Annotated in this window: 83 protein-coding genes and 2 pseudogenes (1 of these 85 running past the window's edge); 40 read left to right on the forward strand and 45 right to left on the reverse strand. The window is 69.4% G+C overall.

The genetic code is table 11. The features are described from left to right. The 8 genes from D9T14_RS05735 to D9T14_RS05770 form a co-directional block, all read right to left on the reverse strand. A protein-coding gene (locus D9T14_RS05735) for an ABC transporter ATP-binding protein (protein ID WP_119161330.1) crosses the window boundary here: on the reverse strand, positions 1–57 show its start. 678 nt of this gene lie to the left of the window's left edge; 57 of the gene's 735 nt are visible here — the first part of the coding sequence; the start codon lies at positions 55–57; its stop codon lies off the left edge, out of view. Positions 58–358: 301 nt separating this feature from the next. Next, positions 359–631 carry an HPr family phosphocarrier protein gene (locus tag D9T14_RS05740; RefSeq protein ID WP_119161331.1) on the reverse strand — a complete coding sequence of 91 codons (273 nt, stop codon included), beginning with the start codon at positions 629–631 and terminating at the stop codon, positions 359–361. A 4-nt stretch (positions 632–635) separates the two neighbouring features. Next, positions 636–995, reverse strand: coding sequence for a PTS glucitol/sorbitol transporter subunit IIA (locus D9T14_RS05745; protein ID WP_119161332.1), 360 nt, complete (start codon positions 993–995; stop codon positions 636–638). 236 nt (positions 996–1,231) lie between these two features. Beyond that, positions 1,232–2,305 (reverse strand): PTS glucitol/sorbitol transporter subunit IIB, encoded by a 1,074-nt coding sequence (gene srlE, locus D9T14_RS05750; protein WP_119161333.1) that lies wholly within the window; start codon positions 2,303–2,305, stop codon positions 1,232–1,234. Positions 2,306–2,320: 15 nt separating this feature from the next. After that, on the reverse strand, positions 2,321–2,869 hold the full coding sequence (srlA, locus tag D9T14_RS05755) for a PTS glucitol/sorbitol transporter subunit IIC (protein WP_119161334.1): 549 nt from the start codon (positions 2,867–2,869) through the stop codon (positions 2,321–2,323). Beyond that, the gene (locus tag D9T14_RS05760) at positions 2,866–3,459 is read right to left on the reverse strand and encodes a transcriptional regulator GutM (RefSeq protein WP_119161335.1); all 594 of its coding nucleotides are present in this window, start codon (positions 3,457–3,459) and stop codon (positions 2,866–2,868) included. The genes srlA (D9T14_RS05755) and D9T14_RS05760 overlap by 4 nt, the downstream gene beginning before the upstream one ends. A 1-nt stretch (position 3,460) precedes the next feature. Continuing rightward, entirely contained in the window at positions 3,461–5,371 is a 1,911-nt protein-coding gene (locus tag D9T14_RS05765) for a BglG family transcription antiterminator (protein WP_170175768.1), read from the reverse strand. 90 nt (positions 5,372–5,461) lie between these two features. Next, entirely contained in the window at positions 5,462–6,265 is an 804-nt protein-coding gene (locus D9T14_RS05770) for a sorbitol-6-phosphate dehydrogenase subunit (RefSeq protein ID WP_119161337.1), read from the reverse strand. A 322-nt stretch (positions 6,266–6,587) separates the two neighbouring features. Here D9T14_RS05770 and D9T14_RS13615 point away from each other — a divergent pair, with 322 nt between their 5' ends. The 4 genes from D9T14_RS13615 (at position 6,588) to D9T14_RS05790 (ending at position 8,569) form a co-directional block, all read left to right on the forward strand. Next, the gene (locus D9T14_RS13615; protein WP_170175767.1) at positions 6,588–7,256 is read left to right on the forward strand and encodes a transaldolase family protein; all 669 of its coding nucleotides are present in this window, start codon (positions 6,588–6,590) and stop codon (positions 7,254–7,256) included. Positions 7,257–7,489: 233 nt separating this feature from the next. Next, complete coding sequence (locus D9T14_RS05780) at positions 7,490–7,768, forward strand: ribbon-helix-helix protein, CopG family (protein WP_119161339.1); 279 nt, start codon at positions 7,490–7,492, stop codon at positions 7,766–7,768. After that, positions 7,765–8,034, forward strand: a complete 270-nt coding sequence (locus D9T14_RS05785; protein ID WP_119161340.1) for a type II toxin-antitoxin system RelE family toxin — start codon at positions 7,765–7,767, stop codon at positions 8,032–8,034. Before D9T14_RS05780 ends, D9T14_RS05785 begins: the two co-directional genes overlap by 4 nt. A gap of 355 nt (positions 8,035–8,389) precedes the next feature. Further along, a complete protein-coding gene (locus tag D9T14_RS05790; RefSeq protein ID WP_119161341.1) occupies positions 8,390–8,569 on the forward strand; it encodes a hypothetical protein in 180 nt (59 codons plus the stop codon). Positions 8,570–8,691: 122 nt separating this feature from the next. Here D9T14_RS05790 and asnB read toward each other — a convergent pair whose 3' ends face one another. Continuing rightward, positions 8,692–10,590, reverse strand: a complete 1,899-nt coding sequence (asnB, locus tag D9T14_RS05795) for an asparagine synthase (glutamine-hydrolyzing) (RefSeq protein WP_119161409.1) — start codon at positions 10,588–10,590, stop codon at positions 8,692–8,694. A 372-nt stretch (positions 10,591–10,962) separates the two neighbouring features. Here asnB and D9T14_RS05800 point away from each other — a divergent pair, with 372 nt between their 5' ends. The 9 genes and pseudogenes from D9T14_RS05800 to hemL all read left to right on the forward strand — a co-directional run bounded on the left by D9T14_RS05800 (position 10,963) and on the right by hemL (position 21,361). Further along, the gene (locus D9T14_RS05800; protein ID WP_170175765.1) at positions 10,963–12,213 is read left to right on the forward strand and encodes a glutamyl-tRNA reductase; all 1,251 of its coding nucleotides are present in this window, start codon (positions 10,963–10,965) and stop codon (positions 12,211–12,213) included. Next, complete coding sequence (hemC, locus tag D9T14_RS05805; RefSeq protein ID WP_119161343.1) at positions 12,210–13,127, forward strand: hydroxymethylbilane synthase; 918 nt, start codon at positions 12,210–12,212, stop codon at positions 13,125–13,127. Before D9T14_RS05800 ends, hemC begins: the two co-directional genes overlap by 4 nt. After that, a pseudogene (locus tag D9T14_RS14440) lies at positions 13,124–13,858 on the forward strand (uroporphyrinogen-III synthase); the annotation flags it as partial. The gene hemC and the pseudogene D9T14_RS14440, both read left to right, overlap by 4 nt. A gap of 108 nt (positions 13,859–13,966) precedes the next feature. Continuing rightward, positions 13,967–15,034, forward strand: a complete 1,068-nt coding sequence (hemE, locus tag D9T14_RS14445; RefSeq protein ID WP_232012565.1) for a uroporphyrinogen decarboxylase — start codon at positions 13,967–13,969, stop codon at positions 15,032–15,034. A 2-nt stretch (positions 15,035–15,036) separates the two neighbouring features. Then, on the forward strand, positions 15,037–16,200 hold the full coding sequence (locus tag D9T14_RS05815; protein WP_119161411.1) for a TIGR04053 family radical SAM/SPASM domain-containing protein: 1,164 nt from the start codon (positions 15,037–15,039) through the stop codon (positions 16,198–16,200). After that, positions 16,197–17,687 (forward strand): protoporphyrinogen oxidase, encoded by a 1,491-nt coding sequence (hemG, locus tag D9T14_RS05820; protein ID WP_119161344.1) that lies wholly within the window; start codon positions 16,197–16,199, stop codon positions 17,685–17,687. The genes D9T14_RS05815 and hemG overlap by 4 nt, the downstream gene beginning before the upstream one ends. Beyond that, a complete protein-coding gene (gene hemH, locus D9T14_RS05825) occupies positions 17,684–18,718 on the forward strand; it encodes a ferrochelatase (RefSeq protein ID WP_119161345.1) in 1,035 nt (344 codons plus the stop codon). The genes hemG and hemH overlap by 4 nt, the downstream gene beginning before the upstream one ends. Beyond that, positions 18,715–19,701, forward strand: a complete 987-nt coding sequence (gene hemB, locus D9T14_RS05830; RefSeq protein WP_119161346.1) for a porphobilinogen synthase — start codon at positions 18,715–18,717, stop codon at positions 19,699–19,701. The genes hemH and hemB overlap by 4 nt, the downstream gene beginning before the upstream one ends. A gap of 352 nt (positions 19,702–20,053) precedes the next feature. Beyond that, positions 20,054–21,361 (forward strand): glutamate-1-semialdehyde 2,1-aminomutase, encoded by a 1,308-nt coding sequence (gene hemL / locus D9T14_RS05835; RefSeq protein WP_119161347.1) that lies wholly within the window; start codon positions 20,054–20,056, stop codon positions 21,359–21,361. A 604-nt stretch (positions 21,362–21,965) separates the two neighbouring features. Here the strand turns inward: hemL and D9T14_RS05840 are convergent. Genes D9T14_RS05840 through D9T14_RS05865 form a run of 6 tightly spaced genes read right to left on the reverse strand, consistent with a single transcriptional unit; the run spans position 21,966 to position 29,999 of the window. Continuing rightward, complete coding sequence (locus tag D9T14_RS05840; RefSeq protein WP_119161348.1) at positions 21,966–22,415, reverse strand: hypothetical protein; 450 nt, start codon at positions 22,413–22,415, stop codon at positions 21,966–21,968. After that, positions 22,412–23,890, reverse strand: coding sequence for an RAMP superfamily CRISPR-associated protein (locus tag D9T14_RS05845; protein WP_119161349.1), 1,479 nt, complete (start codon positions 23,888–23,890; stop codon positions 22,412–22,414). Before D9T14_RS05845 ends, D9T14_RS05840 begins: the two co-directional genes overlap by 4 nt. Beyond that, positions 23,887–25,254: a hypothetical protein gene (locus tag D9T14_RS05850; protein WP_119161350.1), complete on the reverse strand. Its 1,368-nt coding sequence runs from the start codon at positions 25,252–25,254 to the stop codon at positions 23,887–23,889. The genes D9T14_RS05845 and D9T14_RS05850 overlap by 4 nt, the downstream gene beginning before the upstream one ends. Beyond that, complete coding sequence (locus D9T14_RS05855) at positions 25,247–25,969, reverse strand: RAMP superfamily CRISPR-associated protein (protein ID WP_126464283.1); 723 nt, start codon at positions 25,967–25,969, stop codon at positions 25,247–25,249. The genes D9T14_RS05850 and D9T14_RS05855 overlap by 8 nt, the downstream gene beginning before the upstream one ends. Next, on the reverse strand, positions 25,966–27,525 hold the full coding sequence (locus D9T14_RS05860; RefSeq protein ID WP_119161352.1) for a Cas10/Cmr2 second palm domain-containing protein: 1,560 nt from the start codon (positions 27,523–27,525) through the stop codon (positions 25,966–25,968). The genes D9T14_RS05855 and D9T14_RS05860 overlap by 4 nt, the downstream gene beginning before the upstream one ends. Continuing rightward, a complete protein-coding gene (locus D9T14_RS05865) occupies positions 27,522–29,999 on the reverse strand; it encodes a TIGR03986 family type III CRISPR-associated RAMP protein (RefSeq protein ID WP_182482052.1) in 2,478 nt (825 codons plus the stop codon). The genes D9T14_RS05860 and D9T14_RS05865 overlap by 4 nt, the downstream gene beginning before the upstream one ends. A 985-nt stretch (positions 30,000–30,984) precedes the next feature. Between D9T14_RS05865 and D9T14_RS05870 the strand changes: the two genes are divergently transcribed. The 5 genes from D9T14_RS05870 (at position 30,985) to D9T14_RS05890 (ending at position 40,142) form a co-directional block, all read left to right on the forward strand. Further along, complete coding sequence (locus D9T14_RS05870) at positions 30,985–34,947, forward strand: ABC transporter ATP-binding protein (protein ID WP_232012367.1); 3,963 nt, start codon at positions 30,985–30,987, stop codon at positions 34,945–34,947. 291 nt (positions 34,948–35,238) lie between these two features. Continuing rightward, a complete protein-coding gene (locus D9T14_RS05875) occupies positions 35,239–37,758 on the forward strand; it encodes an excinuclease ABC subunit UvrA (RefSeq protein WP_119161355.1) in 2,520 nt (839 codons plus the stop codon). A gap of 446 nt (positions 37,759–38,204) precedes the next feature. Further along, complete coding sequence (locus D9T14_RS05880) at positions 38,205–39,080, forward strand: ABC transporter ATP-binding protein (protein ID WP_232012366.1); 876 nt, start codon at positions 38,205–38,207, stop codon at positions 39,078–39,080. Next, entirely contained in the window at positions 39,077–39,916 is an 840-nt protein-coding gene (locus tag D9T14_RS05885) for an ABC transporter permease (RefSeq protein WP_119161357.1), read from the forward strand. Before D9T14_RS05880 ends, D9T14_RS05885 begins: the two co-directional genes overlap by 4 nt. Position 39,917: 1 nt before the next feature. Next, a complete protein-coding gene (locus tag D9T14_RS05890) occupies positions 39,918–40,142 on the forward strand; it encodes a helix-turn-helix transcriptional regulator (protein WP_119161358.1) in 225 nt (74 codons plus the stop codon). A gap of 21 nt (positions 40,143–40,163) precedes the next feature. On the opposite strand, the gene D9T14_RS05895 is transcribed toward D9T14_RS05890, so the two are convergent. After that, entirely contained in the window at positions 40,164–40,811 is a 648-nt protein-coding gene (locus tag D9T14_RS05895) for an HAD-IA family hydrolase (protein ID WP_119161412.1), read from the reverse strand. A 45-nt stretch (positions 40,812–40,856) separates the two neighbouring features. Between D9T14_RS05895 and D9T14_RS05900 the strand changes: the two genes are divergently transcribed. Together D9T14_RS05900 and D9T14_RS05905 are read left to right on the forward strand one after the other, a co-directional pair. Further along, on the forward strand, positions 40,857–42,044 hold the full coding sequence (locus D9T14_RS05900; RefSeq protein WP_197720592.1) for an ROK family protein: 1,188 nt from the start codon (positions 40,857–40,859) through the stop codon (positions 42,042–42,044). A 53-nt stretch (positions 42,045–42,097) separates the two neighbouring features. Continuing rightward, the gene (locus D9T14_RS05905) at positions 42,098–43,453 is read left to right on the forward strand and encodes a replication-associated recombination protein A (RefSeq protein WP_119161359.1); all 1,356 of its coding nucleotides are present in this window, start codon (positions 42,098–42,100) and stop codon (positions 43,451–43,453) included. 221 nt (positions 43,454–43,674) lie between these two features. Here D9T14_RS05905 and D9T14_RS05910 read toward each other — a convergent pair whose 3' ends face one another. Then, positions 43,675–45,045 carry a hypothetical protein gene (locus D9T14_RS05910; protein WP_119161360.1) on the reverse strand — a complete coding sequence of 457 codons (1,371 nt, stop codon included), beginning with the start codon at positions 45,043–45,045 and terminating at the stop codon, positions 43,675–43,677. 73 nt (positions 45,046–45,118) lie between these two features. Beyond that, complete coding sequence (locus D9T14_RS05915) at positions 45,119–46,189, reverse strand: PEP/pyruvate-binding domain-containing protein (protein WP_170175764.1); 1,071 nt, start codon at positions 46,187–46,189, stop codon at positions 45,119–45,121. Positions 46,190–46,562: 373 nt separating this feature from the next. Between D9T14_RS05915 and D9T14_RS05920 the strand changes: the two genes are divergently transcribed. The 4 genes from D9T14_RS05920 to D9T14_RS05935 are packed head-to-tail and all read left to right on the forward strand — an operon-like array spanning position 46,563 to position 50,318. Then, positions 46,563–48,077 carry a methylmalonyl-CoA carboxytransferase subunit 5S gene (locus tag D9T14_RS05920; protein WP_119161362.1) on the forward strand — a complete coding sequence of 505 codons (1,515 nt, stop codon included), beginning with the start codon at positions 46,563–46,565 and terminating at the stop codon, positions 48,075–48,077. Between the two features lie 15 nt (positions 48,078–48,092). Beyond that, complete coding sequence (locus D9T14_RS05925) at positions 48,093–49,664, forward strand: acyl-CoA carboxylase subunit beta (RefSeq protein WP_119161363.1); 1,572 nt, start codon at positions 48,093–48,095, stop codon at positions 49,662–49,664. Between the two features lie 17 nt (positions 49,665–49,681). Further along, on the forward strand, positions 49,682–49,927 hold the full coding sequence (locus tag D9T14_RS05930; RefSeq protein ID WP_119161364.1) for a hypothetical protein: 246 nt from the start codon (positions 49,682–49,684) through the stop codon (positions 49,925–49,927). Positions 49,928–49,943: 16 nt separating this feature from the next. Then, positions 49,944–50,318, forward strand: coding sequence for a biotin/lipoyl-containing protein (locus tag D9T14_RS05935; RefSeq protein ID WP_119161365.1), 375 nt, complete (start codon positions 49,944–49,946; stop codon positions 50,316–50,318). A 226-nt stretch (positions 50,319–50,544) separates the two neighbouring features. Here the strand turns inward: D9T14_RS05935 and D9T14_RS05940 are convergent, their stop codons facing one another. After that, the gene (locus tag D9T14_RS05940; protein WP_119161414.1) at positions 50,545–51,537 is read right to left on the reverse strand and encodes an Lrp/AsnC family transcriptional regulator; all 993 of its coding nucleotides are present in this window, start codon (positions 51,535–51,537) and stop codon (positions 50,545–50,547) included. Between the two features lie 538 nt (positions 51,538–52,075). Here D9T14_RS05940 and ord point away from each other — a divergent pair. The 8 genes from ord to D9T14_RS05980 all read left to right on the forward strand — a co-directional run bounded on the left by ord (position 52,076) and on the right by D9T14_RS05980 (position 61,628). Further along, a complete protein-coding gene (gene ord / locus D9T14_RS05945; RefSeq protein ID WP_119161366.1) occupies positions 52,076–53,116 on the forward strand; it encodes a 2,4-diaminopentanoate dehydrogenase in 1,041 nt (346 codons plus the stop codon). Positions 53,117–53,145: 29 nt separating this feature from the next. Continuing rightward, positions 53,146–53,442, forward strand: coding sequence for a 2-amino-4-oxopentanoate thiolase subunit OrtA (ortA, locus tag D9T14_RS05950; RefSeq protein ID WP_119161367.1), 297 nt, complete (start codon positions 53,146–53,148; stop codon positions 53,440–53,442). Then, positions 53,439–54,875, forward strand: a complete 1,437-nt coding sequence (gene ortB, locus D9T14_RS05955) for a 2-amino-4-oxopentanoate thiolase subunit OrtB (RefSeq protein WP_259340969.1) — start codon at positions 53,439–53,441, stop codon at positions 54,873–54,875. The genes ortA and ortB overlap by 4 nt, the downstream gene beginning before the upstream one ends. A 1-nt stretch (position 54,876) precedes the next feature. After that, positions 54,877–55,260, forward strand: a complete 384-nt coding sequence (gene oraS / locus D9T14_RS05960) for a D-ornithine 4,5-aminomutase subunit OraS (RefSeq protein ID WP_119161368.1) — start codon at positions 54,877–54,879, stop codon at positions 55,258–55,260. Then, entirely contained in the window at positions 55,253–57,478 is a 2,226-nt protein-coding gene (oraE, locus tag D9T14_RS05965) for a D-ornithine 4,5-aminomutase subunit OraE (protein WP_119161369.1), read from the forward strand. Before oraS ends, oraE begins: the two co-directional genes overlap by 8 nt. Further along, entirely contained in the window at positions 57,475–58,848 is a 1,374-nt protein-coding gene (locus D9T14_RS05970; RefSeq protein ID WP_119161370.1) for a glutamate mutase L, read from the forward strand. Before oraE ends, D9T14_RS05970 begins: the two co-directional genes overlap by 4 nt. Positions 58,849–58,861: 13 nt before the next feature. Then, positions 58,862–59,944, forward strand: coding sequence for an alanine/ornithine racemase family PLP-dependent enzyme (locus D9T14_RS05975; RefSeq protein ID WP_119161371.1), 1,083 nt, complete (start codon positions 58,862–58,864; stop codon positions 59,942–59,944). Positions 59,945–60,170: 226 nt separating this feature from the next. Further along, on the forward strand, positions 60,171–61,628 hold the full coding sequence (locus tag D9T14_RS05980; protein WP_232012363.1) for an amino acid permease: 1,458 nt from the start codon (positions 60,171–60,173) through the stop codon (positions 61,626–61,628). Here the strand turns inward: D9T14_RS05980 and D9T14_RS14355 are convergent. After that, the gene (locus D9T14_RS14355; RefSeq protein ID WP_119161373.1) at positions 61,579–62,391 is read right to left on the reverse strand and encodes an alpha-amylase family glycosyl hydrolase; all 813 of its coding nucleotides are present in this window, start codon (positions 62,389–62,391) and stop codon (positions 61,579–61,581) included. The genes D9T14_RS05980 and D9T14_RS14355 overlap by 50 nt on opposite strands. Before the next feature lie 69 nt (positions 62,392–62,460). Here D9T14_RS14355 and D9T14_RS05990 point away from each other — a divergent pair, with 69 nt between their 5' ends. Then, entirely contained in the window at positions 62,461–63,072 is a 612-nt protein-coding gene (locus D9T14_RS05990) for a TetR/AcrR family transcriptional regulator (protein ID WP_119161374.1), read from the forward strand. 167 nt (positions 63,073–63,239) lie between these two features. On the opposite strand, the gene D9T14_RS05995 is transcribed toward D9T14_RS05990, so the two are convergent. Beyond that, positions 63,240–63,983 carry an SDR family NAD(P)-dependent oxidoreductase gene (locus tag D9T14_RS05995; RefSeq protein ID WP_119161375.1) on the reverse strand — a complete coding sequence of 248 codons (744 nt, stop codon included), beginning with the start codon at positions 63,981–63,983 and terminating at the stop codon, positions 63,240–63,242. A 42-nt stretch (positions 63,984–64,025) separates the two neighbouring features. Continuing rightward, positions 64,026–64,733, reverse strand: a complete 708-nt coding sequence (locus D9T14_RS06000) for a TetR/AcrR family transcriptional regulator (protein ID WP_119161376.1) — start codon at positions 64,731–64,733, stop codon at positions 64,026–64,028. Between the two features lie 140 nt (positions 64,734–64,873). Here D9T14_RS06000 and D9T14_RS06005 point away from each other — a divergent pair, with 140 nt between their 5' ends. Beyond that, a complete protein-coding gene (locus tag D9T14_RS06005) occupies positions 64,874–65,623 on the forward strand; it encodes a phosphoglyceromutase (protein WP_119161377.1) in 750 nt (249 codons plus the stop codon). 46 nt (positions 65,624–65,669) lie between these two features. Here the strand turns inward: D9T14_RS06005 and D9T14_RS06010 are convergent, their stop codons facing one another. The 11 genes from D9T14_RS06010 to D9T14_RS06060 all read right to left on the reverse strand — a co-directional run bounded on the left by D9T14_RS06010 (position 65,670) and on the right by D9T14_RS06060 (position 75,150). Then, the gene (locus D9T14_RS06010; RefSeq protein ID WP_119161378.1) at positions 65,670–66,629 is read right to left on the reverse strand and encodes a sugar-binding transcriptional regulator; all 960 of its coding nucleotides are present in this window, start codon (positions 66,627–66,629) and stop codon (positions 65,670–65,672) included. Between the two features lie 152 nt (positions 66,630–66,781). Beyond that, the gene (locus D9T14_RS06015; RefSeq protein ID WP_119161379.1) at positions 66,782–68,086 is read right to left on the reverse strand and encodes an NAD(P)H-dependent oxidoreductase; all 1,305 of its coding nucleotides are present in this window, start codon (positions 68,084–68,086) and stop codon (positions 66,782–66,784) included. Between the two features lies 1 nt (position 68,087). After that, positions 68,088–68,621: a transcriptional regulator GutM gene (locus tag D9T14_RS06020; RefSeq protein ID WP_119161380.1), complete on the reverse strand. Its 534-nt coding sequence runs from the start codon at positions 68,619–68,621 to the stop codon at positions 68,088–68,090. Between the two features lie 6 nt (positions 68,622–68,627). Then, complete coding sequence (locus tag D9T14_RS06025; RefSeq protein WP_119161381.1) at positions 68,628–68,996, reverse strand: PTS glucitol/sorbitol transporter subunit IIA; 369 nt, start codon at positions 68,994–68,996, stop codon at positions 68,628–68,630. A 66-nt stretch (positions 68,997–69,062) separates the two neighbouring features. After that, the gene (srlE, locus tag D9T14_RS06030; protein ID WP_119161382.1) at positions 69,063–70,076 is read right to left on the reverse strand and encodes a PTS glucitol/sorbitol transporter subunit IIB; all 1,014 of its coding nucleotides are present in this window, start codon (positions 70,074–70,076) and stop codon (positions 69,063–69,065) included. Beyond that, positions 70,073–70,678: a PTS glucitol/sorbitol transporter subunit IIC gene (srlA, locus tag D9T14_RS06035; protein WP_232012361.1), complete on the reverse strand. Its 606-nt coding sequence runs from the start codon at positions 70,676–70,678 to the stop codon at positions 70,073–70,075. Before srlA (D9T14_RS06035) ends, srlE (D9T14_RS06030) begins: the two co-directional genes overlap by 4 nt. Before the next feature lie 75 nt (positions 70,679–70,753). Then, positions 70,754–72,466, reverse strand: coding sequence for a phosphoenolpyruvate--protein phosphotransferase (gene ptsP, locus D9T14_RS06040; RefSeq protein WP_119161383.1), 1,713 nt, complete (start codon positions 72,464–72,466; stop codon positions 70,754–70,756). After that, positions 72,466–72,726, reverse strand: a complete 261-nt coding sequence (locus D9T14_RS06045; protein WP_119161417.1) for an HPr family phosphocarrier protein — start codon at positions 72,724–72,726, stop codon at positions 72,466–72,468. The genes ptsP and D9T14_RS06045 overlap by 1 nt, the downstream gene beginning before the upstream one ends. A gap of 245 nt (positions 72,727–72,971) precedes the next feature. After that, a complete protein-coding gene (locus D9T14_RS06050) occupies positions 72,972–73,502 on the reverse strand; it encodes a YjbQ family protein (protein WP_119161384.1) in 531 nt (176 codons plus the stop codon). A gap of 26 nt (positions 73,503–73,528) precedes the next feature. Further along, positions 73,529–74,377, reverse strand: coding sequence for a class II fructose-bisphosphate aldolase (locus D9T14_RS06055; protein ID WP_119161385.1), 849 nt, complete (start codon positions 74,375–74,377; stop codon positions 73,529–73,531). Between the two features lie 68 nt (positions 74,378–74,445). After that, a complete protein-coding gene (locus D9T14_RS06060) occupies positions 74,446–75,150 on the reverse strand; it encodes a triose-phosphate isomerase (RefSeq protein ID WP_119161386.1) in 705 nt (234 codons plus the stop codon). A 186-nt stretch (positions 75,151–75,336) separates the two neighbouring features. Here D9T14_RS06060 and D9T14_RS06065 point away from each other — a divergent pair, with 186 nt between their 5' ends. Continuing rightward, entirely contained in the window at positions 75,337–76,200 is an 864-nt protein-coding gene (locus D9T14_RS06065) for an IspD/TarI family cytidylyltransferase (RefSeq protein WP_119161387.1), read from the forward strand. 21 nt (positions 76,201–76,221) lie between these two features. Here D9T14_RS06065 and D9T14_RS06070 read toward each other — a convergent pair whose 3' ends face one another. Both D9T14_RS06070 and phoU read right to left on the reverse strand, forming a co-directional pair. Beyond that, entirely contained in the window at positions 76,222–77,940 is a 1,719-nt protein-coding gene (locus D9T14_RS06070) for an SWIM zinc finger family protein (protein ID WP_170175763.1), read from the reverse strand. Positions 77,941–78,311: 371 nt separating this feature from the next. Then, positions 78,312–78,977 carry a phosphate signaling complex protein PhoU gene (phoU, locus tag D9T14_RS06075; protein ID WP_119161389.1) on the reverse strand — a complete coding sequence of 222 codons (666 nt, stop codon included), beginning with the start codon at positions 78,975–78,977 and terminating at the stop codon, positions 78,312–78,314. Between the two features lie 151 nt (positions 78,978–79,128). Here phoU and D9T14_RS06080 point away from each other — a divergent pair, with 151 nt between their 5' ends. From D9T14_RS06080 to ispF, 4 genes are all read left to right on the forward strand, one after another. After that, a complete protein-coding gene (locus D9T14_RS06080) occupies positions 79,129–80,292 on the forward strand; it encodes a sensor histidine kinase (RefSeq protein ID WP_126464282.1) in 1,164 nt (387 codons plus the stop codon). Continuing rightward, on the forward strand, positions 80,289–80,966 hold the full coding sequence (locus D9T14_RS06085) for a response regulator transcription factor (RefSeq protein WP_119161391.1): 678 nt from the start codon (positions 80,289–80,291) through the stop codon (positions 80,964–80,966). The genes D9T14_RS06080 and D9T14_RS06085 overlap by 4 nt, the downstream gene beginning before the upstream one ends. Positions 80,967–81,090: 124 nt before the next feature. Next, entirely contained in the window at positions 81,091–81,576 is a 486-nt protein-coding gene (locus tag D9T14_RS06090; RefSeq protein WP_119161392.1) for a CarD family transcriptional regulator, read from the forward strand. Positions 81,577–81,698: 122 nt separating this feature from the next. Further along, positions 81,699–82,178 carry a 2-C-methyl-D-erythritol 2,4-cyclodiphosphate synthase gene (gene ispF / locus D9T14_RS06095; RefSeq protein ID WP_119161418.1) on the forward strand — a complete coding sequence of 160 codons (480 nt, stop codon included), beginning with the start codon at positions 81,699–81,701 and terminating at the stop codon, positions 82,176–82,178. 36 nt (positions 82,179–82,214) lie between these two features. Here ispF and D9T14_RS06100 read toward each other — a convergent pair whose 3' ends face one another. After that, entirely contained in the window at positions 82,215–83,363 is a 1,149-nt protein-coding gene (locus tag D9T14_RS06100) for a neutral zinc metallopeptidase (RefSeq protein ID WP_170175762.1), read from the reverse strand. A gap of 186 nt (positions 83,364–83,549) precedes the next feature. On the opposite strand from D9T14_RS06100, the gene D9T14_RS06105 reads away from it, so the two are divergent. Next, positions 83,550–85,319 (forward strand): DUF2207 family protein, encoded by a 1,770-nt coding sequence (locus tag D9T14_RS06105; protein ID WP_119161394.1) that lies wholly within the window; start codon positions 83,550–83,552, stop codon positions 85,317–85,319. Here D9T14_RS06105 and D9T14_RS06110 read toward each other — a convergent pair. The 9 genes and pseudogenes from D9T14_RS06110 to D9T14_RS06150 all read right to left on the reverse strand — a co-directional run bounded on the left by D9T14_RS06110 (position 85,308) and on the right by D9T14_RS06150 (position 98,413). Further along, positions 85,308–86,447: a VanZ family protein gene (locus tag D9T14_RS06110; protein WP_119161395.1), complete on the reverse strand. Its 1,140-nt coding sequence runs from the start codon at positions 86,445–86,447 to the stop codon at positions 85,308–85,310. The genes D9T14_RS06105 and D9T14_RS06110 overlap by 12 nt on opposite strands. Positions 86,448–86,607: 160 nt before the next feature. Continuing rightward, the gene (locus tag D9T14_RS06115; RefSeq protein WP_119161396.1) at positions 86,608–87,930 is read right to left on the reverse strand and encodes an anaerobic C4-dicarboxylate transporter family protein; all 1,323 of its coding nucleotides are present in this window, start codon (positions 87,928–87,930) and stop codon (positions 86,608–86,610) included. A 407-nt stretch (positions 87,931–88,337) separates the two neighbouring features. Further along, positions 88,338–89,738: pseudogene (locus tag D9T14_RS06120) on the reverse strand (glycine hydroxymethyltransferase). A gap of 130 nt (positions 89,739–89,868) precedes the next feature. Continuing rightward, positions 89,869–90,942, reverse strand: a complete 1,074-nt coding sequence (locus tag D9T14_RS06125; protein WP_119161397.1) for a hypothetical protein — start codon at positions 90,940–90,942, stop codon at positions 89,869–89,871. Then, positions 90,939–94,895, reverse strand: a complete 3,957-nt coding sequence (gene eccCa / locus D9T14_RS06130; protein WP_119161398.1) for a type VII secretion protein EccCa — start codon at positions 94,893–94,895, stop codon at positions 90,939–90,941. The genes D9T14_RS06125 and eccCa overlap by 4 nt, the downstream gene beginning before the upstream one ends. Next, the gene (locus tag D9T14_RS06135; protein WP_119161399.1) at positions 94,892–95,761 is read right to left on the reverse strand and encodes a hypothetical protein; all 870 of its coding nucleotides are present in this window, start codon (positions 95,759–95,761) and stop codon (positions 94,892–94,894) included. Before D9T14_RS06135 ends, eccCa begins: the two co-directional genes overlap by 4 nt. Next, positions 95,758–97,071 (reverse strand): type VII secretion integral membrane protein EccD, encoded by a 1,314-nt coding sequence (eccD, locus tag D9T14_RS06140; protein ID WP_119161400.1) that lies wholly within the window; start codon positions 97,069–97,071, stop codon positions 95,758–95,760. Before eccD ends, D9T14_RS06135 begins: the two co-directional genes overlap by 4 nt. Further along, on the reverse strand, positions 97,071–97,532 hold the full coding sequence (locus D9T14_RS06145) for a hypothetical protein (protein ID WP_119161401.1): 462 nt from the start codon (positions 97,530–97,532) through the stop codon (positions 97,071–97,073). Before D9T14_RS06145 ends, eccD begins: the two co-directional genes overlap by 1 nt. Further along, complete coding sequence (locus tag D9T14_RS06150) at positions 97,529–98,413, reverse strand: FHA domain-containing protein (RefSeq protein ID WP_119161402.1); 885 nt, start codon at positions 98,411–98,413, stop codon at positions 97,529–97,531. Before D9T14_RS06150 ends, D9T14_RS06145 begins: the two co-directional genes overlap by 4 nt. Positions 98,414–98,793 lie beyond the last annotated feature (380 nt).

Raw genomic sequence — 98,793 nt, forward strand, 5'->3', positions numbered from 1 at the left:
CTGCTCGACGCGGATGAAGGGTGTGGGAGAGGAGGCGGGATGGGGCGTGCCGGGCATGAAACCCTCCTTGACTCAGGGTTTTCCGAGCCTATTCCCCGAGCCCGTGTCGAGGACAGCCCCCTTGTGCGGCTTTTTCCTGCCGCTCCGGCCCCTCCCGCTCGTCGACGTCCTCCCCCTTCTGCGGACGCCGTGCCTGTCCCGGTACCGCGCGCACCGCGTGGTGCACGTAGCTGGGGCATTGGGCAGTGCAAACCTGTTCGCTCATCACCGCACGCGCGTGTGGTGCACACATCCGCGGCGTTCGAGGGGAGGGGGAGACGGCGACGAGCGGGGACAACGGGGTGAGGACGTCCCGGTCTCATTCGTCGAGGGGCCCGGTGCCGAGTGCGAGCCTGCCGGCGATGGCCTCGAGGGCCTCGGTCTCGTCGAGGCCGTCGGCGAGCACCAGCACCTCGTCGCCCCGGCGGGCGCCGAGGGCCAGGACCTTGAGCTGGCTGGTGAGCGAGGCCCGTTTACCGCGGCAGCTCAGCCACAGCGACGACTCGAACTGCTCGGCGGCGCGGGCCAGGAGGGCCGCCATCCGGGCGTGAAGGCCCAAGGGGTCGCTGATGGTGACGGTCCGGCTGATCACGGTCTCAGTTCTCGATCGAGATCGTCGAGCCGATGCTCAGCGCGGGGGACCGGCCCTGCACGTGCAGGGTGCCCTCCAGCTGGGCCTGGGCTGCGCCGTCGAAGGCGACCGTGATGTGGCCCAGACCGTCCAGGTTCTTGCGGACGAGGTTGCCGACCGCGGTGACCGGGAAGGCGACGCCGTCGATGACGAGCCGGGCGCCGGGCTTGATGTCGTCGCTCGACTGGTTCATGTCGATGGTGAAGCAGAACTCGGCGAGCGAGGCGGGGGCGCCGTCGCCGAACAGCACGTACAAGCCCTGGTCGGCGAAGGAGGCGGCCTCTGGACCGATGCCCCTGACGGTGGTTTTGTAGATCTGAGCCATGTCGGTCTCCTGATGGATGTGGTTGTGTTCGTCGTGGGGGTGCGTGAGGCGGGCGGATCGGACGAGCCGTCCCCGGTGCAGCGCAGAGGTGCCCGCACAAGGACCGGTGGTGCTGCCAGAGCGGTCGTCTTCCCGGCCGCAGGAGCGGCGCGCGGCTGCGGCGACCCCGCCCGGTTGCCGCATTCCCCGGCGCATGGGCGAGTGGCGCCGGGGAATGGCGGATGCGGCAGCGGGGATCAGGTGGTGCTGTACAGGCCGATGGATGCCAGCCAGGCCACGGCGACGCGCGGGACGCCGTTGACGAACCGGGAGTAGAGCACCGCGGGGACACCGACCTCGACCGTCTCCGCCTCGGCCTCGGCCAGACCCAGGGCGACCGGGATGAAGTCGCAGCCGTTCTGCGTGTTGATGGCGAACAGGGCCGGCAGCGCCAGGCTCGGGCTGACCGCGCCCTTGCCGATCTCGACGCCGATGAGCGTGCCGATGACCTGGCCGATGACGGCGCCGGGGCCGAGCAGCGGCGACAGGAACGGCAGCGAGCAGATGAAGCCGAGGATGAGCAGGCCGGGGCCCGAACCGACCAGCGGCGAGAGGGTCTGGGAGATCCAGTTGCCCAGGCCGGAGGCCTGGATGATGCCGATGAGCATGGCGACGAAACCCATGAACGGCAGGATCGTCGTGATCATCGTCTGGATGGCGTCACGGCCGGCCTGGTAGAAGATGGCGATGATCTTGCCCGCGCCCAGGCCGATCTTCTCCAGCAGGTTCTTGTTCTTCTTCTTGGCCAGTGTCTCGGAGACCTTCATGTCGGACGAGTAGTGCACGGTGTCGTCGGCCTCTGCCTCGGCCGCCGTGCTCTCGGCGTCCCGGGCGCCCGACTCTGCCGTACCGGCCGCGGCGGCCGCCCCTGCGGCGACACCGGCCGGCACCGCGTCCGGCTCGGCGAGACTGACCTGGTCGGGACCGACGGCCGAGACGTAGATGGCCTCGTTGATGAACTGGGCCAGCGGGCCGGCCTTGCCGGTCGGCATGACGTTGACGGTGGGGATGCCCTTCTTCGGGTAGAGGCCGCAGCGCAGCGTGCCGCCGCAGTCGATGACGGCGACCGCGATCTCCTCGTCCGGGACCGTGGTGTTGAAGCCGTTGACCGACTCCATTCCCGACAGCTCCTCCATCTTCTCGACGACCACGGGCTTGGAGCCGCCGCCGACGATGTAGACGATCTTGTTTCTCGTGCCCTCGGCCTTGATGGTGAGGGGGCCGCCGTAACCGGAGCTGCCGCGCGTGACGGTGAGTGCGTGGTACGTCATGGAAATCCTCCTCGTTCAGGCGGTCTTCAGTTCGCGGCTGAGTCGGACGCCCTGCTGCTTCTCGACCCAGCGGGTGATGAAATCGGTGCTCCAGCCGCCGACGAAGTTCATGACGAGGCCGACGAGCAGATAGCGGATGGCCAGCGGCGTGGTGGGCAGCCCCAGCTCGGTGATGCCATTGGCGATGCCGAGCCAGATGAACAGCTCACCGGGGTTGATGTGCGGGAACACGCCGTTGCTCGTGTGGCAGAACTGCATGCCGGCCGCCGCGTACGACGGCTTGTAGAACTCGGGCAGGAAACGGCCGAGCGACAGGGCCATCGGGTTGGCCAGCATGAAGGCGCCCAGGAACGGCAGGAGCATGTAGCGGCTGACGGGGTTGCCCGAGGCGTGGCGGGCCAGGGAGTTGATGCGGTCCTGGCCGATCATGCCGATGAGGGAGTTCATGAAGATGAGCAGGACGAGGACGAGGGGAACGGTCGTGCTCATCCAGCCGATGAAGGTCTCGGCGCCTTGCTGGAACAGGCCGATGAACCATTCGGCCGCCCTGACGATGATGTTCATGAAGTCACTCCTTCCAGTTGAGTGAGTCGGGTTGACCTCACGGCCGTCCTGGTGGCCGTGACGACGTGGGTTGCGGCAGGCCGTGCCGGGACGGCGGTGACCTGCTTCTTCTTCGCGGGCCCGCCGCCGGGGGCGCGCCGTGGGGCCGGGCGCGCCGTGGGGCCGGGCAGTCTGGCAAGGAGACGTCCGAGCGGGCTCAGCGGTTCGGCGGGAACGCCGCCGTTCTGGACGGTGACCCAGTTGCTCTGGGCGTTCTCGACGGCGAGTCGCAGGCCCTTCGGGCAGCGTCGCAGCGAGCCCGGGTCGAGGTCGGCGATGTGCTGCCCGGTGATCTGGGCCAGCGGCTTGAACCGGGCCAGTACGGTCAGGCCGGACATCACCCGGGCGTCGACGATGGTGCCGTCCTCGTCGAGCAGCAGCATGGCGATGGCGCCGGCGCTCAGCGCGTTCCTGCGTTTGCCGATCGCCACCTTGCCGCGCCTGCGCAGCGCGGCGTAGGACGTCGAGAAGTCCTTCATCTGCACCGTTGAGAAGTACATCTGGCCCAGGTAGGCCACGCCGAGTGCGGTGAGGAGGAACCAGAAGTTCATGTCAGCTCTCCTTGAGGTGGGCCGGGTTGTTGGTCATGTAGAAGAAGAACTGCTCGTACGAGGTGAAGCGGCCGATCCGGTCCAGGCCGGCCCGGTCGGTCGCCAGCCGGATCACCTCGTCGTAGATGTCGACGAGCAGCGTGTCGTCGTATTCGTTCTTGTCGGGCACACCGAGCAGGACGACCAGACGCAGGCCGTCCTCGCCCGTCGCGCGGGGGACGACGCCGATCGCTAGGACGATCCGGTCCGCATCGCCGGGCAGGGTCGCGTGGGGGAAGGCCACCTCGGGACTGATGAGCATGGTGGCCCGCTCCTGGCGTTCGCGGATGCGTGCGCCGAACTCGGCTGTCAGCCGGCCGGAGGCGACGAGCCGGTCGAGCATCACCTCGAGCAGTTCCTCGTAGCCCAGGGTGGGGTCGAGCACCATGAACCGCTCGCTGGTGAGCAGGCCGGCCAGCAGCGAGCGGGTGCCGGCTCCGAGCATCACCTGGACGCCCCGGTCGAAGCGCAGCCGGTTGATGTGGCGCAGCAGCTCGTCGCGGTCGAAGACCTCGGCCAGCCGGATCATCGGCGTCGAGGTGCGCAGCGGCCGGGTGGTCGTGGTGATGACGAGGTCGAAACCGTCCAGCACGTCCTCGGCCGCCTCGTCCAGGCTGAGCAGCGTGTACTGGGTGGAGCCGGCCATCACCTTCGCCAGTTCCAGCTGCACCAGCCGGGCCGAGACCCCGCCGCCGTGGGTCACCACGCCGACCCGGTAGGCCGGTGTGGTGAGGGTGCGATGCTCCTCGATGAAGACCTGGAAGTAGCCGGTGAGGAGCTGTTTCTCGTCGTCAGCGACGCGTAGGCGGAGTTCGCGGTCGATGACCTGCGCGGCGATGGTGGCCATCTGGTAGGCCACCGGGTAGGCGCTGCGCAGCTCGGTGAGCGGCCCGGAGGGAATGCGGATGCCGAAGCGCAGCCGGTTGATCATGAAACTCAGGTGGTGGGCGAAGTTCGTCAGCATCGCCGAGGCCGGGATCTCGATGCCCATCTGGGCGGCGATCTCGGACAGGATCTCCTCCAGCAGCGGACGGATCTCGGCGGAGGCGGGGAAGCGCTTCAGTCGTCGCCGGTCGTGCGGCGTGTGCATGCCGATGACGGGCAGCGTCATGAAGATGGCCTCGTTGTCGTCGACCGGCAGCTGCAGCGCCTCGCTCACCGCTGCGGCGAGCTGGGTGCCGAAGGCGTAGGCGCTGTCCTGGCGGACGGCCTCGTAGTCGTCGGGCAGGGCGCCGAGCGGGTGGCCGGTGAGCATGCGGTCGAGCATCACCGTGTACCAGCGGGTGATCTCCTGGGCGGCCAGGATCGAGACCTGGTACTCGGCGGCGATACGGTCGACGAGGTCGAGCAGGGGCTCGTCGACCGGATAGCCGGAGTACACAGCCGGGTAGTGGTGGTCGAGGATGTACAGCCGGCGGCTCAGCTCGTCGCCGTGCCATGTCAGGCCCCGGCTGGGGCGCCCGACGATGGTGATGCCGTAAGCGGCGCTGCGTTCGCGCAGGGTACCCAGGTCGTTGAGGACGGTGGAGCGGCTCACCGACATCTCGCGTGCGAGGTCGTCGACGAGGACGGGGCCGGTGGCGCGGGCGAGGCGGGCGATGATGTGGCCGCCGCGGGTGCTGGGGTCGTTGAACGAGGCGGAGTCGTCGACGAGTTCGGCGCGCAGCTGCGCATAGCGGTCATGGTCGATCACCCACAGGCGGTAGCGTCCCTGGTCGAGCCGCACCTGGGCGACCTTTCCGAGGACGGCGTTCAGCTCGTGGACGTCGTTCGTGATCGTCTTCGCGCCGACCCCGAGACGGTCCTGGAGCGCCTCGGAGTCGGCCGAGAGATGCCGTTCCAGCTGGAGGAGGATCTCTGCTCGTCTGTTCACTGTGCACCTGCCCGGTGAGGATGATGCGGCATTGCAGTGTCGGGGTCCGTGCCGGCCGGCGGTGCCCGGCACGGGCCAGTGGTTGTCCTGTCAGCCGTGCGATTTTCCGCCGGTGATGGTGACGGTCGTGCCCGTGATGTAGGAGGACCGGTCGGAAGCGAGGAAGCACACGACGTCGGCGATCTCGTCGAGCGTTCCGGGGCGGCCCAGCGGGATGGACTTGCTGTAGTCGGGCGACAGCTGGTCGACGGTCGTGTTGCGCGTGTAGGCGAGTGCCTCATTGTAGGCGGGGCTGCGCAGACCGGTCGGTTCGAGGATGCCGGGTGCAGCGCCGACGACGCGGATGCCCAGCGGGCCGAGTTCCTTGGCCCACGACAGCGTGAAACCGTTGAGGGCGCCCTTGGTCGCCGAGTACACCGACTGGCCCTTCGAGCCCTCGGACCCGGCCTCGGACGTGATGTTGATGACGATGCCCCTGCCCGCCTTGATGAGGCGGCGGGCCACGGCCTGGGTCATGAGGAACGCGCCCTTGACGTTCACGTTGACCATGAAGTCGAATGCCTTCTCGTCCAGCTCGTACTGCGGGGCCTCGCCCCTGGCGTCGACGAGCAGCCGCGGCTGGTTGACGCCGGCGTTGTTGACCAGGACGTCGATCTGGCCGAAGTGCTCCTCGACCGCGGCGACCGCGGCCTCGACCGCTGCCGCGTCGGTGACGTCGACGCTCACGTTGAACACGCCGCTGTCCTCGTCGACCCCGTCGGTGACGGTCAGGTCGAGGCAGGCGACCCGGGCGCCGGTGGCGCGCAGGCCGTCGACGATGTGCTTGCCGATGCCGGAGTTCCCTCCGGTGACGATGACGACTCGGTCATCGAGTTCCAGCCACGTGTTCGTCATGGATGGCTCCGTTCCAACTGCTGCTCGGGTGGTGACGGATTCGACGGTATGGTCTGTGTCAGGCGTTGTGAACGGCTTGTTCTGCCGTCGCTTTTCCGGTTCTCGGAAAAAGACCGGACCAATAGCCACCCCGGTGCCGGCTGGCGCATCATTTCATTGTGCAACCCCATGTCAGAGGGCTGTTGGAGACTTCATGGGGGTGGGGGATGCGCGTCGCCGGACGACACGACGGGGCCCGCGGCGGGTGATAGGACTGAATCGTTCTCGGATATTGAACCGAGCCTCACGACAGCACGTTCCCGCCGCAACGAAGGATTCCGCCATGACCACGCCTGTGCCGCTCGGGTTCTACATCGACTCCGCCGATACGGCGGTCCACGAGAAGTGGCTGCCCACCGGGGTCTTCCGCGGCGTCACGACGAACCCGACCCTGCTGAGGGACGCCGCCGTGCGCCTGGCCGACGTGCCGACGTTGTACGCCAGGTCGCGTGAGCTCGGTGCCTCCGAGTTCTTCGTCCAGACCTGGGGCGCCGGCGCCGAGGAGCTGTACGCCCACGCCCAGCGAATTCGCGCCATGGCACCCGAGGCGATCATCAAGGTGCCCACCACCGCCCCCGGCGCGCAGGCGGCGTTCCGGCTGCGGGCGGCCGGGGTCCCGGTGCTCATGACGGCGGTCTACTCGGCCGGGCAGGCGCTCGTCGCTGCCGCGCTGGGCGCCGAGTACGTCGCCCCCTACTTCAACCGGATGTTCCTGGCCGGCCGCGACGCCGCAGCCGAGATCTCCCACATGACCAGCGCCATCGCCCAGGACGGCTCGGGCCCGCTCGTCGTCGCCGCCTCCATCAAGTCGGCCCAGCACGTCGTCGCCCTCGCCGGCCTGGGGGTGCGCCGCTTCACCATCTCGCCCGAGGTCATCGCCGAGCTGTTCACCGACGAACTCGCGGCCGCCGCCGTCGAGGCCTTCGAGACCCACATGACCGACGTGCTCTGATACCGGGCTACCCGTGTGCGCGTCGGGGTGAGCATCCCAAGCAGTTCGGTGAACGTCACCCCCCGGAGGCTGCCCGTGTGCGCATCGGGGTGAGCTCAGACGGCCCCGGCGTGATTGTGACCAGGGGAGGCTGCCCGTGTGTACATCGGGGTGAGCCCGGCCGGGTCGGGAAGCGGAAGATGTCGCTCGAATTCGGCTGACGTTGTGACGTATACATCGTTTACCATGTATACATGGCTTCCGGTCTTGGGTCCCCGATCTCGGTTCGCGTGTCAGATGAGGTGAAGGAGCGCATCGCAGCGATTGCCCGTGCGACGCGCCGCAGTCAGGGTGACGTCGTGCGTGAACTGTTGGAACGCGACCTCGACGCCTTGGAATGGGAACTGCGCATCGCCGAGCGGGCTGCTGCCCATCGGTCAGGGCAGGCCGAAACGATCTCGGCTCGCAGGGTTGACGAGGAACTCGGTTTTGATGACGAGCCGGCCGCTGACGCTCTGGACTCCGTCTCGTGACGCAGTGGCAGCTCGAGTACGACCCACATGTCGTGCGCTGGTTGCGAAAGGCCGACCGGCAGACGGCTCGCCGCATTCGTGACGCTCTCACCGCCATCATCAGGACAGGCAACCCACGGATACGGGGTAAGGCGCTCACTGGGAGGCTGGCTGGTCTGTGGCGATACCGAGTGGGTGACTACCGGTTGATCTGTGACATCCGCGACACCGAACTCATCGTGCTCGTCCTCGACGTCGGCGCCCGGGACCACATTTACGACAGGTGAGTTCGGAGGGATGCGACATGGCGTTGGTGCTTCGGCCAGGTGATGCCTGCTGGGCCCGTGGCTGGGTCGTGGCCGAGGGAGGAGTGCTTCGGTTGAAGGCCTTTCCTGATGACAATCATGAGGGCATCGCTGTCATGGGGACAGGTGAGGTTGACCCCGGTGTGCGGTATGACATCAGCGGCCGGTGGACGGGGGGACGGGGTGCTCGTCGAGGAGCTTGTGCCAGCCCTGCATCAGGACCCCGACGGGATCGACGAGCGGGCCTTGGAATGGTGCCACGCGAAGGGGCCGGCCAGCCCCGTCACGGCGCGAAAGATGGAGTCGCTGGAGCGATGCCCTCGAACCATACGTCGTCATGGTGATGGGATCGGGCGGTGATCCGGTCCCGGGCGAGCCGTACGCCTGGCCCGCGGTCGAGTTCATCATCCTCACGCGGTGGGCCGAGGAGTTCCTCCCGCTCGCGCAGGAGGCGCACCCCGACGCCGTCCGGTTCGCCCTGCTCGTCAGCGCGGACCAAGACGAACTCATCGACTGAGCACCCCGAGCCCGCCCGGTCGCCGAGGCCCCGCTTCTCCGGGCAGTGGGATCGTGGATGACTCGGGGCGGGCAGGCCGGGTCCTGGCGGGCGGCTGCCGTTGGGTCGTCCGCGGTGCCGGTTTACAGCCGTACCGGGTACTCGGGGCGCGGCACCTCGGGGGTGATGGTGCCGGCGACGAAGATGTCGTACCAGAGCATGAAGCAGACGATCGTCCACACCCGGCGGGAGTGGTCGGCGACCCCGGCGCGGTGCTCGTCCAGCAGCGTCATGGCCGCCTTCGGGTCGATGAACTCGTCGGTGGGGGAGTTCGTGATGATGTCGCGCGCCCAGGCGTAGGAGTCGCCCTTGAGGTAGACGCGGGTCGGCACCGGGAAGCCGAGCTTGCGGCGGTGCAGCACGTGGGCCGGCACGATCCGCTCCAGGGCCTTGCGCATGGCGTACTTCGTGGTGTTCTCGGCCAGCTTCTCGCTCATCGGGATGTGCCGGGCCACCTCGAAGACCTCCTTGTCGAGGAACGGCACCCGCAGCTCCAGCGAGTTCGCCATCGTCATCCGGTCGGCCTTGACGAGGATGTCGCCGCGCAGCCAGCTGAACAGGTCGACGTGCTGCATGCGCTGCACCGGGTCCCATCCCTGCGAGAGCGCGTAGGCGGGGTCGGTGACGTCGTGGAAACTGATCGACGGGTCGTAGCTGCGCAGCAGGCCCGGCAGCTGGTCCTCGCGGAAGATGCGGGCGTTGCCGTAGTAGCGGTCCTCCAGCCGCAGGGCGCCGCGCCGCAGCATGTCCTTGCCGCGCATGCCGTTCGGCAGCACCCGGCTGACCGCCCCGAGGCCGCGGCGCAGGGCGCCGGGCAGCCTCTCGAACGGGGCCAGCGAGACCGGCTCGTGGTAGATCGTGTAGCCGCCGAAGAACTCGTCGGCGCCCTCGCCCGACAGCACCACCTTGACGTGCTTGCGGGCCTCGTTCGCGACGAAGTACAGCGGCACCAGGGCCGGGTCGGCGACCGGGTCGTCGAGGTACCAGATGATGAGCGGCAGGGTCTTGGTGAGTTCCTCCTCGGTGACCCAGCGGGTGACGTGCTCGACGCCGATGGCCTTCGCCGACTCGTCGGCGACGTCGTTCTCCGAGTAACCCTCGGCCTTGAACGCGGCGGTGAAGGTGAGCAGGTCGGGGTTGTAACGCTTGGCCAGGGCGGCGATCGCCGTCGAGTCGATACCGCTGGACAGGAACGAGCCGACCGTCACGTCGGCGCGCATGTGCTTGGCGACCGAGTCGTCGAGCACGGCGGCGATCCGGTCGTAGAGGTCCTCCTGGGCCTGGACGCCGACGACCGGCTTGGAGTCGAAGACGGGGTGGAAGTAGCGGGTCTGCTCGAAGCGGCCGTCCTCGATAGTGAAGGAGCAGCCGGACTCGATCTTGGTGAGCCTGGCGTCCAGGGACTCCGGCTCGGGCGCGTACTGCAGGACGAGGTAGTGCTGCAGGGCGCGGGTGTTCACCTCGGCCGTGCCGGTGAGTTCGCGCAGGCTCTTGGCCTCGGAGCTGAACGCGAAACCGTCCTCGGTGGTGGCGGTGTACAGCGGCTTGATGCCGAACCAGTCGCGGGCGCCGAAGGCCTTCTGCTCCTTGGTGTCCCAGATGACGAAGGCGAACATGCCCCGCAGCCTGGAGACCCAGGCGGCGCCGTGGTAGTGGTAGCCGGCGACGATGGCCTCGCCGTCGCCCTCGGTGCGGAAGAGGGCGCCGTCGTCGGCGGCCAGCTCGGCGCGCAGCTCCAGGTAGTTGTAGATCTCGCCGTTGAAGACCATCCAGTAGCGGTCCGGTTCCTCGGGGGTGCCCCAGCACAGCGGCTGCCCGGAGTTCTCGATGTCGATGATCGACAGCCGGTTGAAGCCCATCACGACTCGGTCGTCGTGCCAGACCTCGGTGTCATCGGGGCCGCGGTGGCGCTGCTGGACCATTCCCGCCCGCACCTGCTCGACGCGCTCGGTGCGCAGGGTGCCGGTGGAGATGAACGTCATGAAACCGCACACGAGATGACTGCCTTCCTGCCGGGTCCGCGGCATCGGGGAGGAGGCCGCTTCCCCAAGTATGGCCGATGCGGGCGGCCGCTGCGGGCCCGATGCTGCCGGGCGGCCTTCGGGGCATGGCCCTGGACCGGGCCCCTCGCGCCCCGCCGGTGCCCCGTCGGCAGTGACGACATTCAAGTGCCGTGGCATCTCGATGCCATGCCCGATAGCGCCCTCGGCGGGGGCGGGCTGTGAAGGGGGCAGATCGATGGATACAGCCGAAGGCATAATTTGGGACTATTTCTGCCCGGAAACCGGGGTGAGACGGGATGTCGCCATTTTTGGGACTCACGGTCGCATCCTGGCAGGGCCTACTATGCCATCGTGCGCATCCAAGTCATCGGGGTGGATCACCGGACCGCCCCTCTGGCGGCTCTGGCCACACTGTCCGACGGTGGCGGGGAGCTCTCCCGTGTTCTCATGTCCCGGCAGGCCGACGTCGCCGGGGCCGTCCTGCTGTCCACGTGCAACCGGTTCGAACTGATCTGCGACACGGACGACCGGCTCGACGCAGAGCGGCTGCGTGCCCAGCTCGCCGCCCTGGCCCGCGAACTCGTCCCGGACGTCGACGAGCGCGCCCTGGCGGGCCTGCGCACGACCACCGGTGAGGCCGCCGTCCAGCACGTCTTCGAGGTCGCCGCCGGCATGCGGGCCGCGGTCATCGGCGACAAACAGGTGGCCGGGCAGCTGCGCCGCGCCTACGAGCTCGCCTCCGAGCGCGGCCAGTGCACCGGCCGCCTCCACCGCCTCCTCCAGGACGCTCTCACCAGTTCGCGGGCCGTCGCCAGCCGCACCTCGCTGGGTGCCGCCGGCCGGTCCGTCGCCGGCGTCGGTCTCGACATGGCCGGCCTGCCCGGCGGCCTGCGCGGCAGGAGGGTGCTCCTCGTGGGCACCGGCGCCTTCGCCCGCGTCGTCTTCGCAGAACTCGGGACGCGCCGCTCCGGCCGGGTCTTCTGCTGGTCGGCCTCCGGCCGCGCCGAGCAGTTCGCCGCCCGCCACGACGTCGTCCCGCTGGCCGACTCGGAGTTCGCCGACGGCGTCGCGGCCGCCGACCTCATCGTCACCTGCAGCGGCACCGGCACCGAGCTGAGCGCGGAGGGCCTGCTGGCCGGCCGCCCCGAACTCGCCAGGCCCGGGTCGTTCCCCATCGTCGACCTCTCCCTCGGCGGCGACCTCGCCGAGGACGCCAAGGACCTGCCCGGCGTCCGCCTCGTCACCCTGGAGCAGGTGCGCGACCGGGCCGACGAGGCCCAGCGCGATGTCATCGACCAGGCCCAGCAGGTCGTCGACAGGGGCGTCGCCAGACACCTTGCCAAGGAACGCTCCCGCGGCGCCGATCCCGCCATCGCCGCCATGCGCTCCGAGGTGGGCGTCCTCGTCGACCGCGAGATCGCCCGGGTGCGCGCCCGCGAGTCCGAGGAGGTCTGCGAGGCCGTCGAACGCTCGCTGCGTCACCTGACCGGCGTCCTGCTCCACACCCCTTCCCTCCGCGGCAGCCGGCTCGCCGAGGAGGGGCGGGTCGACGAGTTCGTCACGGCCCTCGACGTGCTGCTGGGGATCGAGGTCGACGAATGACCTGGAAGACCTGGACAGAGCCGCTGCGCATCGGCACCCGCGGCTCCAGGCTGGCCGTCGCGCAGACCCTGACGGTCGCCGAACTCATCGAGAACGCCACCGGAGGCGTGGCCGAACTCGTCCGCGTACGCACCGAGGGCGACGACCTGTCGATCCCGCTGTCCGCCCCGCCCCGCCCGGGGGCCTTCGCCGCCCGGCTGCGCGACGTGCTGTCCGCAGGGGGCGTCGACGTCGCCGTCCACTCCTTCAAGGACCTGCCGTTCGCGCCCGAACCCGGCCTGCGGGTCGTCGCCGTGCCCCGGCGCGTCAGCGCACTGGACGCCCTCGTCAGCCGCGACCGACTGACGCTCGCCGAGCTGCCCGCCGGCGCCCGGGTCGGCACGTCGAGCCCCCGCCGCGCCGCCGCGCTGCTGCGCGCCCGCCCCGACCTCCAGATCGTCCCGATCCGCGGCAACGTCGACACCCGCGTGTGCAAGGTCCGCAGCGGCGAGGTGGACGCCGCCGTCCTGGCCGCCGCCGGCCTGCAGCGCATCGACCGCGGCGACGAGATCACCGAACCCATCGACCCCGCCGTCCTCGTCCCCGCCCCGGGCCAGGGGGCCCTGGCCGTCGAGATGCGCGCCGACCACCCGATGGCCGCCGCGGTGGGCCGCATCGACGACGCCGACACCCGCCTGCGCGTCACCGCCGAACGCCAGGTGCTCGCCGGCGTCCAGGCCACCTGCACGACCGCCGTCGGCGCCCACAGCGAACTGGACGGCCGCACCCTGCGGCTCACCGCCGAGCTGTCCGGCCACCTCGGCGTCGACTACGCACGCGTCGAGGTCAGCGCCGAACTCGGCGACGAGCCCCTCGCCGACGCCGTCGCGCTCGGCTCCCGCGCCGCCGCCGAACTGCTGGGAGGTGCCCGGTGAGCAGCCCCGACCGCAGGCCGGTCCTGCTCATCCGCCCCGACGGCAACGAGCGGGACGCCGCCGCGCTCGACGCCCACGGCATCGCCAGCAGCATCGACCCCTACCTGGTGAACCGCGCCTGCGACGACCCGATGCCGGCCCGCCGCCTGGTGGGGCTGCTGTCGGCGGCCGGCGCCCAGACTGCCCTCGTCATCACATCGCCGCGCACCTGGGGCCACCTCGAGGCGGCGGCCGGGGCAGGACCACTGGAACGCGCCGTCGCCACCGCCCTCAACCAGGGCCTGCGCGTGTTCGCCACCGGCCGCGGCACCCTCGACACCCTGCCCGAGGCCCTGGCCGACCGCGCCGAGACCGCACCCACCGCGAAGGCCCTCGTCGAACTGCTCAACGACATCGTCCTGCCGCAGATCCGCGCCCTGCCGATGCCCGTCGTCGAACCCCTGGCCATCCTGCCCGGCAGCCGGATAGCCCGCGCCGAGCTGCCCGAGGGCCTGCGCGCCGGCGGCTGGCGCGTCATGCAGCTGCCCGTCTACACCACCGACAGCAGGCCCGAGGCCCCCACCAGCGTCGGGGCGCTGGCCCGCGGCGCCTACTCGGCGGTCCTGCTGCGCTCCTCCAGCGCCGCCCGCGCCCTCGCCCGGTTCGCCGGGCCGGAGGGCATCGGCGCCGGCACCCGCGTCATCGGCGCCGGCCCGACGACCAGCGCCACCGCCCGCGAGCTGGGCCTGGACGTCATCGAGTGCACCAGCACCGCCCCCGCCGCCCTGGCCGCCGAGCTCGCCGGCATCCTCGGCGCCCCCGGCGCCGGAGCGCAGGGCGGGGGAGCGGCCGGGGACGAGCTGGGCCCCGAGCACCCGAGCCGCCGCCCCGGCGTCGCCGCCGGCCCGCTGCTGCGGGCCGCCCGGGGCGATCGCCCCGAGCGCACGCCCGTGTGGTTCATGCGCCAAGCCGGACGCTCCCTGCCCGAGTACCGGGCCGCCCGCGAGGGCACCGGGATGCTCGAGAGCTGCCTGAACCCGGCGCTGGCCGCCGAACTGACCCTGCAGCCCGTGCGCCGCTACGGAGTCGACGCCGCGATCTTCTACTCCGACATCATGGTGCCGCTGAAGCTGGCGGGCGTCGGCGTCGACATCGCCCCCGGCGTCGGGCCCGTGCTCGACCGCCCGGTGCGCACCGCGGCCGACGTCGATGCCCTGCCCGAACTCGGCGACGAGGCCCTCGAACCCATCCGCGAGGCCGTGCGCCTGGTCACCGGCGAACTCGGCGACGTCCCGCTCATCGGCTTCGCCGGCGCCCCCTACACGGTGGCGTCCTACCTCGTCGAGGGCGCCCCCTCGGCCACCCACGAGCACACCAGGGCCCTCATGCGCGCCCGGCCCGAGGTCTTCGACCGCCTGCTCGACTGGGTGGCCCGCGCCGACATCGCCTTCCTGCGCGCCCAGGTGCTCGCCGGCGCCAGCGCCATCCAGCTGTTCGACTCCTGGGCCGGCCGGCTGTCCGAGGCCGACTACCTCGTCCACGCCCAGCCCGCGTCCGGCCGGGTGCTGCGGGCGATCGGCCGGCTCGGCGTCCCGCGCATCCACTTCGGCACCGGCACCGCCGGGCTGCTGCGCGCCATGCGCGACGCCGGGGCCGACGTCATGGGCGTCGCCGCCGACCTCACACTCGCCCGGGCCAACGACCTGCTCGGCGGCGGCACCGTGCTGCAGGGCAATCTCGACCCGGCGCTGCTGTCCGGTCCGATCGAGGCCATCGACGCCGCACTGGGACGGATCCTCGCGGAGGGGCGCCGGGCCCCCGCCCACATCGTCAACCTGGCACACGGGGTCCCCAAGGACACGAACCCGCAGGTGCTCGCACACATCGTCGACGTCGTGCACGGCGCCGGCGCGGAGAAAGGAGAATGATCATGCAGCGACCAGCCGGGATCGGTTCGGTCAAACCTGTCGACTGGGCCTACGACCGCGCCCCCATGATCATCTACTGGGAACTGACCACGGCCTGCGCCCTGGCCTGCCGGCACTGCCGCGCGAGCGCCCAGCTCCAACCGCCGCCCGGCGAGCTCACTCACGACGAGGCGCTGCGCATCCTCGACCAGGTCGCCGGTTTCGGCAACCCCATGCCGCACGTCATCATGACCGGGGGCGACCCGCTGCGCCGCTTCGACCTGGACGAGCTCATCGCCGAGGCACGCAACCGCGGCATCGGCGTCTCGCTGTCCCCGGCCGTCACCCCGCTGCTCACCAAGGAGCGGATCGCCGACATGGCGGCCCTCGGCGTGCAGGCCATGTCGCTGTCCCTCGATGGCTCCACGCCCGAGCACCACGACGGCGTGCGGCAGGTGCCGGGCACCTTCGACGCCACCCTGCAGGCCCTCGCCGACGCCAACGAGGTCGGCATGCCCATGCAGATCAACACGCTCGTCACCGACACCACGGTCGCCGACCTGGAGGACATCTACGAGCTGCTCAAGGGCTACAAGCTCTTCCAGTGGAGCCTGTTCTTCCTCATCTCGGTGGGCCGCGGCGCCCAGCTGCGCGAGATGAGTCCCGGCGACGCCGAACGCACCCTCATCGAGTGGAACAAGCGTCGTCCCGACGCGCCCTTCCGCATCAAGACGACCGAGGCCATGCAGTACCGGCGCATCATCGCCCAGCGGCTGATGCAGGCCGGCCAGACCGAGGAGCAGATCATCAACTCCCCGGCCTCACGCGGCTTCGGCATCCGCGACGGCAACGGCATCATGTTCATCTCCCACCTCGGCGAGGTGATGCCCTCGGGCTTCCTGCCCACCAGTGTCGGCAATGTGCGAGAGCGCTCGATCGTCGAGCTGTACCGCGACACCGAGCTCATGCGGGCCCTGCGCCGCCCCGACGGTTTCAAGGGCGACTGCGGCATCTGCGAGTTCAACAGGTGGTGCGGCGGCTCCCGCGCCCGCGCCTACGCGTGGACCGGCGACCCCCTCGAGTCCGACCCGCTGTGCCCCTACAAGCCGGCCGCGGCCCGGGCGGGCGTCCACCCGGAGCATCCCGGGGAGCGCCAGTCGGCCGCCGTGAGCGGGGCCACGGCATGAGCCAGGGCGCGCCCGGGGGCTGCCCGGGTCCGCGCCTGGTCGTCGTCGGCGGCGGCCTCGCGGGCCTGGCCGCCGCCTGGCAGGGCGCCTGCCGGGGCGCCCATGTCACCGTGCTGGAGGCCTCCGGCCGCCTCGGCGGCAAGATCCGCACGACCCGCCGCGACGGCTTCGTCGTCGAGGCCGGCCCCGACAGCTACGTCGCCTACAAGCCGGCCCTCGCCCAGCTGCTGGACGAACTCGGCATCGCCGACGAGGTCATCGCCCCCGGCGACGCCCGCCGCGTGGCGCTGCTGTCACGCGGCGCGCTGCGGCCGATGCCCGCCGGCATGGGCATGGTGCTGCCCACCAGGCTGTGGCCGTTCGTCACCACCGGCGTGCTCAGCTGGCCCGACAAGATCCGCGCCGGACTCGACCTGCTCATGCCCCGCCGGCTCGAGGACGGCACCGACGTCTCCATCGGCGCCTTCCTGCGCGCCCGGCTGGGCGACGGCATCGTCGACCGCTACGCCGAGGTCATGGTCGGCGGCATCTACGGCGCGGCCATCGACGAGCTGAGCCTCGACGCGGTGCTCCCGTCGCTGCGGCAGAACGAGCAGGACCACCGCTCCCTCATGCTCGCCTCGCTGGCCCAGGGCCGCAGGGCGCACGCCGCGGGCGCCGCGACGCCCGGCGCCACCGGCTCCCCGTTCCGCACCCTCACCGGCGGTCTCGGCCGCGTCATCGAGGTGCTCGCCGCCCGCCTCACCGAACGGGGCGCCGAGCTGCGCACCGGCGCGACCGCGGCCCGCCTCACCGACGCGGGCGTCGAACTTGCCGACGGCGGCCTCGTGGCGGCCGACGCCGTCGTCCTTGCCGGCGGCGCAGCCTGCTCCGCGCAGCTGCTCGCCGAGCCCGCCCCGGCGGCCGCCGCCGCCCTCGACGAGATCCCGCTGGCCTCGACCACCGTCGTCTCGCTCGGCTTCCGGGCCGCCGACTTCGACCGGGTGCCCGACTCGCAGGGCTGGCTCGTGGCCGACCCGGGCCCCATCAGCGGCGTGACGACCAGCTCGGTGAAGTACGCCGGACGCGCCCCCGACGGGCAGGTGCTCGTCCGCGTCTTCGTCCCCGACAAGCGCGGCCCGCTCACCAACGCCCCCGACGAGCAGCTGCTCGCCGGCGTGCTCGGCCACGTGCGCCCGCTGCTCGGCGTGCACGGCGAACCCACCCTCACGCGCATCGACCGCTGGCACGCGGTCATGCCCAAGTACACGGTCGGCCACCTCGACCGGGCCGCTGCCGTCGACGGCGAACTCGCCCGCCGGCGCCCCACCTGGGCGGTCGCCGGTTCCGCGCTGCACGGCGTGGGGCTGCCCGAGTGCGTCGCCGACGGCCGCCGCCGCGCCGACGCCGTGCTCGACGCCGCGGCGGCCCGACGATCCTCCTGCGAGGCCCCTGCCATGGGAGACGCCCATCCACGCAACCCCGTCAACGAAGGAGTCACGAGATGAGCACCTACTACGACGCCCTGGTCGTCATGGGCTTCGGCGGTCCGACGTCGATGGACGAGGTCGAGCCCTTCCTCAAGCACATCACCGGCGGCCGTATCACCCCCGAGCGCATGGCCACGGTGCGTGAGCACTACGCCCACTTCGGCGGCGTGAGCCCGCTCAACGGCCAGAACCAGAAGCTCGCCGACGATCTGGCCACCCGCCTGCGCGCCAGGGGCCTGGACGTGCCGGTCCGCCTGACGCACGCCCACGTGGTACCGTTCCCCGAGCAGACGCTGGCGCAGCTGGCCGCCGGGGGCCACGAGCGCGTCCTCGTGCTCGTGCCGGCCGCCTACTCCTCGTACGTGGGCTGCCGCTTCTACCGTGAGGCGCTCGCCGCTGCGACACCCGTCGACGACGACGGGCGGCCGAGGCTCGAGGTCGCCAAGATCAACCCGTTCTACGACATGCCCGGCTTCGTCGACGCCCAGGTCGGCCTGCTCGAACCCGTCGTGCGCGCCCACCCGGACGCGACGCTGCTGTTCACCACCCACTCGCTGCCGACCGGGCTGTCCGAGAGCTCCGGTGTCGGCGGCGACGGCTACCTCGGGCAGCACCGCCGCGTCATCGACCGGATCCTCGCCGGTCTCGCCGGGCAGGGGCTGCGGCCCGACTGGCAGCTGTGCTACACCTCCCAGGGCGGCGCCCCCGGCGACTCCTGGCTGACGCCCGACGTCAACGACGTCATCGACGAGCTGGCCACCCAGGACGTCAAGGACGTCATCGTGGTGTCGATCGGTTTCCTGTCCGACCACATGGAGGTCATCTGGGATCTCGACAACGAGGCCGCCCAGACCGCCAGGGGTCACGGCATGGGCTTCCACCGGGTGCCGACCGTCGCCAACGAGCCGGTCTTCCTCGACGGCCTCGCCGAGCTCGTCGCCCGCGGGCTTGCCGGCGAGGACCACAGGGGGGACGATGACTGCGGCGGCGCGGACTGCTGCCCCAACCCGGGTGGCGCAGTGCCCGCCGTCAGGGGAGTCACGCCGTGAGTGAGAGCCGTTACCGCATCCTCCAGCGCCCGCGCCGCCTGCGCAGCACCCCGGCCGTCCGCGAACTGGTCGCCGAGACACGCCTGCACCCGGCCGATCTCATCGAGCCGATGTTCGTCGTCGAGGGGCTGGACGCCCCGCGAGAGATCGCCTCGATGCCCGGGGTGCGTCAGCACACGAAGGCCTCGCTGCAGCAGGCCGTGCACGAGGCGGCCGACGCCGGGGTCGGCGCGGTCATGCTGTTCGGCACCCCCGCCGTGCGCGACCCGCAGGGCTCGCAGGGCTGGAACCCCGAGGGGGTGCTCGCCAACGCGGTGCGCTGGGCCGTCGAGGCAGAGCCGGGCATGCCGGTCATCGCAGACGTCTGCCTGGACGAGTTCACCGACCACGGCCACTGCGGCGTCCTGACCCCCGACGGGCGGGTCGACAACGACGCGACGCTGCCGCTGTACGCGAGGATGTCGGTGGTGCTCGCCGACGCGGGCGCCACGATGCTCGGCCCCTCGGGCATGATGGACGGCCAGATCGGCGTGATCCGCGAGGCCCTCGACGCGGCCGGGCACACCGACACGATCCTCATGGCCTACTCGGCCAAGTACGCTTCCGGTTTCTTCGGTCCCTTCCGCGAGGCCGTCGACTCCCAGCTCACCGGCGACCGGCGCGCCTACCAGCAGGACCCGGCCAATGTCGTCGAGGGGCTGCGCGAGATCGAGCTCGACCTGGCCGAGGGCGCCGACATCGTCATGGTCAAGCCAGCGCTGCCCTATCTCGACGTGCTCAACCGGGCCACCAAGCTCTCGAATGTGCCGGTGGCGGCCTACGTGGTCTCCGGTGAGTACGCGATGATTGAGTTCGCCGCCAGGGCCGGCGCCCTCGACCGGCGGCGCTGCATCATGGAGGCCCTCACCGGTGTCAAACGCGCCGGGGCGTCGATGATCATCACCTACTGGGCCACCGAGGCGGCCCGCTGGCTGACCGGGTGAATCCGGCTGTCGGCGTTCCGGGCCGAACGGATACGGATGTCGGCCGGCCCATCGACCCGGCGATGCCCTGTGCGGTGCGGGCGCGCCTGAATCCTGGTGTCCGGGGCCGGCTGGGCCAGGCACCCGGTCATGCTCTCCGTGCGCCGGTGGCGGCATGGCGTCCGGGTAGCCGTGACGTCGGTCGGAATGGTTTCCCCGACAGCATCGTCCATGCGGCCTGGACCCGACCCAGCCGCTGAACCGCGCGTCGCCCATGAGGCCGAGACCCGGCATCCGGCATGCCCGCCGGAACGAATACACTGCCGCCGTGCGCCTGGACCGGGCGCACGGCGGTCGACCGTGAGGAGCCCCGATGACCCGCAGCGAGGAACTGTTCGCACAAGCCCGCGAGGTGATGCCCGGCGGCGTCTCGAGCCCGGTGCGGGCCTTCGGGCGGGTCGGCGGCACGCCCGTGTTCGCGGCGTCGGGGCGGGGCAGCCGGATCACCGACGTCGACGGCCGGGACTACCTCGACCTCGTCAACAGCTGGGGTCCGCTCATCGTCGGCTACTCGCACCCGGCAGTCGTCGAGGCGGTTCAGGCCGAGGTGGCCCGCGCGACGAGTTTCGGCGCCAGCAGCGAGATCGAGCTGCGCCTGGCGCAGAGAGTCGTCGAGCGGATGGCCGGGGCCGTCGAGAAGATCCGGTTCACCTGCTCGGGCACCGAGGCGGTCATGACGGCCGCCCGCATCGCCCGCGGCGCGACCGGACGGCCGCTGCTGCTCAAGTTCGTCGGCTGCTACCACGGCCACGCCGACTCCTTCCTCGTGGCCGCCGGCTCCGGCGTGGCGAGCCTGGGCCTGCCCGACTCGCCCGGCGTGCCGGCCGAGATCGCCGCCGACACGCTGACCGTGCCGTACGGGCGGCTCGACCTGGTCGAGCAGGTCTTCGCCGAGCGCGGCACCGAGATCGCCGCCGTCGTCACCGAGTCGGTGCCGGCGAACATGGGAGTCATCGTGCCGCCGGAGGGCTTCAACAAGGGGCTGTACGAGATCGCGCACCGTCACGGGGCGCTGCTGATCCAGGACGAGGTGCTGGCCGGTTTCCGGGTGAGCCCCACCGGCGGCTGGGGCCTGCAGGGCCGGCAGGAGGGCTGGGCGCCCGACCTGTTCACCTTCGGCAAGGTGATCGGCGGCGGCATGCCGCTCGCCGCGGTCACCGGGCGCGCCGAACTGATGGACCAGCTGGCGCCGGTCGGCCCGATCTACCAGGCCGGGACGCTGTCCGGCAACCCGGCGGCCTGCGCTGCCGGCCTGGCCACCCTGGAGCTCATGGACGAGGCCGCCTACCAGCGGCTCTACCGCATCGCCGACCAGGTGGCCGGCATCGTGTCGTCCGCACTCGACCGCGAGGGCGTCGCCCACCGGCTCAACAAGGTGACGAGCCTGTTCAGCTTCTTCCTCACCGACCAGCCGGTGGTCGACTTCGACTCGGCCGCCCGCCAGGACCACGAGGCGTTCGCCCGCTTCTTCCACGCCGCCCTCGACGAGGGCATCTGGCTGCCCCCGAGCGGTTTCGAGGCCTGGTTCTGCTCGACGGCGATCACCGACGACGACCTGGAGCACCTGGAGCGTGCCATGGCGGTGGCGGCCCGCGCCGCCGCCGGAGCAGACGCCGCGTAGCTGGCGCTTTGCGGGGTAGCGGGCGCCCGTCAGGTTGGCCCTGCGGCCCCGGTTGGCCCTGCGATTGTTGTGCAAAGACGCACGAAAAGCGCAGGGTGAGTGCGGAGCGCAGGGTGACGTGGAATGCAGGGTGGTTGTTTGTCTGGGGCGTCCGGCCCGCCTGGTCCTGCGGTTGAGGCTAATCCTGCGTTGGTTGTGCAAAGACGCACAAAAAGCGCAGGGTGGGTGTGGAGCGCAGGGTGGGGTGCTTGGAGAGGGAGAGGGACTGGCCCCGACCCGGCGCCCGCTGCCAGCTCATCCCACAACGAGGTGGCGATGCTGCGCGGCGAACCGACTCTCGTACGCTGAGAGACGAGCCGGACAGGCAGCGCCCTGGCAACCGCGGCTCTGAGCTGTTGTTCTGCTTCAACGGTGAACACGCGAATTTCGATGCCCGGCAGGCCGTTGCGCACCGTGATCGGCGAGACCGTGTAGGGCTTGTCGTTCGACTGGTGCTCCCATGAGGCGCCGGGCTGGTCGAACCAACCGCTGAAAGCAGCATGCAGGTGCTCCGGGCGCGCCGGGCCGTCCTGGTCCGGCAGGGGCAGGGCGAAGATCGCGGGCATCAGTGGGCCGGTTCCCTCCCCGAGACGAAGGTCGCCGAGACGGGCAGCAGGGGCTCGTACAGGGTGAACACCCCGTTCCGCACGGGCGATTCGACTCCGCGGTCGATCTGGCCGTCGTCGCCCCATGGGAGGCTGGTGCTCACCCGCACCCTGATCTTCCGCGGGGCCGGGTAGCCCGGGGGCGGCTCGTCGTCAGACAGTTCACCGACGATGCCCTCCTCGCCGTCGACGCGGACCCTCAGCAGCCTGGTCGGGTCGGTGTCCCACGCCCACAGGTGCGAGTAGGGCGGCGCCTGGTTGGGGCATGGCTCCCCGACATGGAAACCGTTGTAGTCGGCCCAGGCGCAGCGCGTGTCCGCCAGCAGCTCGACGATCTGCTTCCATGGCAGGCGGCCGTGGCCCGTCAGGTACATGTCGTGGATCTTCACGGGGCTCTCGTCGCCGCTCATGAGGCGGCCTCCTTCTCGGTGGGCGCAGGAATCGGGTCGAGGTCGCCGAGGTCGATCCGCTCGCCGCCGACCATCACGGAGTCGACTTTGGCGGTGCCGTAGCCGGCCGCCCCCTCTGGGCCGACGCCGATGAGACCGTCGTCAAGGTCGCGCAGGGAGTGCAGCAGAGCCTGGCCGACCCACTCGTCGCCGGGCGACGGGCTGAGTGCGGCGGCGAGTGGGTTGACGTCGACGACGAGGCGCAGCCGCACGTCCTGCAGGTACAGCTGCGGCCACAGCGCGCCGTCACGCACCCCGCCGGTGAAGCGGTCGATGGCGATGCGCTGGCGTGTCCGGACCTCGTGCTGGCCGCTGCCTGTGAACTCGAAGGGCGAGTCGGCGAATGCCACGACGCCGGGCCTTTCGGTCGAACCGAAGAAACGGCACACCGCGCAGTGGCCGCAACCGGTCCACTGCTCGTCGCCGGTGTCGGGGTCGCCCCCGTCGGCGCCTTGCGTGCCGACCTCGCGGTGTCTCGTATCGGTCTCGGGGCCGTCCCCGCCGGTCTCGTCCCTCCCGGCCCCGCACACCACGTGGCCGAGCGAACGTCCGATGTACTCGACGCGCGAGCGCAGCAGCCCTTTCCACGAGCTGCCGTGGATACGGTCTGCCTGGACATCGGGTACCGCCAAGAAGTCCACCGCGAGTTCCGCGGTGAGGAACGGCTGGTCGCCGTGGCCCTGGTCGCTGCGTTGGTGCAGCAGGGCCTTGATGACATGGTCCAGGTACGGGGGCATTGTCCGGTTCCCGCTCTCGATGGACACGCTCTCTGCGCCCTGCAGCAGGGCGTCGGCCCGCTTGGCGGGAGCAGGTCTCTCGTCATCCTGCCCGTCGGGTCCTCCACCCGTGGCGCTGACCAGGGCCATCAGGTCACCGGGGTCATCGAGGTCGAGGGTGCGGTGCACCAGCTCGGTGATCCTGGCCCGCCCCATACCGATCGACGCGCCGCCGCCGACCCTGGGACGCCAGGCCCTCAGCGCCTCCAGCAGCGGCTCGATGACCTGTTCACCGGGCTCGTGCTCACGGCGCAGATAGACCAGCACCTCGGTCTTCGTGTTCTCGGGCGGCACGACCTCCTCGACTCGGTACAGGGCCCGTTCGGACGCCGAACCGCGCGTCCGGTCGATGCGGTTGCGCTGCCGCTGCGTGATCTCGGCGCCGCGCACCACCGTGCCGAGCACCCACCACGGTGACGCGGACAGTTTCGTCTTGTTGTTGCCGGTGGACTCGGTGCTCAGCTCGGGGCCGAACAGCTGTTCCCGGAGCTCTTTGGCCACCGCATGGCGCAGCGAACCGGCGATGCTCGAGCCCGGCACCACCGGCGCGCCGCCCGGGGCGGTGAGGGTGCTCACCGTGTCGGCCCCCGACGAGTCCCACGCCCCGATCCGCCAGCTCGACTCCAGCTGCAACGTGACTCGCACATAGGTACGCTTCATCGCCCGGCCTCCTTCGTGATCGCGGTGGCGACCGCGTTGCGGATGCCGTTCGGGATGGTCCTCAGCAGTTCTTCGACGCCGACCAGTTCACGCCCGCCCGCGGGTTGCTGGTGCTCGCCCACGGCACTGGACTGTTTGCTGATGCCGTCCCGTTGCGCGTCGGTCAGCTGGCGTGCGATCGGCTCGCCGGTGTGCTTGTTCACGACGAGATGGATGTCCTTGTTCTGCCCGGCCCGGAAACGGCGCAGCTGGTCGGCGAACCATTTCTTCTGCGCCGGTTCGAGTTGCAGCTCTTTGATCGCGGCCAGCCATTTCTTGGCCCCGTCGTCCCTGGCTTGTTGCGGCGTGTTCAGCAATGATGATGCCGTTCGCGGTGTCTCGGTGACCGGACGCCAGGGCTGGGCCATGACCTCGACCCAGCCGTAGCCCTCGTTGCGGCGCAGCCCCAGGCCCTTGTCGAGCAGTTCGCGGAGTTTTCCGGGGTCGAAGCCGGTCAGTACGGCGACCGCGCCCGATACCAGGGCGATCTCGGCGGGTTTGGGCAGCCCGGAGGCGGCATGCCAGCCACTCGCCAGTCCGCTCTCGGCCCGGGAGGCCCACAGGCGCCCCTCGTCGGGACGAACACCGGCGACGCATTCGAGGGCGCTGGCAAGGTCGGTGGACGGGAAACCGGCGTCGTCGACGAGGATGGTCGGGCTGATGGTGCGCACGACGACCCGCCCCTGTTCGTCGCCGGTGAGCCCGGGCGGCCCATCGGGGTCGTGCCGGATGTCCACCGTGCAGCGCCCCATCACGGTGCCGCGGCCACCGAAGTAGGCGAGACGGAGCTGCTCGAGTTTTTCCGTGTCGGTGCCATCGGGCAGCACGATGTGACCGGTGAACACCGTGCCCTTCTCGATCATCTCGCGGGCGAACAGCTGACTCTCGGCCGCCGTGTTGGTCCGCGGCGCGAGCGCGGTGGTGATACGGGAGAAGATGCCGGAGTGCGTGCAGGCGCCCTTCAAATATTCTCGGCTCGCCTCACAGCGCAGCTTCGAGTCAGCTATCGAGCAGTCGGTTTTGAACGCGTGGTCGATGTACTCGGCGTGACCGCTGTCCTTCTTGTGGTATTTGCAGCGGCTCACCGACTGGCTCTGCACCTGCGCCCAGCTGGGGAAGGCCGGGCTGAAGCGCCCGCGCTCGAAGATCGCGCTGAACCCCTCGTCGATGGGTTCGCCGTTTCGCAGCCACGCTGCGGCGAGGGCGCCGCGGAGCACCGAGCCGGGCAGAAACGGGTGCGTATGGGTGAGATAGGCGCGTTCGCCTCCGGTGCCGAACGAGGTCCGCTGCTGCGAGGTGATCTTCACCGTGAACCACTCAGCCATCTGATGCCGCCTCCTTGGCGTGCTGACCGGCCATGATCTGCCGGACGATCTCAAGGTCCTCCTTGATCGGGCGCTGCGGATCGGGAAGGAATTCCACCCAACCCATGCCACGGGTCTTGCGCTGGCCCACCTTGTCGACAAGCCGTGCCGCAACGCTGATGAGCGCCAGGTGGGCTTGCCGCACCATTTCGGGGTCCTGCTGCCACGACTCGGGCAGGCCGGACGCGCAGAGCCGGTCGCGCTGGAAGAGTCGTAGCGTGGCGGTGCCGATCCAGGCCTCCTCCTTCACGAGCAGGGCCCCGTCGACGATCGAGCCGGTGTCGTCCAGCCGCAGGCTGGCTCGCGAGGTCACCTCAAGGGCATGCCGGTTCGTGTTCGGCTCAGCGGCGTTCTGCCCCTCGCCGGGGCCGGAGGGCCTGCCCGCGTCGCCCCGGCGTTCGTCGTGGATGTCGATGTCGAAGTTCCAGGGGCACTGCCTTCCGCTCGGTCCACCGAAGACGGCCGTGACGAAGGGATGATCATCCTTGGCGGAGATGTCTTCGCCCTTCTTCGTGGGAGCGAGCAGAAGGCGTGCCTCGTCGCGCAGCACGCCCTTGATGCCGCTGGCGGTGAGCGGCGCCTTGTCGTCGATCACCTCATCGAGCCCGTTTGTGGCGTACCCGGTGCCCATACGGACACTGCTCCCGAAGGCCAGCTTCATGGTCAGGTCAATCATCGCCACCACCTGCCGATCGAGATGAGGTCATTGATGAGTGTGGTCTGCTCATCGGTGATTCCCTTCGGATCTGAGACGTGGAGGAGGCGGAGAAGAGTTTTGACCTCGGGCATGCGGCAGGTCAGATGGTCCAACAGCGTGCCGCGACTGTCTCGATCGCCGGCGAGGGCACGAACCAGGGCTGTCTCGCCATGGGCGGTCATGTCGCTTCGCAGGTGGCGGAGGGCCTTCTCGCACCTGCTGAGCCGATCGAGCGTCCACGGGTCGTGGGTATTCGGGTCGAGCCCGTCGTGGGTGACGTCGAGCCACGCGAAGCTCCAGTCCTTGCCGTGCACCGCCGACTTGGCGTTCCGCATGAGCACTTCGGCCAGTTCCACTTGGTTCGCGAACGGGTACTCCGCCTTGCAGATCACCATGCCAGCCGACATGCTCAACGGCTGCCCATGCTTTTCACTCAGCTCGGTGAGGGAGCCCTTGAGTATGTCAAGGAAACTTCTGAGGAAACGCCAGGCGCGGGGTGCCGTGACGCTGACGAGCACGTCATCACCGCCGTTGATGTGAGGGACGACAGGGCAGACCTTTTCGCCGCTGGCCAAGATCTGCTTGGTGGCTTCGAGGAGGGCTTCCGAGGTGCCCTTCTTGATTGTCTTGGAAACCTCGCGGACGTCTTTCGTCGAGTCACCGTCGCCGGCATGGTCTGCGGCATTGGTGAGAAGATCATTGAAGAGAGCGCCCATACCATTGCCGTCGGCGAAGATGAGAGCGGTGTGGTTCCCCTCGTGGGTGCGACCACGCAGCTGATTGCCGCCACGCGTGTTATCGGGCTGTAGGGCACCAAGCTGCCCGAGGTCTTCGAAGTGCTCGCTGAATGTCAGTCCCTCATATTCGGGTGCGGCGCGGAGCCTGCGCAGGAGCCAGCCCTCAGTGGTGAAACGAGTTGGAATGTCCCCGGTCCGGTCATCGGCCTTGCTGTGACTGGTGAGAGTGCGCTTCCGCCATCTGTCTTCTGCGCCGTGGTGACTGCTGCAGTCATTGCACAGCCGTAATTCCTTGTCGTCGTGGTCCTTGAATATCCCGGCGGCGGGATCCAGCCGGCATTCGTCGCACAGGCGGGCCGCCGGGAACTCGGTGGCGAGCGGATACCACGTCATGCTGCTCCAGCTGTCAAGATTTCTGGAGAGCTCGGCATAGCTCTTATCGCTCTGTATGTGGCTGATCTTGATGGTGACGCCGGGAAGTCGCTCACGGATCTTTGCGGCCAGTGCAGTGGCTGCCTCAACCACCTGCTTCGCATCGGTGGCGGCGCCGGGTTTGGAGCACAGGCTCACGACCCCGTCGATGTCAAGACCTTCTGGATTGATCTCGACTCCGGGATGGCAGCCGAGAATCTTGGTGACGGTCAGTTCCGTGTCCGCCGGGCGATCTGGCGAAGACTTCTCGGGCAGGGCCGTGAGTTGCACCAACTCCTCTGAGGCCCCACGCCTGCCCCACAAGGATCGGGAGCGGGCCAGATAGGTCTGGATGCGTTGGAGGCCGACGGTGGCATAGGTGGTCATCGGCGTCTCCTTCCCTTGGTGTTGTTCTTCTTTTGATTCGAGGAATCTTTTTGTGAAGCACCTGTTGGAAGGTATTGGTTATCGTCCATGGCATCGGGTAACGGGGTGAGGCCATTGGGGGGTCGCCCGCCTGAGTTACTCGCGAACCATTGGAATGACTGATCGAATTCCTCTTTTTCTTCCCTGTTATTTCTTTTCTTGAAATTGCCGATAGGTGGATACCAGATACGATCGTCGGCGACGTATTGCGGATGTGCCATGAGAACGCGCCTGAGGTAGTTATGTACGCACTTGAGTTCATCAGGGATATGGGAACTGATTGCGCTGATCAGTTCCTCGGTTGTGGTGGGTACATCTTCGACTGTGTCATATCTGCCATGGGCGGTTTGTACATGTAAGTTGGTGATTTCAGGTTGGGCGCTGCCATAACCAAGAGGCTTACTGCGGCCAAGATGTATCCAATACTCGTTCTGCTGTTTGTCTTGGGAAGTGTTCGTGGTGTTGAAGAACGTGCCAGGATCGGCGGCCGCAAGCAGCCAACCCAGTTGTTCGCGTGTAAGATTGTCGAAGGACACCTTTGTCTCAAGCACGATTTCCCGTGCAATCTTGATGCTGCCGTCAGAGGCCTCTTTGGACCGGCTGGTTTGACGATTCGGCTCATCTCTGTCCGTCTGGCCGTGCCAGTAGTACTTGCGACCACGAATTTTCCGGGGCTTGGGTTTGTCGCTGTCAGAGCCCCAGTGGGCGTGGGGAATGTCGTTCGAAGTCTTATTTGAATCGCTGGGTCCGGGCTCGAGATAGAAACCACCAGAGCTTGGCTTGGGGGAACGGAGTGGCGGGATGTCGATTTGATCGGGTGAAATTGATCCAGCGCTGTACGCCCAGCCGACTCGCACGTGTGAGGCGTACCCAGCTTGCTCGACGGATGGCTTCTTCTTTTCCGGGGTGCGTGTGTCGACTGAGCCGAATACGGCGCAACTCGGGCACAGGGACTTGGGGTCGTGGCAGGGCTTGAAGTCCTTGTTCATTCTGTCGCCGACGGAGTACTCGCCAGGGTATCGCCATATGGTTGCCATCTTGAGTCGATCGTTCGAGTCGAGCCAGACGGTGTCTCCATTTGACAGCAAGGCATTGGCCTTATGGCGTTTACCTATGCATTCAGGTTCTTCTCCCAAGGACTTTTGAAATTTAACGCAGTCCCATTCCCCTGGTCGTGGTGAACTGGGTGAACTTTGGTTGGAGTTGTCCTCTCCGGTCATATCCTCAGAACCTGCGCACATCAGCTTGAACTGTTCCCAGTTTTCCTGGGTTATGGTGATAAGTTTTTCACCGGTGAGGCGACCCGCGGCAATGAAATAACTCCTGGTGGGATGCTTTTTGCTTGGTCTTGGTCGTGCTCCTGCTTCTGACAGGTGGAGCACCCAGTCATCTCCTGCTGAGGCCGCATCTTCGTCTGTGATTTCGTAGCGTTTGGCATGGCTGGCGTAGTTACGGGTTTTCGCATTGAGGTTTACTCGGGAACCAGAATATAGCTCATCCGCACTGATGACCTTGTGGATGACGGATGACTCGACCCAGCAGAGTTTTTCGGTTGGTTCCACCTTTGTGATGGCGCCGGTCACCGGGTTTACTTCACGTACCACGGCGAGTCGGTGCTCTTGGGCGCCCACACTCATTGGTTCGCGGTGTACTGGAAGATATTCATCATCGAGGATGCGCAGGCAGCTGCCGGTCAATGACTCATGAAGGTTTCGTAATGCGCCCCGCAGTGCTGAACCGGGGTATCGGATTGAGCCATCCTTCGTGATCGGCAGATCTTCTACTGGGTACACCAGTGGAGTCTTGAAGGTGAGCCGCCAAGTGAACCAGCCTGATACTGCATCCAGTTTGAGGGCCTCGTGCCCCTTGGGTTTGCTTCGTCTGATCTGTTCTGGAAGTGGTACGAACGTGTAGGGATTGATGAAATGATCGCCCTGGTCATGGCGGTTCTTGATTGCTTCTGCCGCGGCTCGTTCTCGTTGGGCTTGCTTGCGTTGCTCGTTTTTGATTTTCTTTTGCGCTCTGTCTTGGCGCCACTGCTCTCGACCGCCTTCGTTGATCCAGATCAAGGTTCGAGGACCGGTGGGGGTACAAGATACCACGATATTTTTATCAGTGGCTAGCGCATTTTGTTCAGACTCATCAAGGCTCGGACAATTGCACTCAAACCACTGATCTTCGATACGAATCTGAAGATGGTTGTTGTCGTAATTCCTGGCTTTCTGATGCAAGGCGGGAAGGGGGTGTATTTCCTCAAAGTTGGTGAACAGGAAATAGTTTCCCTTGTCGATCGATGCATGGGTTTCATCTGCGCACATCTCGAAATATGCAGAGGTATCTGTGTCGGATGTGAACTTGCCGCCTGCGCCATCGTTGTACGGGGCTGTCAGCCAGTTCCCGTCCTTGTTCCACATGATGAAGTCGGAATCAGACATGATTGTGCCTTTCATGGTGTGGACGGTTGTTGATCATTCGTGCCGTCTGCTCGTTGGCTGTGGCGTGCCTCTTGGCTAATGCGGCATTCATGACCAGCTGCTGGCGAGCCTGTGCCACTCCGGGACATACTCCTGTTGGGGCGCGTCGATCGTGCGGCGAATTCGGTGGTGTCGACCGGTGTGGGGTGATCGGGATGCTGGGGCTCCGTCGGCGGCATGCCGTGGGGCTGCTCCTCTGTTGGGGCAGCGGCGGGTTGGGAGCTGGTTGCTGTGGGAGTCTTGCTCGGTCGGTGACGGCCCCGAGAGATGCTGGATCGTGTGCTGGCGAGGTGGCCACTTCATCGACGGGCATGAGCGTCATCTCCGGGTACGACTGAGCCCCGGGGTAGCAACACTGCTAGTCGGGGGTGTAACGATGGACAGCAGCACTGTATCCCCTGTGGTTCCTCGGCGACAATGTCCAGAACCCAATCGGTAGTTCCGCTGGTGGGCGACCATGCGAAGCCCTGTCACGTTCGTCCTGCGGTTGTCGTGTGAAGACGCGCGAGAACAGCAGGGTGATTGTGCCGGGGCGCTGCAGGCATCTTCTCCGGGTCCTGTGGTGTGGGCTGCTGGTCGGTCGTCCTGCGCTCGTTGTGTGAAGACACACAAGAATCGCAGGGTGATTGTGCTCTAACTGGCGGGGTGCTCGGTCCGGGGTCGTTGATCTCGTCATCGTGTCGCGATCGTGATGGCGCAGAGCTCTTGGCGCGACCTGTGTTCTTAAGCTAAGCTGAACCTTAGATCTATTGATAATGATTCTCAAATGGAGAGTTGTGCCATGAGCTCGAAGGAGACATCCTCTGAGGCGAATAAATCCCCTCTGACTACGAGTGATCCTGTGGTTGAGGATGATCTTGCCCGCTCGGGTGGCCCTGATCGCGGTGAGGACGGATTCACGGGTGGGGCCGGGGAGGTCGCGACGGCCGCTCAGGTCGGAGATCGGGTGAGGGGCGGATGTTCAGGCGGGGACAGCGGCAGAGCCCCGGCTCGACCCAAGGGCCAGGGCGGAGCCGGACCCGCCGTCGACCTGGCCGACGGCGGCGTCGATCACGGTGAGGTCGCCAGCGGGGACGGGCCGGCTGCAGAGCACGGCAGTGTCACGGCCGATCAGGCCGGGGTTCGGGGCAGTGCCGAACCCGCTGGCGAAGTCAGCTGTGACGCCGCTGACCCGCCGGGGGAGGGGAACCAGGAAGGCCACGCCGATGAGGCCGGCGGCGAGGACGAGTACGACATCGCCGATGCCGCCGCCAACAAGGCTCGCGCCGCCGCGGGCGGCGCGGCGATCAAACGGCTCGGCGCCCCGGTGCGGGGACGCCTGCTGGTGGGTCAGGTACTCGTGGTGATCTCCGGCATCCTCGCCGTGGCCCCCTACATCGCTCTCGTCCGGCTCGGAGAACTGCTCCTGGCTGCCCATCGCGAGGGGCGCAGTCCCGACCCGCAGCAGGTGCGCGCGGTGGTGCTGGTGCTGGTGGCGGCCTACACGGCACGCCTGGGCCTGCACTTCGTCGCCCTCATGATCACGCATTTCGCCGACCTCGTACTGCGCGATCGGCTGCGGCGCGACATCGTCGAACGCATCGCGCGTGCGCCGCTGTCGTGGTTCACCGACTCCACCTCGGGTCAGGTGCGCAAGGCCATCCAGGACGACACGACCGCCGTCCACGTCGCCATCGCCCACGGCCCGGTCGACCGGCTCAACGCGGCCGTCTCCCCGCTGGCCCTGCTGGCCTGCGCCCTCTGGATCGACTGGCGGCTGGCCCTGCTGGCCATCGCCACCATCCCGCTCTACGCCTTCACCTACTCACTCTCCATGCGGGGCATGACGGAGAAGACCATCGAGATGGACCGCAGGCTCGCCACCGTCTCGGCCACGATGACCGAGTTCGTCGCCGGCATTTCCGTCGTCAAGGCCTTCGGGCGCGTCGGACGCGCCCACGACGCCTATCTCAAGGCCGCCGACGGCTTCTCCGGCGCATACCGATCCTGGGCCATGCCGCTCATCACCGTCAGCTGCCTCGCCAGCGCATGGGTGTCGATCCCGGTGCTGCTCCTGGTCAACCTGGGCGGCGGTGCGCTGCTGCTGCACGCCGGACTCGTCACGATGCCGCAGGTGCTCGCCTGCACCCTCATCGCCCTCGTCCTGCCCGGCACGCTCGACGCCGTCATGACCATCTCCTTCCACTACCAGCTGGCCGGGGCGGCGGCCCTGCGGCTGTGCGAGATCCTCGACACCCCCGTGCTGCCCGCCCCGGACGAGCCGCGCAGCCCCGAGGGGGCGCGCGTCGAGATCGACCACGTCACCTACTCCTACGGTGACACCCTCGCCGTCGAGGACGCGAACCTCGTCCTGGAGCCAGGCACCGTCACCGCCCTGCTCGGACCCTCCGGCTCCGGCAAGACCACGCTGGCCACCCTCATCGCCCGTTTCGCCGACCCCGACGAGGGCTCCGTGCGGATCGGCGGGGTCGACGTGCGCGCCATGGACGAGGACACCCTCTACCGGAATGTGTCCTTCGTCCTCCAGGACCCCCAGCTCCTGGCCGCCAGCATCGCCGAGAACATCGCCCTCGGTCGCCCCGACGCCACGAGGGAGCAGATCCGCGCGGCGGCCCGGGCCGCACGCATCGACGAGGAGATCATGGCGCTGCCCGACGGCTACGACACCGTCCTGGGCCGGGACACGGCCCTGTCCGGCGGGCAGGAGCAGCGCATCGCGATCGCCCGTGCCATCCTGTTGGACACCCCGGTCCTGCTGCTCGACGAGGCCACCGCCATGGTCGACCCCGAGTCCGAGAGCCAGATCCAGCAGGCGCTCAGCGAGCTCGTGCGCGACAGGACCGTCCTCGTCATCGCGCACCGGCCCGCCGCTGTTCGCGGCGCCCACCAGATCGTCGTCATGGACTACGGGCGCATCACCGCCACCGGCACTCACGACGAACTCGGCACCGACCCCCACTACCAAACCCTCCTTCGCCAATCGGGACAGACGGACGGCGCAGCCGTCGCAGCCGCGGTCGGGGAGCGATCCCCGGACGACGAGGAGACGGGTACGGCCGACGAGGAGCCCATCGCCCAGAACGCGGTGGCGGCCGGGAACGCAGACCCCGCCCGCCGCCATGGGGAACAGGACACCGGCCCGGGCCTGCTCGCGCGTTCTGCGGGGGTCTCCCTGCTGCACGGTTTCCGCCGGCTCACCAGTCCGCTCTCGTGGCGCAAGACGGTGACCGGGCTGTGGCTGGGCGTCGCCTACGGGACGTTCTGCGGGCTGGCGCTGCTCTTCCTCATGCCGGCCAGTACCGCCCTCGTCACGGGCGAAGCCCGCTGGGGCCTGTCCTTCGGCGGCTGGCTGATCGCGCTGGCCGCATGCACCCTCATGGCCGCCGTCACCGATTTCATGGGGCGCCGACTGGGCATGGTCGGGGCGCTCGGGTTCATGCACGACGTCCACCACGCCGTCGGCGACAAGATCGCGCGGCTGCCCCTGCGATGGTTCACGGCCGATACTGCCGGCGTCATGTCCCGGGCCGTCACCAAGGAGATGGTCGACCTCGCCCAGTCCGCCGCCCACTTCCTGTACGAGATCGTCGCCAAGACGGCCGGCTGCGTCGTCATCTGGCTCGGCTCGTGGCTGTGGGACTGGCGCCTCGGCGCGCTGCTCACGGCCGCCGTGCCGGTCCTCGTCGTCCTCCTGCGCGTCTCGCAACGGCTGATCGGCCGTGGCAAGGCGACATCGGAGCCCGCCGAGCGCGAGCTGGCCGTCCGGATCGTGGAGCTGACCCGCTGCCAGGGTGCGCTGCGCGCCTGCCATGCGGCGTCCGGCTACGGCCGTCTCGTCAGGGCCTTCGACGACGGCATCGTCGCCCTGCGCCGTGCCATGTGGTGGGAGGCCTCCGGCGGCCTCCTCAGCGGGGTGCTCACCCAGGTCATCGTCGTCGCCATGATCGCCCTCACCGCCTCCCTGGCGAGCTCAGGGGCCATGGCCGCCCTGCCCGCAGTGGCGACGATCGGCATGAGCCTGCGGTTCACCACCATGCTCAACGACATCGGCAGCGGCATGATCGGGGTGGAGGACCGGCGCGAACTCATGAAGCACCTCGACGCCGTCATGGACGCGCAGGTCCAGCCGGAGCCGTCGTCCGCCGCTGCGCTGCCGACCCCCGGGGAGGTCGAGTTCGATGACGTCGTGTTCGGCTACCGGCCCGGTGAGCCCGTGCTGCGCGGGATCAGCCTCGACATGCCCGCCCGGACGATGTGTGCGATCGTCGGACCCTCGGGCAGCGGCAAGACGACGATCGTCCGGCTCCTCGCCAGGTTCTGGGACGTCGACGGCGGCAGTGTGCGGGTCGGCGGCGTCGACGTGCGCGAGATGCCGACCGCCCAGCTCATGGGGCAGGTGTCCATGGTGTTCCAGGACGTCTACCTGTTCGACGACACGCTGGAGGCGAACATCCGGGTGGGGCGTTCAGGCGCGAGTGACGAGGAGGTCCGGTGGGCGGCCGAACTCGCCGGCGTCACCGAGATCACCAAGCGGCTGCCCGGCGGCTGGGAGGCCCGCGTGGGGGAGGGCGGCCGCGCTCTGTCCGGCGGGGAGCGCCAGCGGGTGTCGATCGCCCGAGCCCTGCTCAAACGCGCCCCGATCGTCCTGCTCGACGAGGCGACCAGCGCGCTGGACGCGGAGAACGAGACGAACATTGTTGCCGCCATGGAGCAGCTGCGGCGCACCTCGACGCTGGTGGTCATCGCCCACAAACTGGAGACGGTCACCGCCGCCGACCAGGTGGTCGTCCTCGGCGTCGACGGGCGCGTCGCCCAGCGGGGTCGGCACGACGAACTCGTCGACGTGCCGGGCCCCTACCAGGCGTTCTGGCGTCAGCGCACCCAAGCCGCAGGCTGGACGCTCGTCTGAGACGCTCATCCTGCGGTTCTCGTGAGATGACACACATAAACCGCAGGATGGCGTCCAAGAGATGGTTGGAGACCTCCTCCTGCGTTGCGCGGAGGGTTGATCCTATGGTGAGTTGGTCCTGCGGTTGAGACTGATCCTGCGTTGGTTGTGCACTGACGCACGAGAACCGCAGGGTGTGTGCGGAACGCAGGGTGACGACCCACGGGACGCGTCACGCCACTCAACTCACGAGACACGGCTCGCCAGGACGCGTCCTGTCATGGGTGTCGGTGGGCTGGCTAGCCTGATTCCATGCCCCTTCCCGAGGTCCCCACTGCCATCAGCGTGCGCGGCGCCCGCGTGCACAACCTCAAGAACGTCGACGTCGAGGTGCCGCTCGGGAAACTCGTGACGGTGGCCGGCGTGTCCGGTTCGGGCAAGTCGTCCCTGGCCCTCGGGGTGCTCTACGCCGAGGGCGCTCGCCGCTACCTGGAGTCGCTGTCCACCTACACGCGCCGCCGCCTCACCCAGGCGGCCCGGCCCACCGTCGACGAGGTGCTCCACGTGCCGGCCGCACTGGCCCTGCACCAGCGCCCGCCGATGCCCGGGGTGCGCTCCACCTTCGGCACCTCCACAGAGGTGCTCAACTCGCTGCGCCTGGCCTACTCCCGCCTCGGCTCGCACTGCTGCCCGAACGGTCATGCCAATGAGCCCAGTACGGACGTCGCCCTCGAGATCCCCACCTCCTGCGCCACCTGCGGCATCGAGTTCTACGGTCCGGGCGCAGAGATGATGGCCTTCAACTCCGAGGGCGCCTGCCCCCGCTGCGAGGGCACCGGCGTGGTGCGCACGGTGGACGAGTCGACCCTGGTGCCCGACGAGTCGCTGTCCATCGAGGAGGGCGCGGTCGCGCCCTGGCAGAACCTGATGTGGTCGCTCATGAAGGACATCGCCCGCGAGATGGGCGTTCGCACGGACGTGCCGTTCCGTGAGCTGACGGACCGGGAGCGGGACATCGTCTTCCACGGCCCCGCCGAGAAGAGGCACATCCTCTACGTCAACGAGAAGACCGATGTGGCCGCCGAGATGGACTTCACCTACTACAGCGCGGTGCACACCGTGGAGAATGCGCTGTCCAAGGTGAAGGACGAGCGGGGCATGAAGCGGGTGGAGAAGTTCCTCCACGAGGAGAGCTGTCCCGACTGCGGCGGCTCCCGCCTGTCGGAGCCGGCCCGCTCCACGACGGTGCGTGGCATCGGCCTGGACGAGGCATGCCGGCTCCCGCTCGGCGAGCTGGTGGAGTGGGCGGCCGGCATCCCCGGCGCCATGCCCGAGGAACTGGTGGCCATGGCCCGCCAGATCGTCGACGAGTTGACCGTCACCGCCCGTCGCCTGCTCGACCTCGGCCTGGGTTACCTGAGCCTGGACCGTGCCTCGTCCACCCTGTCCACGGGGGAGCGGCAGCGCGTCCAGCTCGCCCGGGCCGTGCGCAACCGCACCACCGGGGTGCTCTACGTGCTCGACGAGCCCAGCATCGGCCTGCACCCGGCCAACCTCACCGGCCTCACCGGTGTCGTGCGGGACCTGCTCGCAGATGGCAACTCGGTGCTCGTCGTCGACCACGACGTGGCGCTGCTGCGCGAGGCCGACTGGCTGCTCGAGATCGGACCGGGCTCGGGCCGCGAGGGCGGCGAGATCGTCGTGAACGCCCCGCTGCAGGACGCGGTGACCTCACCGTCCAGCCGCATCGCCCCCTTCATCACGGGGACCCAGGAGTCCGTCGTTCGCGAGACGGCCCCGGCCGCCGAGACCTTCGAGCACGGCACCATCCGGCTCGGGACGGCCCCGATCCACACGGTGCACGCCCTCGACGTCGCCATCCCCGAGCAGCGGCTCACCGCCGTCACCGGCGTGTCAGGCTCCGGCAAGACCACCCTGGTGCTGGAGTCCCTCGTCCCGGCGCTGCGCTCGCTCGCCGACGACACGCCCCTGCCCGCCCCGGCCACCTCGATCGAGACCGGCCGGGCGCGCCGGGTGGTCGTCGTCGACGCATCCCCGATCGGCGCCAACGTCCGTTCGACCGTCGCCACCTACTCCGGGGTCATGGACGAGCTGCGGCGCGTCTACGCCCGCATCCCGGCGGCCCACCGGATGGGCCTGAAGGCCGGGGACTTCTCGTACAACACCGGCTCGCTGCGCTGCGCCCACTGCGACGGCACCGGCCAGATCGTCCTCGACGTGCAGTTCCTGCCCGACGTCGACATCGTCTGCACCGCGTGCGGCGGCTCCCGCTACGGCGAGGCGGCCCGCACGATCCGCCGCACGCCCCGCGGCGGGACCGATGCCGACGCCCTCGCCCTGCCCGAGCTGCTCGCCCTCACGGTGGACCAGGCGGAGCAGGCCTGCGCCGACCTGCCCGCCGTCCGCAGGCGTCTGCGGCTGCTCACCGACCTGGGCCTGGGCTATCTCACCCTCGGCGAGGCCACGACGGCCCTGTCCGGCGGCGAGGCGCAACGGCTGAAGCTGTCCGCCGACCTGGGCCGCGACCAGCACGGGACGGTGTTCGTGCTCGACGAGCCGAGCATCGGCCTGCACCCGCTCGACGTGCGGGTGCTCCTCGGCGTGCTCGACCGGCTCGTCGACCAGGGGGCGAGCGTCATCGTCATCGAGCACGACCTCGACATGATCGCCAACGCCGACTGGGTCATCGACATGGGCCCGGGCGGTGGCGCCGACGGCGGCCGTGTCGTGGCGGCGGGTACGCCCGCCCAGCTCACCACCTGCTCCGAGTCCGTCACGGGCCGCTACCTGGCCGCCCACCTGGAACGCTGAGCCGGGCCGGGGACGCTCGGCCGGCTCGCGCGAGGCAGCCGGTTCCGGGCACCCCCGGCGCCCGTCCGGCTGCAGGGACGGGGCGGTGGGGCGTTGGTGTCTCGAGCCCTGGCCAAGGTGAACGTCCAACCATGGGCGCGGGGCGGCGCGTTCCGCTGTTTGCGCTCGCGTAATCCTCGGGCGTCCTGCCACAGGTGCGGGCGCGGTGGCCCCCGTCGGCCTGGGCGTCCAGTCCATGTGCCGCCGCGGTCGAGAGCGAGGGGCGGGCGCGAAGGGCGCCCATGGTGCTCAGGGCCATCGCATCGCTCCTGCCGAGGCGCCGGAGCCGACGCGAGGAGCCGTCCGGGCCACTCAGGACGAGGCATCGTCCGCGACGATTGCTCCCCACTACGAAATGTAGTATAACTACTACCAATCGAATCAGTTCCAGGACGCAAGGAGGTCTGATGGCTGCGGAACCGCCCCCCATGGCCGAGTCGCCGGTCATCCGAGCCGACGAGCTGCACCTCTCCTACGGGCAGACGCCGGTCCTGCGCGGCGTCGACATGGGCGTGCGCCGCGGTGAGATCGTCTGCCTGCTCGGACCCAACGGGGTGGGCAAGACCACCTTCGTCGAGACGCTCATCGGCTCACTGGCCCCGGGCAGCGGGCAGGTCCGCGTGTTCGGCCAGGATCCTCGCCGGGCCGACCCCAGGTTCTGGGCGCGCATCGGGCTCGTCCAGCAGAACTGGACCGACCACCCCAAGTGGCGGGTCAAGGACCAGCTGGAATGGATCCGGGCCATTCAGATGTCTGCGACGCCGGCCACCACGGTCGCCCAGGTGCTCGACGCCGTCGGTCTCGCGGGCAAGGCCGACAGCCGGCTCTCGCGGCTGTCCGGGGGGCAGCGCCGCATGGTCGACTTCGCGGCGGCCCTGCTCGGGCGCCCCGAACTGCTCATCCTCGACGAGCCGACGACCGGACTCGACCCGGTCTCCAAGGCCCGCCTGCACGACCTCATCATGGGCCGCGTCGACGAGAACGCCACCGTCCTCATGACCACCCACGACCTCGCCGAGGCCGAACGCCTCGCCTCCCGGGTGCTCATCATGAGTGGCGGCCGGATCATCGCCGACGACACGGTCACCGGGCTGCGCGAGAGGCTGAGCGTTGACGCCGAGGTCACCTGGGTCCAGGACGGTGAACGCCATGTCCACGCCACCGCCGAACCAGAACGCTTCCTCCAGCGGCTCGACCTGACGGCGATCAGCGGCCTCACCGTGACCCGCCCCACCCTGGAGGACGCCTACCTCGCCCTGGTCGAGAAGGAGCAGCAGTCATGAACCCTCGTGCCATTCCCGCCGTCCTGCGTGCCGGAGCCCGGCAGGCGGCAGGTGATCTTCGCCCCGTGCTCTTGGGAGCGGGCCTGGCCTCCCTGTTCGTCTGGGCCGTCGTCGTCATCGTCGTGGCAAGAGTCTTCGACGGGCCCGACGGTGCCGCGACGATGTTCGGCCCGATGTTCCTCGCCAGCGCTGTCGGTGCCTACGGCACCTACATCGCCATAACGATCGTCGGTGAGACGTACAATGATCGCGTCGGCGGGGCCCTGCTGCGCGTGCGGATCCTGCCGCACGGGCCCATGGTGTGGGCGATCGGCAAGACCTTCTCGGCCATCGCCCAGACGATCCTCATGCAGCTGGCCGTGCTCGCCGGGGGAACACTGTTCCTCGGCTCCTTGTCCTGGAGCGCGCCGCAGATCCTGCTGTGCCTGCCCGTCGTCCTGCTGACCGCCGTCGCCGGCGCGCCGCTGGGCTTCCTCGTCGGCAGCCTCGTCCGCGGTGTCTACAGCACCTTCCTGAGCTTTCCGCTCATGCTCGCTGTCATGGCCACAAGTGGCGTCTTCTGCCCGCTCGACGCGTTCCCCCGCTGGCTCCAGGCGATCCAACTCGTCCTGCCCACCTACTGGTCCGGCCACCTCACCCGCTGGGCGCTGGTCGGTGACCCGTCGTGGGAGTTCGGCGGTGCCTTCACCCCGGCGCTGGCGGCAGTGATCCTGGTGGCCTGGATCGTCGTCGGTTTCGCGGCCGTGCCCGCCGTGGTCCGCCGTTCCTTCCGCAAGGAGAGCATCGGTAGCCTGGCTCGCATGCAGTCCACCATCCGTTCCCAGACCGGTCTGTGAGATGGCCGAGGACGTCGTCCACAACCGGATCGCGGTGCTGCGCGCCGATCGCCGGGTGAGTCGCCGTGAGCTCGCCGAGGCGCTCGGCGTGCATTACCAGACGATCGGTTACCTGGAACGTGGCGAGTACGCGCCCTCGCTGCACCTGGCGCTGCGCATCGCCTGCTACTTCAACGTGCCCGTCGAGTCGGTGTTCTCGCTCGACGAGTTCCCGCCCCTGGGGTGAGCGGCCGGCCCGTTCCTCCCGTCAGCTCCGATCTCTCGTGGCCGCCAGGAGCCGGCGCACTTCGTGCAGATCCCGGCAGGCGATGTCGCCGTGCGGGGTCCCGCCCACCGCGACGACGACCATTCCAGCGGCCCTCGCCGCAGTCAGGCCCGGGGCGGAGTCCTCCACCGCGGCCGCCTGATGAGGCTCGGCCCCAAGGCGCCGTGCCCCCAGCAGATAGCCCTCGGGGTGAGGCTTCCCCTGCTCGACGTCATCGAAGGCGACGATGACCGGCGGTTCGATCCCGGCGGCGCCCAGCCGGGCGCGCGCGAGACGGCGGTGGGCGTTGGTGACGACCGCCCAGGGGAGGCCCTGCGCATCCATCCAGCCGACCAGGTCCAGGGCGCCGGGGGAGGGGCGCACGCCGCCGGTGTCCGCGCACTCGCGCTCCAGGTGGGCCATGACGTGCCCGGCCACCTCGGCCTCGCCGATGCCCGGCAGGAAGCGCCGCACGGTGGTGGCCGCGTCCGGGCCATGGCAGACCGCGAGAACGGCCGCTGGGTCGAGGTCGTTGTCACGTGCCCAGGCGGTCCATGCCGCCTCGACGGCGTCATGGGAGTTCACCAGGGTGCCGTCCATGTCGAGAAGGACGGCGCGGCAGTCGGCGAGGCGGTGTGGAGGGGAACCCATGCCCTTATTAAACTCGTTATACGACTAAAAAACGAGAGGGGATTCGTGGTGCAACGACACGGCGCCGCCGATCGGCTCCGCTGGGCTCTGGCGGCCGATGCCTGCGCCCTGGTGCGTTCGATGCCGGGCATCACCCGGGCGGGGCTCGCCCACGAACTGGGGATCTCCAGCGGCACGGCCGCCGATCTCGTGACGAGGATGCGTCGGGCCGCTCTCCTCGACGAGGGGGAATCGGTCGTCCACGGCCGGGGGCGCCCCACGTCGGTGCTCACCGCGCACCCCAGGGGGCCGCTCGTCGTCGCGGTCGAGATCACCACCACCGGATGGCGAGTGGCCGCCGCCGGCCTCGACGGCCGGCTGACGGTCCTCGCCGAGGCCCCGCACCGCGACCGGCGCCCCGCCGGCATGCTCGCGCCGATCCGCCGGGCCGTGGCCGCGGCGACGAGGGAGCACGCGGGAAGGGTACGGGCCGTGTCCGTCGCAGCGGCCGCCACCATCCGCGACGGGGCCATCGTCCAGTCCTCCGTCCTCGGCTGGGAACAGGTGCGTCTCACGTCCCTGGCCATGCCGGGGGCCGCGATGCTCATCACCAACGACGCCACGAGCGAGGCCCTGGCCGAGTCCCGCCGCGGCGCCTCGCGCGGGGCGCGCCATGCCCTGCACCTCACCGTGCTCACCGGAGTCGGCGGCGGCCTCGTCCTCGACGGCTCGCCCATGCTCGGGGCGACCGGCCTGGCCATGGAGATCGGGCATCTTCCCTTCGGCGACCCGGAGGCGATCTGCGACTGCGGGGCGCGTGGTTGCTGGGACACCGCCCTGGGCGCCGGGCCGCTGTCCAGGCGGCTGGGAACGGCCCCCGATTCGGTGCCGGCCATCGAGGCGGTCATCGCCCGGGGCGATCCCGCTCACGACGGCGTTCTCGAGGCGGCCGCCACGAGCCTGGGGCGGGGCCTGGCAGGGCTGGTCAACACAATGGACCCCGATGTCGTCACCCTCGGGGGCATCGGGCCGCTCCTGCGCACCAGGTCGCCCCTGGCCTTCGAGCAGGCGCTGGCAGGCGGTCTCATGCGGTGTCTGCGCGAGGCCCCGCCACGGATCCTCGCCGGGGAGCTCGGCGCCGACGCCGCGTTGATCGGTGCCGCCGAGAGCGCTCTCGACGAGGTGGCGAGTCCTGCCGGCCTCGCGGCCTGGTCCGCCCCGGACGGGGCGAACCACCGAAGAGACCCGTCCTGACCGGCGCCGTGCGCCCGGTCCATCGTGTCGGAGTCCGACCGTAGCCTGGGGTCATGAGCACCGAGGACGCTCCCGCACTTTTCGACGCCCCGGCGACCGGTGGCAGCGGCCGCGCCGGCTCGGCCCGCCCGCTGGCCGACCGGCTGCGCCCGGGCACCCTGGAGGATGTGGTCGGGCAGGACCACCTGCTCGCCCCCGACGCCCCGCTGGGGCGGATGGTGCGGGCCGGCCGCCTGTCCTCGGTCATCCTGTGGGGGCCGCCCGGCTGCGGCAAGACGACGATCGCCCGGCTGCTCGCCGCGCGTGTCGGCCTCGACGTCGAACAGGTCTCGGCGACCGCCTCCGGGGTGGCCGAGCTGCGGAAGATCTTCGCCGCCGCCGCGGCACGCCGCCGCAGCGGCCGTGGCACGCTCCTGTTCGTCGACGAGGTGCACCGCTTCAACCGGGCCCAGCAGGACTGCCTGCTGCCCTACGTCGAGGACGGCACGGTCGTCCTCGTCGGCGCGACGACCGAGAACCCCAGCTTCGAGCTCAACGGGGCGCTCCTGTCGCGCTGCCAGGTGCTCGTCCTGCACCGCCTCGACGAGTCCGCCCTGGCCGAACTCCTCGACCGTGCGCAACGGCTCACGGGCCGGTCCCTGCCCCTCACCGAGGGCGCCCGCGCCGCGCTCATCGCCATGGCCGACGGTGACGGCCGCTATCTGCTGGGCATGGCCGAGCAGGTCCTTGAGGCCGCGCCGACGGACCCGCTCGACGAGGCGGGCCTGGCCGCCGTCGTCGCCACCCGCGCCCCCGCCTACGACAAGACGGGCGAGGAGCACTACAACCTCATCTCGGCGCTCCACAAGTCGATGCGCGGCTCCGACCCGGACGCCGCCCTGTACTGGCTGGCCAGGATGCTGGCCGGCGGCGAGGATCCGCTCTACGTGGCCCGCCGTCTCGTGCGCTTCGCCAGCGAGGACGTCGGCCTCGCCGACCCCGGCGCGCTCCAGGCTGCGTTGGGGGCCTGGCAGGCATACGAGCGGCTCGGCTCACCCGAGGGCGAGCTCGCCATCGCCCAGGCCGTCGTCCACCTGGCCACCGCCCCCAAGTCGATCGGCGTCTACCGGGCTTTCACCCGGGCCCAGGCCGCCGCCCGACGGACGGGTTCCCTCCGGCCACCGGCCCACATCCTCAACGCCCCCACCCGGCTCATGAGGAACCTCGGCTACAGCGCCGGCTACCAGTACGACCCGGACACCGCCGAGGGCTTCTCCGGCGCCGACTTCATGCCCGAGGGCTACCCGCCCCCGGCTGAGCGCGAGCGCTTCTACGAACCGACCGGCCACGGCAACGAGCAGCAGATCCGCGAACGCCTGGCCCACTGGGAGCGGCTGCGCCGCCGGAAGCATGAGGGGGTGGGCGGCTGAGGCCGGGCCCCGGAGCACGGCCCCTCGTGGAGCGGCAGGGCCCGCCACGGTGAGGGGTCGCCGGTGGTCTCCCTGTCCGGGCGGGCGTCCATGTGGCGGGGCGGCGCATCGGGGCCTCGGGATGGTCCCGCCCGGGAGCGTCCCTGGCTGCGTGTCAGACGGCGGTGGCCGGCTGACGGTGAGTCCGCGGGTCGCTGAGGGTGTCGCCCGGGGCATGGGCCTCAGTGCTGCCAGCCCTCGCCCTCCAGTTTGGTCTTGATGGCCGCGATGATGTTCTCGGCCGCGTGCCCGTCGCCGCGCAGCAGCTGGGCGGTCCGCCGCCGCTCGGCCTGCCGGGGATCGGCCTCGCCGGCGGCCAGGGCCTCGACGAGCCTGAACGCCTCGGCCACGTTCGGCACCCGGTTCACCCCGGCGATGATGCGTTCGCCCAGCGGGCTGAAGGGCTGGTGGCCCTCACGCTCCAGGAAGACGACGGGCCTGCCGGTCAGCTGGTACTCGGCGAGCCAGCTCACCCCGTCGCAGACCAGCACGTCGCTGTTGCGGAACTGGTCCGCGTAGTCCCCTCCGCCGAACACCGAGGTGTTGGGCAGCGCGTTCCAGTCACGCCAGAAGTCGGCCACCATCGTCTCGGACAGCGGAGCCGCGTGCTCGTCCATCTTGGTGAGCAGGGCCGGGTGGGCGCTGAAGACGAAGTCCCACTCGGGGTGTGCCCGCGCCTGCTCGACCATCCGCGGTCCGGTCGTGGCGAAGGTGCCGAACCGGATCCACTCCTCGCCCACGCTGTGGTGCGCCGACCACAGCACGGTGAAGCGGTGCCCCGGATCGGGTGCCGCGCCGTCCAGCGCGCTCAGGACGTCGGCCTTCGGGTGCCCGGTGGCGACGAACTGCCTGGCGCGGGTCGCGGGAGCCCGCTCCGCGGTCTCGGCCCGCACCTCCTCGTTCGCGCAGAAGATCGCCCAGGCGTTGCGGTGGAAAGGGCTGTCGAGCACGGTGTTCAGACCACTGTCCTCGATGATGTTGACGATGAAGTTCAGCAGCTCGTACGGCACCTGGCACAGCCTGGCGAAGCGCAGCTCGCTGGTGGCGAAGGCGGGAGGGATGTCGGCGTCCCACTGCGACTGCCGGACGATGATGTCCGGGTCGATCGTGCGGATGATGTCCAGGTCCATGAACGGGTCGCGGCTGTTGAACCGCAGGTGCTCGACCCCGAAGTGGTCGAGACGCTCGCTGACGTAGTCCTCGTCCCGGTAGCCGTCGGCCCCGGGGAAGTGCCGCGGCAGGCTTGCCACGACCACCTCGAAATCGGGGTCGGCGATCATCAGTTCGTGCACCCGCGCCAGCGAGTACCAGGCCTCGGGGTGGTGCACGAGGAACAGTACCGTGACACGCGCGCCCGGCACCTTGCGGCGGGCGACCACCGCGGCCGTCGCGCGGGCCGACTCCGCAACGTGCCGCACGTAGTCGAGCCGGCCGTCGATGTCATCGGCCCTGCGCCGCCCCTCCTCGTGAAGCCCCAGCTCGATCGCGTGGACCATGCCCGGTGTCGCGACGGGCCTGCGAAGGCGTTGGAACAGCGAGGACTGGTCAGGCATGGGACACTCCGGTATGTCTCAGGACGATGGCTGAAGCGTACCGGAGGAGGGGATCTCTTTTCGGCTCCGCCACTCAGCGGCGGCGCAGACGCCGGACGAGGAGCAGCAGGACGAACGAGACCAGGCCGATGACGACCCAGCGGGACCGGCCGGAGGGCTCGGTGCTCGCTGCGAAGGGCGAACCGCTCCCGGATGCCTGCGTCCTGGGCTGGGACGGCCCGGCCGGTTCCTCGGCGCCCGGGGCCTTGTCGCTGCCGGCGGCGGGTGTCTCGAACGCCTCCGTCTCGATGACTTCCGTCTCGGGCCCAGCGGTGGTCTCGCTCCCGCCCTCGAGAACGGGCTCGGCCTCGACGACCGGCTCCGGCTCGGTGCTGGCGGCCGGTTCGGGTTCGGCGTCCGCGACGGCCCCGACGGTGTCGGCCTCGTCCGCGATGGCCTCGGCCTGTTCAACGGCGCGGCCCTCGTCCTCGGCCAGCTCCGCCTCCGCGACGACCGCATCCGCCTCGGCTGCCTCGGCCGGCGCGTCGGAGGCAACCGGTTCGGTGCCGGACGGGGCCTCGGCGGGCTCGTCGAGGGGCAGCTCAGGCGCCGTCTCCGCGGCCTTGCCGGTGTCGCCGGCGCTGGCCGGGGCCTCCTCGGCCGGCGCCTCGGCCTGCTGCACCAGAACGGCCAGTTTCTCCTGGGCGTCGGTCACGCCCTTGTCCTCGCGGCGGGCGATCGCCTCGGGTGCCCACAGCGAGGCCCACACCTGGCGGATCAACTCCCACACCGCGTCGACGCCCTGGACCGGGCCCAGCACCTCGCGGCTCACACCCAGGTCGCGCTCGGTGGGGGAGGCCTGGACACTCACCCAGGCGTCACGCCCCAGCGCGGCATAGCTCTCGGCCAGGTCGTCCACGAGGTCGGCGGGCAGCTCGGCCGCGGCGATGGTCTCGGCTGCAACGGCTGCGGCCCCATCGGCGGGCACGCCCTCAAGGCGTTCCGTCAGCTTCTCGCGGTTGAAGAGCTCGGCCAGGTCGTCCGTGGTGACGACGAAACCCGGCGCCGTCTCGACCCCGTTGCGCAGCCGCTCGCCCAGGCGAGCGGCGGTCCTGCCGACGGAGTCGGTGTCGCTGGAACGGATGTAGGTGAGTTCGACGATCATGGCTCCCAGTACACCGCATCGCACCGGTCGCCGGCACGTCCTTGCCATCGGGTGGATGCGGATGCCCCCGCCCGGCTCCTTAGCATTGGCCCCATGTGCGAATCAGGCCCGAATACTGGCCGCGCCGGTCGATTCCAGACCGGGCGTGGTGACCGCGACATGCCGCTGCGCTCGGAGACGTCCCGGCCGAGGCTGCGACGCCCTTCCGGCAGGTCCGTCGGGGGCCTGTCCTCGGGTGCGTCACTGCGGGAAGTCCCCGTCTTCGGGCATGCATCCGGGCGAACCTTCTCCTATTGCTCCATATCGTGATTGGACCCCGAAAGGACACCCCCCGGTGCTGCGGATGGGCGCTGGCCATGGAATGATGAAGCGCATGAGTCCGCGAGAAATTGAGGTTTCCGAGCCGCGTGAGATCGGTGTGACCGAGCTTGCGCTGCGCGACGCCCATCAGAGTCTGTTCGCCACCCGCATGGCCACCGAGGACATGGTCGATGCCTGCGCCGACATCGATGCTGCCGGCTACTGGTCCGTCGAGTGTTGGGGCGGTGCCACGTACGATTCGTGCATCCGCTTCCTCAACGAGGATCCGTGGGAGCGGCTGCGCACCTTCCGCAAGCTGATGCCGAACACCCGCCTGCAGATGCTGCTGCGGGGCCAGAACCTGCTTGGCTACCGCCACTACAACGACGAGGTTGTCGACCGCTTCGTGGAGAAGTCCGCCGAGAACGGCATGGACGTCTTCCGTGTCTTCGACGCCGTGAACGACCCGCGCAACATGGAGCACGCCATGGCGGCGGTCAAGAAGGCCGGCAAGCACGCGCAGGGCACCATCTGCTACACGATCAGCCCCGCCCACACCACCGAGGGCTACGTGAAGCTGGTCGGTCAGCTCCTCGACATGGGCGCCGATTCCATCGCCTTCAAGGACATGGCCGCGCTGCTCAAGCCGCAGCCCGCCTATGACATCGTCAAGGGCATCAAGGACACCTACGGCAAGGACGTCCAGGTCAACGTCCACTGCCACTCCACCACGGGCGTCACCCTGGTCGCCCTCATGAAGGCCATTGAGGCCGGTGCCGACGTCGTCGACTCGGCGATCAGCTCCGTCTCCCTCGGCCCCGGTCACAACCCGACCGAGTCCGTCGTCGAGATGCTCGAGGACACCGGCTACACCACCAGCCTCGACATCGATCGCCTCTACAAGATCCGCGACCACTTCCGCGCCATTCGCCCGAAGTACCGCAACTTCGAGTCGAAGACCCTTGTCGACACGAAGATCTTCAGCTCCCAGATCCCCGGCGGCATGCTCTCCAACATGGAGTCCCAGCTGCGCGCCCAGGGCGCCGAGGACCGCATCGACGAGGTGATGGCAGAGGTGCCGAACGTCAAGAAGGCCGCCGGTTACCCGCCGCTGGTCACCCCGACGAGCCAGATCGTCGGCACCCAGGCCGTGTTCAACGTCCTCATGGGCCCCTACAAGCGCATGACCGGCGAGTTCGCCGACCTCATGCTCGGCTACTACGGCGCCACGCCCGCCGAACGCGACCCCGAGGTCGCCAAGCTCGCCCAGGAGCAGACCGGCAAGGAGCTCATCACCTGCCGTCCCGCCGACCTTCTCGAACCCGAGTGGGACAAGCAGGTCGAGGAGGCCTCGAAGCTCCCCGGCTTCAACGGCACCGACGAGGACGTCCTCACCTACGCGCTGTTCCCGGGCGTCGCCCCGGACTTCTTCGCACACCGCGCCGAGGGCCCCAAGAACGTCGGTCTGTCCGAGGCCCAGCTCAAGGCGGAGGAGGAGGGTACTGCCTCGGCAGCGGTCTCCGGCCCCATCAGCTACAACGTGACCCTCGGTGGCACCTGCCACGAGGTCACCGTCGAGCCCGCGTGAAGGTGATCGCCCACCATGGCTAACAATGACATCAAGCTGGCCGACTCAATGGCCGAGCGTGTGGAGCAGCTCGCGGAGCAGCGCCACATCATCGAGCTCGGCGGCGGTGAGTCCCGCCTGCAGAAGCAGCGCGAGCGCGGCAAGCAGACCGCTCGCGAACGCATCGACAATCTGCTCGACGCCTACTCGTTCGACGAGGTCGGTGCCTTCCGCAAGCACCGCACCACGTTGTTCGGCATGGACAAGGCCGTCATCCCCGCCGATGGCGTGGTCACCGGCCGCGGCACGATCTTCGGCCGTCCCGTCCACGTCGCCTCCCAGGACTTCACCGTCATGGGCGGCTCGGCGGGCGAGACCCAGTCGACCAAGGTCGTCGAGACGATGGAGCAGGCGCTGCTCACCGGCACGCCGTTCCTGTTCTTCTACGATTCGGGCGGCGCCCGCATCCAGGAGGGCATCGACTCGCTGTCCGGCTACGGCAAGATGTTCTTCGCGAACGTCAAGCTGTCCGGCGTCGTCCCGCAGATCGCCATCATCGCCGGCCCCTGCGCCGGTGGTGCCAGTTACTCGCCGGCCCTGACCGACTTCATCATCATGACGAAGAAGGCCCACATGTTCATCACGGGCCCCGCCGTCATCAAGGCGGTCACCGGCGAGGACGTCACCGCCGACCAGCTCGGTGGCGCCGACGCCCACATGACAACGAGCGGCAACATCCACTTCGTGGCCGAGGACGACGACGCCGCGGTGCTCATCGCCAAGAAGCTGCTGAGCTTCCTGCCGCAGAACAACACCGAGGAGGCCGCGTTCGTCAACCCGAACAACGACGTCTCCCCGTGCGAGGAGCTGCGTGACATCGTCCCCGTCGAGGGCACGAAGGGCTACGACGTCCGCGACGTCATCTCCCGGATCGTCGACTGGGGCGACTACCTCGAGGTCAAGGCCGGCTGGGCGACCAACATCGTCACAGCCTTCGCCCGCTTCAACGGCCGCACAGTCGGTGTCGTGGCGAACCAGCCGAAGGTGATGTCGGGCTGCCTCGACATCGACGCCTCCGACAAGGCCACCGAGTTCATCAACTTCTGCGACTCGTTCAACATCCCTCTGGTGCAGCTGGTGGACGTCCCCGGCTTCCTGCCCGGCGTCCAGCAGGAGTACGGCGGCATCATCCGCCACGGCGCGAAGATGCTGTACGCCTACTCCGAGGCCACCGTGCCGAAGGTCACCGTGGTGCTCCGCAAGGCCTACGGCGGCTCCTACCTGGCCATGTGCAACCGTGACCTGGGTGCCGACGCCGTCTACGCCTGGCCCACCGCCGAGATCGCCGTCATGGGTGCCGACGGTGCCGCCAACGTCATCTTCCGCCGCGAGATCGACGCCGCCGAGGATCCGGCCGCCACCCGCGCCGAGAAGATCGAGGAGTACCGCAACGCGTTCAACACGCCGTACGTGGCCGCCGCCCGCGGCCAGGTCGACGACGTGATCGACCCGGCTGACACCCGTCGCAAGATCACCGCCGCACTGGAGATGTACGCCACCAAGCGTCAGACCCGTCCGGCCAAGAAGCACGGCAACATGCCCTGCTGATCGGGAGGAGTTCGAACATGTCTGACAGTGAGAAGGACCTCATGATTGCGACGCTCAACAAGCGTCTGTCCGCTCTTGAGGCCGAGGTGAGTGCATTGAAGGCGGCCAGCCCGGGCATTCCGGAGGACGTCCTGGTGGCCATTTCCGCTGCCGTGTCCGCCTATCTCGGCAACGACGGATCGGTCCAGGCCGTTCGTTTCACCCCGAGCCCGACCTGGAACAGCCAGGGCCGCAAGGCTCTCCAGAACCATTCCATTCGTTGACCCGGAAGAGACTGACATGAAGCTGAAGGTAACCGTCAACGGCGTCGCCTACGACGTCGATGTCGATGTCGACAAGACCCAGAACAATGCGATGGGCACGATCCTGTTCGGCGGTGGCACCGGCGGTGCCGCTGTCGCGCCGGTCGCCACGGGCGGTGGCGGCGGCGCCGCGGCGGGCGAGGGTGAGATCCCCGCGCCGCTGGCCGGCACCGTGTTCAAGATCCTCGTCGCCGAGGGCGACGAGGTGAAGGCGGGGCAGGTCGTCCTGGTTCTCGAGGCCATGAAGATGGAGACCGAGATCCAGGCCCCGACCGACGGCACCGTCGAGAAGATCCTCGTCGCCGAACGCGAGGCCGTCCAGGGCGGCCAGGGCCTCATCAAGATCGCCTGAGCCGGCCCCGGACGAGGGCAGAGAGGGCCCCGCACGCCACCATTGGAGGGTGCGGGGCCCTCGTGCCATGTCTGGGCCGTGTTGTCGCCGGCGTGGCCATCAGTCAGGGCGCCTGGTCTCGTTTCACAGGGGCGCGTACGCCCGCCGGTCCTCGCGGGTGAGGGCGCAAGGCTTCTCGCCGCGGACTGCGCTACCTCGCTTTCTCTCGGCGCCGTGGTCAAGCGGCTCAGATCTTGAAGAATGGCGGCACCAGCGTGCCGGTGGAGCGCCCCTGCCCGGTGAGCAACCAGCCCATCGACTTGTGGCTCCTCATGTGGACGATCGTCTCCGCCGGAGCCAGGCCGGGAATGGCGGCCGCGATGGAGGACTCCACGTCGGCGATGGCGTTGTGGCTGGCGACCCTGAGGTTGAGCCGCAGATTGTTCGCCCCCGTCAGCCACATGCAAGAGCGAAGGACTCGTCGGTCGCGGAGCAATTCCATGATCCGGGGCTTGTGCGAGAAGGCGACGGTGGTGAGCCATGTGCACTCCAGGAACCATCCGGCGAGTTCGGGCGCGACATCGCACCGCATGATGACCTGGCGGCAGGACCGTAGCCTTTGCAGCCTTCGGTGCACTGTCGTGGTCGGACTGTCGAATTCTTGTGACAGGCTCGCGACACTGCGGCGGCCATCGGCGGCAAGGGCTTTGGCCAAGGCCATGTCCAGTTCTGGGTTGGGGGCTTGACCCACAGGTTTTTTCCGGGGTAGCTGCTCGGCGGCCGCGTTGGCTTCGTTCTGGTCGATGGCGTGAACCCGCCACGCCTCCGTCCCGACGATGACATTGGTGGTGAGGGATGTGCGGGTCCCGTGCACCCCCGGAAGGCTTCCGATCCAGTCGATGATCAAGGTGGTGAGGGTCGGCATGTCCGGGGCGCTGATGGTCAGGAGGATGTCGCGTTCGCCGGTCGTCTCGTCGACGCTGAGGATCATCGGATGGCGACACAACTCGTCGATCGTCGTCGGCAGGTGCTTGGTGGTGCAGTCGACCTCGACGATGGCTGTCAGCTGCTGGTCCATGTTGGGCAGTGTCGTGATCCACGCCAGGCCCTCGGATGTCAGGCGAGCCCACCGGTGGGAGGCCGTCGCCGCCGAGATCCCGAGGATCTGTCCCACCCGTGCCCACGGCATGCGCGGGTCGATCTGCAGCAGATTGACGATCCTGAGGTCGGTCTCATCCATGGTCATCACCACTCCACTCGTTGTCTCGGTGAGCCTCGACCAGACGTCAGCGGTGCCGGACGCATTCCTCAGGGGCCCTGGCGCTTGCCGGCGGCGGTTCTGGTCGTCTGCCGGGAGGTGTGAAACGCTCACCGGCATAACCTTCTCACTTGGGCTATTTCTTCGCAAATTCGCTGGCGAGTGGGCGATCTGAGGCGAAAGATCCCGACGTGATGCCGATTGCTCCGCTGATTGTTGCGGTTCAGTCTCTTCGTGCAATTCTTGCTCCCACATCGAAGTGGATGTGACCTGTCACCGGCGGATTCGGCTGACTTGGTGACAGGCGATCGGCGAAGGAGCTTGTCATGGCGGGAACTGATCCGTAGTTCTGCCTCGGCGTCGAAATGATACTGCGGTTGATTCCTGAAAAAGCCGCAGGATGGCCCGTGCACAGGCCACGAATGTGCACATCAATTCTCCGTATGGGGTGACGCGGCGATGGTCAGCATGCCCTGATTCGCTGCGCGCACATTACTTCGAACGCTCAAGGAGGAGTTCAATGAGCAGTGATCGTATTCGGGTCGTGCAGTGGGGGCTGGGTGCCATGGGTCGCGGGGTGGCCCGGCTCGTCCTCGACAAGGAAGGCCTGGAACTGGTGGGCGCCGTCGACATCCGCCAAGACCTGGACGGCGAGGACCTGTGCACGGTGATCGGGGGCGATCCCACTGGTGTCACCATCACCACGGATCCGGTGTCGCTGCTGGCCTCGACCGAGGTGGACGTCGTGACCATCACCACCACCTCGTGGGTCGAGCAGCAGCTGCCCGACCTGAAGGCCATCCTGTCCGCCGGCGTCAACGTGGTGAGCATCGCAGAGGAGATGGCCGCCCCCGAGGCCCAGCACCCCGAGATCGCCGAGCAGCTGGACGCCCTGGCGATCGAGAACGGCGTGTCCATCGTCGGGGTCGGAGTCAACCCGGGCTTCGTGCTCGACCATCTCGTCGTGACCCTGACCTCCGGGAGCCAGCAAGTGGAACGGATCGAGGCCAGCCGGATCAACGACCTGAGCCCCTACGGCGAGACGGTGCTGCGCACCCAGGGCGTCGGCACGACCCCGGAGGAGTTCGAGGCCGGTGTCGCCGACGGGTCCATCGTCGGTCACGTCGGCTTCCCCGAGTCGGTGCGCCTCATCAGCGACGCCCTGGGCCTGGGCGTGGACCGCTTGGAGCAGAGCATCGAACCGATCATCAGCACGGTGCCCCGCCAGGCCAGGGACCGCGCCATCGAGCCGGGCATGGTCGCCGGCTGCAATCATGTCGCCATCGGCTACCGCGGTGACACGGAGGTCATCCGACTGAACCATCCGCAGCAGATCGCGCCCGAGGCCGAGGGGCGGGCCACCGGCGACTACATCACGATCTTCGGCGTGCCCGAGATCCACATGTCGACCGGACCAGAGATCGCCGGTGGCCTGTCGACGGCGGGCATCGCCGTCAACACGATTCCCCGCATCCTCCACGCGAGCCCGGGACTGAAACGGATCATCGACCTGCCCTCACCCAGCGCCCTCATGGGGGCCTCCGCCTACACCCGTCGCTGACTGGACCATCACGAACAGGAGAAGACCAGATGCAGGGGACCGATGACATGGCACCGGCTGGTGCCTGGGTCGAGATAGAGCGCACAGTCCTCACCCCCGACGAGCGGGCGGCCGGACTCCCGGCCGAGACCGCCGGTACGCCGCTGCTGGAGTGGGTCGACGGCTTCCTCGAGGCCGAGGCGCGGGTGGGCGAGGAGGTCACCATCCGGACCATCATCGGCCGCGAGCACCGCGGCACCCTCCGCCGCATCAACCCCGGGTACGCGCACAGCTTCGGTGACACGGTCCCGGAGATCCTCACCATCGGAACGGAGTACGAGTCGTGACCGACACCTCCTACGCGGCAGTGATGGCGCGCAAGAACGACATCATGCGCTCGTCGATGGGACTGGACTACGACCAGTTCACGTCCAGCCCCATCGCCTTCGACTACGAGGCGCTCATGAACTCCTCCGGCTACAGCCTGGAGGACATCACCGCGATCCAACGCGAGAGCAAGGTCGGCGGGACGCCGCTGTATGAACTGCGGCGCCTCACCGAGGCGGTGCGCAGGATCTCCGAGCCCGGCAGGGGGGCCCGTATCCTGCTCAAGGACGAGGCAGCCAACGCCTCCGGCAGCTTCAAGGCCCGCAGGGCCTCGGTCAGTGCCTACGAGGCCAGGTCCAAGGGCTTCAAGGGCATGGTCACCGCCACCAGCGGGAACTACGGGGCGGCCGTCGCCTCCCAGGCCGCCCAACGCGATCTCAAGTGCATCGTCGTGCAGGAGGTCTACGACTCCCGGCACGTCGGCCAGCCCGAGATCGTCGAGAAGTCGCGCGCCTGCGAGGCCTACGGCGCCGAGGTGCTGAAACTCACCGTCGGTCCCGAGCTGTTCTACGTGCTGCTGCGCACCCTGGAGGAGACCGGCTTCTTCAACGCCAGCCTCTACACGCCGTTCGGGATCCTCGGCGTCGAGACGCTGGGTGCCGAGATCGGACGTGAGGTGCAGGAGCGGTACGAGAGGACCCCCGACGTGGTGGTCGTCACGAACGCCGGCGGCGGAAATCTCACCGGGACCGCGCGCGGCCTGCGCAGGGTCGGCTGCGAGGACACCACGGTGATGGCTGTCTCGGTCGACCTGTCGGGGCTGCACATGGCCTCCGACACCGACTTCAACAACAAGTCGTTCACCACCGGGCACACCGGCTTCGGGGTGCCATTCGCCACCTGGCCCGACCGCGTCGACGTGCCGCGCAACGCGGCCCGGGTCCTGCGCTACATGGACGGCTACCACCTGGTGACCCAGGGCGAGGTCTTCTACCTCACCGAACTGCTCACCAAGCTGGAGGGCCTGGAGCGCGGCCCGGCGGGCAATACGAGCCTGACCGCAGCCGTCGCCCTGGCCCGCCAGATGGACGAGGACCAGATCGTCGTCGTGCAGGAGACCGAGTACACCGGGGCGGGCAAGCACCACAACAGCCAGCTGTCCTTCGCCCGCAGCCGCGGCATCGAGGTACGCCGCGGCGACCCGGCGGACAACCTTCCGGGCAGGGCCATCATCATCCCCGAGCGGCTCGACCAGGTGGCCGGCAAGCCCCTCAACCTCGAGAGAATACGCCGCAGCTACATCAAGCACGCGGCAGGGGTCCTCCCCGCCGACCAGTGGACCGAGAAGGACATCGCCTTCCTGGCCGAGGACACCAACAGCACTGTGCAGCACGTGCAGGAAATCGTCGAGCGGCTCACCGCAGCCGGCCCCGCACCGACAGGACGGAACTGACATGACCGAGATCACCGAGGAACAGGAGCGGGAGGCCCGCTTCGATGCCCTGCGCCAGGAACTGGCGGCAATGGACGACGACGCCCTCAAGGCCAGGTTCTGGGAACTGTGCGAGGAGGTGATGACGCCGATCGTCGAGCTCGCCCGGACCCACACCTCGCCCTCGATCGAACGCTCCGTGCTCCTGCGCATGGGGGTCGACTCGGTGACCACCCACGGAGTCGTCGAGAACGTCCTGCAGGCCGGCCTGCTCGGCAAGGGGGCGGGTCACGCGGTGCTCCGCCTGTCCCAGCGCGACGAGCTGCCGATACCCGAGGCCGCCGCGAGAATCGCCACCGACGCCGGCGTGCTGAACGGTCTCTTCGAAGGAGCGGACAATGACTGACCGGCTCGATCCCAACGTCAAGCTCGACGTCGACCTCATCATGCAGGACCTAGCCGACTATCACCCGCCCCGCAAGGGCTGGACCTGGCGGGCCTGCCCTCCGGAGGGCGTCGACATGGGCGGCTTCCACTACCGTGACATGTCCGAGCCCCTCGCCAACAGCGTTCCGATGCCGGCCGCGAAGTACTTCGACGGCGTCGACCCGCAGCCCTCACCGGTGGTGACCTCGGAGATCGCCTCGGGGCACTTCGAGGACGACCTGCGCCGGATGCGGATGGCCGCCTGGAACGGCGCCGATCACATCATGGTCATCCGCACCACCGGGCAGTCCCACATCGACGGCCTCATGGAGGGCACCCCCGAGGGCGTCGGCGGCGTCCCGATCACCCGCAAGCAGCTGCGGGCCAGCCGCAAGGCCTGTGACCTGGTGGAGCAGGAGGTCGGACGTCCGATCAACTTCCACAGCTACGTCTCCGGCGTGGCCGGTCCCGAGGTCGCCGTGCTGTTCGCCGAGGAGGGCGTCAACGGGGCCCACCAGGACCCCCAGTACAACGTGCTCTACCGCAACATCAACATGTACCGCAGCTTCGTCGACGCCGCCGAGGCGAAGAAGGTGATGAGCGGGGCCCGCATCTTCCAGATCGACGGCGCCCACAACGCCAATGCGACGGCACGGCACGGCTGGAAGGTGATGCCGGAGTTGATGGTCCAGCACGGCCTCAACTCGATGTTCTCCGTTCTCGTCGGCATGCCCAAGGACCTCATCGGGCTGTCCACGGTGCCGCCGAGCGCCCCGCCCGCCCCGAAGCTGTGGTTCGACCTGCCCTACGCGGTCGCCCTGCGGGACTTCTTCTCCGAGTACCGGATGCGCGCCCAGCAGAATACCCGGTACATCGAGTCCGACCTCGAAGAGGCGATCCGCACCCACGTGGTGGACACGATGATCTCCATGCTCACCAGGGCCGACATCCAGTCGACCATCACCCCCGACGAGGGCCGCAATCTGCCCTGGCACTACAACTCGGTGCGCGGAGTGCAGACGGTCAAGCAGACCTGGGCGGCGCTGGACGGCATCAAGGAACTCCTCACCCTCAACCGGGAGGGCCCGCTCGGGACGATGGTGCGTGACATCAAGGAACGAGCCATCGGCTTCCTCACCGAGATGGTCCACGCCGGCGGCTACTTCGCCGCCATCGAGAGGGGCTTCTTCGTCGACTCGGCGCTGTTCCCCGAGCGCAACCACGACGGGATCGCCCGGGACGGCTCTGGTGGCGTCGCCGCCGACACCGTCATCGAACGCGACCCGGACTACCTGGCCCCGGTCAGCGACCACTTCGGCTATAACAACGTGCCCGAGGGCGTCGGCTGCCCCAGCGAACTGATCGGCGGGGACACCCTGACCAATCCGGAGAAGATCGTCTACATCGACGAACTCGACCCGCAGGACAGCGTCGAGCAGCGGCTCGCCCGCACCGCCGCCTACCGCACCGGCGACCTGGTGCGCCCGGAGGCCGAGTGGGCCGGCGATGGCGTGGCCCTGCTCCAGCTGATGATCCCCGAGAACGCCGACATCGCCCGCGAGGCGGCCCTGGAGACCGCCAAGCGGATGGGCCTGGGGGACCCGGAGGTGGTCAACCTGCAGGTCCTGCAGCCCGCGGAGGGCTGCTTCGTCGAGGTGAAGGGTCACGTCGGTTTCGACATCGACAAGACCGAGCTGTACATCCCCGAGAAGGTCGAGCTGCTCCCCGAGGACGAGCTGCGTCAGGTCGTCAGCGACAACGAGATCAACGTCGTCGCCGGCACCGTCGGCGAGGACGAGCACAGCGTCGGGCTGCGCGAGATCCTCGACATCAAGCACGGCGGCCTGGAGAAGTACGGTGTCAAGTACCGCTACCTGGGCACCTCGGTGCCGGTCGAGAAGATGGTGGACGCGGCCGTCGAGAGCGGCGCCGACGCCATCTTGATCTCCACGGTCATCAGCCACAACGACGTGCACCGCACGATGATGAAGAAGCTGTCCGAGCTGGCCACCGAGCGGGGCATCCGCGACACGATGGTGCTCATCGCCGGCGGCACCCAGGTGAGCCGCGAGATGGCCGCCGAGACCGGGCTGGACGCCACTTTCGGCCGCGGCACCAAGGGCATCGACGTGCTCGACGCCATCGTCCGCACCATGCGGGCCCGCGGCATGGTCGTAGCAGGGAAAGCCGACGGATGAGAACCGTCGTCACCCTGGAGATCGGTTCGACGATCACCAAGGCCAACGCGTTCGAGCTGACCGATGGGCTCCTCGACCACGTCGGTCAGGGCTTCGCCCCGACCTCGGTCTCCGACGGCGACGTCGGGATCGGGGTGGACGCGGCCCTGGACGCCATGCGCGCGCAGCTGGCCGGCGACGGCCGCCGGCTCGACCTAGACGCCGCCGAGATCTTCGTGAACAGCTCGGCGGCGGGCGGCCTGCGGATGAGCGTCCACGGGCTGACCCGGGGCATGACGGCCAGGGCCGCCAAGGAGGCGGCCCTGGGCGCCGGCGCCATTGTCGGTCAGATCACCGTCGGGGCGATCGACGACTACGACCTGGAGGATCTGCGCGAACTCGACCCCAACATCGTCCTGCTCGCCGGCGGGGTCGACCACGGGGAGAAGCAGATCGTCATCGACAACGCCCGGAAACTTGCCGGCGCGGGACTGTCGGCGCCGGTCGTGTACGCGGGCAATGCTGCGGTGCGCCGCCGCGTCCAGGACATCTTCGCCGCCACCGGCACCCAGCTGATGTGCGCGGACAATGTCTTCCCCGACGTCGACGTGCTGCGGATCGAGCCCGTCAGGGCCCTCATCCACGAGGTCTTCAACGAGCACATCACTAGGGCGCCGGGAATGGCCAGGCTCGCCGAGCTGTCCAGCTACGAGATCCTGCCCACCCCTGGCGCGGTCCTGCTGGCCACCGAGATCTTCGCCGAGACCATGGGCGACGCCCTCGTCATCGACGTGGGGGGAGCCACCACCGACATCCACTCGGTCACCGACGGCAGCCCGGAGTGGACCAGCCGCAGCATCGACCCCGAGCCGCGCGCGAAACGAACCGTGGAGGGCGACCTGGGCGTCTATGTCAATGCCCACCAGATCGCCGCCATGGTGGGGGACCCGGACGAACAGGAGCGCTTCCGGTTCCTGCGGGCCATCCCATCGGACGAACAGGAGGCCGCCGTCACCCGCTGGCTCACCGAACGGGCCGTCGAGGCGGGCATCCGGCGCCATGCCGGCACCATCACCGATCTGTTCACCCCCACCGGCAAGAAGCAGATCGTGCGCGGGAAGGACCTGACGGCGGTGCAGTGGGTGGTGGGTACCGGCGGGGCCCTGACCAAGGTCGATGGCGGAGCACAGATCCTCGCCGGGATCAGGCTCGGCGCCGGCGACCGGCTGCTGCCGCCGCCGGAGGCCGCCATCCTCATCGACCGGGACTACCGGTTCTCGGCGCTGGGAACCGTGGCCCAGTCCCATCCAGAAGAAGTCGCCGCCACCTTCGAGGCCTGGGTGGCCGGCGCCGATGTGATCCCGGGCGAGCCCGTCCGGGCCCCCGAGTAGGAGGCGAGGGGCCATGTACGCCGCCACCCCGAGACTCGAGATCCTCGTCGACCGGATCGCCGGCAATGCGCGTTCCCTGGCAGAGCAGTGCCGGGCGTCCGGTGTCCGGGTGGCAGCGGTCACCAAGGTGCTCAATGCGCACCCCGCGCTGCTGGAGGCCCTTGCGGCCGCGGGTCTCCAGGAGATCGCCGACTCCCGGATCGACAACCTCAGACGTATCGCCGAGATGGGGCACCGCGGCCCGCGGCTGCTCCTGCGGGCCCCCACGCCCCGCACTGCCGCCGAGGCCGTGCACTGGGCCGACTGCTCGCTCAATACGAGCAGCAGGACCGTGGCGGCCCTGAGCCGGGCCGCGGAGTCCGTCGGTGTCACGCACAAGGTGATCCTCATGATCGACGTCGGCGACCTGCGGGAGGGCGTCTGGCCGGACCGTGCCATCGCCGAGGCGGTCGCGATGAGCCGGATGCCCCATGTCGAACTCGTCGGGGTGGGCGCCAATCTGGCGTGCTACGGCGGTGTCCTGCCCTCGGTCGACAACATGAGCCGGCTGGTCGAGATCCGAGACGCGTGCCGCGAGGCCACCGGACTGGACCTGCCGGTCGTCTCGGGCGGGAACAGCGCGAACCTGGCCCTCATGGCCTCCGGGCAGATGCCCGGCGAGATCAACCACCTGCGCCTCGGCGAGTCGATCATCCTCGGCCGCAACACCCTTGACCGCGAGCCCTGGCCCGGGACCCGCCAGGACACCGTCCGCGTGGTGGGTGAGGTCATCGAGGTGGGCCGCAAACCCTCGGTCCCGCTCGGCGAGACGGGGCAGGACGCCTTCGGCCGGCACCCCGTGTTCACCGATCGCGGCGTGCGGACCCGGGCCATCTGCAATCTGGGGCGCCAGGACGTCGTACCCGAGAACCTGGCCCCGACCGATCCGGGGATCATCGTGCTGGGCGCCAGCAGCGATCACCTCATTCTCGACGTCACCGATGCCGGCACGCCCGTCGACGTGGGCGACGAGATCGCCTTCTGGCCGGGCTACTCGGCCCTGCTGGCGGCCAGCACCTCGGCCCACGTCCACAAGAGGGCGGTCAGGGAACCATGAGAGGCCATTCCCGCCACGTCCGAGCATCCGCCTGCGGCCATGGGCCCACTCCGGTCCCGGAAGCGTCGTCGGAACCGATGCTGCGGTCCAGCCGCCACGATCCCCGGGAGTCATCGGTCTTCCTGTGAGCAGAGAGCTGTCCCCTGCCACGTCTGATGCCACGAAGATTTCCCGGTCACAGACCAGCTGATCATCCGATGTCCACACACGTACGAAGGAGCACCCCGTGAGTCACCAAGATCCCCCTGTCGCACTCGTGTCCGAGGCCGACCCTCCGTCTGAAGGAGAGGACCGCCAGCTGCAGCGCGGTCTGAGCAATCGCCACCTCCAGCTCATGGCGCTCGGCGGTGCGATCGGAACCGGCATGTTCATGGGCTCCAGCCGGACGATCCACGTCGCGGGCCCCTCCAGCGCGCTGGTCTACGCCCTCATCGGCATGTTCCTGTACTTCATGATGCGGGCCATGGGCGAGATGCTGCTGTCGAACCTGAAGTACAAGTCCTTCCGCGACATCGCCGAGCACATCCTGGGGCCGGCCGGCGGTTTCATCGCCGGCTGGACCTACTGGTTCGGCTGGATCGTGGCCGCCATGGGCGATCTCGCCGCCATCACCGGGTACGCCCAGTACTGGTGGCCGAACGTGCCCAAGTGGCTGCCGGCCACGGTCCTCGCGCTCACCCTGTTCGTCCTGAACGTCGTGGCGGTCCGGTTGTTCGGTGAGACGGAGTTCTGGTTCGCGCTCATCAAGCTGCTGGCCGTCTGCGCCCTCGTCATCGTGGCCGCGTGGCTGCTGGCAAGCAGATTCGTCTCGCCCGCGGGCAATCCCGCCCAGATCTCCAATCTGTGGAACGACGGCGGCTTCTTCCCGAACGGGCCGCTCGGCTTCCTCGCCGGCTTCCAGATCGCCTTCTTCGCCTTCGTCGGTCTCGAGGTCGTGGGAACCGCCGCCGCCGAGACCAAGAACCCGGAGCGGAACCTGCCCATGGCGATCAACGCCATCCCGATCCGGCTCGCCCTGTTCTACGTGCTGGCCCTGCTCGCCATCTGCGTCGTCATCCCGTGGCGGGCCGTGGTGCCCGGCGAGAGCCCCTTCGTCGAGATGTTCGGCCTGGCCGGCTTCGGCGCGGCGGCATCGGTGATGAACTTCGTCCTGCTGACGGCCGCCGCGTCCTCGGACAACTCGGGTCTCTACTCGACCTCACGGATGATGTACGGCCTGGCCCTCGACGGCCAGGCACCCAGGATCATGGGCAGGCTGTCCAAGCGCAACGTCCCGCAGAACGCGCTCATCGTGTCGTGCCTCATGCTCGCCAGCGGCATCATCTTCCTCTACACGTCCGAGACGATCATCGAGGCGTTCACCCTGGTCTCCTCGGTCGCCGCGCTGCTGTTCGTCTTCATCTGGTGCCTCATCGTGGTGTGTTACATCGTCTATCGGCGCAAGTACCCCGAGCTGCACGAGAAGTCCACCTTCAAACTGCCCGGCGGCCTCGTCACGGCGTGGATCGTCGTCGCCTTCTTCGTCGTCAGCGTCGTCATCCTGTGCCTCGAGGAGGAGACCCGCCAGGCCGTGTACGTCACCCCGATCTGGTTTGTCATCCTCATCATCGCCTACTTCGTGCGTTCCCGGCGGCTCAAGAGGACCGCGGCGGCGCAGCCGGCCGATCAGGGCGAGTCCTCGTGACCGCCGTGGCGCACTGAACCGGTGCCGACCGGGTGGGGCCGGCGGGACGACGGATCCCGCCGGCCCCACCGCTGCCAGGACGCTCCCACCCGGTCCTCGGATGGTGTGGCCGGTCGCTCAGCGCGGCCAGTCGAACACGACCGCCCCGTCGACGACGAGCCGGGCGGCCGGGCGCGGGTCGAGTTCGAGGTGGGCCTGGAGCCGGTGGCCGGGCGCGGTCGTCTCGTAGTCGATCCAGGTGCAGTCCTTGGCCAGCACGGCGATGTGCCCGCGAGCCAGCCACGGATTGCGACGGCGCAGGCCGATGAGTTCCCGGTGCAGCCCGTGGAGCCACCACCCGTGGGGTGCGAGCCGGGCGGGGAGCCGGACCGTCGCCCGTCTCGTACAGTCGCACCGGTCCGGTGCCCGCTGCGAGCGTCTCGGTGACGAGCCGGTGTCGGCGGCCGACGTGGTTGAACACGCCGTCGAGCAGCACGTCCAGGCCATGTGTCCGGGCCTGGGCGACCAGGTGGTCGAAGTCGGCGTCGTCGCCCAGCCGCGGGTCGATCCGGTAGTGGTCCACGGTGTCGTAGCCGTGGCTGGTGGACGCGAAGATCGGGCCCAGCAGCAGCCCGGTGCAGCCGAGATCGGCCGCGTAGTCGAGCCAGTCGTCGAGGCGCCGAAGGCGGTGGCCGTCGCTGCCCGCCGGGCGGTCGTGGATGGGCGCCCCGAGAGCACCCAGGGGGTAGAGGTGCCACCAGGTCGAGGTATCGAGGAAGGGCATCCGAAACTCCTATTGAGTCATGATCAATAACGATTGTTGACTGTAGCTCAACAGGACTAGGATCGCCACATGGCCTCATCCGACGAACGAGCCCCGCGGCGGCGGCTGAGCGTGGCCGAGCGCAGGCTCCAGATCCTCGAGGCGGCCAGGCGGCTGTACGCGACGACGCCCTATGCGCAGCTGCCGGTGACCCGGGTGGCCGAGGCGGCGGAGGCCTCGGCGGCGCTCGTCTTCCACTATTTCGGCTCGAAGGCCGGGCTCTACGAGGCCGTCGTCGCCGACGCGGTGCAGCGGCTCGCGGACGCCCAGCGGGCCGCCGATGCGGCGCTTCCCGCAGGAGTGCCGGCGCGCGACCGGGTGCGCACCGGTCTGCTGATCTACCTCGACCACATCGCCGGCCACCCGCACACCTGGGCGACCCCGCTGACCGGCGGCGAGGAACCGGCCGAGGTCGTCCGGCTGCGTCACCGCGTCCGGGCCGGCTACGTGGAGGAGTTGGGCCGGGTCCTCGATCCCTCGGACACGGCCCGCCACGACTACGCCCTGTGGGGCTACTTCGGATTCCTCGACCAGGCCTGTCTCAGGTGGGTCGAGAGGGGCTGCCCGGCAGACGACAGGCACCAGCTCGCAGATGCCGCACTCGGCGCCCTGGAGGGCGCACTCGGCGACTGGGGCGCCTGACCCGGCCGGTCGTGTGCGACGGCACGGGCGCCGGCCTCACCGCCCGGACATCGCCGGCGTCCGACGCGCTCGCGGGGCACTGCCGGTCCCGCACCTCGTGCAGCATCCGTGGGCAGGAGGAACGGTGCCCCGCGCGAGGCGGGGCACCGTGAGAGGGGAATGGGGGATCAGTCCCGGTAGACCTTGTCGTTGCTCACCTGGGCGCGGGGGCGGATGATCATGCGGTCGATGTTCACGTGCGAGGGGCGGGTGACCGCCCAGCGGATCGCGTCGGCGATGTCCTCGGCCACCAGGGGTTCGGCCACACCGGCGTAGACGTCGTCGGCCGCCGCCTGGTCGCCGCCCAGGCGCACCAGCGAGAACTCCTCGGTGCGGACCATGCCCGGGCAGATCTCGAGCACGCGGATCGGGCGGCCACCCAGCTCCAGGCGCAGCGCGCCGGCGATGTTGCGTTCGGCGGCCTTGGCGCCGCAGTAGCCCGCGCCGCCGATGTAGGGGTACTCGGCGGCCGTCGAGGTGACGACCATGATCGTGCCGCCCTCGCCGTTCTCCAGCGCGGGCAGCAGCCCCTGGATGACCCGTGCCGAACCCGTCACGTTGATGGCGTACATGCGCTCCCAGTCCGCCATGTCGGCGTCCTCGACGTGGTCGACGCCGAAGGCCCCGCCGGCGTTGTTGACCAGCACGTCGAGGTCGTCGCCGACGGCCTCGACGAGGGCGTCGACCGACTCCTGGGAAGTGACGTCGCACTCGACGGCGGTGCCGCCGATCTCCCGCGCCAGCGCGGTGAGGCGGTCGAGGCGGCGGGCCGCGCAGATCACGTGGAAGCCCCCGGCGGCCAGGGCGCGGGCCGTCGCGGCGCCAATCCCGCTGGACGCGCCGGTGACGACTGCTCTCTTCGTAGAACTCATGCCCTCATCGTGGCACGCGCACCGGGCCGGGCAAGGCCGGGGTCACCGGGACGGTGTGCTCGCGCTGATGATCGGCGGCAGCGGGTGCGCGGTGGCGGGTATCGTCATCGGATCGGTCAGCCATGGGGCGACGACCTGCTTGACGAGGGCGAACGACTGCTCGCTGACGTTCGCCGTGCTCACCGTCGGGAAGGGCACCGCCAGGGCCTGCATGATCATGCTGCCCTCGAGTGCCTCGGCGAGCAGTTCCGGTGAGGCCCCGGGGCGCAGATGGCTCGTGACGTGGGCGTCGCTCAGCAGGGTGCGCAGGCCGTTGCGGAACCGCGAGAGCGTGCTCTTCCAGATGTCGCCGACCTCGTCGGGCCCGCAGTGGTGCTCCACCTGCAACCGGATGATGGCGGTGCCGGTCGGGGTCGTGTAGGTGTACAGCCGGTGCTGGACCATCGTCAGCAGCTGTTCCTGGAAGGGCAGCCCGGCGACACGGCTGTCGTCCAGCTCGAAGAGCAGGGCGGTCCGCTCGAAGGCCGCGGTCAGCAGCTCGACGCGGTCGGGCCAGCGCCGGTAGATGGACGACTTGCCCACCTTGGCCAGCATCGTCACCCGGCCCATCGTGAAACCCGACCAACCGTGCTGGCCGTAGATCTCCAGGGCGGCGGTGAGCGCGCGCGGTTCCACCAGCGGATCACGGGGGCGGCCAGGGGTGTCGTGGGTGACGACGCGCGTCAGCGGCGACACATCGCCTTGCGTCATGACTCACCCCGTTGCGTTGCTCGTGTGCATCCGGCCCCGTGCCGTGCTGCTCCAAGGTTAGTCGACAGAAGTGGTGTCTCGGGCCGTGGACGCGGCCGGCAGCACGGTTCGGGAGGCCTCGTGGCCGCTAGACTCGGGCCATGACCTCGAAGCTGATCCTGCTCCGCCACGGCGAGAGCGAATGGAACTCGAAGAACCTGTTCACCGGCTGGGTCGATGTCGACCTCAACGAGAAGGGCGTGGGTGAGGCGACCCGCGGCGGCGAGCTCCTCGCCGAGCAGGGCCTGCTCCCCGATGTCGTCCACACCTCGCTGCTGCGCCGAGCGATCCACACCGCCTACCTCGCGCTCGACCGCTGCGACCGTCACTGGATCCCCGTCAGGCGCAGCTGGCGGCTCAACGAGCGTCACTACGGCGCCCTGCAGGGCCTCAACAAGACCGAGATCCGCGACAAGTACGGCGAGGACCAGTTCATGGCCTGGCGTCGCAGCTACGACGTGCCGCCCCCGCCGATCGACCCGGACGGCGAGTGGAGCCAGTTCCGTGATCCACGCTACGCCGACGTGCCCGAGGACGAGCGTCCCCTCAGCGAGTGCCTCAAGGACGTCGTCGCCCGCATGCTGCCGTACTGGGAGTCCGACATCATCCCCGATCTGCGGGCCGGCAAGACCGTTCTCGTCGCCGCGCACGGCAACTCGCTGCGCGCCCTCGTCAAGCACCTCGACGAGATCGACGACGAGACCATCTCGGGCCTGAACATCCCCACCGGCATCCCGCTGTTCTACGAGCTCGACGACGACTTCAAGCCCGTCGTCAAGGGCGGCCGCTATCTCGACCCCGAGGCCGCCGAGGCCGGCCAGAAGGCCGTCGCCGCCCAGGGCAAGAAGTAACGCCCGACTGCGCTGAGGCCCGTCCGCGTCAGCCCGTGGGCGGGCCTCAGGCCGCCATCGCCAGCAGTGCCTCGGCGAGCACGTCGTCCACGACGAGGATGTCGAGCGCTTCCGTGCGCAGCGCGCCGAGCGTGCCGGGGGCCTTCGCCCTGCCGCTGGCCAGGCCGACGACCGTCTCGATGCGGCGCAGGTCGTCCAGGTCGATGCCGATCACCCGCTCGGAGGTGGGCGGGCCCAGTGGAACGCCCTCGATCGTGAAGTAGCGGCCCAGCATGTCACCGACCGGGTGGGCCGCCTCGACGGCTGACTTCTCCGAGGCGCTGAGCTTCATGGCGCCCATGACGGCCCGGGAGGTCTGCACCTCGTAGTTCCCGATGCCGACGAACCCCAGATCGCAGGAGCGGGCCTCGGCGAGCGAGGCCTGCACCGAGGACTCACTCATCATGGCCTGCTGGGTGAGTGCCGACTCCACGATCGCCGGTGCGTCGAAACGCCCGGCGGTCGCGCCGCACTTGTCGGCCAGGATCTGCAGGTGGGTGTTGCCCGAGGGGGCGCTGTCGAGAGTGGGCATGCCGCCCACGAGCGGGACGATGCGGGTGTCCGAGCGCAGGGGGGTCTCGGCGAGCAGGTCGATGAACTGGGCGATGGTGAGCCCCCATCCGAAACCGATCCGCGAGGAGCCCGAGGCCAGTCGGGCGAAGGACTCGCCGGCCAGCCGGGCGACCGAGGCGAGGTGGTCGGTGCTGGCTGAGGTGTCCGCCACGAGGGCCTCGCGCAGCCCGAAGGCCTGACCCAGGCGCCGCTCGAGGTCACCGTTGCGCACGGTCCGGTCATCACCGACGATCCGGATCTGCACCAGCCCGGTGGAGCGCGCCTCGTGCAGGATCCGGGACACGCTGGAGCGCGACAGCCCGAGACGAGCCCCGACCTGTCCTTGGTCGAGACCGTCGACGTAGTACAGCCGCGCGGCGTCGATGAGCAACTGCTGATCTCTCTTGGCAGGCATGGGACTCCCTGACCCTGGGGGTTTTCCCGGTGCTGGTGAGGCACCCGGAGACGGATGATGGGGGCCAGGATCCTTCCTCGGTCCTGACCCCCATCAATTCTATGGAGAGCGAACACCCTTGTGGTGGCCGAACGTCTCAGCCGGCCAGGTGATCAGCCGAGAACGCCCCGGGCCACCATGGCGTCCTGCAGGAATCGCATGGCGACGAGCGGGCGGGTGTGGTCGATCTCGATGTCGTCGTAGGAGATCATCTCGTCGACCTTCTTGTCGACCTTCAGCTTCGAGTGCTGCAGCAGGCCGACCGGCACGAGGTTCATCTCGCGGGCCTTGTCGGCAGGCATGGCGTAGCCGTAGAAGTGGTGCCCGCCCATGCCCTCGAAGGTCAACCCGGCCTCGAGATCGGTCTTGGCCCGGCCGACGACCTCCGTGGTGACGTGCGTGGACTGGAAGTCGGCTCGCCCGGTCGTGACGGCCTCGAAGATCGACAGGTGCGCCTCGATCGAGGCGATGTGCCACGGACGGTAGAAGAGATAGTAGGGGCCGTGGCCGAGTTTCAGGTAGTCGAGCTCCTCGGTGATGACGTCCGAGGTGGACTTCACGATGCAGAAGACGCCCGGGGCGACATCGCCCGTGACGTACTCCACGCACGGGCCCTTGTCGAACTCGAGGATGCCGCCGTCGGCCTTGGGGATCAGCTTGGTGGCGAGCTCGGCCAGCGGGATCTCCTCGCCGTGCATGCCGTCCACCTCGATCGGGATGCCTGTCGCGTTCGACAGGGCGGTCATCTCGAGCTGGGTCTTGGTGCCGTCGGTGAACTCCGTGAGCATGCGCGGGTTCATCTTCTTGCGCTCGGCGTCGGCGATGTTGTCCTCGGGCATGCCGTGCGGGATGTTGACGTTGTTCTTGCCCTTGCCGACGCAGACCACCTCGAGACCCAGGTCCTGGGCGTACTCGACCAGTTTGAGGCACTCGACCGGCTCGTCGCCGCGCATGACGGTGTACACCGACCCGCCGGCGTTGGCCATCGACGCCAGCAGGGGACCGACGGTGATGTCGGCCTCGACCGTCATGAGGGCGACGTCCTTGGAGTGCGTGATGCAGGTGTAGGCGATCTGGGCCGCGATCTCGGGCACCCCGGAGACCTCGACGACGATGTCGACGGGCAGCTCGGGCATCCGCAGGCCATCCGAGATGACGGCGGCCCTGCCGTCGGCGATGGCCTGAGCGGCCTTGTCGATGTCGGTGCCGGCGACGACGACGTCATCGCGCCCGGCGTTGCGCAGCGCCGATGAGGCCTTGTCCACGACGATGTCGGCGACGGCGACGACGGCCAGGCCCGGTGCGCGCTGGATCGAGGCGATGAGGCCGGAGCCCATCTGGCCGGCGCCGACGACGCCCACCTGGACCGGACGGCCCAGTTCCTTCTGGCGTTCGAGAAGAGCCTTGGTGTAACCCATGTCAGTTTCCTTTCGGGATGGACACGCCCGGGGTGCTGGCTGCCCCCGAGCCGGTGGTGTGGGGTACGCGCTTGCGGATCAGCCGTGGCCCGGTTGTGGGAACAGGCGCGTGGTGGGTGGTTGGTGGTGTGGTGGCTGAGGGCTCGTCCGCAGGCTCCGTGCCGGCGTCTCCGACCTGGGCCAGCGCCATCTCGACGGCGGCCTTCAGCTGCTTGCCGCGGGCCCGGTCGACGGCCCCGGCCATGTCCCCGACGAGGCCGGGCGCGTCGTGGAACCTGGCGAAGACGCTCTTGCCGGCCAGGGCGCGCGCCCAGATGATGCACCGGGCGGTGGTGTCGACGATCGCGATGACGATCGCCCCGCCCGCGATGGAGCGGCCGCGCCCGGAGACGAGCATGAGGTGCTCGCCCCTGGCGATCCGCGTGGCCTTGTTGAGCTCGGCGTTGTACGAGCGCATCTGCAGGTAGGTGAACAGCAGCCCGAGCAGCATGGCCGCCACGAGGATCGCGGGGAATCTCCAGTCGAGGGCGTCCATGCCGGATCAGGCCTCGAGGAACTCGACGGTGCTGCCGACGGCGGGAACGGTGAGTTCCGGGCCGGAGGCCAGCACGGCGCCCGGCAGGAGTTCCTGTTCGGGCTGGTTGACGTAGACGACCACGTGACCGAGCTCGGTCAGGTTCGCGCAGGCGCGTTCCCCGATGGCGTCGACCGTGTAGTCCTGGCCGGCGATGCGGAAGACGTCGCCGGCGGTGATGTCGCGGGTCAGTGCCGTCGTCGTACGGTGCACGACGCTCACCTCGGCCAGGGCCTCGGGGACGGGCTCGCCGAACAGGATGATGACACCGCCGTCGATCATGTCGCCGGCGTCGGGTCCGATCGCGGTGACGTCAGCGCTCCACAGGGTTGACATGGTCTCTCCTTCTGTTTGGGGGATGCGGGTGGGGCGGCCGGGGCCGCCCCACCCGGTGATGTCGGGTCAGATGAGCAGGAACGAGGTGAGGTAGGCGATGATGACCGCCACCGGTGAGGTCACCAGGCGGGTGAACAGCACGGCGGAGACACCAACGGAGATCGTCTCGGGCTGGGCCTCGCCGAGCGACAGGCCGACCGGGACGAAGTCGCAGCCGACCTGCCCGTCGATGGCGAACAGGGTGGGCAGCGCGTACTGCACGGGCAGCGAGCCGGCGCCGATCTGCTGGCCCATGAGCACGCCGACGACCTGCGCGATGGCCGCGCCGGGGCCGAGCACCGGGGACAGGAACGGCAGGGCGACGATGACGCCCAGCAGGATCAGGCCGATCGGGTTGCCGGCCAGCGGCGTGACGGCTGTGGCGATCAGGTCCGAGATGCCCGTGTAGTTCACGATACCCATGAGCAGGCCGACGTAGGCCATGAAGGGCAGCACGGTCTTCAGGATGATGTCCAGCGCCTGGCGGCCCGACGACAGCAGCGTGTTGATGACGTAGCCGACCGCGTTGCCGAACTTCACGATGACCGACATGAAGCCGCCCTTGTCGGCCTGCTGCTGGGAGACCGTCTTCGGGCGTTCCGTCTCCGCCTGGGCCGGGGCCTCGTCGGCCCGGGCCGCGGCTGCGGCGGCAGCGGCGTCGACCGCCTCGGCGTCCGCCAGGCTGATCTGGTCCAGCCCCACCGCCGACACGAAGATGTCCTCGGTGATGTACTTGGCCAGCGGGCCGGTCGGCGAGCCGGGGTAGATGTCGATCGTGTTGATGCGCTTCTTCGGGTAGACGCCGATCCGGGCGGTGCCGCCGCAGTTGATGACGGCGGCCAGTACCTTGTCGTCCTCGACGCTGTTCGTGAAGCCGTCGACGGCCTCGGCGCCGCTCAGCTCGGCGATGCGCGCCGCGACCGGGTGGATGCCGCCGCCGGTCACCGACATGACGATCTTCTTCTCGTCGGTGGGGGTCAGGATCATGTCGTTGCCCCAGCCGCCGTTGCCCTTGACGACCTTGACACTGCGATAACTCATGCCACGCCTCCCTGGATCTGGCCGGCTGCGTAGGCCGCGTCGTACTTCTTGAAGGTTTCCTGGTGCCCGCCGCGGCGGATGAGGATGGCGGTCATCCACTGGGTCGCGATGCCGCGGATGAGGATGACGACCAGGCCGACGAGGAAGTACAGGACCGCGAGCAGTGCGTACTTGTCGGGCGCGACCTCGAGGACGCCGGCCGAGACGCCGGTCCAGACGAAGACCTCGCCCGCGTTGGCGTGCGGGAACAGTGAGGTGATCGGGTGGCAGATCGACACGGTGGCGTCGTAGAAGGCCGGCTTGTAGCGCTCGGGCAGGAAGCGGCCGAAGGTGTAGGCCATCGGGTTGGTCAGCAGCAGCATGGCCAGGAAGGGCATGATCGTGTAGCGGGTCACGGCGTACTTGCCGGCCCACCGCACCGCGTGGTTGACGCGCTCCTCACCGATCCAGGTGGTGATCGCGTACATGGCGGTCAACATGACCATGAGCAGCGGCAGGATGCCGGAGGCCAGGCTCAGGAACTGTTCTGCCGAGGCGTTGAACAGCCCGATGAAGTGTTCGGCGAACCAGGTGATCGCCTTCATCACGGGATTGTCATCCACGATGACTCCTTCTCTGTGAGTGGTTGGTACGGCGGCGTGGCGAGTGCCGCCGGGTGCGCTCCGTCGCGCGGTCCCTCAGTCGAGGGACATGGCCTCCCTCACTTGGGGGTCGAGCAGCTCCTGGACGGCCGAGACCGCAGCTGCCGGGTCGGGAGCACTGAGGGCCGCCCGCGCCATCGCCTGGCAGGTAGCCAGCGAGGTGTGACGCAGGGCGAACCGGACGGCCGGTACGGCCGGAACCGACATCGACAGCGACGTGACCCCCAGCCCGCACAGCACGAGTGCCATGAGCGGGTCGGACGCGGACTCGCCGCAGACCCCCACCGGGGTCCCGGAGGCGGCGCCGGCCCGTGCGGTGGCCTCGACGAGCTTGAGGACGGCGGGCTGCCAGCGGTCGATGAGATCGGACAGGGTGCCGAGTTCGCGGTCGGTGGCCATCGTGTACTGGGCGAGATCGTTCGTGCCGATCGAGACGAAGTCGACGTGCTGGAACACCTGCTCGGCGCACAGTGCGACGGCCGGGACCTCGACCATGACACCGATCCTGGCCTTGGCGCCGAGCCCCGCCTCGTCGGATCGGCGGCGGAAGTCGGCGGCCTCACCGGCGGTGGAGATCATCGGGGCCATGACCCACACCTCGGTGCCGGGGCAGTCGTCGATGGCGGCCGCCAGGGCCTTCAGCTGGTGCTCCATGAGGTGCGGCACCGAGCGGACGAGACGGTAGGCCCGCTGGCCGAGCGCCGGGTTCGACTCGTCCACCGGGTTGGCGTAGGCCAGCGGCTTGTCGGCGCCGGCGTCGAGGGTGCGGACGACGACCTTGCGGCCGGCGAAGGCATTGAGGACCTCGCGGTAGATCTCGGTCTGCTCGGCGATGCTCGGTTCCTCGACGGCGTCGAGGAAGACGAACTCGGTGCGGAACAGGCCCACGCCCTCGACGGCCTTGCCGGCTGCGGCGCGGGCGTCCTCGACGCCGCCGATGTTGGCCAGCAGCTGGACCCGGTGGCCGTCGGACGTGGCGCCGGGCGCGGTGTCGGAGGCCAGTGCGCGGTAGCGCTCCATGCGCCTGGCGATGGCCTCGCGGGTGGCCTCGTCGGGATCCACGACGACCGAGCCGGTGGCGCTGTCGACGGCGACGAGCGAGCCCTCCCGGATCTGCGTGGCGCCGGCTGCCCGCACGACGCAGGGCAGCCCGAGCTGGCGGGCGATGATCGCGGTGTGCGAGGTGGGGCCGCCCACCTCGGTGACGAGGGCGATGACCTTCGACATGTCGAGACCCGAGGTGTCTGCCGGGGTCAGCTCGTGAGCGATGACGACGGCCGGCTCGTCGATCCCCTGCAGGCCCGGCACATCCAGGTCGAGCAGCCTGGCGACGGTGCGGTCGCGCACCGAGTTCAGGTCGGTGACGCGCTCGGCCATGTAGCCGCCGATCTCGGTGAACATCGCGGCGAACTCCGCGATGGCCTTCGTGATGGCGTTCGCCGGGCCGTTGCCCTCGGCGACGATCTGGCCGGCGCGGTCGGCCAGGGCCGGGTCGTCGGCCATTTCGGCGGTCGCCGAGAGCACGTCGCCGAGTGTCTCGCCGGAGTGCTCGGCGGCCGCGGCCTGCAGATCGACCGAGACCTGTTTCAGTGCCTCGGCGAGCGCGGCGCGGGCCGAGGCGATCGCCTCGTCACCGGCCGGGACCGGCTCGTCGGCCGGCGCCGTGGGCGGCGCCGCGAAGTGCACGCACGGGCCGACGGCGGCCGTCTGGCCGACACCGATGCCGGTGTACTCCTTGGCCTGGGGCATCACTCGGCCTCCGCGAGAACGGCGACCAGCTTGTCGAGGGCCTCCTCGGCCCCCTCGCCCTCGGCGCTCAGCACGACGGTGTCACCGCAGTGCGCGCCGAGGCTGAGCACGGACAGCATCGAGGTGGCGGGAACGGGGCCCTTGTCGCCCTTGGAGATCTGGACGGGTACACCGCATTCCTTGGCTGCCTGGACGAAGGCCGCGGCGGGACGGGCATGCAGGCCCTCGGCGGCGGCGACGGTGGCTTCACGGGTGGACATCATTGGCCTCACTTCGGTGGATTCTCTGGATGATGGTGCGCATGTCCCGGTTCGCCCACGGGGTGGACCGGGGGTGCTGAGGTGTGCTGCTCGGTGGGCTGAGCGCCCATCTGATTCGGTGGCCGTGGCCCTGCGCTGGGCCGGTGTGGTGGCCATGGCTCATAGTGGCACGAGCACCACGCTATCTGCAATAAAAGTCACATAGATGCAATTATTTGTATTCAATGATGGATGATTCTTCACGATCACTCGCCGATGATCGTGACGCGACAGGTTCGGGTACGAGCCCTGTCCCGATCCCAGTCGGCGAAGAAGATGTAGCCGGTGACGCCGAATCCGAGTTCGCCGTCGATGAGTGGGAAGGTCTGCGAGGAACCGACGATCGACGCCTTGAGGTGCGCGTCGGCGTTGAGCAGGGCTCTGCGGTCGCCGCCGGGCAGGTACTCCCTGGCGCTCGGCCAGCTCTCGACCTCCTCGAAGTGCTTGATGCCGGGGTAGGAGTAGCCGTCGGCGGGCGGGAACTCGGTCTGATCCGGGCAGATGAGCCCCAGAACGCGGTTGAGGTCGTGCTGCAGGAAGTCCGAGCCGTCCTCGACGGTGTCATGGGCCCACTCGTCGTAGTAGACCGAGCAGGTCGTGTGGGGGCTCATCACCGCGACGATGCCATTGCTGATGCCCGAGGCGGCGATGGCCTCGCGCACCTGGTCGGTGACGTTGATGAAACTCGGCGTTCCGCCGTGCGACTCCAGCTTCAGCGCTGTGTGGAAGACGGTCATGGTGCTCCTTGCTGTGTCCTGGGTGTTCAGGCCGTGGCCGTGAGGATGTCGATGAATTTCTGCGCGTCCTCCTCGACTGCCTTGCGTGCCGCGCGGGCGAGATTGGAGAAGAGGATGACGTTTGGGTCCTCGATGAGGGGCAGGCAGGCGTCGTAGGCGGCCTTGGCCGAGTAGGTGTAGTAGTTGATCTTGCGCACGCCGTGGCGGATGCACTCCTGGTACTCGCGGGCCTCCAGGCCCGATCCGCCGTGCATGACGATCGGCACCCCGGTCGCCTCCCGCAGCTGGGCGATCAGCTCGTAGTTCAGCTCAGGCTTGCGGCGGTAGACGCCGTGGACGGTCCCGAACGAGGCGGCCAGGGCGGTGACACCGGTTGCCTTGACGAAGTCGGCGGCCATCCGCGGGTCGGTGTACAGGGCGGCGTCGGCGACGCCCTGGTCGGGGTCGCCGTTCTCGTTGCCGGTCATGACGCCGATCTCGCCCTCGACTCCGATGCCGCGCTCGCCTGCCAGCTCGACGACCTCACGGGTGACGCGGACGTTCTCGTCGTAGTCGAGCTTCGAGCCGTCGATCATGGCCGAGTTGAAGCCGATGTCCAGGCCCTTGCGGATGTAGTCGATGTCGAAGCCGTGGTCGACGTGCAGGACGAACGGGGCGCTGGAGCGCTTGGCCAGTTCCACCATCGCCGGCCCCATGTCCTCGATGGAGACGATGGGTTCGTGGACCTGGGCGAACTGCAGGATGACGGGCACATCGGAGCGCTCCGCGACGTCGATGACGCCGAGCAGGCCCTCGAAGAAGGGTGTGTTGATGGCGGCGAGGCCGATGTTGTGCTGTTCGGCGTAGGCGAGTGCCTCGGGAAGGCCGATGATCATGATGACTCCTCGGTGTGGGATCGGGCGGGCGTGCGCAGCGGTGCGGGGCCCGGGGTGGGGCGTCGGGCTCAGGAGCGGGACGCCTTGTGCTCGGCGATGACGGTGAACATCTCGGTGAGCACCTGACGCCAGTCGGGGTGCTTGACGATGCCGCTCGTGCCGCCGGAGCCGTCGGCGCCCTGGGAGAGCACACGGGCGATGTCGTCGGCTCCGGTCACGCCGGCCGCCTGGATGACGAGGATGCCGGGATCGACGTCCTTGACGATCCGGGTGGTGCGCTCGATGTAGTCGCCGGCGTCCATCGTGCCGGTGCCGATCGCCGCGGTGGGTTCGCAGATCATGATGTCCGGGCCCATCGTGGCGATGGCCCTGCACTGGGCATCGGTGTCGGCGCAGACGATGGTGGCCAGCCCGACCTCGCGGGCTCGTTCCATGGTGGCGTCGAGCGTGGCCAGTGAGAGCTGGTGCTCGGCGTGGTTGAGGACGACGGCCCTGGCGCCGGCCTCCGCGAGTGACTCGGGGAGGATGTGGCCCATTCCGCGGCCCTTGACGATCGGGTCCATGTGCTGGGCGGTCACGCACAGGTTCCGGGTTCGATCGGCGACCATGCGCAGGTCGACGTGCTGTGCGGTGAAGATGACGTCGGTCTTGAACTGGGCTGCGAGCTCATCGGTGAGCAGGGCGAGCCCGAGGGTGTCGTTGCTGCCGAGGTAGGCCTTCGGGTTGACGATGAGGAACGGTCCGGAGACGGGCTGCGTCGTTGCTGTGCTCATGGTCCTTCATTTCATCTGGTGTGCAAGTTTTTGCATCAATCTGGAAAGATATGCGGACTATGTTGCGATCTTCTCACTTTGCATATTGTTTTGCAATAGCCAGATGGTCTGCAAATTATTTCAGAAGTCTGGTGGGATGCCGTCCCCCGCCGGTGGGCCCATGTGTCCTGTGGCAGACTCAGGGGCATGTCACAGCCAGTGGTCGCCGTCATCCTGGGTGCGGGCCTGGGCGTTCGGTACGGGGGCTCGGTCTCGAAACCGGCCCTGAAGATCACCGGCCACGCGCTGATGAACATGTCGATCGAGGCGATGGCCGCCGGTGGCTGTACGCATGCCGTCGTCGTCGTGAACGACAAGGTCGCCAGGGAACTGAGCCTGGCGAAGGCGGCCCTGCCGATCCCCGTCATCCAGACCCATGGTGGCGTGAGCCGCCAGGAGTCGGCTCACAACGGGCTGAGGGCGATCCGTGCTGACCGGGAGCTCAGCAGGGCCGAGGTCGTGCTCATCCACGACGCCGTGCGCCCGATGGTGCCCGCCCACGTCGTCGAGGACATCATCGGTGCCGTCCGAGGCGGGGCCCACGCGGTCGCCCCGGTCATCGACGTGGTCGACTCCATCCGCGTCCTCGACCGGCAGGGGGGCAGCCGCCCGGTCGATCGTTCGACCCTGCGCGCGGTGCAGACCCCCCAGGGCTTCCCGCTCGAGGTCATCTGGGCCGCGCACGAGCGCATGGCCGCTGCCGGCGAGCAGTTCACCGACGACGTCTCCTGCGCCGAGCTGGCCGGCCACGAGGTGGTCCTGGTGCCGGGCTCGCGCATGTCGATGAAGGTCACCGAACCCACCGACATGACGATCGCCGAGGCCCTGTGGAAGGCGCGCGCCACACTGGGGCACCACAGCGGGCGCCGGGTCCTGCGCCACATGCCAGGAGGCCAGTACCTGGAGAGTCAGCTCGCCGGGATGGAGCGCGAGGCCGCGGAGCGGGGCCGCGAGGCGGCCGAGCGGGAACGGGAGTCCCGCATCAGTGGGGGCAGACCCACCGAGGCCTGAGTCACCCCGGACGGGCAGACCTCACAGGCCTGCCCGGGTGAATTCATCATCAACGGTCGGCCGGCGTCGGTACCTGCTCTTCAGCTCTTCCAGCCACTCGGCGAAGGCCTCGGCCCGGTGCCCCTGGCCGCGGTTCGACCCCTGATCGGCGTCGTCTGCCCGGTCGATGAGTCGTCTCATGAGCAGGGCCATGTCAGCGGCCTCCCTGGCGTTGGCTCGTCCCGGGGTGATGAGGGTTTTCTCGATGTTCTTGCGGTACAGCTCTATCGCCTCGTCGGGGCGTGGCTGGGGCTCGGCGTCGGCGAGTTCCTGCCAGCTCGCCCGAACCCCCCACCGGTCGGCGGCCGCCCAGGCCCGTTTCACGTCGCCGATGTGCAGGGCGAGGGCGATGACCGTGTCACCATTGGGCCAGTCCCGATTCTCGGCTGTGGTGAGGGCGTCCTCCAGCTCCTCGTCGCGGCGCCCGAGTCGCTCGCCGGTGGAGATGACCAGGTCGAGCGCCTGCGGGCTCGGTTCGGACCGGAACAGTCCGCGGACGAGTTCCAAGGCGTCCTCGGTCTGCCCATCCTCGAGGTAGAGCTCGACGGCCCGGTACGGGTCGAGCCAGTAGGGATTGCCGCTGGGACCCCAGGCCAGGCTCCTGCTGCTGACGCGCGATTCCGCTACCGCGCGGTCGAGATAGGAGATGGCCTCACGGCGCCGACCGACGGCGAGGAGTCGTTCGATGATCACCGGGTACTGCGGGTGCTCCCCCTGCCCCAGCAGTTGGACGGCTCGGTCCAAGTCGCCGTCATGGTCGGCGAGTTCGATGAGCATGCTGCGGGGATAGGCGTCGTCGTCCGGGGTGCTGCGGCGCGCGGCCTTCTCGACGGCACGACGGTAGACGGCCAAGCCTCTGTCGCCCAATGCCGGGAGGAACTCGGAGAGCGTCGTCTCAGGCCAACCCGGCGAATCGATCCGGAACGCCGCCAGCCACCTGCCGAGCTTGACCGGATCGGGGTCGGACGCGCGGCAGGCGCGTGCGTAGAGTTCCACTGCGCGCTGGCAGGCGTCGCCGACCATCCCGGAGGAGTCATCGACCCGGGTCTCCAGTTGGGTGCGCAGCCGGGTGGTGATGTGCAGCAGGGCCGGCGAGGCCGCCGAGGCGCCGCCAGGGCGGCCGAGGAGCTCGGCGAGTTCATCGAGGAAGTCCTCGACCTGGTTGGCGTAGTCCATCGCCTCGTAGTAGTCCAGGAAGCGGCGTCCTGAGGTGAGCGAGCGGGCGGTGGCCATCATCTTCTCCTGGACGGCTTGGGTGTCGCCGGTCGCGAGGGCGGCCATCGTCTCGAGGTGCTCTTCGGCCGCGGGGTAGGTCTGGGCCAGGAGCAGCACGAGCTCGCGCAGCTCCGCGGCTTCCAGGCCCTCCAGATAACGCTCAACGGGGTCCGTGGGGTGCGGCTCCATGTCGAGAGCCGAGGTGCGGGCCCCGTCGAGGACGGCCAGGCCGACAGCGACGAGATGTTTGCAGAAATTGCCGTTGAGGAAGTGCGGGCAGGTGCAGGCACCGCTGAGGACGCCATCGTCCCAGGTGAGCTGGACATCATAGGGCAGGGTGCCCTTCACCTTGCCCGTGGCGCGGCCGGCGGAGACGCTCAGGGCGCGTACGGCGTCGACGTAGTTCATGCCTCGTTCGTAGCTGGACTCGCCGGCCGCCTCGAGAAGAACCGCGCTGCTCAGTACCCCGTCCACGACGATCGCCATGCAGCAAGCCTTGCAGGGGGCCGGGTGTGCAGACAAGCCCCTGTGGGACTGCCCGCCAGTCCCGAGTCTCATGTCGAATCGGGCCATGACCCGCCGTGCGGTACACCGGCTGAGAGTCGGCCGACGAAGGCGAGCGCAATGGTCTCCGGGCCGGTGCACCTTAGTCCTCGGTTTTTGCTCCAAGGCGGTACAGAGGGGCTGGTCGTCTTTCTTGCCGGTCTCGTCAGCGCTTCGGTGCGAAGTTCAAACGATCGTGACATCTTCACGGTGAAGTTCCAACGAAAACGGCTTTTCGTTGAAACTTCGGGTGCCAGGGGCGGTGCCTTCGCCGGGTGGTGGGTCCCTTCGCGGCGGCCGGACCGGGGCGCCCCTCAGGTGGTCGGCCAGTCCTCGCCCTCGGGGGCCTCGCCGGTGATGATGTAGATGATGCGCCCGCCCATGGCCACGGCATGGTCCGCGATGCGCTCGTAGTAACGGCCCAGCAGCGCCGTGTCGACCGCCGCCTCGACCCCGAACGTCCAGTCGTCCGAGGCGATGAGCCGGAACTGCTCGCTGCGCAGCTCGTCCATCTCGTCGTCCTCGCTGACGAGCGTCGCCGCCGCGTCGGGGTCGCGTTCGAGGAGCGTGCGCCCGGCCTTGCCGACCATCTCCTGCGCAACCTGCGACATGCGCGTGAAGTTCGGGACGAGCGGGGCCGGCACGGCGTGCCCCGGATAGCGCATGCGGGCGATCTCGGCGACGTGCGCGGCCAGGTCGCCGGTGCGGCCGATGTCGGCGATGACCTGCATGGCGGCGACGATGGTGCGCAGCTCGCCCGCCACCGGTGTGGAGCGGGCGAGCAGGCTGAAGCAGCGCTGCTCGAGCTGGTCATGCATGGCGTCGATGCGCGCGTCGTCGCTGATCACCCGCTCGGCGATGGACGCATCGGCCTCGAGGAGAGCGCGAGTGGCATCGCGGACGGCGACCTGCACCGCATCGGACATGGTCACGAGTTCGTTGACGATCTCGTCCAGCTCGGAGTGATGGAACTCCTGCATCGCCTCTCCTTCCGCCTCGGGACGAACAACCGACCCTGCGGCGTCCCTGACAGTCTCGCATCACCAGCGGCCGCAACCAAGACGACTCCCCTCAGCCCTGACGAATGCGCGGTCTGCTGAGAGCGCCGGCGCGGCCCGTAGAATTTCCACCGTGAGCCCCTTGACGACCGTGCTGCTCAGCTTCCTGCTGGGTGCCGCCGTGGGTGCGGCACTCGCGCTGGTCCTCGCCTGGGGCCGCCGGGCCAGGGCCCGCATCGCCGAGCAGACGCCTGTGATCAGCCCCGAGGTGCCGGCCGTCCTGGACGCCTTCCGCCAGCCCGTGGTCATCATCGGCCCCCACGACGAGATCCGCTACGCGAACGCCCCCTCCCGGGCGATCGGCCTGGTGCGGGGCACCCGGGTCGGTATCGGGGAGGTGCTCGGCGCGGCCCGCACCGCGCGTCGTACCGGTGAGGGCTCGGACCGGGAGGTGAGCCTGGGCAGTTCCGACGGCGGGCCGTCCCGCCAGCTCCATGTGCGGATACGTCCGCTCGACCGCGAGGCGGTGCTCCTGGTGGGCGACGACCGCAGCGCACTCATCCGCGTGGACGAGTCCAAGCGTGACCTGGTGTCCAACATCTCCCACGAACTCAAGACCCCCGTCGGAGCCCTGCAGGTACTCGCCGAGACCATCCAGGAAGCGGCCGACGACCCCGATTACGTGCGTCACTTCGCCAGCCGGATGGCGGCCGAGAGCACTCGGCTCGGCGAACTCGTCCAGCAGATCATCGAACTGGGTCGTCTGCAGTCCGACGATCCGCTCGGCGACGCCGCCCCCGTCGACGTCGACGAGGTCGTGGCGGCGGCCGCCTCGCGCGCCAGCGCATCCTGCCAGGCGCGCGACATACACTTCTCCATCGCCGGCGACAAGGGGCTCCGCGTCATCGGCGACCGGCACCAGCTGCGGGTGGCGCTGTCGAACCTGGTGGAGAACGCCATCAGCTACTCCGACCACGGGGCCCGCGTCGCCGTGACCGTCAAGGCCGTCGACGAGGACGGTGACCACTGGGTCGACATCGCCGTCACCGACAACGGCATCGGCATCAGCACCGAGGACCAGAAGCGGATCTTCGAGCGCTTCTACCGCGTCGACTACGCACGATCACGAGAGAACGGCGGCACCGGGCTGGGTCTGTCGATCGTCAAGCACGTCGTCATCGCCCATGGCGGCACCGTCAGATTGTGGAGCAGGCCGGGGCGTGGGTCGACCTTCACGATGAGGCTGCCGGCCCTCATCGGGCGCGATGATGCCACGCAGCTGGAGGAGAGGTCATGACGAGGATCCTGATCATCGAGGACGAGCAGTCCTACCGCGAGGCCATGGCCTTCATGCTCTCCCGCGAGGGCTACGAGGTGGCCCAGGCCCCCGACGGGACCAGCGGCCTGGTCGAGTTCGAGGCGAACGGCGCCGATCTGGTGCTCCTCGACCTCATGATGCCCGGGATGAGCGGCACGGAGGTCTGCCGTGCCCTGCGCCAGCGGGCCGGCGTGCCGATCATCATGGTCACCGCCAGGGACTCTGAGATCGACAAGGTCCGTGGCCTGGAACTGGGCGCCGACGACTACGTGACCAAGCCATTCAGCCACCGCGAACTGGTGGCGAGAATTCATGCCGTCATGCGGCGGGGGCGAGAGGAGGAGTCCGTTCCCGATGTGCTCGAATCAGGCGGTGTCCGGATGGACGTCGAACGCCACGAGATCTGGGTCAGGGGTGAGCCGGTCAAGCTCACGCGCAAGGAGTTCGACCTGCTCGAGGTGCTCATTCGCAATGCTGGACGGGTAATGCCCCGCGCCCAGCTCATCGGGCGCGTATGGGGTACTGACTACGTGGGGGACACGAAAACACTTGACGTCCACGTGAAACGCCTGCGCGGGAAGATCGAGGAGGACCCTGCTCACCCCGTGCTCCTGGTCACCGTGCGCGGCCTGGGCTACAAATTCCAGGAATGAATTCCGTGCCCGGTTTCGTGAAATGAATGGCGAGTAATTCGTTGTGATTGCCGTCTCATGAGACGTGTATCTGATGGGGTAATTAATTCATGTGGTAGAATAAGCCTCCTGAGAGGGGTTTCACATGGCATATGAAATCGGTGAGACCGTCGTCTACCCGAATCACGGGGCGGCTGTCATTGAGTCCACTGAGACGCGCAAGGTGAAGGGCGAGGACAGACTCTACCTGGTCCTGCGTATCCTCGGGCAGACCGATCTGGTCGTCCGCGTCCCCGCCGACAACCTGGACCTCGTCGGCGTCCGCGACGTCGTCGACGAGGCCGGCTTGGAGAAGGTCTTCTCCGTGCTGCGCGCTCCGCAGATCGAGGAACCCGCGAACTGGTCACGGCGTTACAAGGCCAATGTCGAGAAGCTCCATTCCGGCAACGTCCTCAAGGTCGCCGAGGTCGTCCGCGACTTGTGGCGCCGCGAACAGGACCGCGGGCTGTCCGCCGGCGAGAAGCGCATGCTCGCCAAGGCCCGTCAGATTCTCGTGAGCGAACTCGCGCTCGCGGAGAAGGTCGAGGAGGACCGCGCGGAGGCCATGCTCGACGAGGTCCTCGCATCCTGAGCACGGCGGGGGCCATCGGGCCGGCCTCCACCGGAAGAGGACGCAGGCCCGGAGCGGTGCGTCCGTGCCGGGGCGCGTGGCCTGACGATTCCCAGCGCACAGGAGAACGAGTGAGCGTGGACCTGCCACAGATTCGTACCGGCATCGGAACCGACGTGCACGCCCTGCGGGCCGGCGTCGAGATGCACTGCGCGGGGCTGCACTTCCCCGACGAGCCGGTCGGACTGGCCGGTCACTCGGACGGCGACGTCGCCGCCCACGCCCTGTGCGATGCCCTGTTCAGCGCCGCCGGGTTGGGCGACATGGGCTCCAACTACGGCACCACGGAGCCCGAGTGGGCCGGCGCGAGCGGTGTCTCGTTCATCGAGGAGACCGTGCGCCGGCTGGCGCGGGCGGGTTGGCGGCCGGTCAATGCAGCGGTGCAGGTCATCGGCCAGCGCCCGCGCATGACGGCACGACGGGCCGAGGCCGAGCAGGTGCTCTCGGCGGCGCTGGGCGGCCCCGTGTCGGTGTCCGCGACGACGACCGACCACCTGGGTTTCCTCGGCCACGGTGAGGGGCTCGCAGCGATCGCGACCGCGCTCATCATCGCGGCCGGCTGACCGGGCGGCAGAAGCCGGCCAGTTCGCCGCCCGCCGCTATCGGACGCTGGAGGCCGGCGCGGTGAACGCGTAGCAGGTGGCCAGCAGCTGGTCGTCCACACCGTCCAGGAACCACCGCTGGCGGCTCCGGCCGCTGCCGTGGTTGCCCTCGTAGGTGCTGTCGCCGGTGAGGACGTCGTCGCCGAAGGCGTAGAACATGTCGGACAGGCCGTCTATGTCGGAGGTCGTCAACCCCAGTGACTCGGAGACCGCGTCGGTGAACTCGCCGGCGAAGCAGTCGGCCTGCACCTCGGTGCGGCGGCTGAGCTCATCGGCCTGGCTGTCGCTCACCCGGGACTCCCACGCCTTCTCCGAGTAGAGGATGCCGGTGCGGGCCTGGATGGCGTGACCGAACTCGTGGGCCATGACGGCGTCGGCGGTGTGCGGCACGTTCGACAGGTCCTGGGGGATGATGTCGGTCAGGTCACTGGCGTAGTAGATCTGCTGGTCGAGCATGCAGTAGGCGGCGTTCTCCATCGGCATGTCGCCGCATGGCGTCGAGATCGGGGTGCTGTAGACGGTGACGGTGGGCCGGACGGCCTCGTAGCCGGCCTCTTCCAGGGCGGGGGCCCAGACGCGCATGAGGCAGGCGGTGAGTTCGTTGAAGTGCTCCTCGAGCTGCGGGTCCGTGGCGGTCGACAGGTCGAGGTCGTCCAGCTCGCACCGCACCGGGTTGGCGATCGTGACGCCGTAGAGGGAGTTGTTCTCCATCAGCTCGGTGGCCTCGGCATAGGTCTCGGGCTGGGGGATGCCGGGCGGGTTGGTGTCGGCGTTCGGTACCTCGTAGTCCTCGTTCTCGTAGCTGCCCGTGTGCGTGGTCTGGCTGCTCGGGGCGCCGTCGTTGGTGTAACTCATGACGACATAGGCCAGCACCATGACGGCGAAGACCCCGAACAGGGCGAAGAGGAACTTGAGGGGACTCGACTTGCGGCGCCGGGGCGGTGTGGGCGCGCCGACATAGCGCGGGAACTGCGCGGCCTGCTGGTAGCCCTGCACCGGCGGGGGGAAGGCGCCCTGCCCCTGTGCCGGCCACTGGTTATGGACGGGCCACTGTCCGTAGCCGGGCTGCGCGGACGGGGCCGGCCACTGCTGACCCGGCCACCGTTGGTTCGGCCACTGCTGATTCGGCTGACCCCACTGACTCACAGGGCACAGACTAACCGAATCGGCCCCGGATGTCGGCGGCTTTCCGCCCTGACGTGGATGTTCGCGTCTGTGAGCTGATTCTGCGGGCGGGACGTGGGATAGTTTCCCCGTAGGGTTCATCGTCGCTCTCCCACGGTCCGTCCTGCGTGTGACCGAGTGGACCGGCCGACCAGAAAGGTGGCCTTCATGGCTCACAACCGCAACGTTCACGTGCTGCGCGGGGCGCGGCGCGGCGCGACAGGCCTGCTGGCCGCGGCGGTCACCGTGCTCGGTGTCCTCGTGCCCGGCACCGCCCGGGCCGATGACCAGGCCTCGGCACTCGAGGTCACCGGCGTCGTCTCCGGTGACGGAACCCTCAAGGTCACCGAGGAGTTCACCTTCGCCGAGGGCACGATGCCCGACCGGCTCACCCAGCGCCTGGCCACCACGCGTGACGGGCTGAACGCCACCGTCTACAGCTACGAGATCTCCGAGATCACCGCCGACGCGGATGGTTCCCAGGTGGGGCTCACCAGCACCACAGACGGCGACTACCAGGTCATCACGGTCGACGCCTCCCGGGCCGAGGGCACATCCCTCACCATCAGCTACTCCGTGCGTGGTGCCGCGCTCGCCGGCGCCGAGGTCAAGGACGCCGAGACCCTCACCACCGTCCAGTGGCGCATGGTGCAGGGCCTGTCCGTCGGTGTCGGCGAGGTCAGCGGCCAGTTCACCGTCGACTCCGAGACCCCGGCCGCGATCGCCGACGTCGGCTGCCAGGCCGGCGCCCCCGCGGCCCTCACCAGGTGCTCCACCGTGCAGGGCGGCACCTTCGAGAACCCGTGGCCGGTCTTCACCAATGGCGCCCTCGGCGCCGGGCAGGTGCTCGAACTCACCGTCAAGATCCCGTCCACGGCAGTCGCGCCCGACCAGCTGCTCACCCAGCGCTGGAGCCTCGACCGCGCCTTCACGGCCCGCCCGCTCCAGCTCGTCGTGAGCCTGGGCGCCCTGGTGCTCGGCGGCGCCCTGCTGTGGGGGCTGCACCGGCGCCTCGGCCGCGACCACGCGAACACGTCAAAGGCCACCTCGGTCGTCGCCCGCTGGAAGCCGGTCGCCGCCGGAAAGGTGCGTTTCTCGCTCGAGGACGACGTCCGGCCCGGCGAGATCGGCACCATCGTCGACGAGCACGTCGACCCGGTCGATCTCACCGCCAGCGTCCTCGACCTGGCCGTCCGCGGTTACCTGCGCATCACCCAGCTGCCCAGTGAGAGCCCCAACAAGCCCACCGACTGGCTGCTCGAACGCACCAGCCCCGCGAACGGGGCCTCCGCCGACGAGCTGCACCCCTACGAGCAGAAACTGCTCGACGCCCTCGTCGGCGATGAGCACGAGCCGGTCCGCGTCTCCGAGCTGGCCCCCGTCATGGGCGGCGTCGTGCGCGACATCCAGAACGACCTCTACGACGAGGTCGTCGCCAAGGGCTGGTTCTCCGGCCGGCCCGATGCCGCCCGCACCCGCTGGGGCATCGCCGGCTGGACCATGCTGGCCCTGTCCGTCGTCGCCTTCGTCCTGCTCGTGGCCTTCACCACCTTCGGCCTGCTGGGCCTGTCCCTCATCGTCGTGAGTCTCGGCCTCATCTACACCGCCCAGAAGATGCCCCGCCGCACCCTGGCCGGCGTCCGGGTCGTCCGCGGCCTCGAGCTGCTGGCCATGGAGCTCACCACGAAACCCACCGACTCGTTCCCCAAGCAGGACGCCTACGAGCAGATCTCCTCGGTGCTGCCGTACTCGGTCGTCCTCGGTGGCTTCGGTCGCTGGCTGGACGCCCTGGCCGCCGCCGACGACGACCCGGGCGTGCCCGATCCCGAGGACCTGTCCTGGTACCACGCGCCCGATGACTGGAATCTGTCGGACCTGCCCGACTCGCTGCGCAACTTCGTCACGACGATGCAGGGTCGCCTCTACTCACGAGGCTGATCCCGCGGCGTCCAGCGCTCGCTCGGGCCCGGGTCCGGCGCCCTCCTCCGGGCGGGCCGGTGCGCCGGCCCGCGCCCGGGCGTCGACGATCCGGCAGCCGGTGATGAGGCCGCTGATGCCCCGGGTGTCGAACCAGACGCTGAGGACGGCCACGATCGCCCACAGGCTCGCCATGACGGGCAGGGGGGTCGAGGTCAGGCACTGGGCGCCGCCGACGACCATGGCGCGGGCCACCAGGCGCCCCCGGGAGGCCGGCGCGGGCCGCAGGTAGACGGTGCGCTGGCCCAGCGAGGCGCCGCTGCCGACGAGCGCGGGCACGACGATGGCGGCGAGCTGTGCCGTCACGGCACCGGCGAGACCCCAGCGCAGGATCTCGTCCCCGTAGTCCAGCCGGGCGTTCACCGGCAGGCCGTGCAGGCCGGTCCACGCGACGACGCCGATGGACATGCCCAGCAGCTGGGCCCACGACCAGTAGACGCCGTCCAGCGCCATACCCAGCCAGCGGCGGGCTCGCGTGACGGGCCGCGCCTCGCCGCGATGCGCGGCCAGGTGGTCGGCGCCGGCGACCAGACGCGGCGTGAGCGCTGCGACACCGATGCCGACGAGCGTTCCGGCCGTGTTCGTCATGAGATCGTTGATGTCGGCGACGCGGTAGGGGCAGGGCGCCAGGCCCCAGTTCCCGGTGTACTGGGTGAGCTCGATGAACAGCGAGACCCCGAAGCCGGTCACGAGGGAGCGCAACGGGCCCCAGCCCATGAACTCGCGGCAGATCACGCCCAGCGGCACGAACAGCGCCACGTTGAGAACCATCTGGCGCACGTCCCAGCTGGCCAGGGCCTCGGTCAGGGACATTCCCGCCAGGTGGCGGGCCATGTCGGTGAAGTAGCTCGTCGGGTTCAGCAGGAACTCGCGCGAGCGCCGCGCGCAGAACTCGTCCGTCATGTCGGGCAGCGGGAACAGTGTGTAGGCGATGAGCGCCGTCAGGTAGATGACGGTGAGCACCGTCCACGCCGCCCGACCGGCCGAGAACCGGCCGAACCGGCGGTACTGGTGCATGATCAGGGGCACGGACATCAGCAGTGACAGGCCCCCGCCGACGAGTATGGACGTGATCGCTTGGCCGAGCATGACTCGATTCCACCGTGCCGGTGCGTCATCGGTCGTCCGTCCTGCGGCTGAGCGGGCGGGTGATCGTGCCGGCCCGTGCCGACGGAAGGGGCCGGGAGATGGTGGTCATGTCCCGGCCCTACGGACCGTGGCCGTGGTCAGCGGGCTGTCCGGGCCGCGGTCACAGCACGATCGGCGCCCACAGGAAGCCGAGCGCCACGATGACCGCGATCGACACGGTGCCCGGCACGACGAAGGGGTGGTTCAGCACCAGCCTGCCCACCCGGGTCGAGCCGGTGTCGTCCATCTCGATGGCGGCGACGGTGGTCGGGTAGTTCGGCAGCAGATAGTAGTTGGCCACGGCCGGGTAGCAGGCCATGATCGTCGGCGAGCTCAGCCCGATGGAGACGGCCAGCGGGATGAAGACCTTCGTCGTCGCGGCGTGCGAGAACAGGATCGGCGAGGCGAAGTAGAGCACGACCGCGAACAGCCACGGCATCGCGTGCAGGGCACCGCCGGTGGCCTCGACGAGGGTGTCCTTGTAGGCGCCGAAGAAGACGTTGCCCATCCAGGCGACACCGAGGATGCAGATGGCGGCGGTCATGCCGGCGCGGAAGGTGCCCTGGGTGGCGATCTCGGCCACGTCGTGCCGCGAGACCAGGCAGATCACCGCGGCGCAGGTGAGCATGATGAGCATGATCGCGCCGGTGGCGTCCATCGGCGGGTCCGCCATGATGCCCAGCTGCTTGGAGCTGAGCGTGGCGTAGACGACGATGAGGAGCACGGCGCCGAGGAAGATCCACAGGCTGGGGATGGCGCCCTTGGCCGGACGGTAGTCGGGGCTCATCGTCGAGGCGGAGGTGTGGGAGACCAGGCCCTTGGCCTCGCGTTCCTGGTAGACCGGGTCGTCCTCGAGCTCGCAGCCCTGCCGGGAGGCGACGACGGCGCCGACGACGCAGCCGATGAAGGTCGTCGGGATGACGATCGCCAGGATCTGCAGATAGCCGATGCCGCGGGTCTGCTCGACCGAGGTGAGCAGGGCGGCGGTGGTCGCCGAGATCGGTGAGGCCGCGACGGCGATCTGTGAGGTGACGACGGCGATCGACAGGGGCCGCGACGGGCGGATCCTGTTCTCCTTCGAGACCTCGACGATGACCGGCAGCACCGAGTAGGCGGTGTGGCCGGTGCCGCACAGAAACGACAGCAGATAGGTCGACAGCGGCGCCAGATAGGTGATCTGCTTCGGGTGCCGGCGCAGCATCACCTCGGTGAGGTGGACCAGGTGGTCCATCGCGCCGGCCGCCTGGAGGGCGGCGATGGTGCAGATGACCGGCATGATGATGCCGATCACCGCCCAGGGGATGTCTGCCTCGACATCGGTGGACAGGCCGGTGGCGACGAGGACGAGCGTGCCGGCCCCGCCGGCCAGGCCGACACCGACACCGCCGAGACGTGAGCCGACGAACAGGAAGACGAGCAGGATGACGAGATGAATCCAGATCATGGGGCGCTCCGATTGAGTGGGTGAACGCTGCCGCGGTGCACCGCTCACTCCTGACCATATGCCCGTGATGATGTTGACGGGGCACATGACAAGACGGTTCACATTCTCACATGCCTGTTGGGCATGTGTGCATGTGTCGGGTCCAGCGGCTCTGCGCCGGAACGCCTAGCCCGGGAGACCGCGTGCCGGTGCCGGACTGCGAACGTCAGGGGACCGGTATCCGGTCGTCCTACTGCGGGCGAGGATCGCGGGCCAGCTGGCCGGGGCCGTGCAGGCATCGGTGCACATGCAGGACGGTGAGTACCGGTGAACGGGGAGTGGCAGAGCCCGCACAGGCACCAGAATGCGTTGTGGGGTCGTGCTGGGCACGGCCCCACAACGCGGGGATCACTGGCGCGGCGGGCTGCTCACAGTTCCAAGCCCGGGTACAGCGGGTTGTTGCCGAGCAGCTCGTCGGCCTCGGCGTGGACGCGGGCGGCCAGCCCGGAGGCCATGTCGTACTTGGCCTTGCCGGGCAGGCCCTTGCTGTTGGTCGCCGGGGTCGTGCCCTCGAGGGCCTCGCAGATGAGCCCGGCGACCCGGTCCATGTCGGCGGGGGAGAACCCGCGGCTGGTCAGGGCCGGCGTGCCCAGCCGGATGCCCGAGGTGTACTAGGCGCCGTTCGGGTCGCGCGGGATCGCATTGCGGTTGGTGACGATGCCGGCCTCGAGCAGCGCCGACTCGGCCTGCCGGCCGGTGAGCCCGAAGCTCGTGGCGGCGTCGACGAGCACGATGTGGTTGTCGGTGCCGCCGGTGACGAGCGTGGCGCCCCGCCGCAGCAGCCCCTCGGCCAGCGCCTTGGCGTTGGCGACGATGTCCTGGGCGTACTGGGCGAAGGCCGGCGTCTTCGCCTCGGCCAGGGCGACGGCCTTCGCGCTCATCATGTTGCCGAGCGGCCCGCCGAGCACCATCGGGCAGCCGCGGTCGACGTCGGCGGCGAACTCGTCGTCGACGAGCACCATGCCGCCGCGCGGGCCGCGCAGGGACTTGTGGGTCGTCGTGGTGACGACCGGGGCGTTGGCCACCGGGTCCTCGTCGCCGGTGAACACCTTGCCCGCGACGAGGCCAGCGAAGTGGGCCATGTCGACCATGAGGGTCGCGCCCACCTCCTCGGCGATCTCCCGCATCGTGGCGAAGTTCACGCGGCGCGGGTAGGCGGAGTAGCCGGCCACCAGGACGAGCGGCTTGAACTCGCGGGCCTGGGCGCGGACCGCGTCGTAGTCGATGAGGCCGGTGACCGGGTCGGTGCCGTAGCTGCGCTGGTGGAACAGCTTGCCCGAGATGTTGGGGCGGAAGCCGTGGGTGAGGTGGCCGCCCGCGTCGAGGCTCATGCCCATGAGGCGCTGCTCGCCGAGACGCTGCCGCAGCCGCTCCCAGTCCTGCTCGGACAGATCGCTGACGGTCCTGGCGCCCAGCTCGGCCAGCCCGGGGGTCTCGACGCGGTGCGACAGGACCGTCCAGTAGCCCACGAGGTTGGCGTCGATGCCCGAGTGGGGCTGGACGTAGGCGTGGTCGGCGCCGAAGAGTTCCTCGGCGTGCCGGGCCGCGGTGGCCTCGACGATGTCCAGGTTCTGGCAGCCTGCGTAGAACCGGTGACCGACGGTGCCCTCGGCGTACTTGTCGGAGAACCAGGTGCCCATGGCGAGCAGCGTCGGCAGCGAGGCGTAGTTCTCCGACGCGATGAGCTTCAGCGAGGTGCGCTGGTCGGACAGCTCCTGGCGGATGGCCGCGGCGACGGTGGGCTCGGAGGTCTCGATGACCTTGAGCATGGCCTGATAGGCGATGCTCGCCTGCTGCGTGACGTCGATTCCGGGCACTGGGACTCCTCTGGTCTGAGCGGTGCGCGCCTGGACCAGATCCTTCGAGCGCGGCACTGAACGATGTTTCCGGGACCCAAATCTAACCGAGCCCGTCGCCGCGCCGAGCCCGTTCTTGGCCGGTGGGCAGCGGATCATCCCACTCGCCGGTGTCATCGGGCGCCCTGCGGGCCGCTCGGGCGGGCACGGCGTCGTCCTGCTCGACCGGGTCATCGGCCTCGGGCGCCATGCCCCGCGTGGGGGCGGGGGCGATGCGCATGGGTTCGGGCGGGGCGCCACGCGCCGGGAGTGCGCTCCTCGTAGCCGGTCCGGGCGAGTCGGCCGGCTCGGTCGGGATGTCGGGGACGGCGGTCATGGTGACGCGGGCCGGGGGATCCGTGGGTGTGGAGGGCCGATCGGGTTCGGGTGGGCTGTCGGGGACGGTGGACATGGTGACCCTTGTCGGAGCCGGGGGTGGGCTGTCGGGAAGGGCGGCCATGGCGCTCTGGTGCGGGGCAGCCATGGCCTGGGCGGGTTCTGCGTCGGTCAGCTTCGGCATCCTGGTGATCCGGGTGGGCCAGTCCTCGTCCGGCGGCGGAGCCTGCACCCGGACGAGTTCGCCCAGCATGCCGGTGAGCCGGTCGAGCACCGGGGCCAGGGCCTTGTCGGCCAGGTCGAGCCTGAGCGGCCCGGTGGATCCGAGGACGGACGAGCGGGGCAGCTCGATGTCGGGGCGCAGGATCTCGCGGGCCAGCTGCGCGTCACGCCGACGCATGATGGCGGCGGTGTTCGAGACGACGATGATGCGTCGGCGGGCCTGCTGGCCGAACCGTTCGAGCAGGCCGTCCAGCGCGGCGCGCCCGGTCTGCGCCGACGCGACGCCGGAGCCGCTGACCAGGCACAGCACGAAGTCGGGCACCTCGAGGGCGTCGGCGATGGCGGCCTCCATCCGGCCCGCGTCGGTGACCTGCACCTCGTTGACGCGGGCCGCCGCGTCCTCGGCGGCCTGAGCGGTCGGCCCGTCCGGGGTGATGCGCTGGCCGAGCGTGCCGCCGGAGTGGTCACGGGCCGCCGTGGGGATGCCGCGGGAGCGCAGCAGGGTGATGATGAGCGCGGCGACGGTGGTCGTCCCGGCGCCCCCGTCCGTGCCCGCCACGAGCAGCGACTGGGTGCTCATGCGACCTCCTCGCGGCGATGCCCGCCCGACACCAGGCCGGGCTCGTCGGCGGCCTGGACGATGACGGGGCGCTGGCCGCGACGCAGCAGCTGCCCCCGGCCCGGGGGCATGGTCTGCGCGTAGACGCGCGGCATGATCTGGCCCTCGGAGCGGTCGCCGGACATGAGGAAGGTCGTGCCGCCGGTGTCGCGCAGCCCCTGGATGGCCTCGGTGTAGAGGGCCCTGGTGATCCCGGCCACCGTCCGGGTGAGGACGACGTTGAAACCGAGGTCCCTGGCCGAGGGCAGGTAGGGGACGATGGGGTGCAGTGGCTCGCTGCCGCCCGCGTTGAGGATGTCGTAGTCGTCGACCATGAGCACCACCCGCGGCGAGGTGGCCAGCTCCGCCGGGGTCATCGTCGTGCGCGACTCCAGCTCCTTGGCGATCGAGGCGGCCAGCCCCGCGGCGTCCCGGGTGCTCTTGGCGTGGCCGGCCAGGTATTCCTCGGGGATGGCCGCCGGGACGGTGCCGCGGGAGTCCATGACGGCGATGACCAGCTCGTCGCTGCTGAACCGCGACACGAGGCCCCTCGCCAGCGTGCGCAGCAGGGTGGACTTGCCGCAGCGGGCGTCCCCGAGGACGAGCAGGTGCTGGTCGCCGTCGAGCAGCTCCCAGAAGGCGTCCTCCATGGAGTCCTGGCGGATGCCGAAGGGCACGGCGTCGGGTTCCTGCTCCGGCGGGGTGAGCTGGGCCGGGTCGAGCGAGACCGGCAGCAGGCGGATGGGGGCCGCCGCGGGGCCGCCCCAGGTGCCCGCCACGCGCTGCGCCAGCTCGGACAGGGCGTCGCCGAGATCCTCTTCGGCGACATCGTCGAGGACCGGCAGGCACAGCTGCGCGAAGAGCTTGTCGTCGGTGAGCATCCGGCCGTGCTGGTCGGCGCCGATCGTCTGCGACAGCTTGCGGTCGATGACCGAGTCCGTCGGGTCGTTGAGGCGGAACTCCAGTCGGGTGCCGAAATGGGACTGCTGGTTGATGCGCAGCTCGTTCCAGCGGCCGAGCGCGATGACGAAGTGGAGGCCGTAGCTGCTGCCACGCGTGATGAGGTCGTTGACCTGGTCGGAGAGCTCCTCGAACTCGGTGCGCAGCAGGCCGAAGCCGTCGACGAGGACGACGATGTCGGCGCTCGGCAGTTCGGGCAGGGAGCCCTGGGCGTGCAGGTGGCGCAGGTGGGTCATCGACTCGATGGCGCGTTCCTGGAAGAGCCTCTCACGCCGGCCGAGCATGCCCGCGAGCTCCTCGACGAGGCGGCGCAGCCGGTCGCGGCTGCCGCGTGTCGCGACGCCGCCGACGTGCGGGAAGCCCTCGAGGCGGGCCAGGCCGCCGCCGGTCAGGTCCATGCCGTAGACGCTGACCTCCCGAGGGGTGTGGGTCAGCGCCAGTGAGGCGGTGAGGGTGCGCAGGAAGGTGGAGCGCCCCGAGCCGGGCGCGCCGATCACCGCGACGTGGCCGCCGCTGCTGGTGAGGCTGAGGCGCCAGGGCTGCTGGGACTGGTGCGCGGGATCGTCGACGAGGCCGATCACCGCGGACAGGCCCGGGTCGGTTTCGTGCTCGGACAGGACGTCGTTGAGGGTGAGGCGCTCGGGCAGCGGCGGCAGCCACACCGGGCGCACCGCGCGGGCGTCGTCGCGCAGCCGCGCGACGCAGGCGTCCACGAGGCTCTGGCCCACGTCCGGCTCGGTGAGCTGGGGTGCCGCCTCGACGTCGCTGCTGGTCCGGCCGGCGGCGATGGTGTTGTAGAGCGGCAGCGCGAAGGGCTCGGCGAACTCGGCCTGCACGTCGGTGTCGACCTCTTCCTCCTCGACCGGGCCGGAGACGTAGCCGGCCCGGAATCGCCGGTAGACCGAGGTGTCGACCTTCAGGTAGCCGTAGCCGGGCACGGCCGGCAGGTGGAAGGCGTCCTTCGTGTCGAGGACCACCTGGGACTCGCTCTCGGAGAAGGTGCGCAGCCCCAGCCGGTACGACAGATAGGTGTCCAGGCCGCGCAGCTTGCCGGACTCGATGCGCTGGCTCGACAGCAGCAGGTGTACGCCGATGGACCGGCCGATGCGCCCGATCTGCAGGAAGAGTTCGCTGAACTCGGGTTCGGCGGTGAGCAGCTCGCCGAACTCGTCGATGACGACGAACAGGTGCGGCATCGGCGGCAGGTCGGCGCCCTGACGGCGGGCCTCCCGGTAGTGGGTGATGGAGGCCAGGTGCCCGGCGTCCTTGAGCATCTGCTGGCGGCGCACGACCTCGCCCTGGATGCTGGCGCGGGCGCGTTCGGTCAGGTGCGGGTCGTCGGCCAGGTTGTCGATGAGGCCGGCCAGGTGCGGCAGGTCGGTGAAGGGCGAGAAGGCGGCGCCGCCCTTGTAGTCGACGAGGATCATCGACAGGTCCTCGGGGGAGTGGGTCATGGCCAGGGCCAGGACGAGGGTGCGCAGCATCTCGGACTTGCCCGAGCCGGTGGCGCCGATGCAGATGCCGTGCGGGCCCATGCCGAACTGGGCGCTCTCCTTCAGGTCGAGCAGCACGGGGCCGCCCTGGTCGTCCAGGCCGATCGGCACGCGCAGGAAGTCGGCGGCCGAGCGCGGCGCCCAGGCGGTGTCCTTGCTGATGTCCTCGGGGGACCCGATGCCGAGCAGCTGGCGGACGCTCATGACCGGCGTCTCCTGCTCCTCGACGCGGTCCTCGGGACGCAGCCGCAGCGGGCACAGGGTGCGGGCCAGGGAGGCCATGCGGGCCTGGCTGGTGCGGTCGACGGTGATGGACTCGACCGTGGTGGTCTCGCGGCCGATGAGTTCCAGGCGCGCGGTGTCCGCGGCGACGGACAGGCGGGCCGAGACCTCGCTCGGCTCGTGCAGCCGGTCCGACAGCAGATGGATGACGGTGATGCCCACATCGGACGGCGCGAAGGCGCTGTCGGGCAGCGGCAGCGGGCCGGCGTTGGAGCCCCACTCGTCCATGACGACGAGCATGCGGGGCGTGTGCACCGGGCTCGCGACCATCGAGCGGCGGCTCAGGCCGGCCTGCTCGACGCGGTCGGTCAGCTCGCCGCCCAGCAGGCGGGCCAGGGCCGTGACGTCAGGGGCGACGCGACGGGCCGGTATGGGGCCGTCGAGGAGCCTGGCGTTGACCATGTGCGGCAGCTGGTCGAGGCCAGCCCAGTCGCCCATCCGCGACTGCGGGCAGGCCAGCGCGATCTGCAGGTCGTCGGGCGAGTGCAGGGCGGCGGCCTGGGACAGCAGCGAGCGAGCCGCGTTGAGTACCTCGGCGCGGCCACCGATGACGGAGATGTCGCCCGCCGCGTCGGCGGGTACGCGAACCGGCATGCCCGCGATGACCCGGTGCCCGTCGATGAGCCGCCGCGCCTCACCGGCGAGCACCGGGTCGGGCGGGTTCATGGGCGAATCGGCCTCGCTCATGCTCAGCCTGATCCACGGCAGGTCGGCAGTGCCCACCCGCAGCGACAGGAAGTCGGTGTCGCCCATGCGCCGCTCCCACAGGCGCGCCGGGTCGGTGATGATCGACATGAGGCCGTCCGGTGTGGGGCAGCTGGTGACCGCCTGCTCGCGCACCCGCTGGACCTGCTCGTCCAGCTCGGCGTGCATGCCCTCCAGGTAGTCCAGGTACAGCTCGCGCTGGTGGGCGCGCTGGCGGATGGCCTGCCCGCGGCTGCTGAAGGTCATGAGGATGCCGCTGACGATGGCGACGAGCAGGACGACGGCGGCGATGAGCATGTACACCGGCTGGCCGTTGCGCATGACGACCATCATGAGTGTCGAGCTGAGGGCGCCCACCATGGGCAGCAGCAGCTGGGTGGGCATGCCGCCGCTGGGGCCGTCCCCGGCGCTCGGCGGGGACGAGACCGTGCGGGGCTCGGGCCGGGTCAGCGGCTCGGTGACGCGGGCTGGACGGTGGACGATGCGCAGGCTCATGCGGTGATGCCCCCTACGGCGCCGGGTGTCTGCTGGCAGGCGGTCATGAGAGAGGCGGTCAGCTCGAGGACGGCGTTGCGGCTGCGCTGGCTCAGCGCCGCGCTGCGTGCCGGTTCGGCGCCAAGGCGCGCCGGGTCGTGCGGCACGAGGATGGCAGGGCGCGGCAGGGCGCGGCTGAGCAGGCGCAGCTGGCGTCTGCTGACGCCGCCGCTGGTGTCGTTGATGCAGACCAGCGGTGCGTGCCCCTCGTCCTCGAGCCAGGTCGCCAGGGCGATGGCTCGGGTGAGGCGTTCGCGTGCGGCGCTGGTGACGATGCAGGTGGCGTGGTTGGCCGTGGCGATCGTGCTCAGCTCGTCACGGTCGCGCACCCCGAAGTCGGTGACGATGAAGTCGGGGAACCGAGAGATGGGCGCCAGCGTGTCGGCCCAGGCGCGCAGACCGAGACAGCCGGGGAACCGGTCACGGGTCATGTCGAGGCACACCAGCCCGGAGGCGGTGCGGGGCAGACCGGTCATCGCCTCGGCCAGGGTGGCCGGCGGGCGCGGCTCCTCCTCGTCCTCGTCGCCGGGGCGGGCAGCGGCCAGTTCCTCGTCTGCGAGCTGGCGGGCCTCGGCGGTGAGCCCGGCGCGCACGCAGGCGCCCGGACCGTTGCGTCCGGCGTCCACGAGCACCACCGGCCCGGGGTGGCGCCCGGCCATCGTCGTGGCGACGGAGGCGGCGACCGTCGAGCAGCCGGTGCCGCCGTCCGCGCTCGCGACGGCGATGCGGCGGGCCAGGGGGACGGCGCCGTGCAGGGTCCGGTTGGCGGCGAGTAGGAAGTCGAGCGTCGCACCGGGCGTCGAGGTGAGTAGTGAGAGGGCCTTCACCGGGAGAAGACCTCCAGCAGGTCGGAGAACACGCCGAAGTGGCCGAGCAGTAGCGGCACCGTGGCGATGACGGCGATCAGCTCGACGAGGTTCGCCCAGGTGCGCACCCGCGCCGCGGTGTGCTCGGGCACCGGTTTGACGAGGACGAGGGCGAGCGCCGCGGCGACGGCGGCGATGACGAGGCCCCGCAGCGGACCGGGCAGCGGCGTGGCGGCGAGCAGCACCGTCACGAGGGCGGCGAGGACACCGCCCAGCGCGACGACCTGCGCGGCGAACGGGAAGAAGCGTGCGCGGCAGACGACGACGATCCCCAGCGCGCAGGCCAGGCCCCAGCCCCACTGGGTGGGGTGCGAGCCGGCGAGCAGGCACAGGCCGCCGGCGGCCAGCACGGCCAGCGCCAGGGTCAGTCCGGTCATCGCGCGGAACGAGCCGTCGATGGCCTCCTGCGTGGTGCCGCGGCTCGGGGGCCGGCCGGCGGTCGCGGCGTCCTCGAGTTCGGTCAGCCCCGACAACGACAGGGCCGCGGCGGGCACCAGGCCGAGCCCGAAGGCAGCGGCCGTGGCGATGACGGCGCCGGCGCCGGTGACGCCCATCCCCATGGCCAGCAGGGCCGGCAGCGCCGCGCAGCCGACGGTGCCGACCGCACCGGTGGCGAGCATCGGACGCTGCCCGCCGGCCAGGCCGGGTGCCAGCGCGACGACGAGCCAGGCGCAGGCCAGGCCGGACGCGATGGGCACCAGGACGGGGTGGGCGGCGGACAGTTCGCTCCCGGCCACGGCGCCGGCCCCGACCGTCGCCGCCGCGCCGACCGCAGCCGAGACGACCGCCGTCGCGGGCCAGGTCCGCCAGGCGCGGCAGGCGGCGATCGCCAGCAGCACGAGGACGACGGCGACGGTGACCGTGGCGGCGGGCAGCGCCGAGCCGGCCTGCCAGCAGGCCAGCCCGGCGAGCGGGGCCTCCAGCAGCACGACGCACCGCCGGGCCGTGTCGAGCGTCCAGCGTCCCCGGGAGGAACTGCGGCGGTCGGTCACGGCGCCGACCAGGTCGGAGACCTGCGGGGGCGGGGGCGTCTGGTCGGCCGGCACGACGAGCAGCAGCTGCCCGTCGCGCACCTGCTGCTCGGCGAGGGAACGCTCCGTGTCGAGCTGGATGCCCTCGGACGTGGTCAGCGCCACGCCGGCGCCGCCCGGGCTGGTCTCCGACAGCATCTCGAGCAGCCGGGGCAGGACCGTGACGAGTGGTTCCGCACTGGGCACGACGAGATCGCCGCGGTGCGTCGATCCGTGCACCGTCACTCGCGTGTAGTCCATCAGGTGCGCTCCTTCGGGTAGACCTGCAGCGTCTCCGGGTCCACTTGGTACTTCGTCGTGGGGTCGATGAGCCGACGGGTGCGGGTGTCGACCTGCCAGCCGCTCCTCGTGTCGTAGGCGAGGCCGTCGGGGGCCATGGCCCAGCCGGTCTCCGGGTCGATCGGGTAGCCGGTGCGCGGGTCGACGCTCGTGCCCTCGTCGAGCGTGGACGTGCCCTGGATGGCCGAGCGGTAGTTCGCCGAGGTGGTCGACATCTTCTGCTCCTGCAGGGTGTTGACGACGAACGAGCCGCCGAGGCAGCCGGCGCCGATCACGGCGGCCAGGACCGCAGAACCGACGAACCGGCCGACGTTGTTGGTGACGGTGCGCCGGTCGGGCAGGGCGCCGAAGGTGAGGGCGGACAGCAGGCGCTGGCGGCGGGTGCGGGTGGCCTCGACGAGGATCCGGTCGCGGTCGATCATGCGACCCTCCTGCCGTCGGTGATGAACAGGCTCTGCTCGCCGCAGTCGATGCGGGTGCCGGGGATGATCGGCATCCGCATGCGCGGCACCATCGCCATCGGCTGCTCGCCCGGGCGTCGGATGCGGGTGCCGTTGCCGGAGTCCAGGTCGGTCGCCCACAGGCGCCCGTTCTCGTTCTCGAGCAGGACGTGGGCGCGGCTCATCGTGCGCGTGAAGTCGGGCAGTTCGAGCGTGGGGAGCGGCTCGGTGCCGATCTGGCGCACCGGGTAGCGCCCGACGAGCAGCGGGCCGACGAGCGGGGTCAGTTTCTGGCTGGTGGCGACGAAGCAGCCCTGGGGGCGCGGGGCGGGCTGCGGCGGGGGCGTGGCGACGGAAGCCAGCGAGGCCGGTTTCGCGATGACCCGCAGATCGCCCAGGTGGGGGACCGTGATGAGGAGTGGGTCCTCGCCCCGGGCGTCGGCGACGAGGAGTCGCCGAGGGGCAATGAACCATGCCGGCGCCAGCCCGGTGAGACTGTCGAGCGTGCGCAGCTTGAGGGCCGCGCCGCCGACGAAACGCCCCCACTCGCGCAGGCACCACAGGCCGAGGCCGGTGAGCAGTGCGAAGAATGCCACGGCGACCAGCGCAACGGCCCACGGGTGCCATCCGCCGCGCACCGCGGCGACGACCAGGGTCACGACCGGGACGAGCAGGCACAGGGCGTCGAGGACGAGCGCGGTGGCGACCCGTTCCTGGTCGGCAGGGCGCAGCCGGGTGCGCCACTCCTCGGTGTCGAAGGGCCACGTGGTGCTGGTCGAGTGGCCGCAGCTGGCGCAGACCGCAGTGCCGACGAAGGGCGTGCCGCAGCGTCCGCACACGATGGTGGGGACTGTGGCGGGCATGATGACCTCTTCCGGGGTGGGCAGGACTGTTCTCAGACTAACCGGTGATTGAGTGTCGAACAGACCGTTGGGTTGCATCCCGAGCGGGACAGCACCCGCAATAGGTCCGCAATAGAGGTGAAATGCCTTGCGGGAGGGCGTTGACTGGTCACCTAGGGGTGTTTCTGGGGGTTTTCTGGGGGTGTGCTCGAGCTGAGAAGCGCTGCCGTGGGAGATGCCGGACCGGTACCGTGCTGTCCGTTTGCGGCTGTTCTGTGGATGGGCTGTTTCGTGTTCACCCCCGTCTGGGGCCGTGTGGGTCCTGGGCTGGCATGGAGGAGGTCTTGACCGGTCATGGGTATGAAGTTCGCGATGGAGGGTACGGCGCTGGCTGATCACGC

Origin of the sequence: Propionibacterium australiense, from assembly GCF_003666605.1 — a bacterium.
Lineage (GTDB): Bacteria > Actinomycetota > Actinomycetes > Propionibacteriales > Propionibacteriaceae > Propionibacterium > Propionibacterium australiense.

Coding starts and splice junctions, on each gene's coding strand:
- D9T14_RS05745 (WP_119161332.1), bottom strand. CDS start 995: ATGGCTCAGATCTACAAAACCACCGTCAGGGGCATCGGTCCAGAGGCC.
- srlE (WP_119161333.1), bottom strand. CDS start 2,305: ATGACGTACCACGCACTCACCGTCACGCGCGGCAGCTCCGGTTACGGC.
- srlA (WP_119161334.1), bottom strand. CDS start 2,869: ATGAACATCATCGTCAGGGCGGCCGAATGGTTCATCGGCCTGTTCCAG.
- D9T14_RS05760 (WP_119161335.1), bottom strand. CDS start 3,459: ATGAACTTCTGGTTCCTCCTCACCGCACTCGGCGTGGCCTACCTGGGC.
- D9T14_RS05770 (WP_119161337.1), bottom strand. CDS start 6,265: ATGACGAACACGTGGCTGGAACTCGATGACCGAGTCGTCATCGTCACC.
- D9T14_RS13615 (WP_170175767.1), top strand. CDS start 6,588: ATGACCACGCCTGTGCCGCTCGGGTTCTACATCGACTCCGCCGATACG.
- D9T14_RS05780 (WP_119161339.1), top strand. CDS start 7,490: ATGGCTTCCGGTCTTGGGTCCCCGATCTCGGTTCGCGTGTCAGATGAG.
- D9T14_RS05790 (WP_119161341.1), top strand. CDS start 8,390: ATGGTGATGGGATCGGGCGGTGATCCGGTCCCGGGCGAGCCGTACGCC.
- asnB (WP_119161409.1), bottom strand. CDS start 10,590: ATGACGTTCATCTCCACCGGCACCCTGCGCACCGAGCGCGTCGAGCAG.
- hemC (WP_119161343.1), top strand. CDS start 12,210: ATGACCTGGAAGACCTGGACAGAGCCGCTGCGCATCGGCACCCGCGGC.
- D9T14_RS05815 (WP_119161411.1), top strand. CDS start 15,037: ATGCAGCGACCAGCCGGGATCGGTTCGGTCAAACCTGTCGACTGGGCC.
- hemG (WP_119161344.1), top strand. CDS start 16,197: ATGAGCCAGGGCGCGCCCGGGGGCTGCCCGGGTCCGCGCCTGGTCGTC.
- hemH (WP_119161345.1), top strand. CDS start 17,684: ATGAGCACCTACTACGACGCCCTGGTCGTCATGGGCTTCGGCGGTCCG.
- hemL (WP_119161347.1), top strand. CDS start 20,054: ATGACCCGCAGCGAGGAACTGTTCGCACAAGCCCGCGAGGTGATGCCC.
- D9T14_RS05840 (WP_119161348.1), bottom strand. CDS start 22,415: ATGAGCGGCGACGAGAGCCCCGTGAAGATCCACGACATGTACCTGACG.
- D9T14_RS05845 (WP_119161349.1), bottom strand. CDS start 23,890: ATGAAGCGTACCTATGTGCGAGTCACGTTGCAGCTGGAGTCGAGCTGG.
- D9T14_RS05850 (WP_119161350.1), bottom strand. CDS start 25,254: ATGGCTGAGTGGTTCACGGTGAAGATCACCTCGCAGCAGCGGACCTCG.
- D9T14_RS05855 (WP_126464283.1), bottom strand. CDS start 25,969: ATGATTGACCTGACCATGAAGCTGGCCTTCGGGAGCAGTGTCCGTATG.
- D9T14_RS05860 (WP_119161352.1), bottom strand. CDS start 27,525: ATGACCACCTATGCCACCGTCGGCCTCCAACGCATCCAGACCTATCTG.
- D9T14_RS05865 (WP_182482052.1), bottom strand. CDS start 29,999: ATGTCTGATTCCGACTTCATCATGTGGAACAAGGACGGGAACTGGCTG.
- D9T14_RS05875 (WP_119161355.1), top strand. CDS start 35,239: ATGCCCCTTCCCGAGGTCCCCACTGCCATCAGCGTGCGCGGCGCCCGC.
- D9T14_RS05880 (WP_232012366.1), top strand. CDS start 38,205: ATGGCTGCGGAACCGCCCCCCATGGCCGAGTCGCCGGTCATCCGAGCC.
- D9T14_RS05885 (WP_119161357.1), top strand. CDS start 39,077: ATGAACCCTCGTGCCATTCCCGCCGTCCTGCGTGCCGGAGCCCGGCAG.
- D9T14_RS05890 (WP_119161358.1), top strand. CDS start 39,918: ATGGCCGAGGACGTCGTCCACAACCGGATCGCGGTGCTGCGCGCCGAT.
- D9T14_RS05895 (WP_119161412.1), bottom strand. CDS start 40,811: ATGGGTTCCCCTCCACACCGCCTCGCCGACTGCCGCGCCGTCCTTCTC.
- D9T14_RS05905 (WP_119161359.1), top strand. CDS start 42,098: ATGAGCACCGAGGACGCTCCCGCACTTTTCGACGCCCCGGCGACCGGT.
- D9T14_RS05910 (WP_119161360.1), bottom strand. CDS start 45,045: ATGCCTGACCAGTCCTCGCTGTTCCAACGCCTTCGCAGGCCCGTCGCG.
- D9T14_RS05915 (WP_170175764.1), bottom strand. CDS start 46,189: ATGATCGTCGAACTCACCTACATCCGTTCCAGCGACACCGACTCCGTC.
- D9T14_RS05920 (WP_119161362.1), top strand. CDS start 46,563: ATGAGTCCGCGAGAAATTGAGGTTTCCGAGCCGCGTGAGATCGGTGTG.
- D9T14_RS05925 (WP_119161363.1), top strand. CDS start 48,093: ATGGCTAACAATGACATCAAGCTGGCCGACTCAATGGCCGAGCGTGTG.
- D9T14_RS05930 (WP_119161364.1), top strand. CDS start 49,682: ATGTCTGACAGTGAGAAGGACCTCATGATTGCGACGCTCAACAAGCGT.
- D9T14_RS05935 (WP_119161365.1), top strand. CDS start 49,944: ATGAAGCTGAAGGTAACCGTCAACGGCGTCGCCTACGACGTCGATGTC.
- D9T14_RS05940 (WP_119161414.1), bottom strand. CDS start 51,537: ATGGATGAGACCGACCTCAGGATCGTCAATCTGCTGCAGATCGACCCG.
- ord (WP_119161366.1), top strand. CDS start 52,076: ATGAGCAGTGATCGTATTCGGGTCGTGCAGTGGGGGCTGGGTGCCATG.
- ortA (WP_119161367.1), top strand. CDS start 53,146: ATGCAGGGGACCGATGACATGGCACCGGCTGGTGCCTGGGTCGAGATA.
- oraS (WP_119161368.1), top strand. CDS start 54,877: ATGACCGAGATCACCGAGGAACAGGAGCGGGAGGCCCGCTTCGATGCC.
- oraE (WP_119161369.1), top strand. CDS start 55,253: ATGACTGACCGGCTCGATCCCAACGTCAAGCTCGACGTCGACCTCATC.
- D9T14_RS05970 (WP_119161370.1), top strand. CDS start 57,475: ATGAGAACCGTCGTCACCCTGGAGATCGGTTCGACGATCACCAAGGCC.
- D9T14_RS05975 (WP_119161371.1), top strand. CDS start 58,862: ATGTACGCCGCCACCCCGAGACTCGAGATCCTCGTCGACCGGATCGCC.
- D9T14_RS14355 (WP_119161373.1), bottom strand. CDS start 62,391: ATGCCCTTCCTCGATACCTCGACCTGGTGGCACCTCTACCCCCTGGGT.
- D9T14_RS05990 (WP_119161374.1), top strand. CDS start 62,461: ATGGCCTCATCCGACGAACGAGCCCCGCGGCGGCGGCTGAGCGTGGCC.
- D9T14_RS05995 (WP_119161375.1), bottom strand. CDS start 63,983: ATGAGTTCTACGAAGAGAGCAGTCGTCACCGGCGCGTCCAGCGGGATT.
- D9T14_RS06000 (WP_119161376.1), bottom strand. CDS start 64,733: ATGACGCAAGGCGATGTGTCGCCGCTGACGCGCGTCGTCACCCACGAC.
- D9T14_RS06005 (WP_119161377.1), top strand. CDS start 64,874: ATGACCTCGAAGCTGATCCTGCTCCGCCACGGCGAGAGCGAATGGAAC.
- D9T14_RS06010 (WP_119161378.1), bottom strand. CDS start 66,629: ATGCCTGCCAAGAGAGATCAGCAGTTGCTCATCGACGCCGCGCGGCTG.
- D9T14_RS06015 (WP_119161379.1), bottom strand. CDS start 68,086: ATGGGTTACACCAAGGCTCTTCTCGAACGCCAGAAGGAACTGGGCCGT.
- D9T14_RS06020 (WP_119161380.1), bottom strand. CDS start 68,621: ATGGACGCCCTCGACTGGAGATTCCCCGCGATCCTCGTGGCGGCCATG.
- D9T14_RS06025 (WP_119161381.1), bottom strand. CDS start 68,996: ATGTCAACCCTGTGGAGCGCTGACGTCACCGCGATCGGACCCGACGCC.
- srlE (WP_119161382.1), bottom strand. CDS start 70,076: ATGAGTTATCGCAGTGTCAAGGTCGTCAAGGGCAACGGCGGCTGGGGC.
- ptsP (WP_119161383.1), bottom strand. CDS start 72,466: ATGCCCCAGGCCAAGGAGTACACCGGCATCGGTGTCGGCCAGACGGCC.
- D9T14_RS06045 (WP_119161417.1), bottom strand. CDS start 72,726: ATGTCCACCCGTGAAGCCACCGTCGCCGCCGCCGAGGGCCTGCATGCC.
- D9T14_RS06050 (WP_119161384.1), bottom strand. CDS start 73,502: ATGACCGTCTTCCACACAGCGCTGAAGCTGGAGTCGCACGGCGGAACG.
- D9T14_RS06055 (WP_119161385.1), bottom strand. CDS start 74,377: ATGATCATCGGCCTTCCCGAGGCACTCGCCTACGCCGAACAGCACAAC.
- D9T14_RS06060 (WP_119161386.1), bottom strand. CDS start 75,150: ATGAGCACAGCAACGACGCAGCCCGTCTCCGGACCGTTCCTCATCGTC.
- D9T14_RS06065 (WP_119161387.1), top strand. CDS start 75,337: ATGTCACAGCCAGTGGTCGCCGTCATCCTGGGTGCGGGCCTGGGCGTT.
- D9T14_RS06070 (WP_170175763.1), bottom strand. CDS start 77,940: ATGGCGATCGTCGTGGACGGGGTACTGAGCAGCGCGGTTCTTCTCGAG.
- phoU (WP_119161389.1), bottom strand. CDS start 78,977: ATGCAGGAGTTCCATCACTCCGAGCTGGACGAGATCGTCAACGAACTC.
- D9T14_RS06085 (WP_119161391.1), top strand. CDS start 80,289: ATGACGAGGATCCTGATCATCGAGGACGAGCAGTCCTACCGCGAGGCC.
- D9T14_RS06090 (WP_119161392.1), top strand. CDS start 81,091: ATGGCATATGAAATCGGTGAGACCGTCGTCTACCCGAATCACGGGGCG.
- D9T14_RS06105 (WP_119161394.1), top strand. CDS start 83,550: ATGGCTCACAACCGCAACGTTCACGTGCTGCGCGGGGCGCGGCGCGGC.
- D9T14_RS06110 (WP_119161395.1), bottom strand. CDS start 86,447: ATGCTCGGCCAAGCGATCACGTCCATACTCGTCGGCGGGGGCCTGTCA.
- D9T14_RS06115 (WP_119161396.1), bottom strand. CDS start 87,930: ATGATCTGGATTCATCTCGTCATCCTGCTCGTCTTCCTGTTCGTCGGC.
- D9T14_RS06125 (WP_119161397.1), bottom strand. CDS start 90,942: ATGAGCACCCAGTCGCTGCTCGTGGCGGGCACGGACGGGGGCGCCGGG.
- eccCa (WP_119161398.1), bottom strand. CDS start 94,895: ATGAGCCTGCGCATCGTCCACCGTCCAGCCCGCGTCACCGAGCCGCTG.
- eccD (WP_119161400.1), bottom strand. CDS start 97,071: ATGGACTACACGCGAGTGACGGTGCACGGATCGACGCACCGCGGCGAT.
- D9T14_RS06145 (WP_119161401.1), bottom strand. CDS start 97,532: ATGATCGACCGCGACCGGATCCTCGTCGAGGCCACCCGCACCCGCCGC.
- D9T14_RS06150 (WP_119161402.1), bottom strand. CDS start 98,413: ATGCCCGCCACAGTCCCCACCATCGTGTGCGGACGCTGCGGCACGCCC.